This is a genomic window from Winogradskyella algicola, assembly GCF_005869935.1.
Lineage (GTDB): Bacteria > Bacteroidota > Bacteroidia > Flavobacteriales > Flavobacteriaceae > Winogradskyella > Winogradskyella algicola.
On the sequence record NZ_SZQF01000005.1, the window covers coordinates 57,672 to 173,014 of the forward strand.

Here is a 115,343-nt window from a genome sequence, read left to right on the forward strand (position 1 = left end):
TTTTGCTGTCATTTTACGTACTTGTCTAAACTTACCTTCCGTTAAAACTATTTTTAACCAAGATGTTGGTCCATGCTTTTCATCTCTTACAAAGCGATTCAAAATATGAGATGTATCTTCTAGTAGTTCCGCATGGCAAGGTTTAGTTACATAAGACTGTCCGTTTACAGAAATTTCTATACCATTTTTTATAGTATCTATTTGTGCTTGAGTAATCGTTCCATCAACCATGACATGATATTCCTTTTCAATTTTAGAACTGGTAATATAATTACTGAATTTCCCGTCTGTAGTGAGAAGTAATAAACCTTCAGATTTTTCATCTAATCGGCCAACGGCCATGGTATTTTTAGGAAGATCGAATAACTCAGACAATAACTTTTTATTTCTTCGCTTGTTTTGATTGTTTACAAACTGACTTAAGTAACCATAAGGTTTGTATATTTTATAATAACTGTCTTCCATTACCACCAGGTTATAAAACATTTTGAGAGTTGATTATTTTCATTCTTAAGCCAACAAAGTGGAGACTGTTTTTTATCAATGTAAACCCGCAAAAGAGGCAGAGCATCATCAAAATTTAGCCATTCAACATTTGCTTTAGGTTCTACTAGCCAATCTAATTTACTCGGAATATAAAAATGATTGTTTTTTAATACGTCAATGTTATTAAAGTGTACAAAAAAACCTGTAACACATTCTTCATTTAACGCACAAAAATCTATTTTCTTTTTATCAAGCGGCACAAACAACTGTGCTTTAAAATTTACAAACTGTTCAAAATTTTGACTATCAAAACCTAATGTTTTCAATAGTTTTTTGGTTTCTGGTTTATAAAGTAGAGGAAGTTGTTTGTTAATTAGTTTTTTAAGTTTCAGCATTAAGCTATCGGTTCGGTTTGGTCCAATCCAGTAATCTAAAGGATTTGAATATTCCTGTGTGTCATCATACAAATAGAATTTATATGCAATCTCTAAGTGTATTGGTTTTTCGTTTTTAAGTAGTAATACATCAAGCTCTCCAATAGTTTGCTTATTGTTTTTAATCTGAAAATTTTCAGCAATAAATTCTATTCCTTCAATTTGTTGTAATTGAAATGCCGTAAAGATCTCAATCCACTTTCCTAATCGTAATTTTTTCTGATGCCTTTCAGTATTGTACATACTTCGGCTCGATGATATTTTGAATTGCATTAGAGATTCTACAGCATCAAAATCCCAAAGTAATGGAGTATTCTGAAAACCTTTAAACCTATCTGTAAAATCGAATCCTTTTTGCAATTAAATAATTTCTTTTCCTATTAAACGATACAAAAATATCGAAAACCTAACTTATATCATGTTTTTTCTTTTGTATGAGAAGTACCTTTAAGGGTATAATTTTCAAGGAGTTTTAATATTCAAAATCTTATGACATATGAAAGTATTCGATAACAAACACATTAAAAATGTGGCATTTGTTGGTGCGCATCGCTCTGGCAAAACCACATTATCTGAGACCATGCTTTTTGAGGCAGGTTTAATAAATAGAAGAGGTACAGTAGAGCAACAAAATACAGTTTCCGATTATCATGAATTTGAGCACCGCAGAGGTGCTTCTGTTTTTGCAACACCTTTGCATACAGAATGGCGTAACTACAAGATTAATATTATAGACACACCTGGTTTAGACGATTTTATTGGCGAAATTATGTCGTCAATTAGAGTTGCAGATACCATTGTTACTGTTATTAATGCGAAGCATGGTGCTGACATTGGTACAGAAATTATATGGAATTATGTAGATAAATACCATAAGCCTACGCTCTTTGTTATTAATAAAATTGACAGTGAAAAAGCCAATTTTGAACAGAGTTTTAAAAGTTTAAAAGAGCTAGTTGGTAACAACGCTGTTTTAGTTCAATATCCAATTAAAATAGATGGCGCACAATGCATCATAGATGTTCTGAAAATGAAATGCTACAAGTTTGGGCCAGAAGGTGGCAAGCCAGAAAAACTGCCAATTCCTGAAGATCAACTCGATTACGCCAATAAACTTCATAATGAGCTCGTAGAGAAAGCAGCCGAAAATGATGAAGAATTAATGGAGTTATATTTTGAAAAAGGAACACTTAATGAAGAAGAACTTCGTAAAGGCATTAAGTTAGGCATGCTTAATCATGACTTTTTTCCTGTATTCTGTGTTTCTGCATTAAAAGATATGGGTACCGGAAGACTTATGGGCTTTATAGATAATGTAGCACCAGCTGCCGCAGATTTAAAACCAGAGCAAACCTTAGAAGGCGACTTAGTAAAACCTGAAATTGGTGCAGACACATCATTGTTTGTCTTTAAAACGATTTATCAACCAAATTTTGGACAGATTACCTTTTTTAAAGTGAAATCTGGTGAGGTTAATGTAAACGATAAGTTGTTTAACACTAGAACAGGTGAAAGCGAAACACTCAATCAGTTGTACATTATGGATGGTAAAGAAAAACATTCGGTACAAAAACTAACCACTGGTGATATTGGTGCAACGACAAAATTAAAATACACGGAAACCAATGACACTTTAGCATTAAAAGCAGAAGCAGGAACCATTAAACCGATTAAATTTCCACAACCACGATTAGTAAAAGCCGTTTTTGCTGAAAATCCAAGTGAAGAAGAGAAATTGAGTGAGGCGCTTAAACGAATTCATAGTCAGGATTTAACAGTAGATTTAAGCTATAACAACGAAACGCATCAGACATTAGTAGGTACACAAGGTGAGCTTCATCTAGCAACGTTAACTTGGATTTTAGAACATATCTACGATGTAAAAGCAAGATTTGAATCACCAAAAATTTCATATCGCGAAACCATTCAAAGAAGTGCTACAGCCAATTACAGACACAAAAAGCAGAGTGGTGGTTCTGGACAGTTTGGACAAGTTCATTTAAAAATTGAGCCGTATTACGAAGGAATGCCAGAACCTGAAGGTTTTTCAATAAGAGGTAGAGAAGAAGTAGACTTGCCTTGGGATGGTAAACTGGTATTTTACAATTGCATTGTTGGTGGAGTTATAGATCAACGTTATTTGCCTTCAATAATGAAAGGTATTCTAGAAGTTATGGAATCTGGACCGTTGACTAAATCTTACATTAGAGATATAAGAGTTATGGTGTATGACGGAAAAATGCACGCAGTAGATTCTAATGATATATCGTTTAAAATTGCTGGTGCTCATGCCTTTAAAGAAGCCTTTTTAAATGCTAATCCCAAGCTTTTAGAACCAATAGATCAGATGACATTGAGAGTACCAGAGCAAATGGTGGGTAATGTAATGACAGAGCTACAGAGCAGAAGAGCAATGATTCAAGGTATAGAGACGGAGTTTAATTATCAAATTCTAAAATGTACTATTCCTTCTGCCGAATTAACAGACTTCTCTACACAATTACGTTCATTAACACAAGGTAGAGCAACCTATTCAACAAAGTTTGAAGGTTATGCATCAGTACCAAATCACATACAAAAAGAATTAGTAAAACAACAAGAATTAATAACCACATAATACTATTGAGATATGCACAGTAAAGTAATGTATTTAAGCGATTTAAAGTTTAATATAGAAACATGGAAACGAGAGTTGAGATTTCATTTTAATGAGATGGATACCTTTCAAGAAAAATTAGAAGAAGCAGTAGCTAGAATTGAAGACCCAATAGCTTTGAAAAAGTTAGAAGTTTTTCAAAATAGAATAATGATAGAGAAAGATGCTATTTCTAAGCTTTTGCATAGATGCCGAAACAAAATGGCAAATATTAACAATGTAGATTTTAATGAAAATATAGATGGCAGACTTCAGAATGAGCAACACACACTAAGAGAAGATATGCGAACTTACATTAAACTACATTATGATCTTAAGGAAGAAATGATGGACTACTTTTTAGAAGTCCTTTAGTTATATTCATAGCTTAATAATTGAAAAGCCACGAATTCTAATCGTGGCTTTTTTATTATTTCCTATAGTCTATAATAACTTTGGCTAGATCCTTTAGTACAAGGACAATTACTAGCACTTTGTAATAAGTTTAGACCAATGGTTATGACGTGTGTACCTGAGTTAAAACCAGATAAATCATTGAATGTGAGCTGGTAAGAATATGCAAAATAAAGTTTATTATGAAGTATACCAGCCATAGGACCAAGATTTAATGGATCTAAAAACTGGTCATTTAAAAAACGGTAAGATGCACCAATCCAATAATAATCACCATTTCTGTTAAACTTTCTATACTTAAAATTTAAATCGGTAGCAGAACGATTATCACTATCAAAAAACTGAAAGAACACAGAGGGTTCAAACTCAACGTTTTTATTGTGCTTAGGTGTAAAAACATACCCAGAATACACTTGGTAATTTAATAGTAAGCGTGGCTCTATTCCTCCTGTAAATTCATCAATATCCTTAGAAACTAAATTGTTAGCATTAAAACTTAAATAAAAGTTATTCCAGCGATAAAGTAATCCAGCATCAAAATTATTGTTATTTATGGCTCTATCTCCATTGATAGCAGGATCTAAAATCGGAATTTCATAAGTGGTATTAAAGTTTTCAATATCAATTCTAAAATTATTGATGTTATAAGATAGACCAAGAGATAAGTATTGCTTAGACTTCCAATCTAAAATTAAGTGATGAGCAAAAGATAACTTAAGCCCTTTTTGACGCGTATTACCATTTTTATCATTATAAGCCGAAACTCCAATTCCTGAACGATTAGAAATTCTAAAATCAGCATAAATAGATTGATTATCTGGAGCATCTTTAATACCAACCCATTGTGTCAATCCATTAGCTCTAATTTTTAAATTGTCACCAATACCAGCATACGTTGGTGAAATCACAAAATCGTTATCTGCCAAGTATTGCGTCCAAACTGGTAAGTTAAGCTCTTGGCTAAAGCCTTGAGCTACCGTTAGGAATAGTATGTATATTAAAATTCTTTTCATCTTAGTAGGTTTAGTTCATTAGATTAAGGGACTATCTGTAAAGGGTAAAGTGGCCGACAAATTCTTTATTTACATTTGGGTCGTTAGTTTGTACAACAAACCAATAGTCACCAGTAGGTAATTCATGACCGTTGTATCTACCATCCCAAACTTCGCCAACTCTGTAGGTTGCAATCTTTCGACCATAACGATCAAAAATGTCGAAGGTTAGGTTAGGGTAGTTGTCTACACAACCAGGTGCCCAAGTATCATATTCTCCATCTCCATTTGGTGTAAACCAGTTAGGTATACATGGTCCAACAAATTCTAGTTCAATTTCTGCTTCAGCAGTACAGCCAGCACTATCTGTAACCGTTACAACATAGACGCCAGTTTCTGTAATGGTATAAACATTTGTACTACCATAATTCTCATCATTCATGGTAAAGGTATAATCTCCTGTTCCACCAGTTGCACTGGCAATGATTTCATTGAGTTCGCCTTCAGCTAAGGTTAAGGTAATAGGTTCGTAACCTTCAATATCAAATAGTTCTGTTCTTTGTATACAACCATTAGTATGTCTTACGTCTATGTAATGTCCTGTTCCTACAGGTACATTTTCAAACACATTGCTTAATTGATAATCACCTCCATCTAAAGAATAATCAAACTCTGATAATTCTTCATCAGACACATCAAGTATTACAGTTACCATATTACTTTGCGCATTATTCTCACAGGTATATTCTAAGGTAATTTCAGGATTAAAGACTATAGGCTCAGGGAACGTGATGTTCCATTCAGATTCACAACCTTGAGCATCACGTACATAAACGATGTGGTCACCACCTTCAAGATTAGTAAAGTCGAATACGGTTTGTGTTGCATTTCCTGTTGTGTAAGGGCCTTCATAACTATCAAGACTTACACTGTATGGTAAATTACCACCATCAATTTCAATACTGAACTCGCCATCTGTATCGCCATCACATAATACAGGGAAAAAGGCTTCTGGTAATATGGTAATAACTACTGGTTCTGGATCTATAATGGTGAAGTCAAACGTTAAATAACAACCTAATTGATCTTGAACAATTAAAGTATACTCACCAGCAGAAAGGTTTTCAAAAGTATTCGTTTCAAAAAACTGATTTAATTGTGGTGAAATTGCATATTGAATTGTACCAGTTCCACCAGTAGCAGAAACAATTACAGAGCCATTATTGTTTCCTGCACACGTAATATTGTTAACTTCTATAGTTGCGTCTAATGCTGTTGTAGGCTCAGTAATTGATATTGGAGCAGATGTTACTTCACAATCTCCACTTTCTACCATGACCACATAGTCACCAGCTACTAATTCTGTAAAATATCCAGGTGTATTTTGAGTCGCATTTATAGTTGCACCAGATGTATCTTGAAGCGTGTAACTATAATCTCCTAATCCACCTTGCGCTGTGGCTAAAATTGATCCAGTATTGTCACCAGCACAATTAATAGTAGGATTAGAAGATTCTAGATTTATTACTAACTCAGGTAATGGATCAACTGTAATATCGTTAGATACGTTAGAAACACAACCGTTAGCATCTCTCACGTAGTAGTTATATGTACCTTCAGGAACTGAGAATGTTGTAGAAGAAGTAAAACTTCCTATAACTGTTGTAAAATCAATAGTACTACTATAGTCATATGGTCCTGTGCCACCAGAAGCACTAAGTGTTAATGTAGATTCTGTTAAACACGTTTGTGTTGTTGTTCTTACTAAACTAACATCGAGTGGAGTAGGGTTTTCTATTTCAATTTGAAGAGACGTCATTTCACATTCAAAACCATCAGTTATAGTTACTGTGTAAGTTCCTGCTCCTAAATCGTTAAAGACGTTAGACGTTTGTGGGCCAGAAGAACTAGCAACTGGCGCAATAGTATTTAAAGTATATACATAGTTGCTGCCTTGTCCGCCAGAAACCATATCTACGGTTATACTTGCATTCTGATCACCAAAGCAATCTAAAACAGTAGTACTTGGAGTGAATATTGCTGTAATTGGATCTGGTAAATTTAGTGTTATCGTTTCTGAAGCAATACAACCTTCAGCATCTCTAACATTTACTGTGTATGTTCCAGCTGATAAATTTCCGAATACATTATTTGAAGAAAAAGCAACTGTAGCATCGCCTGTTAATTCATATTCATAATTACCCCAACCACCATCTGCAATAGCTGTTATTGTGCCTTCACTATCTGTACAGGTTACGTTTGAAGATTCAACTAAGCTTAAAGTTAAAGCCTCTTGTGGTGACGTTATAACAACACCTGCTGAATTAGAACAATATGGAAAATCTGTTTGAGTGATTACAACATCAAAACTACCAGCCGCCATACCTGTTACAGTCAATGGATTTGTAGCTGTGTTAGCATTTACAATACCTGTAACAGATGTACCAACACTATCAAATACTTCGTAGGTATAAGCACCTGTAAAGTTTGTAATGTTAATGTCAAAAGCGCCTGTGTTGTCACCAAAACACGTTACACTATCAGATGTTACTGTAAATTGTGGTGAAGTAGGCTCGCTCACTGAAATTGTAGTTTCAGAAGTACAAGACAATACCGTATCCGTAATTGTAATTGTATAAATACCTGAAGGTACACCAGTAAAGGTGTTACCAGATAAACTTACTGAAGCAGGATTAGGAGAAATACTATAAGCATAAGTACCAGAACCACCAGATCCTGTTACTGTAATTTCACCATCATCATTATTACAAGATGGCATTGCGGTAACATCTGCAACAACATCGATTGGTTCAGCAACATCAATAGTTACCAAATCAGAACAACCATTAGCATCTTGAATTTCTATAGTATGTGTACCTGCAAATACATTAGAAATTGTGAAAGGTGCAGACTGTGTTTGAAAAGCACCACCATCTATACTAAAACTATATGGTGCAGTACTTGGTGTATCTAAATTAACTACGATTTCGTAATCACCATCTTGTAGCTCACAAGCATTAGTGACTGAAGCTGATATTTGAGGTGAATCATCCATATCTACAATGGTAGCAGGACTTGATACAATACATCCATAAGCATCTAAAACATGAATATAATAGGTGCCAGCATCTACATTAAATACACTTAGAGCATCCCAACCAGAATCAGTAGCTAGTGGAGCAGTAGCACTAGTCGTAATTTGATATTGATATGGTGACGTTCCATTTTGTGCTATGGCACTAATAACACCAGAGTTTGGATTACAATTAGCGTTTTGATCAACAGAAACTGTTAAATCTAAAGCTACAGGAGATTCAAGAATTTCGAATATTTGTGAAGCCGTTTTACATCCATTAAAAGAGCCTGAACCATTTTCTGTAAAGACTAAGTAATATTGACCAGGTGATAATGTTCCTGGGTTTGGAGTTGTAACCGTTTCAGGAGTACCAAATGTTACCGCAATAGTGTTTGGTCCATCTACCAATTGATTATCATAAGCTGAATAGATTGCATAATCAACAGAAGTTGTTGTACTATCAAAATTATCTATTGTAAAGGTCACACTTCCATCAGCTGCACCAAGACATGTAACATTGTTCGGAGTTACAGTTGAGGTTAGGGTAGAAGCAGGATCTATGGCTGCATCTGCCGATTTTACAAAGTAACAATCTGTCACTAAATCATGAACAACAAAGGTATAAACCACACCAGGAATTAAGTTGGTAAAGGTTCTTGTATCTCCACCTGGAGTATCTGGTGGTAAATAACTGGTTGTATATGGAATTGTATTAAATTCTAAAATTCCAAACTCATAACTACCACTACCTACAGCTGATACAGCAGTAACTTCTGCAGTTCCACCTGTTGTACAATCTGGTACGGAAATATTAACATTAATCAATAAATCTGATGGAGGTGAAGCCATTGTTATTTGTTGCGACAAACTACAACCATTAGCATCTACAACATTAACAGTATAATTTCCGTAGTTAATAATATTGAACGTATGATCTTCATTAGAAGTCGCATTATATGGGTTGCCAGGAATAACATCACCAAAATTGTTAGAAATAAAATAGGTAAATGGAGCAGTACCACCAGCAATATTTTCAACGGTAATAGAACCTAAAGAAGACCCTCCAGGATTATTACATGTAATATCTACTTTACTCAAATCGAAAGTGATGGCATCTGGCTCAGAAAGTGTTATAGTTTCTGTTGTAGAACATGAATTGGCATCAGTTATTGTGATGGTATATGTACCAGCAGTTAAACCAGATGTTTGTGTACCGTAATCAGTTCCTGTGGTGTCATTATTCACATTTATAGTAAATGGAGGAGTACCAACAGTGGTATCTATTGTAATGTCTATAGATCCATTTGCATCACCGTTACAAAGTATTGGTTGACTTTCAACAACTGCACTAAAAACAGGTGGCGAAATAGGATTTACTGTTATAATACCAGATTCAGCAGTACAACCATTAGCATCTGTAACTTGGAATTGATATGTGCCGGCTGTGGCAGTATTATAATTAAATGTTGAAGGAGTACTTCCTAAAGCACTGTATGGTGCTCCATCAATAGAAACTTCATAAGTGTAAGGAGCAGTACCTGTAATGGTTCCTGTTAACTCAGCATCTGGAGTTGCAGTACAATCTAAAGTTTCAGTAAGTACAACATTTATAGTCGGACTTGGTATAGGATCTATAGTATAAGATTCGCTATATGTACAATCGTTTTCATCTCGTACCTGAAAAGTATAAGTGTTTAGTGCAAGACCAGTAAATACATTTGAAGTTTGATACGCTGTAGTAGCAGAAGCTGGTGCTATAATTTGATATTCTAAAGTACCATTTCCACCAACAACGTTAGATAAAGCAACATCGCTAGTTAATGTAGGACACGTTACAGGAGTACTTGTAAAATCCATATCAGTTGGTGGATTTAACGCGTCGATTGTAATAGTGTTTGTAACAGCTGTACAAATATTAGTATCTCTAATAGTGATGGTATAAGTGCCTTGCGTTAAGCCTGTGAATACATTACTGGTTTGAAAATTAACACCATCTATACTGTATTCGTATGGTGGATTTCCACCAGATACATTTGTAACAGTTATCTCTCCTGTACCATTACAAGTAAAAGGTGCCGATAATTCTGCCGTTCCAGAAATAGCTGTATTTTCAATAATAGTTACAGTTTGAGGATCAGTAGTACAAACTGAAGGACCTGATATGTATTGTAAAACAACATCGTAATTTCCTGCTACTAATCCTGTAAAGAATGATGCGTTAGAGAATGTAGTTCCACCATCAATACTATACTCAATAGCATTTCCGTTTGGATTGGTTACATTGATGGTAATTGTACCAGTATCTCCTGTACCACCACATAAAATATCTGTTGATGTTACATTAAATTCTGGAGCTGGAATTTCATCCACAGAAATTGTGGTTGTCGCCGTACAGTTGTTAGAGTCCATTACCAAAATGTCGAATGTACCTGCAGAAGTCACTACAATTTCTGGTACAGTTTGAAAATCAGTAGAACCGTTAATAAAGTAGAAGTAAGGTGGTGTTCCTCCTTCAGGATAAATGGTTATTTCTCCATCAGTACAGGTTAACGGTACTGTTACAGCTGCAGTTACAGTCAATAAAGGTGGTTCTACAATAGTAACATCTTCTGTAAATAAACAACCGTTTTCTGTTTCTACAGTTGCTGTGTAAGTTCCTGGATTTAGATTTTCAAATAAATAAGAGTTTTCCATTATTGGACCAACAGTATTTACTACAGTTCCATTTTCACTGAGTGTGAAGGTATATTGAGGGTCTACATCATTTGCTGCTAACTGAATACTTCCTAACTCACCAAAACAAAGTGGTTGAGTAATTGTAGAAGTGACCGTAAAATCACGCTCTCTAATTAAAACATCAGGAACAGAAAAAATACAGGGATTGGTTGGTACACCAATTTGTCTTACGTATACAGAATAGGTTCCTGGTGTTGTTACCGTAAATACATTACTAGTTTGATAGTTTGTGCCATCAATACTAAACTCATAGCCAGAAGGCACATCATTAACCGTAATACTTCCGTTTGTAGTACAAATAATATCTGTTGATACTACTGTTGGCACTAATAAGTTTTGATATACGTTAAAATAGAATTGATTAAAACAACCACCAGGATAATTAATAGTTAATCTGAATTGACCAGCAGTATTAGCTAAAAAGTCTGCGCCTGTCGCAACTTCATTCCAAGTACAACCAGGATCTTCATTTGCACAATCTGGATCTGAAACAGCAGCACAACTAGATTCGTCTAATTGTTCCCAGATTATAGAAATAGAATCAGATATATTAGTTTCAATAAATCTTGAATCATCTGCACCACATAGGAAAATATTCGGTAATAACTTACCGTCATTAGGACAAGTTACTACTTCATCTGCATAAGGGATTACGGGATTTTCAATATCGCCACCAAAAAGCTCGACTTCATAAATTTGCTCAATAGATTGACATGGTGCAATAGCAGTATTAAAGGAATAGTATGTTCCTGTTGCATCAACTGTAATAGTTTGAGTATTACCAATGACAGGTGTTCCTGTTGGACTCGTTGACCAAGCATAAGAATCATAACCATTGGCTGCCGTAAGTTCAACGGTATCACCACAAAGAATGATTTCTTCAACAAATTCACAATCTAAATCTGCTAAGAAATTAGTTGCTTGAGGTGATAACAAACAACCAGTATTGCTGTTTAAACTAGGATCGTCTGTAATTTGAAATGTTGGATTAAAAAATCCATTATAAGTGGCAAATGCCTGATTATTAATAATGTTAGAACATGCATCTGCTAAATCACCACAGCTACTTACGACTTCAACTTCAATTCTAATTTCATAACGAGGATCATTTTCTTCTACAAGAGAATTATCAATATCAAAAACCAATTCTCGAGTTACTGGATCGTAGCTAGCCACAGTTACACCTGGAGGTAGAATTAAATCTGTTGGATGGTTGTAAATAATATTGATTGGTAAAATATCTCTAATCTGAAAATTAGTAGCATTATCATTACCTACATTTTGAAAACCAATAACATAATTCAACTGAGCACCAAGATCTACTAATTGTCCACCAATGTCATTGCCAGCATCATCTTCAACAAGTTTTGTTAGTACAATATCTGGTTCAATAATTTCAACAGCAAAAGCAAAGAAATATGGAAAATATGTATCACCACTTGTCTCCAAACGAATTGTACCAGAGGTGGCATCATTAGCTATTACAGAGTTTCCTGGATTAGGAATGGCAATTGTACCTGTATCAAAACCAAGCGTATTTGTACTATTAGGAACACGGTTTGTCACCGGAGTGGCATCTAATCTTGTTACCGAACTGTTGAAAAAATTAGCCACAGGACGATCTGCAGTAGATAAACTAACACCATTTAATCGTAATCTATCACCTAAAATTGGACTGTCACCTTCTAATGTGGCAAACGCAAAATTAGCTCGTACTGGAGCAGGAGCAGGTACTGTTCTGAATCCACTAACAGGAATGTCCAAATTTGGATTACCGCCAGGAACACTTATCGCACTAAAACCATCAAAACTAGTAATTGATTTGCCCGGAAGGGTAGGATCTTCATACACAATAAATAAAGACCAGCCAGCTGATTGACCTGTACCGTTATATGGATTAAAATTGGCAGTTTCACCAACACCAGAAGAGACGTTTGCCACTGTATAAGTACCTAGGTCTGCACCAGGCCCAAAACTCGTTACATAATCAGTAACATCTGCAAAACAGGCATATGAGAAACTATCTCCACCATCTATGGTTGTACCGTTGGCATCAAAAATTACAGTACCAGTTATATCTGTATAACCTCCAGAAGGTCCTTTTAACCTTACCTCAGTAATAGGTTCGTTACCAGGATTTACGGCTCCCCAATATAAGCCGGCATAAATAATTTGGTAACAATTTGGATTCGGAATTTCTAAATCCGCGCTTGAAGAACTAAAGGTTGAAGGATCACCATCAATATCAATATATTGCATATTAACATTGTGGTTGTAAACACTTCCATCGTTGAAAGCATCGTTGTTTGGACCCAAAATATTATTCCCAATTAATACTATGTCTCCTTTTAAATCTTCATTAAATCTTGGTGTGAACGGCACATAATTTTGTGCATAACTGACCATGCCAAAGCATAGTAATATTATGACTATTAATGCTCTTGAAAAAGTAGGTTTTTTCATGATACTTGGTTTTAATTCCTCACATTTGCTTGGGGTAAAGCATTTGAGAAGAATGGCTTAACTTATTAATTTTCTATTTTCACGAGGGACATTTTTACATTATATGGTCTATTTCCTTTGTCTTCCATAGCTTTATTGGCTGCGCTAATACTGTCAAACTTACTGTAGTAAATATAATATTTACTAGTGTTGACGTCGTAGAAGAAATCTACATTAGCTCGTCCTGAAGCTACAACTTTGGTTAAAAATTCATTTCTCTTATTAATATCACTATGTACCGCAATGATAAGGTAGTAACCACTCTCTGTATTACTAACATTCTTTAAAATTTTAATATTCTCACTCTGCTCTTGACCAAAGTCAAAATCTTCTGAAGTATATTGTGTTTCTGCTGGTTTTGTTGTTCGTTTTATGTTTTGAAGCATAGCTCTGTCCTGAGAATATCTGTCTTGCTCATTGTCATAAGCTGCACGCTTAATTCGTCTTCGCTTTTCAAACTCTGTTGCTTCTTTAATTAATTCTAATCTATTATCAAGTTGAATTCTTAGTGTTTTTGCCTCAGCCTGTTTAAGTTTTAAATCTTCGATTTTCTTTCTGTAGAACAGGTTGACTTCATCAAGCTTTGTTGTTTTATAGCGTTCTTCATAAAGTGAATTTAAAGAGTCAATCTTCTCTGTTTGAGATTTAATAACTTCATCTAAATCAGATTTTATAGCATTAAGTTTGTTGTTCTCAGCAGTTACGCTTTTAAATGGTTTTGGCTTAACAACTATACCTTGATCACTTAAATCATTTTCTTCCTTTAAATCTTTTAAATCTTCGTCTTTTATATTAACGATCTTTTCAAATTCTTCAAGAAGCTTATTTTGTTGTTCACTGGATGATTCAGCATCCTTAGTCAGCGAGGCAATAGTTTTACCAATTTCATCTTTTGGATCTTCTACTAATTTCTCTTTTGCATTCGCTTCTTCCTTAGCTTGTTGCTCTGCCAGTAACTTTGCTTTAGCGTCTGCTTCTTCCTGCGCTTTTCTTTCGGCTTCTTCTTTGGCTTGTTGCTCAGCTAGTAATCTGGCTTTTTCAGCAGCTTCTTCACGGGCTTTCTGTTCTGCTAATTGTTGTGCCTTAGCTCTAGCTTCAGCTTCGGCTTTAGCTTTTTGTTTTGCCAGTAACTTTGCTTTAGCGTCGGCCTCTTCCTGTGCTTTTCTTTCGGCTTCTTCTTTAACTTGTTGCTCAGCTAGTAATCTTGCTTTTTCAGCAGCTTCTTCACGAGCTTTCTGTTCTGCTAATTGTTGTGCCTTAGCTCTGGCTTCAGCTTCCTCTTTAGCTTTTTGTTCTGCCAGTAACTTTGCTTTAGTGTCGGCTTCTTCTTTAGCTTGTTGCTCAGCTAATAATCTTGCTTTCTCAGCAGCTTCTTCACGAGCTACTTTTGCTTTAGCCTCACGTTCAGCTTTTTCCTCAGCAAGTTGTTTTGCCTTTGTTTGAGCTTCTGCAAGTGCATTAGCCTCAGCATCTTTCTTTGCTTTTTCTTCAGCTTCTCTGTCTAATTTGGCTTTAGCTCTACGTTCTGCTGCACGTTCTCTTATACCTGCCAATTCTTCTTCTGATGCTTGTACAATCGGTTTGATTCGTTTTTTGGTAAATAATCCGCTAACTTCTTCATCACCACTATAATCATACTTCTTTTTTGTGATGAATCTGTAGGCCAATGTAACTTCATGTGAAGAACCAAACTCTACGAGCTCACCAATAGACTTTTCAATATTATATTCTAAGGCAATATTTTTGGTAACATTAAGACCCAAACCACCAGATACGCCATAGCGATTGTTGTAACCTACTTGAAACCAAATACCTTTTGGAACATTTAAAGTTGCTAATCCAGAAATTAATGTCTCATCTTTTCTGAACTCTGACATTAGTATACCTGAGAATTTCGTATCCTTAAAAAAACCGCGTCCATCAAAAAAACCTGTGTGCATCACATGTGCTTTGATACTTTGCTTAGGATCGTCTTCTATCATCGAAGAGGTTTCAAGGTTATAAAGCACCAAATTATTTATAGAAATACCAAAATCTAAAAATTCGGTTCCGTAGTTAATACCTGGGTTTACGGTTAGTAAAAAGTTCTCAGGCACATTCTGTAAAGATGGATCGTCAAAATTTGTTACAATATTAGATGTATTTACACCACTTTTGTAAGCAGCAGCATTAAGTCCGAATGTTAAATTGCTATTGGTATTTAGTTTTACGTTATAGGCAAAGTTTAATAAGCCACCAAAAGTTGTTAGTACACCATAGTTTTGTTGAAATGCAGCAACACCAGCACCAATATTTTCAGCAAAGCGACCAGAATAACTTCCTAAGAACATTTCTGGTGCATTATCGAACTGTACCCATTGTCTTTTATTGCTAAAGCTTATGTATTTGTTTTGTTCTCTAACAAAAGTGAAGGTAGGGTTGATGTTGTAACGGTTAAAAACCAAAGAGTTTCTTATTGGTAAATCAAAAGAAACAACTCCATCATCTTGTTGCGAATATGCCATTTGCATGGTTAGGGTCAATATAAATAGTATCAACAGATATGTTTTCATGCTACTTTACTATAGTTATTGATCCTTTTTTAACATTGCCTTCTACAGGTGTAATGATATAGTAGAAAACTTGGTTGACACTTGTGAGATTTAAATCATCTTCTGGCCAGTTATTTTGATAATCTAAGGTTTGAAAAACGACTTTACCTTGCTCGTTTAGTATCATTACCTCAGTATTTGTTCCGGTTGTGTACTGTAATGGAATTACCCAAGTATCATTAATAAAATCTCCATTTGGACTTATAACATTTGGAATGTTAGGCACATCTGGAAAAGGTTCTATACCTCGTTCTATAACAAAATCATAAGTTCTAGAGCCATTACAACCTACAGTTTCAGTAATTACTACACTGTAGTTTCCTAATTCTGAAGCATCATAAGTATTTTCAGTTGCTTCTGTAATAACTTCATCATTTAAATACCACGTGAATTCTGGACTAAAAGCATCTGTTGTAATTTCTATAGATAATGTTTCATCCTCTAAAATTTGATTGACTTCATCTACATTTATCACACTATTAAAAAGTTCGCTTACTAAGTCTATAGTACCAAAAGCCGAGCATTCACCTAAATCTACCTGAACTGAAAACGTACCAGACTCATTAGTTTGGTACATTTGATTTGTTGCATCTGGTATTTCTATTCCATCTTTAAACCATTGATAACTATTGCCACCTACAGTGCTTAATGTTGTAAGTCCTTGTTCTGGGCAATAGGGATTTCCTAAACTGGATGCTATGGTAACATCAGCTTCACCAGAAGTACTGACTTCGCTTATTGTGACTCGATTAGAAAATGAATTTGAAGTACATGTACCGTAATTGGTTTCTGCGAAATATGTTCCTTCTTCATCAACTAATAGAGAAGACCCTTCAGCAACAAATACAGAAGTTGTTTCACTAGTTTCTTTATACCAGCTAAAGGTAAGAGAAGGGTAGTTGAGTGGTGAATCATTATTTCCTGTACCAGGATTATCTATAGTTAACAAATAACTACCACCTGTACAGTAAGCACCAGTTGATACTAAATTATTAATTGTAAAAGGTGAATCCTGAAGCTTATAGTACGCTGCAAAAGGTGCAGAAGGTGTACTAGTAGCAGCAGGTGCACTACTTTTTATTCTAATTCTATAATTTTCACCAGCTGTGGTTTCTGGTATAGAAAAATCTACCGTTGCAGGTGATGTGGTAATCCATCCAGCGGATGATGTGTATATAACTTCAGCATTTGAAAAATCACCATCTGCATCAGATAATTCTACTGTAAATTGATTTGAAGCATTTAAAGCTGACTCAGGTGAAAATACAAACGTCGCACCATACGTATTAAAAGAATCACTTGCACATGCTTGACTAAACCCAAGATTAGGTTGACCAATAACCAGCTGTGCCTGAACTTGTTCTATTGAAAGAAAAGTTACAACTAGGCAGAGGGAGATAAGCAGTTTATTTAGTTTAGTAGTTTGAGGCATATGCTTATTGTAATTTTTAATCTATAGGCTTTTGGTATTAAGATGGTTAATTAATAATTATACTGAATACTAATCATCATCGTCGTCATCTATAAAGTCATTTGAGGCAATAATTCTATTTACTTGTAATCTAAAATCAGGATTTCTAGTACTGTTAGCTGCGATAAAAGTTTCCTTATCAGAACCTTTAGCGTAAAGATTGTTAAACGCTCTACTACCATACCAGCTTTCTAAATCATCATTATTAGTGTATCCTTTTCTGTAGATATTCCCTTTACAATTATTAAAGTAGGTTTTTGTAAACTGAATTTTTTCAAGGTTTTCGTTATTAAGCTTTATTTTATCATCTAAAATTACTGCAGGATAAAAACCAGAAATAACACTCTTATTTATTGCAAAAGATGCATCAGCACCAACATAAATAGCTTCTTGTACAAGTCCAACTTGTATATCAGACTTAATATCATCAGATACATTAACTAAGGTTAAGTTTTCTGCATTAACAAACGTTTGTCGTTTTGAAGTATCAGATTCTTCTTTGTTGTCATAAGACTTTATAACCATACATCTAGAACCATTTGCACTAGATACATAAGGAGATCTTATAGCTAGCGAATTAATTAATTGACACTGTGTACCAAAGTTAAATTCGTAGTCATTGATTTTTGATCTGTATGATACTAATTTTTCAAGTATAGCAGAACCACCAAGAATATTAAATGAGTTACCAGCAGAGTAGCTTACCATTACATTCTCAACAACAGTTTTATTTCCTATACCAGCAAGCGTTAAAGCATTAAAGTAACCAAACTTTTTTGTTCGCTTTCCTGCAAACTCAATTCTTACATATTTTAAAATTCCAGAATCACTTTCTGAATTATTACCACCATAGGCAATATGCTCAGTAGACGATGGCTTTAAACCATAATTAAGAGAAGATAACTGCCCATAAGTGTTTAAAGGAGCATCACCTAAAATAAATATCCCTCCCCAATCACCAGCTTTTTTACTGTCTCTGCTTGAGGTGAATACAATAGGATCTGTTTGAGTTCCTTTTGCTATAAGTTTAGCACCTTTACTAACAATCAAAGATGCTTTAGAATCAAAATCACCAAGTATTCTGGTTCCTGGCTCAATAGTTAATGTAGCACTATCGGTTACAAATACGTCACCAATAAGCAGGTACACATCTCTCTTAAGTAGTTTTGTGTCTTTTGAAATTTTCCCACTCAAAATCTGAGTTGGCTCACCATACTCTGATTGACTAGGTTTAAACTCTGTCCATGAATTTAGCCAGTTGTCGTAGCCAATTATTCCTTTTTCCTGTTGTGCAAAACAGTTGCTTAACACTAATAGAAAAATAAGCGCGGTTTGAATAAAATTTTTCATAGTAGTTAAATTCGTTAATTTGGGTTTTCAAGTAATTTTCAACTAATTGCCTCAAACATAATGATTAATCCTATGAAATACAAGAAATTATCGTTGAAATACATAAATTTAAGAGTGTTTTATTACTTTTCCTACAAAAAATACAATTTTTAAGTAAAAACAGACTACAAGTAAAATATTGAATATCAGTATTTTATTATATTCAAAAAGTATATGAAATAAAAAAACCTCGCAAAATTGCGAGGTTAAAAAACATGAAATTGATTATAGACTAATCCTCTTTAAAATCGTTATATGTATGTAAGGCCTTTAAAGTAGATTCATAGAACAAAATCGCTGCTATAAGATCATTAGTATCTGAATAGGGTAGGATCTTGGTCTGAAACTCTACAGTACTTTCAAAATATTCGTCTGAAGCTTCTTTATTATCTTCTAAGGCCTTTTTATTTTCTTTAGTCTCTGGAATACCCAAAGATTTCATGGTTACACCAGGTTTTGTAGCAAAAGCAATATTTGGAAGAATATTTACAATAACTTCTATACGTTCTATATATAGTGTTAATAATTCACCCTTAGACATATCATCTAATTGTTCTCTACTGTGGTATTTAGAAATATTTACTTTACCACTTATAATGCTTTGTGATTTATCACCCTTTTTAGATGCAGCATTTTGGGCATTTCCAAATCCTATCATAAGGAAAAATAAAGCACCAAATAAAGTAAGTTTTGTTTTCATATTTATAATTTTGATTTGGACTAACAATGACAAATCTATATAAAATAATCACAAAAACAACTAATTTCAGGCTTTTTTCTTGAAAAAATTTTAACACTTTAAATGCAATTTTTATGGACAAACTGCATAAATAGTGGATTAAAAGCATATTTCGTCGACAAAATACATGTGTGCTTTTTAACATTTTTCAATCGGAATTAAAGTAAAAAAATAAATTTTTATGTGTTTTATGAAAAAATATTAGTGAGTTAAATGATGTGTTTTAAACCAAAATCACACGTCTTAGAATGGTGTTTTAGAGTGTATTTTATCGTTGATTTTTGCATTTTTTTTCATTTCGTCGCAAAATTATTGCAATCATATGATTTTTAAGGTACTACAGATTTTTTAAAGCAAATTTGACCGAACCCAAATCATATTCGTCATGAAAAATCTAATTGCTGCTTTTTGTCTGATTTGTTTTTATAGTGCATTTTATCCAAGCTATGCACAAAAAAGCCCAATATACGATAGGGCAGAAGACCAACTTAAAAACACGGATACTATTCCAGATTTTAGATCTAAGACTAATAAATTAAAATTAACTGGTGTTATTTACCAAAGTGATGGTGTTACACCAGCAAAGGATGTTATTCTTTTTATAGAGCAACCTGATGAGAATGGTGATTTTGATCTTAGACGTGCTGGTGATGCGCGTTATGTATTTCATAGAAGTTGGGTAAAAACCGATGAAGATGGTAGATATACCTTTTATACATTTATACCTGGTAACGACAGACGCTACAACCAAATGCAGCAGATTTTTCCAATTATTAAAGAAACATCTAAAGAAGAAGTACAATTAGAATCTTTATTATTTGATGATGATCCTATGTTAACTAAGCGTTGTAGAAAGCGTTTGGCCAAAAAAGGAAATACTGAACGCATATTAACTACAAAGAAAGAAGATGGTATTTTAGTTGCCACTAAAGATATTGTCTTGTCTGATGATACTGAAGCAACGAAATAGTCAACATACATATAATTATTGTAAATGCCTTGAATATTCTGTTCAGGGTGTTTTTATTTGTATTGATGATTGCTTTAAAGAGTAGCGTGTGTTTTTACAATACTATTTTACATAATGTAAATTATAGGACAATTGCTATTATTTGGTTTTCTATGTCCGAGTACCAATTGTCAGCTATATTGTTATTATGTAAAATATCCCACAGTAATCCGTTTCCATAAGTATGTGTAGTGCTTGGGCATTAAACCAGAAATCGGTCTGCTACGCAGCGTTAATGCAATGTTCCTATAATTAGACGTTATGTAAAATGTCCGCTATCCAAACGCTCGATTGCTTTTATAAAACCAAATTGCTTATTGCAATTTATTTATAACTCAATTGCCAGCCGCTTGGCCAGCGCACAAAAAAGCCTGGCTTTTAGTTATGGTTTAAAAATTGCGTAAACGATAAAATGTATTGGTTAAAAAATTCTACGAGATTCTCAGAGCTTGCCACAAGAGCATAAAATTACGCGCAGCGATAATTTCTATGCACATGTTATATGCAGTACTTCTAATTAGCATTCTTTAAGTTCTTTATCTTTTGCCTTAATGCAAAAGAAACAAAAAATCAAGGCTGCATATAATTTTGGAAACAATTAACGGCTCATTCGCTATATTTTAGGAAACTTCTGAACTGATTGAGATTGCTTTGAACTCACATTTATAGTTAATTTTCTTTATTTTATATAATACTAACTCCCTAAAATATTCACGCTCTTTTCGTCTATTGTTTTTACCAAAATTTTATGAGGCCAAGACTAAATATTGAAATTCTATTTTACATAATGTTTTAAGAGGTAGTATTTGCTTTTTTTCTATATATTTTTTTAAAAGTAAAATCCCCTCCACCTTTCCAATTAATAGTTTTACTAATTCCACCCTGTTCTCCATTTACAACTAGCTTCATTCTTTCCAAAACAATATCAGTTATATGATTACCTTTTTCAATGCCAATATATTGTCTATTCATTTTATGAGCGGTGGAAATTGTTGTCCCTGAGCCAAGATAACAATCTAAAACAATGTCATCTTCATTTGTTGCTATTTCAAGAATTAATTTTATCAATTCTTCTGGCTTAGGAGTATCAAAGACTTTTTCATTTGGAAACATTTGAAGGAAATGTTTTTTCGCACTTTTATTAGTGCCTGCAATATTTCCTAACCATAATGTTTCAGGTGTTAATCCCCTACTCTTTCCATTTAAAAATTTCTTTATTCTTGGTACACCATTTCCATCCTTGCCAAACCAAATATTATTATTTAAAATCTCATTTTCCATTCGTTCTTTATTATAACACCAACACCTTCCATTGGGCGGAGAATGAATTTTTCCATTTGGAGCGATAATATCATAATATTGAGAAGCAACTGCATGACCATCTTGCACATTTGCAGAAACGGATTGCCAAGCACCTCTTGGATCATTATCTGGATTTTTGTAACGTTTAAGAATATCTTCTGTTACAGGTAATAAATTTCTGGTTTTTTTAAATTCATCTTGATTAATACAATAAACTAAAATATACTCATGGTTATTTGAAAATACACTTCGATTTTCTCTTGTTGTCCTCTGTTGCCAAATTATAGTTGTAACGAAGTTATGTCTTCCAAATACTTTGTCTGCGGCAATTTTTAAATAATGCATTTCAGAATCATCAATTGAAATCCAAATACTTCCATCTTCTTTTAAAAATGGCTTAAGACTAGAAAGTGTTTTAGTCATTTCATCCAACCAAGCTTGATGAGTATATTCATCATTATAATGATTATAATTTTCACCATTATTGTATGGAGGGTCTATATAAATACACTTAATTTTTTTATTAAAGTCAGGTAAAAGTTTCTTAAGAACTTTTATATTATCTCCTTTAATAATCAAGTTAGTTTTTGAATCTTTGTCTTTATCTAATAATGGCATCTTATTATGTGTAATTGTAGCTAAGTAAATTTACAAAATTCAAAAATAACTGATTAAAATTAAGCTAATAGATTTAACTAAATTAAAAAAGATAAAAATTTAAATGATTGAAGATAAAACTAAAGTATTTAGACCCATACACTATCTTGGCAGCAAATTAAGAATGCTTAATTTTATTGAAGATACAATAAATGAAATTGACCCAGAAAAAGGTGGTGTATGTGATTTATTTACAGGTTCTGGCAGCGTAGCTTTTCACTTATCAAATTCTAGACCTGTAACTGCTGTAGATATACAAGAATATTCAAAGGTTATATGTTCTGCAATTCTTCAAAAACAGAATATAGAGAACAATTATTTAAATGATTTTTTAAATGAATGTAAAAATTCATCGCATTATTCAGCTTTACTTAATTCTGTTAGACCATTAATTGAATATGAAGAATCCGCAATACAAAAGGCTCTTGATAAAACTTCTTTAGAAGATTTATGTCATATACTTGAGGAAGGGTCTATTATCTCTTATGAGATATCAAAGAAGAATAACAATAAAAGTTTACTATTTAAGCATATTAAGCAAGTATTAGAAAATTTTAAGGACAATGGAATTTCCGATGTGGATTCATTATCAATACGCTATTTTGGTGGCTTCTATTTTTCATATAAGCAGACTTGTCAAATAGATTCCATTTTACATCAAATAAATAAGGCTGATTTAGAAATAAAAAATTCATTACTAGCACCTCTATTAAGCACAATGAGTGATGCTGTAAATACTGTAGGTAAACATTTTGCACAACCTATCAGACCAAGGAACAGGAAGGGTATGATTAAAGCTAATCTAGGTAAGACAGTATCAACCGACAGAAGGATAGATATTTTTACATTATATCAAAAATGGCTTAAAAAGTATAATACTTTAACAGATTCTAATTACGACCATGCTATTTATAGTACAGATTATGACGATGCATTAGATAAATTACCTAATAATGTAAGTGTAGTTTATGCAGATCCACCATATACAAGAGAACACTATAGTCGATTTTATCATGTATTAGAGACTGTATGTATAAGAGACTTACCAAAAATATCAACTATAGTATTAAAAGGCGAAACAATATTAAGCCGTGGACTATATAGAGAAAAACGGCATCAATCAGTATTCTGTATTAGAAGTTTAGCTCCTATCGCATTTGATAATATGTTTCAGAAAATTAGTGCTAAAGGTCTAAAACTTATATTGTCTTATTCACCATATGACGAAACTAAAGAAACTCATCCTAGAGTTGTTAAAATGAAGGTTTTGATAGACTTAGCTAAAAAATATTTTAATAATGTGGAAGTTAAGAGTGTTGGGGAGTTTACACATAGTAAATTGACCCATAAGGCAAAGCATCTTGATGCTTCTAAAGCGGCAGAGGTTTTAATTATCTGTCAATAGACTCTAAATACTTAAACTAGGGCAAGATTGCCTTAATTCGTTTAATGTTATTTCAGTCCGCTTTATAACACCATTTGCATTAACTAAGACTTGTTCCAATTCATTATATAATTGAGTGCCATGTGTTTCAAAATGATAAATGAAGTCAGTAGAATTTATTTTGATAAAAACTATAATTGGTCTATGAGCTCTATTGTAGGCTACAGTACATTCTCTAACCTTTTCAGGTTCTAGATTAAAATTTCTACTCGCTTTAACCCTTGCAGAAGTAATCTGTTCGACATTAGCGTCAATATTCCCAGCTGTATCAATATACTTTAAGTTAATGTCTCCATTTGTGCCGACTGCTGTCGGTAGTTCGAAAAATGTTTCAAAATTTCTTTTTGCAAAAGAAATTTGTTTCCATCTAGATGGACCACCAATTTCAGCCACCAAAACATTACTATTATCATTATATGTCCATCCAGGAGAAGTTGCTATAATTGGTGGTGTTAAAATAGGAGTTGCTGGAGACCCAGAGCCAGAGGTACTGCTATTGGTATCAGATGTTTCATTACTACTACCTCGTGTTAATCTTGTAGGGGAAAAACCACTTGGCAAACCTTGTAAAGGTAATGTGCCAAATAAATCATTTATAGCTGGATAAGTCTGTTCAGTTTCATTTAATTCATTATTAGTCTCAACCTCTTTTGTATACTGTGCTCTTCGATTAGCCTCATCCTTTACTTTTCCATTTGCAACTAAATTTTCTATTAATTCTGTGTCGAGTGCTCTTAAATAAGGGCTATCGCCAGTTAATATAGGACTATAATAATCTATAATTTGATTTAATACATCTAAATCTTCTTCATTTTTATTATAAGAAATTTGAATTGCTCCCTCAATATTTTGAGCTAATCCACTTTGCGTTAAATTATTAGAACCAATTATAACACTTACTAAGTCATTACCTTCGAATAGATAAATTTTTGGATGAAATATAATTCTTTGATTTGTATAGAAAACAAAAGTTTCAACATCCCATTCAATTAAGGATTCCAAAGCTTCACTAGAAGTTCCAAATTGGTCTATACCTACAATAACTCTAAAATCGTTAATGTGTGTTTTAGAATCTAAAATGTGTTGAGTTAGACCAGAAACACCAGTGTGACTAGCAAATGCAACTAAACACTTAAAACTGTTGTATGAACTATTATTTAAAGAATCTATAATAGCACTTGCAACAGAACTACCAGAAGCTCTATTATAACCTTGACCTATAAATCTAATTTCCATCAATCGTGCCTTTTTTAAAAAGTTCAATTATTTCCACATTTAAAGCCAATGCTATTTTTTCAATATTCCTTATAGAAATGTTTCTTTTACCTAATTCAACAGAACTTATATATGTTCTATGTAAATCACATCTGTAAGCAAGTTCCTCTTGGGATATTCCTATTTCATTACGTAGTTGCTTTATTTTAAGACCTAATTTCTCTTCAATTTTCATTTTTTAAAATTAGACTTTTGAACACTTTAAATCTACAGACTATAAGTAACGTATGAGTTTTTATATTTATAGTTAGAAAACCATTCCACACACATTTTCGCCACTACTCTACCCTAGCTAAAAAGAGTGTTCCATTAACATTGCAAAGAAACTTCTAGAAATAAATTTTTCAGAAACAGAAGTACTAACATGGGCTTTTAACCAAAGCCCATGTTTACATAACGCTAGTACATTATAGGACATTTATAATTTCATAAGCGTAATAGCGCTCTAAGCGATATTTGACATAATCTTAGTTCTAGCAACACGCCAGTGTTCTATAACGATTAAGATTATGTACAAGCGCTTATTATGCATTGATCAATTGACTGTTTAGTTGATATTGGTAATAAAGATGTTATTATAATTTTGAGATATTTTGTTGTTACTTAGAGCAAAGTTGCTAAATATTTGAGCTTTAAACGTTCGCTTTTGTAAATTGAAAACTAATCGGTTAGCTCATTTTTGCCTTCTTTTTGTTTTTTTAATTCAAATTCTTTTGTTCGCTTTATTTGTTCTTCGAGATTCCATTCAAAATCAAATCTATTCTTTAGAAATATGGCAATGGAATCTAAACCAATAGCTGTTCTTCGTTTATCAATATTTTCTGGATCAAAAACAGGCCAAAGATTAAAGCTTTTGGTCTCTGGGTAATATTTCATTTGTCCACCATAGATTTGTAAATCGCCACGTTCGGTTGCAATTCTGTCTTCAGCTCTAACCAAAAAGCGCGGTTCTAATTTTTTGTCTTTAACAGCCTGCCGCATCATTGGAAGGTATTGTATCCGAATTTCATTATCTGAATGTTGAATAACGTTGCATATGGTCCAATTACCTCGTTCGCCAATCATTTCTTTTGTTGGCCAACCATTATTATCCAGAATTTCCTTTACTTTTTTCTCATTAATCGTGTGGTTTTTTTCGATAATAGCTTGTTGCTCTTTAACGAAATCCGAATCTACTCCATATAGTTCCATTAATGAATCTCTTCGTCTAATGGGTTCTTGTTCTGTTTTCCAGATTTCATCCATTAGTGCTATTAGGTTTTCTTTTTCTTCTTTTACTGTTGTTTGCGCTTGTGTTTTAGTTTTACCTGTACAATTAAGCAGTAGACTTAAGCAGAATAATATTGTAAACTTCATTTTTTTATATGTTTATTAGTTGTTAGGTCTTATTCCAAAAATTAGCAAATATCCAATCATCCAAAATTCACCAATGGTTGCTGGTAGCATAAGATATCTATTGAAGCTGAAATCAATTCCAGCATAGCGAATAAATGTAGAAATGACATAACCTATACCACCTAAAATAATAACTCTTCCTAACCAAATAGGCATCCTTTTAGATTTGATAACTATGTATCCCATAGGAAATAGCCATAACCCGAAAAACAAACCACCAATTCCCCAAGCATTAGAAATTATATGTTGAAGCAGCTCTATTAGTAAAACTTTGTCTTCCAAAGCACTTGTATCAGAATTTGCAATACCTATTGCTGATGCGATTGAAATTGCACTTATCATAATGGCTATAGCATTTACCATTCCCCATATGCCTAAAGTCCAAGCTTCCCATTGATAATTATCTTTAAATAATTTGAAAAACCAGACTGCGGTAAGTGCTTGTGATATGACGATAGCAAACTCTAATAGTAATCTAATTCTTGCAGTAGCTTCTAATTCTACTAAATTTGTTAGCGTTTGTTCAGGATTACCAGACACAAATATTTGAGAATGAAAGACCATAAACCCTAGAATACCAGTAATAGCCATCATTAAATACCATAAGCCAGTTATTCTAGCGGTCTTAATTAAATTTTTATGTTCTGTATTTTGAATCATGGATTATATAATTTAATGTCTATAACCAACTAAATCCTAGTCCAACATTAAAAATTACTGCATCTCTATGCGCATCTCCATCTAAAAAGGCACGACCAAGAACTAATTTGGACTGCACATTAAGAGCAAAGTTGTTCTTTTTGTAAATCTCGTAGCCTGTACTTGCTATTACTGCGCAACCAAAATTCCAGTCGTCGTTTACATCGTCTTTAATATCATAAAGTGCTGGTGCATCTATGGCTAATCCAATTCCTCCATGAATCCACCATCTATCTTTTACCCAATATTGTACTGATGGAATAAAACCTCCAAAGTGCCTGTCGTTATTCTGAAATTCGTAGATATTTCCTGGTAAAACCGCAGTAATGGCGAGTCTATCATTTAGCATATAACCAAATTTTAGATCAGGAAAAACAAATGTTCCTTGGGCTTTGTCAAACGTTTGAATACCTGCGCTATCTTCTAAACTGATAATACCTCCACCCACTACAAATTCAAAGATAAAACCATCTCTTACTGTTGTTGTTTCTGGATTTGTATCTTGTGCATACGTTATACTCGATACTAATGCAAAGACTACACAAATTGTTCTTAATAAAGTTTGTGTTTTGATTGTTTTCATTTTAATTGATGTCATAATTGTTCGTTTTTTGATTGATGAATTATTATTGATTGATGATTTCTATTTTTAATAAAATGATTCTATTATTTTGAATATTCGATGAGTTCCTCTACATAGTGAAAATCACCTTGATTTTGAGTGAGTTTTATGAATGTTTTTACAGAAGGTGCATAAAGCCAAACTTCCGTTTCATCTGCATTATATCCCCTGGAATTGGTGGTTTTACCAACGTATTTAATTGTATAAGCCATAAATGTTCCTGCCTCTACCATTTCTTTTTTGTATGATAGTACTTCGGCATTCTGACTTTGGCTACCAGTAGTTCCGTCTTGACTGGTCCAATTGTTTTCATATTTCCATTTTTTACCTACTTTAAGAGGCCAATCGTACTTAGGTGTTTCGCTAACCTCAGGTTTAACGATATCGCTAAGAGGAATGGTGTCTTTACCGATAGTCATCCCTAGATCTTCTCCAAATTTTACGACTTGCCTAGTGTCTGTTCCATCAGAGCGAACCTCTCCTTCTGTAGTAACACCTTTATATTTCCACACCCATTTTTCACCCAAACTATAATCAGCTAATGTGGGTTGTTGGGTTACACTAGATTTTGTTTTGTCATTGCAGGCACTAAGAAATACCAGTGCAAGTACTATTAAAATTTGATTTTTCATATGATTTGATTTATTGTTTAATTGCTTTTTGTCCGTATAGTGTGAATGATTGTTTGTCATCTTTTGTTGAGAAAGAAATTTGAATTCCGGTGTTTGGATGAATGAAATCAAAATTTTCACCCACAATAGGCACAAGTTTATATTCATCTCCATTAGGGAAATGAAGTGAAATTTGATTGGTTGTATTTGAAAAAGTTATAGAAAGGTCTACTTCACTATTCCATTTATAGTTTCCCACTATCGTTTTTAGTAAAGTCGTTTCAATATTTTCTTTTCTAACTTCAATACGATTAAAATGGTTCCATCCGTATATTTTTGAGGCAGACAATAAAAGTTCGTTACCTAATGCGCCACCATTATCTGAATTTATTAAATATACCAGACCCTTTCCTGTAGTAAGATCTATAGTCATGCCTGTTCGATAACCTGCATTGCCACCATAATGGGTTAAAGCCAAACCATTATTAGATCTATCCACTATAAAACCGTAAATATGTCCATCTCGCTCTTCATTTATTATGGATTTAATTGCAGAAGCAGAGAAAACCGAGTTGTCGCCTTGATAGGCCTTGTAAATTTCAATAAGAAATTTAGCCAAGTCCGTCGATGTACTCCAAAGTCCTGCAGCAGCTTGTTCTGGATGATTTATCCAACCACCATCTAGCACATTTCCATCTACTGTATGCCCTTTTGCTACCTTGCTTGAATCTTTGACTATTAATGGTTGTGTAAATTCTGAGCGATTCATACCAACTGGATCAAGAACCCAAGTCTTCATCAAATTTGAAAATGTATCGTTATGAATGTCTTGCAGTGTTACTTCAGCTAAAGTGTATCCACCACCTGAATATACTAATACATCATTCGGCTTTGAAAGTACTTCAATGGGTAGGGAATTTACACCTGTTTCACCTTTAAGAATCTCTACATCTGTCGGAACGTTAAGATCTCTTGTATATCCTTGATAGCCACCTGCGGTTATACCAGACGTATGAGCAAATATATTTCTAAAGGTTACAGGATTGTCTTCTGTTTGTTTACCTGCTGGAAGTTTGTAGCTCATCAAGTATTTTTCAATATTACTATCTAAATTTATTTTTCCAACAGTATGCATTCTTAAAGCCGCCAAAAACGTTACAGGTTTAGAAAGCGATGCCGCTTGAAAAATTGTAGCATCATTCAGCTTTTGATCTGGAAAGTTTGGGTTAGTGTATGTATGAGACCATTCAATTTTACCATTATTAATTACAGCTAATGATAGTCCAGGAATATTGTAATTAATCATGCTATTTGAAAGTGTACTGAAATTTTCTGGCTCATCTAAAAATTTCACCTTACCAATAATTTCTTGTTCCAGTTGACTTCTTTTCTTATGAGCAGCATCAGAACGCTTTCTGCTGTTATCAATTTCTTGTGCACTGATTTTATGAAGCATTTGTAAAAAGTTGGCTTTATCTACTTTACCAACCGCATAATCCATCACGTTACCTTTAAAGTCAATAAAAATGGTTGTCGGTTTAGCACCAATATTATATTGATTTACGAGTTCTTCATTATTTGGATCATCAATATCAATTTCTACTGGTACAATATTCGAATTGATAGCTTTCATAACTTCATTATCAGCAAAAACTTCACGCTTCATAATTCGACATGGCGAGCACCAATCAGCAGTAAAAAATACCATAATGTTTTTGTCAGTATTGATGGCAAGTTTTTGAGCAGATTCAATATTATTTTCCCAAACAATGTCGTTTGAAGGTGCGTAGAAACAATACCAAGCATACCAAAGTGAAACGGCAAGAAATGTAAGCCAGAAAAAGCTCCAAAATGGATGTGTTTTCTTTTTTGCTGACTTTTCACTTGATCTTATTTTTTTAGTCTTCATTTTTGTAGTTTTAAATTAAAATTTCAACCTAATTTCTTAATACGCATTAAGTTTGAAATGATTTGCTATGCTTTACTAGTAGTAACTTTTACTTTATCTTTTCGCTTTGTATGCGCTTTCCATTTTAAACCAAACAATGGTCTAAGAATAGATATTCTTCTAATTACAAATTCATATAATACGTAACACCCAATGAATGTAATTATGGTTATTAGGATAAAAGCGATTATAGCAGGTAAGTGTAAAGGCAGTATAAACTTTGCTGCTAAATACAATACAACCATGTGTATGATATAAACAGGATATGCCGCTTTGCTTAAATACGACAAAGCTTTACTTGGTTTATTAAGATACTGATAGCAAAATCCAAATATTGAAAATATCCAACTGTTACTTTCAATTGAAATTAAGTATAAAGGTACCTCGTTTAAAGGTCCCTCAGTAGCAACAAACACAAACCTTAATGTGTAGAGAATTGCTGCTAATCCTAAAAATGCCCATTTCCATTGTTTAACAGTATTCCAAAATACTTTACCGGTACTCATAAAAAGGAAACCGAAAAAGAAAGCCAATAATCCAATTGTAAAACCATGCCAGGTTTCAGCGTACATCTCAAAAGGCTTTGGTTGGAGTATTAAAACCTCGGCAACGAAAAACACATTAACAGATAGTAAACCTAGCGGATTACTAAACAGTCGGCTTAAAAAAGATATTTGTTTTGAAAATACACCTTTTTTTATGGCGTAAAAAACAGGAAGCCCAATAAGTACATAAATGAAAATATTTGCTAGAAACCATAAGTGTCCCATGTGAGGATAGTAACTCAAGCCCAGATTATAATAATCTTGAAACACAAACATGTGTAACGGTGTTATTGCTACAAAACCAAATAAAAATGGTAGTAATATTCGTTTTGTGCGTTCTATAAGTAATTCAATATTATTACGTTTTCGCAATGCAAAGTAAACACCCATACCAGACACATAAAAAAGGATAGGTATTCGCCATACATTCAGCATGGTCATTGGCGCCCAGATTTCAGTAGAAATTTCTTCGCTTCTTATAAAACCTATTAGCATAGCCCAAGGTTGAAATACAATAGCAATATGATATATTAATAAAAGTGCAATAGCTATTACTCTTAACCAATCGGTGTCGTAACGTCTTTCAATTTTCATAATATTGGGATTTTAGTTGATTTGTTTATAGTGTTTTACTTTTCGCACCGATGATATCTCAAATGCTAGTATTTAGACAAATAGTTCCAGAAGAAGTTCATTGCCTACATTTATTGTAAAATCATAGCTACAACAGGCCTTGCTTTCTCTAATTCGTCAAGATCTAATGTGAAACCCATAGGTTGTAATTGCATAGACAACATCTCATAAATAGGCTTTATTTCTTCAAATTCGCCTAATACAGTTTCTCTAGGTGTGGCTCCAAAATTGTTTTTTACGGATTTATCTGCCCCAGCATCCAAAAGCATTTTAACCATTTCTATTCTTCCAAAAAAAGCGGCATTGTGTAATGCTGTGCTACCATCATTATTCTTAACAGATAAATTAGCATTTGCATCAATAAGTGCTTTAGCTATTCTAGGTTTATTAAATGTGACTGCCGACATTAAAGGTGTAGATGCCGACATAGCTTCTTTTTGGTTAATATCAGTACCAGCATCAATATGCTGCTTAACGGCTTTCAAATTCCCTGTTACCACAGCACCGTGAATATCTATACTAGGCTTAGCTATCTTCTTATTTGAAGTGGCTGTTGTGTTTTTGGTTTCGTCTTTTTGTGAACATGAAGTGAATGAAATTGCTATTATACATATAATTAAGGCCAAAAATTTTACTTGAACTTTAATTGAATTTTTCATGATTTTAAATTTTTAGAATTATTGTTTTGATTTGATGATACAAAGATGCGACCAACCGTGATGCAGCAGTAAATAGTTATGAATCAAGAGTTGTGAAGTTTAACGCAGTACTATAAATTATGTAGCAAGACTATAAATTATGACGCAAATCATCATAAAATCAAAAAAAGTCAATTCAAAAACTAGCGTTTAAATTTTACTTATCTTCGTTGCAGTTACTTAAAAAGTATGACGACAAACAATACTTCAAATTCATTTTTGTCTCAGGCCAAATCCGTAGTATTAGAGAATATTTCTAATGAGCAGTTTGGTGTATCAGAGTTGGCAGACCTAATGAATATGAGTCGCTCTAGCCTGCTTAGAAAAATAAAAAAGCAAACTAGTTTATCTGCTAGCCAGTTCATCCGAGAAATACGTTTACAGAAAGCAGCAGAGTTACTACTTGAAACTGAACTGACCGCTTCAGAAATTTCGTTTGAAGTTGGCTTTAGCAATCCGTCTTATTTTACAAAATGTTACCGTGAATATTATGGTTATCCGCCTGGTGAAACAAAAACCAGAAAGGAAGAGGATCGGACTATAGAAGAAAAAGATGAAGAAGAAACGAAAGGAACTATCATAAAAAACAAAAACCTTAATCGCTATATCATTGCTATCACTACCCTTTCAATCCTTGCAATTATATACATTTTCAAAGACAAATTCACTGCTTCAGACATTAAGGAAAACAAAGAAAAGTCTGTGGCGTTTTTACCTTTTGAAAACTTGAGTGAAGACAATTCTAATTTATATTTCATAAATGGAGTCATGGAATCTTCACGCAATAATCTTCAAAAAATTAAAGATTTACGGGTAATCAGTAGGACGTCTACAGAAAAATACAGGAACAATCCTAAGACCGTCTCAGAGATTGCCGAAGAATTACAAGTCAATTATTTAATTGAAGGTAGTGGTCAAAAAATAGGAAATGAAGTTCTTTTAAGCATTCAGTTAATAGATGCCAACGCAGATAGCCCTATTTGGGCTGAACAATACAGATACAAACTTGAGAATGTTTTCGAACTTCAAAATACAATTGCAAAAAAGATTGCCTTTGCTATAGAAGCCAATGTAACTCCAAAAGAATTGGAACTTATTAATATAAAGCCCACAGAAAATATAGTTGCTTATGATTTTTATTTAAAAGGTTTAGAAAATCAAAATGAACAAAGTGAAGCAGGATTATATAAAGCCATTTCGAATTTTGAAAAAGCCATAGAAGAGGATCCAAAATATGCTAACGCCTATGCTCAAATTGCCATTTGTTACTTTTATTTAGATGTAAATAAAATTGAAAAAAAATATTTAGATAAGTTAAATGAGTATGCAGACAATGCTTTGCTACATGATTCTACTTCAGAATTACCTCTGATTGCAAAAGCGCTATATTATATAAATGCCAACGATTATAAGTTAGCAATACCTTATTTGGATAAAGCACTGGAATACAATCCTAATGCGTCTTCAGTCGTATTAATTTTATCAGATTTATATGCACGAGTAGTTCCGGATACAAATAAATATCTTACTTATGCCTTAAAAGGAATGAAATTGAATATAGAATCCAATGATTCTGTATCTAAGAGCTATATTTATTTAAACTTGAGCAATGCCTTAGTGCAAAACGGTTTTGCAAAAAAAGCTTCCGAATACATTGAAGAATCTTTGAAATATAATCCTGGTAATCCCTATGCGCCTTATTTAAAAAACTTTATAGATTATGCCAATAACAAGGATTTAAAAACCTTAACAAACAAAATGCTAATAGAGTGGAAAAAAGATACAACACGCACTGATATCACTCAAGAACTGGCTAAAATGTATTATTTCCAAGAAGATTATAGTAATGCATTACGATATTATGAAAAATATATTAATATACTTAATACCAATAAAATTGACCTCTACCCTGCCGAGAATATAAAAATTGCTCATACCTATAATGAAATGGGGTTTCCTAGTAAGGCAGAGCAATATTTGAATAAGTATAAAGACTACTTAGAAAAAGATGAATCTATTTACAAGGGTGCAGCTTTAGCTGTACTTTATTTATATGAAAATATGCCAGATAAGGCTATAGAAGCTTATGACAAGTTCAGCCAAGAAGATGATTTTCAATATTGGGTAATTTTGTTTATCAGAGAAGATCCTTTATTGAAACGAATGCAAAATCACCCAAAATATGAAGAGGTTATTGGTAAAATAGAAATGAAATTTTGGAAACAACATCAAAAACTTAAAGAGGCATTAGAAAAAGAAAAACTAATATAGGTTATTTAAATACAGATATTTATATAATAAAAATCATTTGATTTGTTAGGCTTTTAAGCAGACCAAGTTTACGAGATTCATGGACTTATCGTCATCAACAAAACTCATATTTATACTAATTCTAGTTCGGTTTTGGTAGGTTTTGTACTATTGTTCTCGATACATTTTTAATCTAATTGCAGTTGATTAAAAACACTCAAACCGACAAAAGCGTTCAAATGTTTAATCATTTTTGAGTGTTTTTAGTTTGGCCTGAGCGTTGTCGCACCAATGGCAATTATCTTCTGGTGCTAGTTGTAACGCCTTGGTAAAAGCCATGATGGCATTTTCGCTTTGGTTGTACTTAAGGTAGGCTTCGCCAAGAGAATCCCAAAGGTTACCATCGTTAGGGAATAGCTGTGTGTTTAGTTTTAAAATTTCTAAGCCCCAAGCTACGGTGATTTCTTTATCCATGCGCTTATACCCTATTCTATTTAATACTGCTTTATCGTCGAATTTAGTTCCTAAATTGCTTTCTAAAAATATTGGTAATTGTTGAATGTTTTCGGGTTTGTTTTCGTTGATAAAGTCATAGACCAGCTCGTAAGTGAGTTTGGTGATTCTTTTTGGTATATAGTTTTCATCGGATAGCATTTTGGCTATATACCATGCTACGTTTTCTGAATCTTGATTGAGCCTTGTGTTGGACAAGACAATAATAACCATATCTTCTTCTACAAATCTTAGAATATTGGCAAAATAGATGCCGTTGCTACCATTATGAGTAACGATTTTGGTGCTTCGACTACTTGTGAAAATCGCCCAACCGTAGCCATAATGCGATTGTGTTAATTGGTTTTCGGCGACGTATGGCGTTTCTATACGTTTTAAGCATTCGGCAGTTAAGATTTCATTGTTTTTAAGTGCCTGATGCCATCTGAATAGGTCTTGAGTTGTGGAATGTATATCGCCTTTACCAATGCTAAACCAATGCTTGTTGGTATCTGGTAATTGTTGTTGTGTGGTTCCCCAATCTCTCCATTCGCCATCAGTATAGTTAAAGTAATAACCATGTGCCAGTTGCTCGGTACTAAAGTTGATACTTTTGTAGCCTGTATGGTTCATGTTCAGCGGTTTAAAAAACTCTTCTTCCAAAAAGATACCATAAGCTTGATTGGAGACCTTTTCAATAATCGCAGCCAACAAAATGTAATTGGCATTAGCGTATCTATGTATTTCTCCAGGTATGGTCAATAAGTCGGCCTCAAAGCAAATGTCTAAAAACTCTTGTTTACTCACTTCATCATATCTAAAGCCACCTGTCGCAGGTGATATGCCAGAAGTATGAGTCAAAAGTTGATGGATGCTGATGTCTTTTTTGTCTTCTGGCACGTTGCTGAAGAACTCTGTCAACTTATCTGACACCCTGAGTTTTCCTTGTTCTACCAGTTTCATAATCGCTGCTGCTGTAAATTGTTTGGTCACCGAACCTATATTAAATACCGTTGCTGGGCTGTTTGGGATTTTGTATTCTCTATTTGCCCAACCATAGCCTTTAGATAGGATGATTTTATCATCTTTTGCAACTAATACCGAAGCTGCGTATCCATTGACAGCACCATTTGTTAGATAGGTATCTATTCTATCACTTAGTTTGTTTGAATCTAATATAGCTTGTTGTGCTGCTGCAAGATTTAATCCAAGCAGCAGCAACAAGCTGATTATGATTGATTGGTTTTTCATGATTTTTTTGTTATTGAAATATGGCAACGTTACACCAAATATTGATTACTTTACAGTTTCAACTTTTAGCATTCCATACTCCTGTTTTTGCGGTTTCTTTTACGAAGTCTGAAAAATCCGTTGGTTTTCTGTCCAATACCAATTCGATATCGTTTGTAATTTCAGAATTGTTTGGATTGCCCAAAACTTCAGTAAACAGATACTCTATTAACCATACAAAGTCTGCTGGCACATCATGCTGTTTTAACATGTGTGTGTAAGCTGATATGGCTATTGGTGTAAATGCGATGTCTCTTTGGGTTGCCTGAGCAATTTCTTCAACGGCCTCTTTAAAAGTTAATGTTCTTGGGCCAGTAAGCTGATACATTTTTCCGTTGTGCTTATCGTGCAATAGTGCTTCTACTGCAACATCTGCAATATCGTTAGTATCTACAAAGGGGATTTTAGCTTCGGCTTGTGGTAAGGCTACAAAACCTTCAAGAATAGGATCTATTAAAAAGCTTTCACTAAAATTTTGATTGAACCAGCTAGCTCTAACAATTGTATAATCTAATCCTGAATGTATAACAACCTGCTCACAAAGCTCTGCTTCTCTTTCACCCTTACCTGATAATAGTACAAGCTTCTTTACGTTACACTTTTTGGCTTTTTTGACCAAAGTTTCAATAGCTTCTAATGCTCCGGGTACTGCTAAATCTGGTTGAAAGGTAATATAGACCTTGTCTATGTTTTGCATAGCGTCTTCCCAAGTGTCTGGATTATCCCAACCGAAAGCTGGAGTTGCTGATCTAGATCCTACTCTTACGTTGTGTCCTAAGACGTTTAGTTTGTTTACGATTTTGCGACCTGTTTTACCAGTTCCGCCAATGACTAAGATGTTTTGTTTGTTTTCCATGATTGTTGTGTTTTAATTTTTGTTTTTAATTACTGTTCGTTTTTTGATTGATGATTTATAAATTGCTTTTTTCGATTTGCATAGCGCTAATGATGAGCAGTATAAAAGCAATTATTGCTGTTACTGTTCTAATAGTGTGAAATTGATTCCATTTGGTTTCAAAGGTTGCTCTTAAGGCTTTTAAATCTTCAGCGCTTGCTGTGATCAAATTAGTTTTATCTACCATTTCGTTTAAGGGTACATTTCCAAAAATGGTGATCACCACTACTCCAACCGTATAGATTACTGCGGCTGCGATTAGTAACCCCTTTATGTTTGATGGTGCATTTCTAAAGACATATATATTAATGATGCTTAAGAAGAATGGCCCAAAGAATACTATGAAGAAGGTTGGATTAAGAATCGTTCTGTTTATTTGTTGAAATGCACTCAGGTAACCCAAGTTATCTAATCGTCCTAATCCTGAGGTAATGGAGTTAGACCATGTAAAGCACAAGCCTGCTGATAAACCTGTTAGTATTATAAGTATTATGATTGCTGTATTTTCTATAGAAATATTCATGACTTAAGCTTTTGAGGTTGCATTTTTTGGATAAACACGTATGTACCAATACAGTGTTGCTATAGCTAAAAATTCGAAAGCGATGATCCAAAATTCCAAAGCAGTAAAAAAGCTGTAATGGCTGCCTCCCATTGGTATGATATATACTGGAACTGTAATGAGTGCGTCTAAGGCTGCAGCAGTAAGTAGCATGGTCTGGCCTACCCAATAACCATGGGTTTTATTGTCATTTTTGTAATAGAACTTAGCCCCAAACCATACCAATGGCATTACTACTATAAATAAGACAGTTCCCGGAAGGTGTTTTAATTGTTGTGTAGTTGCTATACTGCCTGCTACTATGTAGCATATTATGGCTATCATCCAAATGATGAACCCTATTACGATAGCTCTCTTTGTTTTCATGTCCTTTTGGTTTTTAAATTCAGGACAAAGCTATCTCTAAGGCAAAGGGTTGACTTGTTTAAAAAGGATTATGATTTGTTCGAAACGGAATTCACTTGATTTGGCTAGGTCTGAAGCCAAACTTTTTTTCGAAAGCATTTGAAAAAGAACTTAAACTATCATAGCCAACGTGCCAAGCGGCTTCCTGTACCGTAGCATCTTGATTTCTAATCATATTATGTGCTATAGTAAGACGTTGGTTTTGGAGGTATTTGAATACTGGTACACCAAATAATTCTTTGAATTCTTTTTTGAGTTTGAAGGTATTGAGTCCAATGCGTTTTGAGATTTCGTTTAAGGATGGAGGATTGTCGAGATTGTTTAATAGAATGTCTCTAGCTTGATTGAGTTTTTCACGCTCTGGTGTTTTTAGTTTTTCGGTTTTTAAATTGGCGAGTTCCCCAAAAAAGTGCGACAATAATGCTGTAATCTGACTACGAAAGAACATCATTTTGGTTTTGCCTTCGTATTGAATATTGAAGAGTCCATCAACGATGGTTTGCATTTGAGGTGTCATGATGAAGCTTGGACCTTCAGCATAATGGTCGGATGGATTGACCAGCTCGTTCAGCATTTCTCCAAACAACTCCCCTTCTTGATTCGGTAGTTTGTCTATAGCACTTGTTGTAGTTGCAATGAGTAAACACTCTAATGGTTTGTCGTTTTCTACCGTATGATCGAAAACTACGTTTTCATCGGCATAAAAAGACAATGCCAAGCCTTTAGTGTAATTGAACTCTTTTTCCTTTTTACCATATTTTACTGTAAGATCAATATTGCCAGAACCGTAGAAAGCTACTGCAATCACTGGTTCATCAAAAGAACAAGCACTAGACTCTGACACTAAATCTTTAGCATTAGTGCCAACTTTAGCTTCCTCCACCAAAATGATGAAGTCATTGATATTGATGATGTCTCTGGTCATGTGGTATTCAAATTTAAAAATAGTATTTTTGATTTGAATTTATCGATATGATTAGTTAGATTATTCTTTGAAAAAAACCAGTATTAATAGACTTTAATATTGGTTTTTTATCTCAATTTATAGCTTTAAGTCATTGTAAACTTGCACTATTACCTCCTATTTGATTAGCACATGCTGACCAATACAATTTTAATTGCTCGCCTTCTGCAAGATACCATATAGCTTCTTGAATTTTATTATTATCTGCTAATAAGTCTGATAATAGTGTTGGTTTATTAACTGTTACAACATTTTTTCTGTTACCTATTATATACCTGCCCCAATCATATAAATCTTCTAAATCATAAAGTTTTAGATTAGGTGCTTCTGTACCGCCTTTGTATAAAATCATTGGAGGTTTAATAGTAGAGTCTCCTCTACCATTATCGTGGTGTAATACAAGTTTATCAATTTCATTTTGTTGTATTAGTGCTTTTGCTACATCTGTTTTTAGTGTATAACCGATAGGCGGTAAAATATAGAGATCTACTTTTTCTGGTAAAACCATATTGTTTACTCCGCCAGCATAATTGCCATGTCCAAGAAGCACAATATCTTTATTTGTTACTTTTACGCTCATAATTTTATTAATTAAATTTTATATCTATTTGCATTGTTAAACATGAATGCAAAGCATACTATAATTAAGGAATAACAACACTGGATTTAAATAGTCATTAAAAATGCAATCAATCCAGTGTATTAAAGACCGAAAATCTATGCTAATTATGATCTCTTCATACCTTTGTGATGCATTAGTAGTTCAGTGTTTTTTAAATCATTTTCTAGCTTTGTTTTTAGTAAATTGATTTTTTTCTGCTCAAAAGTAAGTGCATCTAATTCCTTTTGAGATTTTGCTGCAACTATGGCGTTATCGTAGCTAATATTTGCTTGAGCAATCGCATCTAAATCAGCTTGTATTACTTGTTGATGTGTAATATCTGGATTAGGTTTTACTTGAGCAAAAACATACATATTTGTAACTACCATAATCTCTTTAGACCCCCAAGCATTATCAGCCTTTACACTCATGGAGTTACAAGCATAGTATATCGCATAATTATTATTACCAGATCTAAATTGGTTAAAAACAACTTGCAACTTTTCATTAGAGCTTGAGCTAGTTGCAAAAAGTGCTAAAGTGGATTTTACAACCTGCCCAACATCACCAGCCATTTGAGCTGCTTTGGTTTCGGTTTTTCCAGGATCAAGATAATCTTCAGCAAACTTAATAGCTCCATCAATGATTCCATCTAATATATCGAGACTATAAGTTTCAGAAAATTTTGAGTATGTGTTTGGATTACTTGCTATAATACCATTATCAATAATACCTTTTGTATGTTTATTGATATAAGCTATTGCTTTGTCTTCTGTGTTCTGTAAGCTTTTTTCTGCTTTTGCAATGGCTTCATTAACTGCTTGTATAGCATTATTATTGTCCTTAATTGCCTTCTTTAAATTTGGTCCATGTCCCATTTGATTTTGTTTTAAATGATTAATACTAATTTTTCGTTTCTCAAAGTTGAAAAACCAATAACTAGAAAAGAAAAGAAATGCGCGAATGGACTAATACCTTGTGTGAATGGTAAAAAAACTTGATTAAATCAAATTTTAAGGTTAATTAGTGAAAATGAGTGTAATTTTAGATTGTCCTAAAATGCCTAAAGACTTCCTCTTTATGTGCTTTGCTTACTGGGATTTTCTTATCCTGAATAAATAAAAGGTTTCCTTCATAACCTACAACAGAATTGATGTTAATTACATAACTGCGATGTACCCTCATAAAGCGTTTAGTAGGTAATTGTTCTTCTATTTTATTGAGCCCAACAGAATATACAAATCGGTCTGTTTTGGTATAGACGCTGCAATAGTTACTATCGGCTTTTAAGAACAAGATTTCTTGCAAAGGTACACGCTCAAAGTGTTGATTTTTTTTGAGAAATAAACTGTCATTAATATTAAGTACCTGATTGTCTTTGGACTCAAAACTCGTTTTTTCCGAAATGTTTTCTTGGGATTTTTTTATAGAAAAATTTTTGAGGGCGAGTTCTATAGCAATACAGACTTGACGCTCGTTAAAAGGTTTTAGAAGGTATGCGTGAGGTTTGACACTTTTGGCACGCTCAAAGATATAACTATCGGCATGAGAGGTTAAAAACATAAATGGAATTTTATGTTTTTGATTAATGAAACGCGCAAGTTCTATACCATCAAATTCTCCTTTTATCACAATATCTATAAGAACCATATCTACATCATTATGACTTTCCAAAATATTAAGTGCTTTATTTGCTGTATCAACAATACCAACAATCTCATAATTGTTATCTTGAAGTTTGTTGGCAATATCAGTGGCAAGCAGGATTTCATCCTCAACGATAAGCAATTTTACTTTTGAATTTGAATTGGCCATAGTATCTCTAAGATAGTTATTCTGTGTTAATTTTTATTTTCCAATGTGTTCCGGTAGTATTAAACCGTTCTATACTACCGTCTAATTGATGTATTAAAGACTGAATTAGTTTAAGTCCAAAGGAATTTTTCTTAACTACCTGGTCTTCTTTAAAACCAACACCATTATCACTTATATCTAATTCTAAATGATTCTCTACTTTATTGAGTTGTACATACAAAGAAGGCGCTTCCATGTTTTTGTAGGCATACTTTAGGGAATTAATAACTATTTCATTAATAATTAATGCTAATGGAATTGCTTTATCTATGGATATGCTAGAATTATCGATATTAAGTTTGGGCTTGAAGTCTACATTGTAACCATGAAATAATCCAAGTATCAATTCCTCAATATATTCTTTGAGTGCAATTTTTGTTTCTGCACCTTCCTGATACAGTTTTCTATGCACCAACGATAGTGCTTCTACCCTATTCTTGCCAGCAATTAAAGCTTCCTGAGCAGGATGACCAGTGAGTTGATGGCTTTGAAGACTTAAAAGACTAGATATCATCTGAAGATTGTTTTTTACGCGATGATTTAATTCTTTTAATAATAAAGCTTTTTCCTGCTCACGTTTTTCTATAACAGTGTTTTGTTCGGCAATGTGTAGATTTACTTTTTTAATAGCTCTATTGCTTCTAAAAAGTAACAATGCCAATACACTAATACACAACACACCAAAAGCAAGTAATATCATTTGGTTTCGCTGATTAGTGGTTATGGTGTTTAAGAGACAAATTTCAGATTCGCGTTTGCTTATTTCGTAGTTGGCTTTGAGTTGTTCTATTTTTTGTATTGATGCTTTGTTTACCAAACTATCTTGGTATATCCTGTTGACTTCTAAATACTGTAATGCTTTATCATATTGGTTTTGTGTTTTGTAAAAGTCAGTTAGGTTTCTACTAAAATCTCTAACTTGCTCTTTGAGTCCTGATTTTTGAGCCATTTCATAGGCTTCGAGTAACTTAGACTCAGCAAGATTGTTTTTAGATGTTTTCGCATAGATTTGTCCAAGTTCAGCCAAATACACTGACGTCGAATAATCATCACCTAAGGGTTCTAATATTGCAATAGCTTCCTTAAGATGTTGTTCTGCTGTATCGAACTGCTTTTGAGCGTGTAACACCATCCCTAAATTACCAAGTGAATAGCCTTGAACAGTACTACTATTTAAGCTTTTATTCCTATTTAAAGTTTCTTGAAGATATAAAGTTGCACTATCTAGTTTTCCAGCTAGACGATAGATTTCACCTAAGTTAAGTTTGGTCAATATTAACTTAGAATCCTCTTTTAAATCGGATTGAATACGATGAGCACTTTTTAAATATTTTATTGCAGAAACATAATCTTCATTACTTATAGAATTACTTCCTAATTGAACATAAATAGCAGCTATTTGTTCTTTAAGTTCTAATGAATCATATATCTTTAAGGCATTAAAAGAAGCTTCTAGTGAACTAGTATTATTTCCTAAACGATATTCTACATGACCAAGCTCTTCAAGAGCTTCAGCTTCTAATATTGGATCCTTTACTTCTTTAGCCAATGTTAGGGCATGTTTTACAGATATCAAAGCAGAGTCAACATTATTGAAATAATATGCTCTAAGGTTTAGTATTCTAGATTTCTCTGCTTTGGTAATATCTTTTTCCTTAAGTAATTCACCAAGGCTATCGGTTATATCTCTATTTTGAGAAAAAGAGTACGTATACTGTAATATTGCTATAATAATGCATACATAATGTATATTCTTTTTAGAATTAATAAACACAATATTATTCAATTATTGGAGGGATTTTTCCCTTACCACCACTAACTTTCACTAAGGGATCCAATATTAAATAAAAACGTCTTGGTTTTTCGTTTTTGAAGTTTACCTTAAGGGATAGTAATATACTGTATGATACGTTGGCGTCATGTACAGAATCTCTTGTAGAAATGACACATTTTTCTTTTTTATTTGGCGCAATATATAATGTACCATCTGGTGCGCTGTAAACATAATCATCATTATATTTAAATAGTCTTCCCCAATGATTATTGAGTAAGCAATCCATATTAATAAAGGTTTTATCTACATTAATAACTTTACAACACACTAATCTGTAATCTATAACATCTGACAAATCATCATCGGAATTGGCTGATAGGCTAATAGATATTTTGGTTTTTCTATCAATTAGAGAAAAAGCATTTTTCCCTACAGTTACGAAATTATCAATCCGAATGGGATTGTATGGAGTGCCTAATTCCATATAACAATGTTTTAGGGCATTTTTTAATTCATCTAAAAGAATATTGAACTTAATAGGTTGGATGATTGGACCATCTTGTTTGAGTTTGATTTTGATGTACATTGGTTTGGTAGTTAATTAATAGCATTAAATAAAAATATACATTCTTCGCAGAATGAAGTGATAATTTTAAATCTGTATAAGGGCTATTAACTAAGGGATTGTTTAAAGATAGGATATTTAATAGAAATATTGAGAAGAAATAATGACTATTTATTCAATAGCTTTGAGTTGTCCTCTATAATCAATAGTAGTTCTATGAGAAGATAAAATGTTAATATTTACCATGTTATTGATATAGAATGTCATTATCACATTATATGTCTCTACGGAATCTGAATTATCATCCATTACGAACTTCATGATATATGCATCTTTTTTCTTGTGTCTGGTTAGACTGTAATCTTTCGGTATACCTCTAAGTACAACACCTAATTGGTTATTTAAGCGTCCACCACCTAATTGTTGTTCACCATAATACGGTAATTCGCCAATGATACTATCATTTTTAAAAGTGATATCATAGCCATTAACGGTTATTTGATTAGCTGTGTTCCCTGTATAACGAGTTACTTGATTTAAAACTTGAGTAGTCGCTCTGGTATTAAACGGATACACTGTGTTGACATCAATTTTAAACGCTTTGCTATTGAGTTTGCTTTCCAGAGTATTGAGTTTTTGGGCGCGCTCTGCAGAAGTTTCCGAAGATTTACAAGATAGTGCTACAACAAGCATTGATAGTGCTGCACAGTAGAAAAAGGATTTTATGAGGTAATGGCTTTTCATAGTCAACTTAAAAGTAATTATTTAAGTCGATACTTGCCAGAACATTAACACGCTTTTAAGCTATGCTTCACTAGTTTGTTCTACAGGTATAGATACCGCAGACTTAGGTAAGTTGAAATAAAAAGTGGCACCTCTTCCTTCTTCACTCTCAACCCAAATGTGACCTTTGTAATAATTTATAATTTTTTCTACAATAGATAAACCAATGCCAGATGAAGATCCTGTACTTTCTAATTTGGTAAATATTTTAAAAATCTTATGAAAATAGTTAGGGTTGATACCTATACCATTGTCTTTTACAAAAAACTGAAAGTGCTCCTTTTCTTCGGTATAGCCCACCTCTACAAATCCTTGTTTTTTATCGCAATACTTTACTGCATTTAAAATAAGGTTTTGAAATACTTGTTTAAATCTCCAAGTATTTCCAAACAAGCTTGGCAAATTATTATCGATGTTAATACTTATGTGCTCTGGGATGAGCATTGTTTGCAGGATTTCATCTATAATCTTATTAAGGTTCACCACACTGTCTCCCGAATCAATACGGTCAATAGTAGAATAGTCTAGGACTCCTTTGATAAGTAAATCCATTTTTTCAACATTAAATAATACTTGTTGCAATGGGTAGGACTGCTTATCGTTGATTTTGTCTTTATTATCTTCCATAAACCAACTCACGAGTGTATGAATGTTAATAAGAGGAGCTTTTAAGTCGTGCGACACCATGTGTGCGTATTCATTTAAAGACTTATTTTGTTGCGATAGGTGTTCTAAAAGTTCTTGTTTCTTCGCCTCCTGCGTCTTAATTCTTTCTTCATATTCCTTTCGCTGTTTTAGGTTTACCAACATATTGGCATACACAAAGAGAATTTCTTTTTCGTGATCGTTATATTTATTAAGTTTTTTTACAGAATCGAAGCCGATAAAACCGATAAGTTCATCTTTCTTAAACTTAGGAATAGTAATTAAGCTCTTAATGCCTTGGGGTTCTAAAATAGCTTTAAGACCAAATTCACCATCATCTGGTAAGGCACTAACATCTTCTACCCAAAAGGCTTCCCCTTTGCGATGAGCTTCTAACCACTGTGGAATATAATCTATCGGAACATCTTTGAGATTATCGATTTCTGGTGTAATACCATCTGCACACCACTCATAGGTATTTGTAGTCGTATTATTTTCAAAATCATATGAAAAGATATAACTGCGGTCAGATTCAACAAACTCTCCTATTTGTTTAAGTGATTTATTAATTAGTTGATCTATATCAGATATATCGGCATTAATGTATGTTGTGGATATGCTAATCAATAGCTTTTGAAATCGCAGCTGACGTTCTATGATTTGATCTTTTTTTTGAGGCATTTTTGTAGGTTTTATTCAACCAGCAAAGTTCTATATATCTATTGATTATAAAAAATAAAAAATGAATAAATTACGTGGTACTTTCTAAACTTTTGAAACTGTTGTACTCTTGTTATAATCGACCTTTTCCCATAGATAATCTGATGTTAAACGAAAACTACCTAAATATTCAAAACTACAACTATTCGGTTCTATAATTGAGAGAAAGGGCTCTTGCTTAGCGTTATTGTACAAGTGATAGGTTTCGCCAATTAAAGGCTCAAAAGTAAACTTGGCATTGGTTACAAGTTCGTTATACTCCATAACTTGTAATAGCGCATCGTATTCTGCTTTTAAGGTTTCAAATTTAGCCTTCAAATGCTTATTAGCTTTGTAGATTTGTGAGCTTTTCCACGTGCCATTGTTTGGTAGCTTAATCTGTGGCGCGCCTACATTGGTGGCGTAAGGTCTAAATGCAGCGTCATAACGTTCTTTATCATCATCATACACGACTAAATCTGGTCGCTTTTCAGTTTTCTTTTTATTAGTAGCCATAACAATTTTAAGCAAAAATACATATTTTTATGGTGTAAGATATCTTAATAAATCGCTAAAAAATGAGTATTACCAATGTTTACGGAAAGCCATTGCAGGCTTGCTGCACAGACCCGATGACAGGCTATTTTAGGGATGGCTATTGCCGTACCATGCCAGAAGACACAGGAACACACGTTCTATGTGCTCAGGTTACTAGTGAATTTTTAAAGTACACAAAAATGCGAGGTAATGACCTTACCACTCCAATTCCTCAATGGAGATTTCCCGGATTAAAGCCTGGCGATAAGTGGTGTTTGTGCATATCGAGATGGCTTGAGGCTGAAAAAGCTGGTGTAGCACCTAAAATTGATCTAGGTGCCACACACATAAAAGCTTTAGAATATACAAGTTTAGAACTTTTAGAAAAGTACAAACTTTAACTTATTAGAGAAATATTCGTATCGGTCTACTCAAAATCTATTTGCACGGTTACTGTGCCTTCAATAGCTCTTAAATTATTTTCAACTTGATTTAAGCCATCACTGCCAGGCTGGCAGCTTCCGCCAGGAGGACCTTCACATCCATAGCTTAAAATTACAATATGGTATTCACCTCCCACAATGCCTAAATTGTAACCTGGAATATCATCTGGTGCAACTGGTGCTCCTCTTGTAGGTATAGCCTCTCCATTTTCCCAAGAGATAGTGAAATTCAGATTTGGGCTTGTAGTACTCTCATAAGTTAACGTGTATTGTGTTGCCGTTGGACGTACTTCAAAAACAGCCATACCATAAACAGCTGCAAAATCATTTGTTGAAGGCGGTCGCTCAATTTCATACTGCCCAAATATTAAATTATCGACTTCAAAAATCATTGGTTGTTGTGCTTGTTCATTCTCATCACTATCATCACTTGAGCATCCGAATGATAATCCTAACAGTATGAATATCATTAAAAGTTTTAATGTTGTTTTCATTTTTTTAAAAGGTTTACGATTATAGTAATCCAACGGATGACTTTTAAAATGTCATCACACTAATTTGAAATTCTCAACAAAATTTATCATAAAATATTATTAAACTCTTTGCTTATAAAGGCTTTGTCAGTTATATTAAAGAAAACTAAAAAAGAAGATTACATGACAATTATTTTTGAATATGACGATGTTACCGCAAGTGACAGTCTAGAAACATTTACAAAAGAAAAACTTACGAAACTTTTTAAACGTAACGAGCTTGTTATTAGAGCTGATGTATTTTTTAAAACTGAAAACACAACTAGTGATGAAACTGGTATGATTGCAGGTATACGCCTTAGTGCACCAGGACCGCGATTATTTGCTGAAGCATCAAAAGCTAATTTTAGAGATGCTGTAAGTGAAGTTGTCAACGAGTTGCAACGCCAGCTAACAAAACGAAAAGAAACCATGAAAAATTATTAATAATGACAATAGATAATAAAGAAGGACTCATTAATTGTATTTATGCTGGCAGTACACAATTTAGTGCACAAATAGAAGCTATTTTAAAAGCTGCTAAAAAAGATACACATGCAATAGATATTACTAAGACAATGCCATCTGATACCATATGGCACGATATAGCCAAACGATTAAACACTTCCTTGCGATCTTTTGTAGATATACAACAGGTTGAAGGCTATGATGCCGACGCTAATTATTCTGAAGAAGGTTTGGTAAAAATACTCGCTCAACACCCTGAAGCTATGATAGGAACCATTGTAATGGAAGGTGAAGACATAAAGCATATCAAGAGACATACAGAATTGCTCGAATTTTTTAATGTAGATTCTGCTGGTCTAGAAAAAACCATGCATACAGAACCTCCAACTACCAAGCGGCAAACGGAAGATGAAAATTTTATATAATAAAAAACCTCTGAGCATTCAGAGGTTTTTTTGTCGCAAGATTTAGTAATCTGTATAACCTTCTTTACCTGGTGTATAAAACAGGTCAGGATTTGGATCTTTTAAATCTGCTCTATCTAAAAATTTTTGAACTAGATCTGGATTACTTATAAATGGTCTTCCGATGTAAGCGAGATCGTAACCATCAGATAATATCTTTTCTGCATCATCTACACTATTTATGTCACCACCAGTAATAATGGTATTTTGAAAGTGTAGTTTTATGGTACTTTTTATATCTGTCTTAAAATCTGGCGCACCCATACTGCCAGAATGGTCTGCGATATGTATATAAGCTATACCTATTTCTCTTAGTTCTGATGCTAGATAACTATATAAGTCAACTAGGTCTTCATAATCATGATCTACATCATTCATAGCACCGTAAGGGGATATCCTAATACCGACCTTGTCTTTACCCACGCTTGCGACGACTTTTTTTGAAACTTCCAATACGAATCTAGCCCTATTTTTAAAGTCACCACCATAAGCATCCTCACGTACATTAGATTTAGGATTTAAAAATTGATCTAATAAATATCCGTTTGCAGCATGTAGCTCAACACCATGCACTCCTGCTCTATTTACCAATGCTGTTGCACTATCTACAAACTCTTGCTGGGTTTGTATTATGTCTTCTAAGGTCATTGCCCTAGGCGTAACATGTGGCACCATTCCTTTGGTATCGGTAAACATTTCACCTGCGGCTTTTACAGCACTAGGTGCTAAAACTTCACCTGCTTCTGGTAAATTCTCTGCACCAACAATTCGTCCGCAATGCATTAATTGTACAAAAATTTTACCATTTTTTGCATGCACTGCATCTGCTACTTTTTTCCAGCCTTCTATTTGTAAAGGCGAATAAGCGCCAGGTATTCTTGCATAGCCAATACCATTTACAGAAGGTGAGGTTCCTTCGGTAATTATTAATCCTGTTGATGCACGTTGTGCGTAATACTCCGCCATAAGATTATTTGGTACATTATCTATGGCTCTACAACGTGTCATTGGTGCCATAACTATTCTATTGTCAAGGGTTTGATCCCCTAATTGGTAAGATTGAAAAATACTCATTTTTATTTTTGGTTTTATGTTAAAAATAAAGTGGTAACTCTATAAAAGTTACCACTTTTTACTATTAATTAGTTCTAGTTAAGACTTTTTAGTGTCAACAACTGCTAAAGGCTGAATCTGCGACTTCAGTTGTTTATATAGCGTGAATTGCGGTTTGGTTAAAATATTACGCATTTCTAATGATTCTGCCTTTCTTAGCTTATATAAACGATTAAGTTTTTCTTCTCCATTATAATTGGCATGAATCTTTTCTTCTCGTATTAAAAATTCCTCAACTTTTTTTTGAAATAAAACGAATTGCTTGGCATCTAATTCCAATTCATCATCATATTTATCTGTAATACTTGCCGCAACAGTCTCCAATGATTCATTATTTTGTTGCATAATAGGATCTTGAGAAAAGATGATCGTTGAAAATGATAAAAAGCATATAGTTATTAGTATCCGCATATCTGAATTTTTTTGGTTTAGTTTAATATAACCAATATATGCGTATCATTCAAATATTTTAAGAGACCTTAACATCATTTGATCCACTTTAACCTGGAATTAATACTTTATATATTTAATTAAAACACATTATAAATCAATAAGTTAAGTGTCAAGGTTTTTTCTAGTCTTCAGGAGGGTATCCGTGAATCTCTTCAAACTTTTCATCAAAATTAGTTCTAAGATATGAGTTGAGCTTTTTCTGATAATCATCCTTCAACCATTTCAGAAAGTTGTGAGTACTTTTACTAATACATTTGGCATACACTTCTATACGCTGGTTGATATCGTCTTTTAGTAATTTGGCTAGAGCTAGTGCATCATACACATCCTCACTATTTTCAATACATATTTTTGCATGATGTTCAATAGATCGTTCCAACACTACTTTTGAAGATTCGCCAGCATCAACCGCATCCTTGTAAGTTTGTCTGATATCAAAGTAAGTATTTTCAGATTTTGAAAATTCATCTTTGATATCATCTGCTAAATCGTGTTTAAAGTTGGCTTCAATAGCTTCATCATCTTTAATACGATCAGTATACCAGTTTGGTGATTTAAAAATTAATTGCCAATCTAAGTCTGCTCCCCAAGGACCGAAACGGTAAAGGTTATTACCTAAATCTATTACTGTAAACTTCTCTTTATTATTTAAGATACGAGAGCCACGACCAATCATTTGGTAATAGAGTGTTAATGACTTTGTCGCTCTATTTAAGATAATCGTATCAATTGTTGGTTCATCAAAACCAGTAGTTAAGATACTTACCGAAGTTAGTATAGCATTTGGTGTTTTGTGAAACCAATCTAAAATTTGTTTACGCTGCTTTTTTGTTGCGGTATTGTCTAAGTGCATAATTGGTAAACCTGCTTCCCTAAACGCATAATATACACTTATCGACGTGTTGATACCATTATTAAATATTAAAGTCTTCTTCCCTAGCGAATGCTTTTTGTACGCGTCTACTGTTTTTTGAAGCATTGCAGGACTTGTATATAAATCTTCGGAAGATTTTACTGTGTAGTCGCCATTAGACCCAACTTCTAGCGAAGTTAATCCCATATCATAGGCATACGTTTCGCATCGTGCTAAAAACTCGTTTTCAATAAGATTTTCTATAGACTCACCGGTAATTAACTCATTGTAATTTCCTTTCATTGGTAATTCTTTGTTAGAACTCAATGGTGTTGCAGTAACACCTAAGATAAAAGCCTTTTCAAAGAATCTAAAGAGTTTAGTAAATGAGTTGTAGTGTGCCTCATCAATGATTACCAAACCAACATCAGAGATATCTAGCTTATCATCATTCAAACGGTTATTTAGCGTTTCAACCATTGCTACAAAACAAGAATACTCAGCCTGGTCATCTAAATTCGCCTTACTATTTACCACCTTGTTGGTAACACCAAAACTAGTCAGCATTTTAGAAGTCTGATTACAAAGCTCAATACGATGCGTCATTACCAAAACTTTTTTGTTATGATTTTTTAAGTATTGACGTACCATTTCAGAAAAGATAACTGTTTTTCCGCCACCTGTTGGCAGTTGGTAAAGCAAGTGATAATCATCTGGTGCTGTGTCAAATTTTTCAAAAATCTGACTAATAGCGCCTTGTTGGTAATCGTATAATTCTTTATCGGTTTTCTTTTCTTGAACAGCTTGGTTTGTTTGCGACATAAATTGTATTGTAATTTGAGAAGTGCAAAATTAAGGCTTTTTAGTCGATGAATAAAGTGATTTGCGATTAACAATATTTGTCTTAATTTAGCGTTCTTTCAACCGAAAGAATATTTTTTAAATTAATGAAAACCCTCTTATTCGCCATTTCATTTTTTATGGGTGTTAATTGTTTAAGTGCCCAAAATGAAATTCCTTCAGATACTTTAAAAATCATATTACCATCTACGTTTAAAAAGGCCAGCTTAGTAAAGGAAATAGAAATACCTTTACAATCAGCTGATACTGATACTCTTCTCGGTGATTTACCAGATATTAAAGCTGAGCATTGGGATACAACAGTATATAACCCTTACAAGTACACTGTATCTGAATTCCCTATTAATATCACATTTTCTGACAGCACCTATGCTTCACCTGTGTCGCATAAAAAAGTAATTACATCGCACTATGGTTGGCGAAGAGGTCGACCACACAAAGGCATTGATATTGATTTGGTAACAGGCGATTCTGTAGTTTCTATTCTTGGCGGTATTGTAAGATTTGCAAGATATAGTCGTGGCCATGGTAAAACAGTTGTTGTTCGTCATTTTAATGGTTTAGAAACGACTTATGCTCACCTTTCACAGATTGCAGTTAAGGCAAATGATACGTTAGCAAAAGGGCAGTATTTAGGAAAAGGCGGTAACACAGGACGCTCTACTGGAAGTCATTTACATTTGGTAACAAGCTATAAAGGTGAATACATTCACCCAGAATATCTGTTTAACTTCGATGATACTAACACCATTCGTTCTAAAGATCTTTGGATAACCCATAAATGGACCAGAGCAACATACCATAGCTCTAAAGGTTTAGCAAAGCTAAGCTTATTTAATACTAAGGAAGAGGCTTTAGCCAGTTTAGAAAAGCAACGCAAAGTATATGTTGTTAAAAAGGGAGATACACTTTCCAGAATTTCTAAACGTAACCAAACGAGTATTGCTTCAATTTGTAGAACCAACAAAATTAAAAGGAACTCTATGCTTAGGATTGGACAAAAGCTGATTTTAGAGCTTTAAAACCACTTTTATAATTCTTTATTTTACTTATTTTGCAGTCTTAAAAATTCAATAAATTTTGAAAGTCTGTATTGCCGAAAAACCAAGTGTCGCAAGAGAAATTGCAAGTGTTTTAGGTGCCAACACCAAACGTGATGGCTACTTTGAAGGCAATGGCTATGCTGTAACTTACACCTTTGGTCATCTTTGTTCGCTATGCGAGCCGAGTGATTACAAACCTCATTGGAAAAGTTGGGATCTTAACAACTTACCAATGCTTCCTGAAAAATTCAAGATTAAAGTTTCGAATAATGATGGTATAAAAAAACAGTTCAACATTGTAAAAAGTCTTTTTGATAAAGCAGATGTGGTTATTAATTGTGGTGATGCTGGCCAAGAAGGAGAATTGATTCAACGTTGGGTTTTAAGCGAAGCTAAATATAAAGGAAAAGTACAGCGTCTTTGGATTTCATCGCTTACTACAGAAGCTATAAAAGAAGGTTTTGAAAATCTTAAACCAGCTGAAGATTATGACAATCTTTATTATGCTGGTTTTTCTAGGTCTATTGGCGATTGGTTATTAGGTATAAATGCCACTCGTTTATATACCGTTAAACATGGTGGTTATAAACAAGTACTCTCGGTTGGTAGAGTTCAAACTCCTACCCTTGCCATGTTGGTGAATCGCTATAAAGAAATAGAAAACTTTGTACCACAACCTTACTGGGAGCTACAAACCTTATACAGAGATACTTTGTTTAGTTACGAAGAAGGACGTTTCCTTAAAATGGAAGATGGTGAAAAGTTAGCTAATAAGGTTAAAGAACATGAGTTTGAAATTGTGTCTATCACCAAAAAGAAAGGTACAGAATATGCACCAAAACTATTTGACTTAACAGGATTGCAAGTTTACTGTAATACCAAGTTTGGATTATCTGCAGATGACACACTAAAAATTGCTCAAAAATTATATGAAAAAAAGGTGGTTACTTATCCCAGAGTTGATACTACTTTTTTACCAAGTGATATATACCCTAAAGTAAAAAATATTTTATCAAAACTAACTGATTACAATCAGTTTACATCACCTTTACTAAATAAAAAGATAAAGAAATCATCTCGTGTATTTAACGATAAAAAAGTAACGGATCATCATGCTATAATTCCCACAGGAATGCAAACCCATTTACAGCATAATGAACAACGTGTTTATGACATCATTACCAAACGATTTATAGCTGTTTTTTACGATGATTGTAGAGTATCTAATACTACAGTTATTGGTAAAGCAGAAGATGTGAATTTTAAAACTACTGGAAAAGAAATCTTATCTAAAGGTTGGCGTGTAGTATTTGAGTCTGATGGCTCTAAATCTAAAGGAGAATCTATTTTACCTACTTTTGAAAAAGGCGAAAAAGGACCACACGAACCTTCGTTTTTAGAAAAGCAAACCAAACCACCAAAACAATATACTGAAGCCTCTCTCCTACGTGCTATGGAAACTGCAGGCAAGCGAGTAGATGATGATGAACTTCGAGACCTTATGAAAGAAAATGGTATAGGAAGGCCATCTACACGAGCCAATATTATTGAAACCCTTTTTAAGCGTAAATATATAAAGCGAAACAAAAAGCAAATCTTACCTACGGTAACTGGTATTCAGTTGATAGATACTATTCAGAATGAATTGTTGAAATCTGCTGAACTCACTGGCACTTGGGAAAAACAATTAAAAGATATAGAAAAAGGTGAAATAAGCGCTAATACGTTTATTAAAGGAATGAAACGTATGGTTGATGCGTTAGTCTATGAGGTAAGAAGCGAAAAGGTAGAAACACGTATTTCTGCGATAAATAATAAACCTGTTAAAAAATCTAAATCGAAACCTAAAAAAGAAAAGCTGGTTGGTACTACTTGCCCAAAATGCAAAAATGGGCATATTCTAAAAGGAAAAAGTGCTTATGGCTGCAACCTTTACGGAAAAGGGTGTGATTTTGTTTTACCTTTTAAATATGGTGAGAAAAAAATTTCAGAAAATCAATATGTTAGATTATTAGATAAAGGGTCTACAGTTAATCTTAAAGGCTTCAAAATTAATGGGAAATCTATTGAAGGCTTATTGCGTTTTGATGATGCCTACAAACTTAAGTTAGAGCCTAAACTAACTGCAAAACCTAAAATTAAAATTGGTGATTCTTGCCCAAAATGCAAAACCGGCCGTATTCTAAAAGGAAAAACAGCTTTTGGTTGTAGCAATTATAAAACGGGCTGTGATTTTAGGGTTAGTTTTTAAAGTTTATTTAATGTCAGCTCGAGTGATTTTCTATAGAAAATTGTAGCGAGAGCTATTTTAAAAGACTTCTAAATAATATTCCTCATGCTTCGGAATCACTCGAAGTGACGTTTCATTTTGTTATGTTTTGATTATAGGTACATAAAAATCCTCTTCAGAATCTGGACTTCCATTTTTGTATTTGTCTCCCATTATCTGAAAATGCGGTCGATCGTCAATAGCGTAACCAGAATTTGGCAACCATTCTGTCATTATTCGCTGATATGTTTTGCTAGCATCCATACCTTTGTGAAGTATTTTTATGTATTCCCCTTTTGGTATTGTAAAACCCTTCATATCGCTTGGCACATCAGCAAGGTTAGACACTTCTACACAAGCCCACATATTAAAGTTATTATTTGGCACTCCTTTTTCGTCTAAAGTAAACGTTTGCATGGCAATAGACCTGTTATTAACTAAGTTAGTTATTTCACCTTTTCTTGGAGAAAACTGCTGCCACAAAGTCTTTATTTTATGAGTTTCGTGCCGTTGCATATTAACAGAAATCCCAACAACCAACATCTCTGAAACTTGAACTATTTGAATTGTCATTTATGCGTCTTTTTTTCAAAAACATAAAAGTATAAAAAAAAGCGTAAGACGAATGCCTTACGCTTTTTCAGATTAGCACTTGTTAATACTAATCCAACTAATCAATCAACCTAATATTTTACATTTTTGGTAGTACAACGGTATCAACGACATGGATAACACCATTAGACTGGTTAACGTCTGCAATGGTAACTGTAGATGTATTTCCTGCTGTATCTTTTAAAACAATAGTATCGCCATCCATCATAGCGGTTAGTTCTGCACCATTAACAGTTGTAAAAACCGCTTTTCCATCACCTTTTTTTATAGCTTTCGCAATAGTCTTTGCATTATGTTTTCCTGCTAAGACATGGTATGTTAATACTGCTTGTAATTTCTCTTTATTTTCTTTTTTAAGCAATGTAGAAACTGTTCCCTTAGGAAGTTTATCAAAGGCACTGTTTGTAGGGGCAAAAACAGTAAATGGGCCATCACCTTGCAAAGTTTCTACTAGATCAGCTGCTTTTACTGCTGCAACTAAAGTTGTGTGGTCTTTAGAGTTTACTGCATTAGATACGATATCTTTAGTAGGATACATTTCTGCACCACCTACCATTTTTGTGTCTTGTGCAAAAGCATTTGTATTGAACAAAACTACTAATGCGAATGTCAATGTTGGAATTAAATTTTTAATCTTCATAGTTGTAAGTTTTAATGAATTGTTTCTCTACTTACGAAGATTTCTTATCGAAAGTTTTATTTTTTTTAAAATATTATTCCTTGAATGAAAAAACCACCATCAAATTGATAGTGGTTTATATTATACAAGGGTTGTTTAATAATTTACACTTTTTTCACTTTAACAGCATTCATACCACGTTGTCCTTTTTCGAGCTCAAATGTAACCTTATCATTTTCTGTAACAACATCTATGATACCACTAATGTGCATAAAATACTTTTCATTAGTGTCTACATCTACAACAAAACCGTACCCTTTAGAATCGTTAAAAAATGAAACTTTACCTTTTCTTATAGGATCGAACTCCTCCTCTATATCTTCTTTTTTGGGTATACCTATTTCAATGTTTTTAGCTTTCACTTTTACTTTCATTGAAGGGTCAGGCGGTGTATCTGTAAGATTACCATTATGATCTACATACGCCATAGGAATGCCATTAGAGCCATTTTCTTCTTTGTTAAGTTTTCGCGCTTCCATCTTCTTTCGTTTTTCCTCTCTTTTTTTTAAGCGCTTTTTTTCTTTCTCTGTTTTGCTAAATGTTTGTTGTGATCTACCCATTCATTATAATTTGTGTTAATAACTAAGCCTGCTCATGAAAATATACAATGCAAACAAGTTAATTAACTTAACAATGAATAGTGTGTTAAACCAAAAATGAAAACTAAGAATTAAAGTTATTTGTGAGGTGTATCTCCGATAAACTGAATCAAAGATACTTTAATAATTATTATTTAACGAAACCTTTATAAGTTAATGTTTCTTTATTTTCTGAGTTCAAAATTAAAAAGGCATTACTATTAGACTTTACAGTTAATGTAGCATTATATGCACCAATGTTAAAACTGATAGTAATTTCATGAGCGCTATCCTCATAATTAACGCTGTAATTTTGCATTGCTCCTTTAAGCATTGTAGGAGATTTGTCCGCTTTTAAAGTAGCCAATGAACCATAAACATTAGAATTATTTATAGTAATTGTATTTGCACTTTCTGACACTTGTCCTCTTTTATCATCACTAAAAACCCAAGTTGCAATAAAACTAAAATTCTGAGACTCAATTATTTTTTTATTGAGATCGTACATTGCCTGCACTTTTTCCTCTTTTGATAAGCCAGATTGCGAATAGCTTATTGATGGTATTGCTATTGTAGCCAACAAGCAAAATATGATTAGTTTATTCATCTCTTTAAAAATTTACAAAAACCTTTTGGTTCATTTATTTAATTATTTTGGCTCTAATATAGTGTTAATTCTTTCAATACAGTCTCTGTAATGGTATTTTGTATCTGTATTTACACCTGCATTAGCAGCAGAAGCTAAGATACGTTTAAGTGCATTTAACTCACCTCTCACAATAGATCTAACATCAGATTGGTTAACGTTAAAATATTGATTACTTCTCCTAGCATCAATATTTTCTGTCATTAAATACTCCATTCTATCAACATATGCACGTTGCAAATTTCTTCTAAATACTGTAACGTTAGAAGATGATCCGGTTTCTGACCATAAACCAAGACGCAACGCTTTCATCATATCTAAAGCAGAATAGTTATTGTTATTCATAGCATTGTGGTCTATGAGTCTTCCTAAACGTTCAAAATTCATTAAATTATTTAAATGACGCGTTTGCAATCTTCGAATTCTATCTGTATACCCAGCAAAATCAATATTTCTTAAAATAGTTTCATCAACTAGCCACTCTGGTGTTTCAAAAGCATTTTGGTGCAACCATTGCATTGCGGATTTCTGATATGCTTTATCCACAGGATTGTAAACCAAACCTTCTTGAGATGGGTTCTTGGTATCTTCCACTACTCCACCAACATGTGTGACTACATGACCGACATAACGGCTCCAAACACCTAAAAGTTCACCATAAAGTTCTTCTAAATCTTCATAATTGTTCGTCTTATCGCTCGTCCAATCAGGTAAGTTTTTAGCAACAATTTTGAGGTTCTTTAGCCCATAAGTACTGGCTTTTATACTATTATTGCCAATATCTTCGGTTTGTGCTGTTGGATCGAAACGACTACTTTGCTTGCCGAATTTATAGATAGGATTTCCGGCTTTTTCTATAATCCAACGGTTTAAAGTTTCCTTTTCGTCATCAGCAGATTTAGCATCTGGAATATAACGATAACCGTAATTGATGGCATAATCGTCGTAAGGTCCTAACTGTCGAACAAATCGAATATTCTTGTCGCCTGGTTGCGCAATGTAATTATAACGTGCATAATCCATAATCGTGGCAGCAATACCATTTTTTTGAGTGAATACACCATCTCTATAATTTTCTACATCATAGGCATAGCTTGCACTCATGTTATGAGGCAAACCTAAGGTGTGCCCTACCTCGTGAGCAATCACCATTTTCATCATTTCACCAATTTCTTCGTCTGGTGTGTTTAAAGTTCTTGCAGATGGATTCGCAGCTCCGGTTTCTAACATGTAACGGTTTCTGTAGGAACGTAAATGGTTATGGTACCAAATAATATCACTCTCTATAATTTCACCACTTCGAGGATCAGACACACTTGGCCCTGTGGCATTTCGTGTAGTACTAGCCACATAGCGCACCACAGAATAACGAATATCCTCAGGACTAAACTCAGGATCTTCTTCCTTGGTAGGAGGATCTTTTGCTATGATAGCGTTTTTAAATCCTGCTGCTTCAAAGGCCTTTTGCCATAGCTCTATACCTTCTTTCATGTATTTTCTAAACTTCATTGGTGTGGCAGGATCTAAATAATACACAATTGGTTTAACAGGCTCAACCAATTCGCCACGTTTATAAGCTTCAATATCCTTAGGAACGAGTTTCCAACGTCTTATATAAGTCTTTTCATCTGCTTTAAGTTCTTCACTTCCATAATCGTATTGACTTAAAGTGAACCAACCTACGCGCTCATCAAAATAACGAGGTTGCATAGGTTCTTCTGGCAATAAAATCATAGATTGATTCATTTGAACACTAATAGTTTCCGTTCCGTAATTAGAAGGCGGTTCTGCAGCATTATAAGTAAAATCTTGTATGACTTCAATATTTTCTGGATAGCTACGCATGGAGTTTATAAAACTTCTTGATTTATCTAAACTTCTGACTTTATATTGTTTCCTGAAAAATGAAGGTAATCCACTTATAGCTTTAACATCTGAGCTATAGAATTTAGTAACATCTACCACTACAGCAGAGGAATCTTTAGAAAATGCTGCTATATCAAAAGCATACAAGGTTGGCTCGTAATTATTGGCACGTACAGATACATTTATAGGCAAACTATCCGCAGCTATTGCACTCGATGATTTTTCTTTAATGAGAATTTTATCTCTAAAACGTTCCCAATTAATCATTCTGGTATTGGTTTTTGTACCTGCATTAACATATCCACCACCAAGATTTGCCGGTAACTTAGCCAGTCTACTTACCAAAAGCATATCTGTATTTAAGTATTTGGTCGGAATTTCAAAATAATACTTATCATCTACTACGTGTACATCAAATAGACCTTTGTCTGTAATAGCATCTTTAGTAATTACTTTATCGTAATCTTTTATTTTACCAGATTTCTTTTTGGTTGCTTGTGGTTTTGTGGCTACAGCTGGTTGCTGGTTTTTTGCTTTTGATGAATTTTTTACTGTAGCACATGAAAAACATAGACTTGAAATAAGTGATAGTACCAGAATTTTTTTCATTCTTAAAAAACTTTGATTTTTGGTTGAACGCCTAAAGATAATTAATTGAATTGTAGTTTGTCTTTATTTCTTAAAAGCTGTTAAAATACTATGGTTATTAGTTGTTTGTAAAGTACTTTTGCATAAAATTTAAAAACATGTCTAAACTACTACCAACATTTAGAATTGTAGCACTTCTTGAAGGTGTATCATACATATTGTTATTGTTTATAGCAACACCTGTAAAATACTTTGCTAACGACCCACAGTATGTAAAAATGCTAGGTATGCCACATGGCCTACTTTTTATTGCTTATATTGTTATGGCTGTTTTAATGAGTAAAGACATGAAATGGAATACCCGTACATTATTTATAGTACTTATAGCAGCCATAATTCCTTTCGGAACGTTTTATGTAGATAAAAAATATCTTAAACCCGTAAATGCTTAGCATTAGACATTACATATACGATTTACTGGTAGAGCGTGGTGTTTCAGAAAATACAGCGCAGTACTTAAACATGTTAGCGCTTTTGATAGCCTTACTCATTGTTGCTTTTATTATCGATTATATTACCAAACGTATCCTTTGGAAATTCTCTGCAACTGTTGCTAATAAGACCAAAACTAACTTTGATAATATCCTAATCAGCAATAAGCTTCCTAGGAATATTGCTCATATCATTCCACTAATCATACTCATTGAGTTTGTGCCAGATGTGTTTTCTGACTTTGCTTATTTTGAGAATATAGTCGAAAAAACCCTAAAAATCATTGCCATACTTTTGACGTTGAGGATTATTAGAAGTTTTCTAAACTCCGTAAAAGACTATCTAAAAACATTACCACGATACAAGGATAAACCTATCGATAGCTATATTCAGGTGTTTATGATTTTCGGTTGGATTCTTGGTGTTTTTGCTATTTTCTCAATTCTCACTGGTGTAACTTTTATAAAGTTTGCTATCTCCTTAGGGACTGCTTCTGCTGTAATTCTATTGATTTTTAAAGATACTATACTAGGTTTTGTGGCTAGTATTCAGGTTTCTATAAACGATATGGTTCGTATTGGAGACTGGATTACGTTTGAAAAGTATGGAGCAGATGGTGATGTAATAGAAATTAATTTAGCCACAGTAAAGGTGCAGAACTGGGATAAAACCATTACCACTATACCAACTTATGCCTTAATATCTGACTCGTTTAAAAATTGGCGAGGTATGATGAACTCTGGTGGAAGACGTATAAAGCGTTCTGTGATTGTTAAAACATCGACTATAAAATTTTTAACTGATGAAGACATAGAGCGCTTTAAAAAGATTGAGCTTATTTCTAATTATATTGATGAGCGTTCTAAAGAGATTAAAAAATTTAATACAGAAAAAGGTGTAGATAAATCCATTCTTATCAATGGCAGAAACCTAACAAACTTTGGTGTATTTAGAAAATATTTACAGACTTACATGGATAATCACTCTGCGATTAATAAGGAGATGACCTTAATGGTGCGACAATTAGAGCCTACTCCACAAGGGATTCCCATGGAAATTTATGCCTTCAGCAGCGATATTCGCTGGCAAAACTATGAATACATTATTGGTGATATTTTTGACCATGTTTTGGCGTCGGTAAAATATTTTGATTTGGAGATTTATGAATTGGCTATTGCAAGTGCCGATTAATTAATCATCTAGTCTATCCTTTACGAACTCTACTTCTGTTTTGCCGTGTGGCTTGGGCTTACCGTCTGGTCCAAGATTTACCATAATAATTTTGTCTACAGTGAGAATGGTTTCTCTGGTCATTTTATTACGGACTTCACATTTCATAGTTAAAGAAGAATTACCAAATTTTATAACTTCAATACCAATTTCTACAATATCACCTTTTTTGGCAGAAGCCATAAAGTTAATTTCGGACATATATTTGGTAACTATTTTAGGATTTTCTAATTGAATAACAGTATATAATGCTACTTCTTCGTCTATCCATGCCAAAAGTTGACCACCGAAAAGTGTACCATTTGGATTTAAGTCTTCTGGTTTTACCCATTTACGCGTGTGGAATCTCATTTCATCAGTAATTAGTGGTTTGTTGATAATTTATAGTACTATGGCTTTTATATAATCCATAATAATTTTTGTTGCCCGCCCGAGTCATCATTAGGAATTTTTAAATCCGTTCCCAATTCAGCATTTAACTTTTTAATTAAATAGGCCGAAAGCAATGGAGACTCTTTCTCTATATTTTGATGCACAAAAAAGTCAATCTCTCTAATACCATTGGCTTTCCAATGTTTTAGTCGTTCTACCCAATCATCTAAACGTGTATAATCACTTGGATGATTTGCACCGACATAACGCACAAAAGCCCTGGAATTGGTAAGACGCATATGCATAATATCACGTCTACCAGCACTGTCTACAATGATGTTAGAAATATTATTTTCTTCCAAAAGTTGATATAAATCTTCGGTTATAGCTTCATCATTATACCAGCCTGTATGCCTAAACTCTACTGCTAACGGAATTTCTTTTGGCCAACTTTCAATAAAATAGATCACACGATCAAAATCCTTCGGTGCAAAATTGTTGTGCATTTGCAAAAAGACACATCCCAGCTTTTCTTTGAGGTTAACAGCACTGTAAAGGTAATTATCTACAACAGTAGCAACACCATCATTAAGACGTTTCCAATGACTAATTTCCTGATTTAATTTTGGAAAGAACCTAAAATCACTGGGTGTTTTATCATGCCATTTCTCAAATTGCTCTGGTGGAAAAATTCTATAAAACGTTGCATTTAACTCAATAGAATTAAACTGACGCGAATAATACTCTAATTCGTCTTTTGTTCCTCTTGGGTAGAACCCTTTTAAATCTGCCTTATTCCATTTAGCACAACCTACATAGACCTTGGTATTATCTGAAGGATTTTTCTGTAGTGTCTTGAGTGTATCAGGATGGTCTGGTGGTAGGGTAAAATCTATATGTTCTGGGTTATCGACGCTTCCGAATTTCATTGTTTAAATTTGTTTTACCAAAAATACACTTTCGTTCATTAAATGTTAAATCAAAAAACGAAGAATTCTTGTAACAATTTAGTACCTTGATAGTCAAACCATTGTTAACATATAAATTCCATTATTATGAAAACGTCATTTAAACTTATTCTCGCCCTAATCTTTAGCCTAAACATTACTACTTTTCAAGCCCAAACTGCAGAAGAAATTGTCGATAACTATATCGAGAATATAGGTGGTGACGAAGCTTGGAGTGCGGTAGAAAATATGAAAATTACTGGTGTTGCCAACCAGCAAGGTGTAGACTATCCTTTTGTAGCAACGTATATGAAAGATGGTCGTTACGCCATAGACGTAGATTTACAAGGCACTTCATTTATTGTGGAAGCCTTTGATGGGGAAAATTCTTGGGCGATGAATTTTCAAACTCAAAAAGCCGAAGCCTCAGATAGTGAAACCTCATTAAATACCAAGAATGGTGCACAAGACGAAATTGTAAGTCCTTTTCATAATTATAAAGATAAAGGATACACCATAGAACTTTTAGGAAAAGATACTTGGGAAGGCTCTGAAGTTTTTAAAGTTAAAATTACCATGACACCAGTTATGGTAGATGGTAAGGAGGAAGAAAATTCGGAGGTCTATTATTTTGATACTGAAAATTTTGTACCAATTGCCTCTGAATCTAAAGTAACCTCAGGACCAGCCAAAGGTGCTATGGCGCAGACCTTGTATAGCGATTACCAAGAAGTAGATAATAAGTATGTTGCCTACACCATGACCAATAAGTTTAACGGCAATACACAATTGGTGATGAATGTTAAATCTGTGGAGTTCAATGCAGACATAGACGAATCCATTTTTAAAATGCCAGAAGATTAATAAGTAACCTTTAAATAATAACAACAAACAAAAAATCATGAAAAGATTAAAACTGATGATGCTGTCCGTGGCTTTTGTCCTTACAGCCTCAATTACCGCACAGACTGCCGAAGAAATAGTAGCTAATTATTTTGAAAATACTGGAGGCATTGATGCTTGGCGAGCCATAGAAGGCATGAAAATGAGCGCTAAAGTAAATCAAGGAGGTATGGAAATCCCAATTGAAATCATACAGTTAAAAGATGGTAGACAAATGACTCGTATTACTTTTCAAGGTAAAACTATGAAGCAAGGTGTGTTTGATGGTGAAACACTTTGGAGTACTAATTTTATGACTCAAAAAGCTGAAAAAAGTGATGCAGAAGCAACAGCGAATTTTAAACTGGAAGCAGGTGATTTTCCTGATGCATTTCTTGATTATAAGGATAAAGGATATACTGTTGAATTAATGGGCAAGGAAGATTTTGCAGGTACAGAAACTTTTAAAATAAAGCTGACTAAACAACCGGTAACTATAGATGGTAAGCAAGAAGAGAATGTGTACTTCTATTATTTTGACACCGAAAATTATGTACCGCTTGCCATGCAAAACGAGATAAAGCAAGGTCAAGCTAAAGGTATGATTCAGGAGATTACATTTAGCGACTATCAGGAAGCTGGAGACATTTACATGCCATATACAATGACCCAAGGTATAAAAGATGGTCAAAGTCAACCGATAAGCATGGACACTATTGAAGTGAATCCTAAGGTCGACGACAAGGAATTTAAATTTCCTGAAGGAGAGACAACTGAAACTGAAAACAAAAATTAACACATAGATTTCCCCAAGCAACTATAATGCTTGGGGATTTTTAATTCTCAAAATCACGTTCAACCAAAAAACAAATCACAAATGAAAAAAATTGTTTTAGCACTAGCGGTACTTTGGAGCTGTATACCAATTGCTAATGCTCAGGAAAATACTATAAAAGCAGAATCCTATTTCGGTGACCTAAGAGCACGCCATATTGGTCCAGCGTTGATGAGCGGTCGTATTAACGATATGGAGGCACACCCTACCAATCCTAGAATTATTTATGCTGGTACTGCTGGTGGTGGTGTTTGGAAATCTAATGATGCTGGTGCAACCTTCAACCCTATTTTTGATGAGTATTGTCAATCTATAGGAGCAGTTGAGATTGATCCTAATGATCCAGATAAAACAATATATGTCGGAACAGGTGAAACCTGGCCAAGAAATAGTGTCTCTATTGGAGATGGACTTTATAAATCTTCGGATGGTGGTACAACTTGGGAAAAAATGGGCTTTGAAAAATCTGAGCGTATCGCAAATATCATTGTTAACCCTAATAATTCCCAAGAAATTTATGTAGGTATTTTAGGGGCACTTTGGTCTGATTCTGAAGAACGAGGTGTTTACAAGACCTCAGATGGTGGCGAGACTTGGAACAAGATCCTTTATGTTGATGAGATGACTGGTTGTGCTGATATGACAATGGATCACAATGACCCAAATATCTTATATGCATCTATGTGGGAATTTAGACGAACAGGTTGGTCGTTTAATTCTGGTGGTGATAAAAGTGCCTTATATAAGTCTACAGACGCAGGTAAAACATGGAATAAAATCCATAATGGATTCCCAGAAGGAAAGTTAGGTCGTTTGGCCATAGCGGTTGCTCCATCAGATTCTAATGTTCTGTATACAGTCATTGAAGCAGAGGAAGACAGTAAAAAAGGGCTATACAGAAGTGATGATGCAGGAGCTTCATGGAAACAATTGAATAATGATTTTGGAATTACAGTACGTCCATTCTATTTTTCAAGAATTACTGTAGACCCAAGAAACCCTGATGTTGTTGTAAAAGGTGGCCTTTCCGGTTCCATTTCTCGCGATGGTGGAAAAACCTTCAAAAATTTAGGGAATATGCATAGCGATATCCATGATGTGATATTCGACATTAACAATTCAGATGTGATGTATTCTGGTACAGATGGTGGTGTTTATCGTAGTTGGAATGGAGGAACAACATTTGAAATTGTTGAGAATCTACCTTTATCACAATTCTACCATATTAGTGTAGATGATGCCGAACCTTATAATGTCTATGGCGGTTTACAAGACAATGGCTCTTGGTATGGACCATCACAAGCTGGTGGTGGTGTTAAAGCAAGAGATTGGAATTCTATTGGTGGTGGTGATGGTTTTAGAGTTCTAAAACATCCAACCAAAAATATTATTTATTCAGAAATGCAAGGTGCTGAAAACGTATGGAGATATGATGTAAATAAGAAACTTGTAAAGACAATACAACCGCTACCAACGGAAGCCTATTCAAAATTACGCTTTAATTGGAATGCACCAATGGCCGTAAGTAAGCATCAACCAGATCGTTTTTATATGGGAAGCCAATATTTACACAAATCTGAAGATATGGGTAATACATGGGAAGTTATATCGCCGGATTTAACTACTAATGACCCAACAAAACAAAACCAAGAAGATTCAGGAGGTTTATCTATGGATAATTCTGGTGCAGAAAATCATACTACCATATTCACTATTGCAGAATCTCCACTAGATGAGAATATTATTTGGGTAGGTACAGATGATGGTAATGTGCAAGTTACTAGAGATGGTGGTAAAAACTGGACTAATACTACACCGAATATTTCAGGATTGCCTGCCAATACTTGGGTATATCATATTGAAGCCAGTGTGCATGGCAAAGGTACTGCGTATGCCGTTTTTGATGGTCATACCAAAGGTGACATGAAACCTTATGCATACAAAACAACCGACTATGGAAAGTCATGGACAAATATTATTTCTGATGATGTAGAAATCTTTGCTAGAAATATTCAAGAGGACTATGAAAATGAAAATTTACTCTACTTAGGAACTGAGTTTGGACTGTACATAACTTTAGATGGCGGTAAAAGTTGGAGTAAATTTAAAAATAATATGCCATCAGTTGCGGTTCATTTCATTGACCTTCAAGCTAAAACTAACGATTTGGTTATGGGTACACATGGACGAGGTGTTATTATCATAGATGATATTTCGCCACTTAGAGAAATTAATTCTAAAGTTTTAAGCAAAAAGTTACATTTCTTTGAAAGTGACCCTTTTGTAATGAATGATAACAGTGGTGCTTTTGGCAATGGTTTTGGTGCAGAAACGCAGTTTGTGGGTTCCAATGGGCCTTCTGGTGCTCTAATTAAATACTTACTTCCTAAACGACATACCTTCGGAAAAATGACCATGGAAATACAAGATATGGATGGTAATAAGATAGTGTCTTTGACACCAGGTAAAGCCAAAGGTATTAATATTGTGAATTGGAATTATACAATTAAAAACCCTAAAGTAGCCAAGGGAAAGACCTTTAGCTTTGGTGGATTTACCTCACCTAGAGTTTCAGCAGGAGAATACAAAGCGGTTATTAAAAAAGGTAAAGAAACTTTTGAGCATGTATTTGAAGTTAAGAATGATACAGATACTGGTTTGAGTAAAGCTGATATTGATATGAAGCACAAAACAACTATGAAAATGTACAATATGACTCAAGAACTTGCCTATATGGTATATGAGTTAGATGCGTTGTATGAAGCCACTAAGGGTAAAAAGGCAAAAGTAGCTAATGCACTAAACGAGCTTAAGAAAACATTAGTTGTTACTACAGGCGACAATTACGTAGGCTCAGCAGAACCACAGTTAAGAGAAAAAATGGCAGATTTATATGCCAAAATCGCTGGCAGCTATGATGCACCTTCTAATGCAGAACTAGCTAACCTTGAAGTTATTGAAAAACGATTTAACAATGCTAAATCCGACTTTAAAAAATTGAAGAAAAAAACTAATCCTGAAGAACTTGAATTAAAAACCTTTGACGAATTCATTAATGAATAAGTTTTCTTATTAAAGTAGTTTGAATAGAAAAAGAGGTCAGTTTTTAGAAATTGACCTCTTTTTGTTAATAAGACCGTTAACAACAATATCGTTTACACTATGCAAACAAAGTGTTAATGGTTAATTTTAATTTCATATAAATCCTAAATGACTTAACCATGGCTTCACGCACAAAGCATTTATTATCCATTAGACCTGTAATTTCTTCTGCAAAAATTTATGATTCTATGAGTTCTGATGAGTTATTTCAGAATAAAACGTTACGTCCAATCATAAAGATGCAGCACAATTTGTTTATAGCTGTTTTTAAAAATTACATTGCTAAACGCAAAAATGTATATTACGAATTAACTCTATCTAAACAATTAGCATACATAGATAATGCTATTCATAAGGATATGAAATTTAGAAATTCTATAAAAGGAATGATTATTGGACAATTTACAGAAGAAGAATATGCGCTTTATATTCAGAATTCATCTGCATTGAACAAACGTATGATGAATATCGTAAAAGAACGATTATTAGATAGTATTCAGGCATTTAACAAACCCGAAGTATTAGAAGCCGTTTAAAGCAATGATTCACCATTAAGGTTTGTTGTAAGCACATCACTCATATAATCAAAGAAAGGTCTAATTTTCTTAAAATCATCATTTACGCTCTCAACAAAATTGTACTGTAACACGGCTTCATCCGAGTACTTTTTTATAAAGATGTATTGCTTTTTACGAATAAGATCTATAGCAGGATGATCTCTATCAAAGCCTTTTGGTGCTGTTTTTAGCTCATCACCTACAAAACCTCCCCAAGTTTCACTAAAAGTTTTATTATTAAGAATATCTCTCATCTCACTATCGTCCATCTCAAATTCTTTTCTAATTCTTAGTAAATCTTCCTTATTTGGCTCCCAAAATCCTGTTGCTATAAACGATTCGTTATTAGGTTGAATATGCAAATAATAACCTCCTCTCAATTCAGGTTTTTTTCTTGTAAAAGAGCCTCCAAAATGGGTTTTGTACGGTAGCTTATTCTTTGAAAAACGTACGTCTCTGTATATTCTGAAAATTTTTATCTTTTCAATCTGATCGTGAGTACTCATTAATTCACCTAAATGGTTGTATGCAGATTTAATTTTAGCTTCAATAGCTTTAAACTCTGGTTTATGTTCATTAAACCAATCTCTATTATTGTTTTTAGCTAGTTTTTTAAAGAAGGGAAAAGTCTCATTTGGTATGGTAGCACTCATAGTTCTTTTGTTTGTATAAAAATAAAAAAAAGCCATCAATAGTGATGGCTTTTTAAAGTTATCTATTTAAAATTACAGTTTATTATCATTAAATTTTTCAATGATTAGGGTGCCTTCATCATCATAGTATTCAATAATAAACATATTGTCTTTGAAATACCCAATACCACTGTAATCGTTTGTGCTAAATAAATACACATCGGCATTGTTTGAAAATCTGGCATTACCAATTAACTTTTTTGATTTGTTGTCAACAATTTCAAATCCAGAATTGGTTGGATTAAAGTTATAGACCATTCCGTCTTTTTTATAATAACTTACTTTTGCCTGATCATCATAAAATGGATCGTTATCATTATCAATATATATAACTTTTGAAACTTTGGTAGCGGGAAAAACCCTTGGAGCATCTATTGTACCTTTGTATTTAGGATCTGTTTTGATTTCTTGCTCTTTTGTTGTTTTTACCATGACCTTTTTTTCGACCATTTCACCATCTTCCATAACGTTGATAATTCTGGTTTTGGTTTCAACAATTTTATCTTTATTCTCTTTCTGTGCCTGCACACCAACAAACATTGTAAGTGCTAAGGCTAATATCTTAATTTTCATTTTTCTAATAATTTATTTGATTCTGTGATTAAAGCTTAATGGCAGATTATTACTTACCACCATTTTCTTCTTTAACCTCTTCTATTTCGTCTTTTAAGTCTTCTGCAGCGTCTTTTACATCATCACTAGCTTCTTCTAATTCATCACTAACTTCGTCTAATGCATGCTCAACTTTTTCATCTGGTGTTTTTTGCTCTCTACAGCTCGTAATAAATACACTAAGGCTAAACAGAGCTAAAAACAGATATGATAATCGTTTCATTATTGTCTATTTTATCTATTATCAACTGCATCTTCTACTTCATCAGATACATCGTCTGCTGCATCCTCAATAGCATCGCCAGTATCATCTACTGCTTCCTCTATTTTTTCGCCAGTAGATTTTTGTTCTCTACAGCTTGTAGTTAATAAACTAAGACTAAATAATGCTATAAATAAATATGTGAACTTCTTCATTGTTTTAAATTTTAGTGGTTAATGTTTTGTTTGCTATGCTTGCTTTATAGTTTTTTTGCTGATCCTCTAAAAAGAGAAATAACAAATAATATTAAGAATAGAAAGAAACATATCTTTGCTATTGTGGCAGCTCCTCCTGCTATTCCACCAAATCCTAAGATTCCGGCTATGATTGCAATAATTACAAATGTGATTGTCCAACGTAACATAATTTTAAATTTTTAAATGATTAGTGTTTTTAGTTTCTGACTTTCAGAAACCATGGTTCTTTCAGTGACTTTCACTGAATAGATAATAGTGTGTAGGATTTGTTAGTTTTAGTTATTTGAAAACGCTTCTTGCAACTCTGGTGACTTAACACTAAGCTTGTTATCAAATTGAAGTGTTCTGATTGGAAAAGGAATGTTAATACCTTCTTTATCGTAAGCCTTTTTGATTTCTATAATGGCTTTTGTTTTTGCTCTTAACTTTTCGAGCATACTTTCGGCATCAATCCAGAATCTGCATAAGTAGTTTATAGAACTGTCGCCAAATTCTGTGTAGTAGAACTCTACGTCTTCTGGTTTTTCAACCTGATCAAAAGTTTCAGCGATTACTTCTTTTGTTAACTGTTCCACCTTTTCTAAATCAGACTCGTATCCTACTCCACACTCTAAGAATACTCGCATTCTTGTTGTTAAGGAGTAATTTTTAAGTGGATTTTCTAATATCGTTTTATTTGGGATAACAACAATATTATTATCAGCTTCTTTTAATGTAAAGTCTTTGAGGTTAATATCAATAACTTCACCAGAAAAACCTGTAGTTTCTACCCAATTACCAATTTGAATTTTCTTTCTAAACGATAATATAAGGCCTGCAAAGGTATTTGCTAAGGTGCCTTGTAAAGCTAACCCTATGGCCAAACCTACTACACCAGCACCTGCTAATAATGAGGTTAGTGCTTTACCTAAATTCATTACACCCAGCGCAACGAATAATCCTATAGCTACTACAACAACTGTTGTTACTCTTGCAATAGCTGTAGTTATTGATTCTTGATTTACCTTCCTAGATACTAGTTTCCTCACTAGTTTGCTAATGTACTTGGCTGCAAAATAGGACGCAACCATAACCAAAATGGCTAGTATAAAGTTGGGTATATATTCTATAATTGTATTAAACCAACCTTCGAGTTTAGAAATAAGATTCCCAAAGGCAGTATTAAATTGCTCTTTCATTTTTATGATGTTTTAATAATTAAATGTTTGTTTTTTCGCTCTATATAAGCCTACTAAACCTCATTTAATTGTGATGCGGTTTCTTTGGTGAATGCATCTAACATCCAACTGCTTTTTTCTAATTCTCTAATGTAAGCACCTATAAGATCAATAGTACCTTCGTCGTTAGTTTGCTCTGCTTTATCAATTACTTTAGACATTTGCTTTAGTAGTACTGCATGGTTGTTTAAAATAGCATCTACCATTTCTTTATCGGTCTTTTTTGATGACACTTCTTCAATTGATGAAGCCTTTAAATAATCTTTTAAATTACTCATAGGATGGTATCTGAGCGTAAGAATTCTTTCGGCAATTTCATCTATTTTTATTCTTGCATCTGTGTATAATTCTTCAAATTTTTCGTGTAATTCAAAGAAGTTGTCGCCTAAGATATTCCAATGAAAATTTCTTAAGTTTTGATAATAAATGTGATAATCTGCTAATAAAGTGTTTAATTCTACAACAGTTGGTAATAATTTTTCGTCATTCATGTTTAAGTAACTCATAACTATTGTTTTAATTTTTAATGGTTTGTTTCGTTTCCATTCAATCTAATAGACACATACGCTCCTGTCAAGAGACTTAACAGGCTTTAACCATTTAGCGGAGCTATTAACATAATATTTTGTTAAAGAAACTTTTAAATGTTAATAGAATTTAACGTGTTGATATTTTAAATTAGAATTGTTAAAAATAAACTTGTGAGTTGATATAATTTTCAGTATAATGCGGTACTTTTAAAAACACATACTAATTTTATGGGTAGACCAGCAACAAGACCAACAAAGCTTAAAGATGGTTTCTATATTGAAATCAGAAACAAAGGTTCTAAATCGGGTGTTAAGCTATATAGCGGCACCAAACTACAAATGCACCGCGCAATAAAAATGTACGAACGTTCTAAGGAAGTGCTAATATTAGGTGAATCCGTAAACGGAAAATTTGTTGAGAAAGAACCAAAATTACATGTTGTAGAATAACAAAATATACAAATTACGAAAAGGGTGAAAGTAAAATTTCACCCTTTTTTATTGCCTATAAATAAGTGCCCAAAATCATCGTCTATGATTTTTTTTATAAATTGTTATTAGAATAACAGGTTATTTCTGTTAAGAAAACTAACTAATTAAATCAATTTATTATGACAACTTCAATTAACAAACCACCTATTTGGTTTTGGGTTTTGAGTGCAATTGCTCTTGTTTGGAATGCCCTTGGTGTTCATGGTTACATAAGCCAGGCTTACGAATTATCTGCTTACACCGACGCCTATACTAAAGATCAACTAGAAGTGATGTCTACACTTCCCGCTTGGTACACAGCTTTATTTGCTATTGCTGTTTTTTCTGGTGCAATAGGAAGTATACTCCTGTTATTAAGGAAAAAAACAGCGAAATTACTGCTTATTTTATCATTTATTGCTGCAACTATACAAATGGTTTATTTCTTGTTTATTGCAGATTTAAAGGGTGTAGATTTTAATGCTAATGAAATTATGGCATACATGATAATTGTATTTGCTCTATTTTTAGTGTGGTTTTCAAGTCATTCTGCTAAAAAAGGCTGGATACATTAACTTATAATTAACCAACCAAAAGTAAAAGGGAATTAGCGTTTGTTAGTTCCTTTTTTTATTCAAAATCTAATCTATGAAGTATAAGTCCTGAGGCTGGTGCTATGTAATCCATAACCTCTTTACTATCCTCTTTTAAGGATTCCTTTACGTAATCTAAAGTTACTTCTCCTCTACCTAATTTTATAAGGCAACCCATCATCAATCGAATTTGGTTTCGCATAAAACCTTTTCCTCTTATCTTAAAAACATAAGACTCTTTAGGGAAAAAATTAGCTTTATAAATATCGTTATCTATAATTTCACAATATTCTATTGTTCGATGATATTCCCCTTTATCTGTAGCTTTGTAGCAATACGTCTTAAAGTTGTGAGAACCTTGAAACAGCTTTGCTCCTTCTTTCATTAACGCTATGTTAAGAGGTTCTAAAATAGTCGTTAAAATAGGCGCACAAAACGGATGATTTTTCTGTCCATGAGAGAACACATAATGGTATTCTTTAATTTTAGAATCCTGAATAATATTAAAATCTTTATCAACTTCTTCAATAGAAAGGGCTCTTATATCTTGTGGCAAATTATGATTAAATAGTGCTAAGAATTCAGTAAAATCAGTAATTGGATTGTTATAAATAAATAACTCTAATGCAGCTTCATTAGCAGAGACCATAGCGTCTGTTCTACCAGCACCAAGAGTTTTAAACCTTATATCACCCAATATATACTTTAAGGTTCTATCTATCATAAGATGCAAAGTTTTTACATCTGGTTGCTTTTGCCAACCATGAAATCGATACCCTAAATATTGAATTTTTATAAGATAGTAATAACGCTTATCAAACATTTTTACAAGAACGTTATTTTGCAGAAGAATCCAAAAATTTAAAACAAACAAAAAAGGCTATCAAGTAAAACTTGATAACCTTTTAAGAATTACTAACTAACTATTTATTAATCTAAAACAACTTTTTTTACTTTTAATTGTGAATTATTTGAAACTTTAACAATGTAAATTCCACTACTTAAACCACCAACGTCAATAGTGTTTTTAGTTGAAGTTGTATTCATAACTTCACTTTTAACCAACCTTCCATGTATATCATATAAGTTTGCTGTTGATACCTCAAGCAACTGTCCTTTTACTATTAGCTCATCGTTGGAATTATCAGAATAGATTATCAACTCATTAGTTTCAATATCTTCAACCGATAATGTACCTGGCTCAATATAAAGTACATAATCTTCCGATTGACCATAAGCTAATGAAGTATAGCAAGGTGAATTTATAGTATTTACACCTCCGTATCTATTATCAACATCTGTGATCAACCTAACTCTTACATAACTATCATAAGGTATAGTTGTTGGGTATGTTAATGATACAGGAACTATTGAACTTCCTGCAATATCTTCTGAATAATGCTGTGTTTCAGCGTCATCATCAAAATCTCCATCATTATTCCAATCTATCCAAACACCTAATTGATGGAAATTACCCGCTGCAATTTCAACATTCATTGTATAAGGATTATCAGTATCAATATTAAAAAGACCACTACAATTAACGCTTCTATCTAAGTTTCCACCATCGTTATCTGTGGTAGATGAAATAAACGTGGTAGAATTTAATTCAACACTCAATATTCCTGCTAAATTAGTACCTGCTGGCGAATTAGGTGTACATACAGCGGTTGGTGCCATAAATCCAGATTCTGGTGCTTCATCACCTTTAGAGTCAACTATTCTAGTCCCTGTCATGGCTGCTCTTGCTCTTATTTTCTGATCTTCAGTTAACCTATCAGTACAAAAATAGTAACTCATAACATTGTTTATCGTGTTATTATCTACCCATGGATTTCCTGTACATGCATTATTTGCTGGGCACGTACTCGTTTCTCTTTGATGTGGTACAGTATCTGCACAACCATCACTATCTAAACCAACAGTTGCATCTGCGGGACATGTATCCGCTACACCATCATTATTGGTGTCATCACCTTGAAATGTGTGATATAATTGAAAATAATGTCCTATTTCATGAACAACGGTACTATTATCGCCATTTGAATTGAGTCCCCAACCATTAGTATTTCCAGGATCATAGCCAAAAACAGTAGACATCATTACCGAACCGTGAGTACTAAATATTTCGTTATAGAAATACGCATACCCTTGAAAACCAAATCCACCGTTGTTGCCATCTAACTCAGTGACAATCCAGATATTAAGATAGTCTGTTTGTGGCCAACTGATTAGAGAAGCAATGTCACTATAATCAGCACCATTAGAATTTAAAACATTGACACCATATTGTGAATAACCAGCTAAGCCTGAGGCATCTATTCTGTTAATACCATTTGTAGTAGCACAATTAGGATCTCGTTGCGCTAATGCAAATTCAATTTCAAAATCAACAGCACTAGCAGGAGTCAAACCTCTATAAAAATCATTAAGATTATCTATACTACTTTGAATTTGAGCGTCTGAAATATTCGAACCTGTCCCTTCTGCTTCGCCTAAATGTAATACATGTACAACAACAGGAATTGTAAATACAGTACCATTTCGTTGAGCCAGTTCACTATCTGAAATAAAATTCTGAATCTTTTGCTCAGCTAATTGCTCTTGCTGAACATATTCTGGATTTTGCAATAAAGCTTCTCTCTGCTTGTCAAAAGCACATTGCTGTGCTAAAACAGAATACGTAAATAAAGAAAAGAATGCAATTACAGCACCAAACGTAAAGTTTTTCATTGAGATTTGGGTTAAGATTTGGATGTGCAATATAAACATTTTCAATAAAAAACAACGTTTTATCGTAAATATTTACGTTTAATCGATAAAATTATCATTTATGCCTTTCTTTAAGAGTAGAAACAACATCTTCTAATTCAAAGCCTTTTGCTTGCAACAACATTAAATAATGAAACAATAAATCTGCACTTTCATTCAAAAATAAATCATCGTTATTGTCTTTGGCTTCAATAACAACTTCTACAGCTTCTTCTCCTACTTTTTGCGCTACTTTATTGATACCTTTTGCAAATAAAGAAGCTACATAAGATTTTTCAGTATTACCTGCTTCTACTCTACTTTGTATGGTGTTTTCTAACTGTGTTAAAAATCCATAAGATTCGGTATTAGATTCATTCCAACACGTATCACTTCCTTTGTGGCACGTTGGTCCTTTTGGGTTTACTGAAATTAACAGTGTGTCTTTGTCACAATCTAATTTAATGTCGACTAAGTTTAAAACGTTACCGCTTTCTTCACCTTTGGTCCAAAGTCGGTTTTTGGCACGACTAAAAAAGGTCACTAACTTAGTATCTTGCGTCTTTTTAAACGCTTCTTCGTTCATATAGCCAAGCATTAATACATTTTTAGTTGTTGCATCTTGAATGATTGCTGGAACTAATCCGTCGTTATTTTTATTGAAATTTATATTCATTTTTTTGTCATTCCTGCGCAGGCAGGAATCTATTTAATTGTTAATCATTTTTTTTGGATTCCGCATCAAGTGCGGAATGAAAAGTTATAATCTAACAGAAATACCTTCCTGTTTTAATTCTTCTTTTAAATCTTTTATTTCTATTTCACCAAAATGAAATACACTTGCCGCCAAAGCTGCATCTGCTTTTCCTAGTTTAAAGGTGTCTGTAAAATGCTGAATTGTTCCTGCTCCGCCAGAAGCTATTATTGGAATATTTACAGTTTTGGATAGTGTTGCCAATGCCTCATTTGCAAAACCGTTTTTTGTTCCGTCGTTATTCATAGACGTGAAAAGGATTTCGCCTGCGCCTCTTGTTTCAACTTCTTTTGCCCAATCAAATAAATCTAATTTGGTTGGAATGCTTCCACCAGCCAAGTGTACTTTCCATTGTCCATTAACTTGTTTAGCATCAATAGCAACCACAACACATTGACTACCAAATTTATTTGACAGTTCGTTTACCAATTCTGGTCGTTTTACTGCTGAAGAATTGATTGATACTTTGTCTGCACCACAATGTAATAAATCGTCAACATCTGCAATGGTTGAAATTCCGCCACCTACGGTAAATGGAATATTGACTTGTGCTGCAACTTTTAACACCATATCGTGCATGGTTCTACGTTTTTCTTGTGTTGCTGAAATATCTAAAAACACTAATTCATCTGCGCCTTTTTCAGCATACTGTTTTGCTAATTCCACAGGATCGCCTGCATCTCTTAAATTAACAAAATTAACACCCTTAACGGTTCGACCGTTTTTAATGTCTAAGCAAGGTATTATTCGTTTTGTTAGCATTTATTTTTGATTCATTAAATAAATTAATCTCAATTGAAATATTGTTCTCGATACAATTCTTCGTACCTCCAGAATCACTCGAACTGACGTTATAAAAAGCGTTCTAATTCTTTTAAACTTATTCTGTTTTCGTAAATGGCTTTTCCAATGATGACGCCTTCACAACCTAATGCTTTAAGCCTTGGAAGTTCTTCAAATTTTGAAATGCCGCCAGAAGCAATCAATTTTAATGATGTTGAATCACTTGATTTCAAAATTCGTTTATACAAATCAAACGAAGGGCCTTCAAGCATACCATCTTTAGAAATATCTGTACAAATGACATATTCAATGCCTTTGGACTGATAATTATTTATGAACTGAATCACTTCTAAATTGCTTTCTTCTTGCCAACCTGAAATCGCAATTTTTTCGTTATTACAATCGGCACCAAGAATAATTTTCTCTGCGCCATAGTTTGAAATCCATTTTTCGAATATTTCTGGTTGCTTTACAGCGATGCTTCCACCGGTGATTTGATTAGCACCAGAATTGAATGCAATCCTTAAGTCGTCGTTCGACTTTAATCCACCACCAAAATCAATCTTTAAATTGGTTTTGTTTGCAATGGTTTCTAAAATCTTGTAATTAACGATATGACTGGCTTTGGCACCATCTAAATCTACCATATGCAAGTATTCTATGCCTGCATCTTCAAATTGTTTGGCTACCTCTAACGGATTTTCATTATATATTTTTTTGGTATCGTAATTGCCTTTAGTTAGTCTTACGCACTTTCCGTCTATTATGTCTATTGCTGGGATTATTCTCAAAATAGTTGTTAGTTTCTAGTTGTTAGTATTTAGTTCTAAAAAATTCTTAAGAATTTTCTCTCCTTCTTCTCCACTTTTTTCTGGATGAAATTGTACACCGTAAAAATTATCTTTTTTTAATGCTGAAGCGTATTCTACATCATAAGTTGTTGTTGCAATTGCGTCTTTGCATTGTTCTGCATAAAAACTATGCACTAAATACATAAACTCATTGTCTTTGATATCTTTAAACAAATCTGACTCAAGATTATTTATCGTATTCCAACCCATTTGTGGCACTTTTACTGTGTTAGAAAAGCGTTTTACAGCTACATCAAAAATGCCTAAACCGTTTGTATTTCCTTCTTCTGTAGATTTACACATAAGTTGCATTCCTAAACAAATCCCTAAAACAGGTTGTTTTAACTGCGGAATTAAATAATCCAAACCTGATTCTTTTAGCTTTTGCATTGCACTACTCGCCTCGCCTACACCAGGAAATATCACTTTATCTGCAGCTTTAATTTCATCAGGATTATTGGTTAACAACGCTTCAAAACCTAAGCGTTTAAAAGCAAACTGAATGCTTTTGATGTTTCCTGCACCGTAATTTATGATGACAATATTAGCCCCTTCTAACTTCCCCAAAGGGGAAGAATTAGCATCTGTATTTAAATTTTCTTTATCCATTTTTTAGAGTTATTTGTTCCTTCCATGCTTGTACTGAGCTCAGTCGAAGTATGGGAAGGCTAGGATGGGCTTTTACAACATTCCTTTTGTACTTGGTAAAATCATTTTTTCAACGTCGCGTTTTACAGCCATTTTTATTGCTTTAGCAAATGCTTTAAAAATCGCTTCAATTTTGTGATGCTCGTTTGTACCTTCAGCTTTTATATTTAGGTTACATCTTGCACCATCTGTAAAGGATTTAAAGAAGTGAAAAAACATTTCGGTTGGCATTTTACCAATCATTTCGCGTTTAAAATCGGCTTCCCAAACCAACCAATTTCTACCACCAAAATCTATTGCAGCTTGCGCAAAACAATCATCCATTGGTAAGCTAAAACCATAACGTTCTATACCTAATTTATTTCCTAAAGTCGTAGCAAATACTTCGCCTAAAGCAATTGCTGTATCTTCAATGGTGTGATGCTCATCAACTTCTAAATCACCATCAACCTTAATATTTAAATCTAATTGTCCGTGACGCGCAATTTGGTCTAACATATGGTCAAAAAATGCAATACAAGTATCGATATTACTTTGTCCTGTTCCATCAAGATTTAAATCGATTTTAATCTTGGTTTCGTTGGTGTTTCGCTCGATGCTTCCTGTACGTTCTTTAGCTTTTAAGAATTTATAAATTTCTTCCCAATCGTTACTTTCTAAAGCGATAAACTTATCTAAATCGCGACGTTTTACTGTAATTTCATCAGTTCCTAAATTGGTGTTATCATTGATAAATATACCTTTAGAGCCAAGGTTTTTGGCTAATTCAACATCGGTTAATCGATCTCCAATAACAAACGAATTTTCTAAATCGTAATCTTCGCTAAAATATTTTGTTAACAAACCTGTATTTGGCTTTCGTGTAGGTTCATTGTCTTTTGCAAAAGTTCTGTCGATAAATTGTTCTTCAAAAATAACACCTTCGTTTTCAAAAGATTGAAGCACAAAATTGTGAACTGGCCAAAACGTGTTTTCTGGATAAACCTCTGTTCCCAATCCATCTTGATTGGTAATCATTACAATTTCGAAATCTAGTTCTTTTGTGATTTTACTTAAATACGTGAACACTTTTGGGTAAAACACCAACTTCTCAAAGCTATCGATTTGCTCGTCTGCTGGTTCTTTAATCAATGTGCCGTCACGGTCTATGAATAGTACTTTTTTCATTTTTTTTATGTTTTCGTCAGTTCGAGTGAATTTCTTTTGAAAATCACTCGATGTGACGTTTATATATTATTTAATACTGCAATCAATTTCTCATTTTCATCACTAGTACCAACCGTAAAACGTAAACAGTTGTTACAAAGTGGCTGATTAGTTCGGTTACGAACAACGATGCCTTTTTCTATTAACTGATTGTATCGATTAGTCGCATTATCTACCTTTAATAACACAAAATTGGCTTGTGTTGGATATATAGTATCAATCCAAGTAATCGCCCTTAAGGCTTTAATTAACAAGCTTCTTTCTGAAATTATATTCTGAATTTCGTTTTGAACCTCTTGTTGCTTTTCTAAACGTTGGATCGCCTTTTGCTGGGTTAGTTGATTGATGTTATATGGTGGTTTTATTTTATTTAAAATTGAAATAATTTCGGTTGAAGCGTAGCAAATCCCAAGTCTGATTCCTGCCATTCCGTAAGCTTTAGACAACGTTTGTGTAACTATCAGATTTGGAAAATCTGATAATCTCGATATCCAACTTTCGTCTTCTGAAAAATCGATATACGCTTCATCAATCACTACTATTCCATTGAAATTAGTTAATAATTTTTCAATTTTTGATGCTGCAAAACTATTCGCTGTTGGATTATTTGGCGAACATAAAAATAATAGTTTTGTATTATTGTTTTGAGTGTTTAGAATGTCGTCTACTTTTGGTTGAAAATCAGCACCTAATTCAACTGTTAAAACGTCGATAGCATTAGTGTTTGCTAATACATCGTACATACCGTAAGTTGGTGGTAATGTGATGATATTATCTTGATTTGGCTCGCAAAACGCTCTAAAAATTAAGTCTAACACTTCATCACTTCCGTTACCTAACAGGATATTTTCGGTTGGAATGTTTTTTATGCTTGACAACATCGATTTTACATCCTTTTGTTGTGGATCAGGATAACGATTTACACCATTTTCAAACGGATTTTCATTAGCATCTAAGAAAATCATTTGGTTAGATGTTGCGTCTTTAAACTCATCTCTCGCCGAAGAATACGGTTTTAAAGCAGCGATGTTTAGTCTGACCAAGTTATTTATGTTGAAAGTTGTTTTCATTTAATTTGATTTTAGTCAGTTCGAGTGATTTTCTTTTGAAAATCGTATCGAGAACTTTAACATCTCGATACAATTTCTCATTCTTCGAAATCACTCGATGTGACGTTTGCTATATATCTTTTAATCTAATTGAAACTGCGTTTTTGTGCGCTTGCAAACCTTCGGCTTCTGCCATTAGTTCTATGGTGTTACCAATGTTTTTTAAACCTTCTTTTGAGATGTTTTGAAACGTAATCGCTTTTGTGAAACTATCTAAATTAACACCAGAATATGCTTTACTAAATCCATTGGTTGGTAAGGTGTGATTAGTACCAGACGCATAATCGCCAGCACTTTCAGGTGTGTAATTACCAATAAATACCGAACCTGCATTTTGAATGCCATCAACATAAAAATCGTTGTTTTTAGTCGCTACAATAAAGTGTTCTGGTCCATAATCATTTATTAAATCTAATGCTTCTTCATCCGTTTTTACTAAAATAGATTTTGAATTTTTGATCGTTTGTTGTGCAATATCTTGTCTTGGTAACGCCATGATTTGCGTGTTAATTTCAGTTTCAACTTCATTAATGAAATTTTCGGATGTTGATACTAAAATTACTTGACTATCAGTTCCGTGTTCTGCTTGACTTAATAAATCTGAAGCCACATAACTTGCGTTTGCACTATCGTCTGCCACAACCAACAATTCACTTGGTCCTGCAGGCATATCGATAGCGACACCATATTTAGTAGCCAATTGTTTTGCAACAGTTACAAATTGGTTTCCTGGACCAAAAATCTTATAAACTTGCGGAATAGTTTCTGTTCCAAATGTTAATCCTGCAATCGCTTGAATGCCACCAACTTTTACAATTTTAGTCACACCACAAAGTTGAGCTGCATATAAAATTTCGTTAGCAATTTTCCCATCTTTATTTGGTGGTGAGCACAATACAATCTCTTTACAACCAGCAATATTTGCTGGAATTGCTAACATTAAAACTGTTGAAAATAATGGCGCAGTACCAGCAGGAATATAAATTCCAACTTTTTGTATGGCACGTTTTTCTTGCCAACAGGTGATTCCAGCAGATGTCTCAACGCTTACTTTATCTGTTTTTTGTGCTTTGTGAAACGTTTCGATATTTGATTTTGCTTGGTTAATCGCAGATTTTAATTCTAATGATAATTTAGAAGATGCCTCTTCAATTTCTTGCGCAGTCACGAGACTAGATTGTAAATCTGCGCCATCAAATAAGTTAGTATACTTTTTTATTGCAACATCACCGTTGCGTTTTACATCTTCAAAAATTCGATTGACCGTATTTTCTATATCGTTAACGGTTTGTGTTGGTCGCTTTAAAAGTTCTGACCTAGTGTTTTTATTTGGGTATTTTATTGTTTTCATATTCATTTCCCACGAAGGTGGGAATCTTTTTATGTTGTTGTGTTATTTAGTTTTTGCTTCTGAATAAAAGACTTCGACAAGCTCAGTCTGACATATAATTGTATTTTTAAATTCCTGCCTGCGCAGGAATTTAGAGCACCATATTTTCAATCGGACAAACTAATATGCCTTCTGCTCCTTTTGCTTTAAGTTCGTCTATAATTTCCCAGAAATCATTTTTGTTGATTACCGAGTGTAGTGAACTCCAGCCTTCTTCGGCTAGTGGTAAAACGGTTGGACTTTTCATTCCAGGTAAAATATTTATAATATCGTCTACTTTATTGTTTGGCGCGTTAAGTAAGACATAACGTGAATTTCTAGCTTTTAAAACCGATTGCAATCTAAACTGCAGCTTATTTAAAATCGCTTGATTTTCAGAAGAAATTTGAGGCGAAACTGCCAAAATAGCTTCCGATTTTAAAATAACTTCAACTTCTTTAAGATTGTTTTTAAATAAGGTGCTTCCGCTGGAAACAATATCTACAATAGCATCTGCTAATCCAATGTTTGGCGCAATTTCAACAGAACCGTTAATGATATGCAAATTCGCGTTAACGTTGTTGTCTTTTAAGAATTGGTTGACTGTGTTTGGATACGAAGTTGCAATACGTTTTCCTTCTAAATCTTTAATAGAATTGTAGTTTTTCCCTTTTGGAATCGCTACAGACACTTTACAGCTAGAAAAACCTAATTTCTCTGCAATAAAGATGTCTTGTCCCTTTTCTACTAAAACATTTTCTCCAATAATAGCTACGTCTACAACACCATCTTTTAAATACTGCGGAATGTCTCCGTTTCGCAAATAAAATACTTCTAGAGGAAAGTTTTTAGCCGATGCTTTGAGTTGATCTTTGCCATTATCGATAGAAATACCAACGTCTTTAAGGATTTTCATGGAATCCTCGTTTAATCGTCCTGATTTTTGAATTGCAATTTTTAGTTTACTCATTTTTCTTTTTTGTTTAAAGTGTTTGAGTAAATCTTGGTGAAGTTTTTATAAATAAAAAAACCGCTTGATTTACTCAAACGGTTTTAAAAATATCTTGATTTTATTCAATGCATTTTCAGCTCGCTTGAGTGCAAGTATGAAAATGATGGTGATGTAATTGAATAAAAGTCATGTCTTAATTTGTTCTCAACAAAGATTGTAAATTAATATTTACAATTCCAAATAAATTTTAATTTTTAATAAAACATTAATTATTGGTTACCTAAAATTATAGGCATTCCGCTATCGCCTGAACCGATAATAACTACTTTACTATTAGGTGATTCTGCTAATTTATTGGTTGCTTCTATACCCTTATCTTGTAAAATCTTATCAGTTAAAGATGCACTCAAAATTTTATTAGCTTCAGCTTTACCTTCTGCTTCAATAATCTGGCGTTCTGCTTCTTTTTGTGCTGTCACCAGTCTAAACTCGTACTCCAAAGATTCTTGTTCTTGTTTTAATTTTCGCTCAATGGCTTGTTTTATAGTTGGCGGTAGTGTTACATCGCGTACCAAAATCTCATCTAAAACAATGTATTGATCATCCACAATCTTCTTAGTCTCTTCAAAAATTTCACGTTGAATTGCATCACGCTTACTAGAATATAATTGCTCAGGTGTGTAACGACCGACTACACTACGCGCGGCAGATCGAATTGTTGGCAGGATGATACGCTGTAAATAATCATCACCAATTTCTTGGTGTAATTTACCTAAGCTTTTTACGTCTGGTTTATACCAGGCTGAAGCATCTAATTGAATATCTAATCCGTTTGAGGACAAAACCTTCATTTTTTCAAAAATCTCTTGACGCCTCACCTCATAAATGTAAACTTTATTCCATGGTGCAACGATATGAAACCCTTCACCTAGAGGCGGTTCATCTGTAACAACTCCACCGCCAAACGTTTTATACAAAACTCCTGCTTCACCAGAACCGATAGTCACAGCAGACTTAGCGATAACAACGATTAAAAAAACTATTCCTACTAAGATTGGTAATCCAATTTTTGGTAATCTTTCCATTTTCAATTTTTTAAATTAATCCATTATATTTTCTAATAAACCACTCGATAAATAGCGAAATTGCAATTAAACCAAGTAGATATTTCCAGTCTATCAAAGATACGACATTTTTAGTGCTTTTTTGAATGATAACATATCTTGAATCTTCAACTAAATTTGATATTAATTTATCTGTTTCAGTACTAAACACAGCTGTGCCCTGGCTGTTATTAGCTAAAGCTTTAAGTTTTTCTGCGTCTGCATTTAAAAATTGCTGCTCAACATTATACTCTAAAATTTCAAAGCTGCCAGAAGCTGCAACAGCTTCGGTATTATGCTTAATTGTAAAATTGTAGGAACCAGCAGATATTCCACTTAAATCAACACTGTAGTTTCCGTTATTTAGCAATAGTGGAACTTCTCTAATGCCGTCATCATCTCTGTTCTTTAAGACTAATGTTAATGCAGCAGTACTATCAAATTCGTAATTTTTATTGAAGTATTGTGCCGAAATTATAACATCATCATTCCCATTATAAAAGGATTTATAATCAATATTGAGTCGACTTCTCTTTTTATTAGAACTTAGATATTGCACTAATTTACCTATAAAATTATCGAAATCATTGAAACTTTCAGACTCTAAAAAAGATTGCGCTCTCCATCGCCATATACCTTCACCAGATAATAGAGCGTGCTTTGTGTTACCGATTTCAAAAGTTGATAACATTGGTTGATCAGTGTCTATGCCATTTACAGATTTTGATAAAATAACGTCATTAGGCACAGAAAACTCTATAGTTCCGAATTCTGATTGCAATGGTGGGTAATCTTCAAAACTTAAATTATCTATTATAAATGTGTTGTAATTCCTGTTTAATTCTGGCTGAAAATCTTCAGACTGATTTGTTATTGTTTGCTTAAAAGCCTGTTGTAAATTATTAAGCAAACTAAAGTTTGTTGTATTGCCAGTAATGATAAAACTATTTAAATTTTCATCTGAAACCCTACTTAAAACCTCATTAAAGCTATCATTTGGTTGATAAAGTATAACTAATTGAAAATCATTAATCCTGTCAAGATACTCATTAGGTTTTAAAATCGAAACACTTCGTTGTTCATTACTTTCAATAGATTTTTTTAAAGCACCTAAATCTGGATGTAAAATATCAGAAACTAAAGCTATATTAGTTTTTTGATCGATAACTTCAACGCCAAAGTTTTTAGAATTATTTACCATGTTTTTTTCTTGATTCAGAGGTGTCAACTCTACTCTGTATGTTTTTACTCCAACTGAGTTTGCAGATAAAGTTGTTGAAATGATTTCTGAAGTTTTTTCCGCATCGAATTGTATGGGTTTTCTGAATATGACTGTACTACCAGACCAAATTTTAAGCTCAGTGTTTACAGATTCCAATCCATTGTAATTAGTTATGATTTCTACAGGAAATCTATTTTTTAAAAACACATAGCGATTAACATTAAGTTGCTTAATACTTAAATCTGTATATATTGTTGAATCGCCTAATATTACTGGATAAATAGGCTGCTTCACTAAATTTGAAACAAAACTATAATCTGTGCCATAAGTTTGATTGCCGTCACTAAGAAGAACTATTGGTGCCACTTGATTGGAATAGACCTCACCTATTTGCTTTAAGGCATTGGAAATATTAGATCGTTGATTGATAAACTGCAAGGAATCTATAGGCTGCAATGCTTTACTAAAGCTGTATGTCTCGATATTAAATCTCTTTTGAATTTCAGGATTAGTTTGAAGCTTTTTTAAAACTTCTTGTAGCTTCTCATCCTGTTCTAAATATGCTATAGATTCTGAGTTATCAGCAGCGATTACAAGTGTTGGCTTTTGATCGTAGTAGGTATTAGTTTCAAATTTTGGGTTTATAAGTAATAGAAATATGCCAAAAATTGACGCTGTTCTTAATGCTGTTAAAATGATTTTGAGTGTAGTATTAAGCTTTGACTTAAATACATATTGAAACAGCGCTAATAAAAGCGCTGTTGTTAGTGCAAGGATTATATATAAAATTGTTTCAGTATTCATTAATGAGATTCCTGCCTACGCAGGAATTTTATTATGTTAACATTCCACCATCTACATTTAAAGTTTGTCCTGTTATATAAGCACTCATATCGCTTGCAAGAAAAACACAAGCATTTGCAATATCATCAGGAGTTCCTCCCCGTTTTAACGGAATTGCAGCTCTCCAACCTTTAACAGTGTCTTCATCTAATTTTGCAGTCATTTCGGTTTCGATAAATCCTGGAGCAATCACATTACTCCTAATATTTCTCGAACCTAACTCTAATGCTACAGATTTAGAAAATCCAATGATACCTGCTTTAGAAGCTGCATAATTGGTTTGTCCTGCGTTACCTTTAACACCAACTACAGAACTCATATTAATAATTGAGCCTTTTCGCTGCTTAAGCATAGTACGTTGAACAGCCTTGGTCATATTAAATACAGACTTTAAATTTACTTCAATAACTTTATCAAAGTCTTCTTCTCCCATTCGCATAAGTAAATTATCCTTTGTAATACCTGCATTGTTTACCAATATATCTATTGAGCCAAATTCCGCCAAAACATCTTCTGCTAGTTTTTGCGCTTCATCAAAACTTGCAGCGTTACTTTGATAACCTTTTACTTTTACTCCTTTACCGTTAAGCTCTTTTTCTAGTTCATTAGCAGCTTCAACAGAAGAACTATAGGTGAATGCTACATTAGCACCATGATCAGCGAATATTTCAGCAATACCTTTACCAATACCTCTACTGGCGCCAGTAATAATAGCTGTTTTACCTTCTAATAATTTCATATTAAATATTGTTGGTTTAGTTATGTTTGTTTAGTTTGATGTCTTTCAAATATACTAATTACAAATTGCATCAAATAAAAAAACCTCACAACATTTTGTAAGGTTTTTAACAGTTTATGTAGATTCTGAATCAAGTTCAGAATGACAATATTCTTAAATTAATTATCCTAATACTTCAGCTACTTTCTTCCCTATTTCAGCTGGAGAATCTACAACGTGAATGCCACATTCTCTCATAATTTTCTTTTTTGCTTGTGCAGTATCATCACTTCCACCTACAATGGCACCAGCGTGACCCATCGTACGACCTGCAGGCGCAGTTTCACCAGCTATAAATCCAACAATAGGTTTTTTACTTCCACTTGCCTTGTACCAATTAGCAGCATCAGCTTCTAACTGACCACCTATCTCACCAATCATAACAACGGCTTCTGTATCTGGATCGTTAATTAAAAGCTCAACAGCTTCTTTAGTTGTTGTCCCAATAATTGGATCTCCACCAATACCAATTGCAGTAGTAATTCCTAAACCTTGTTTTACAACTTGATCTGCAGCTTCGTAAGTTAATGTACCTGATTTTGAAACGATACCTACTTTACCAGACTTAAAAACAAAACCTGGCATAATACCAACTTTAGCTTCGCCAGGAGTAATAACGCCTGGACAGTTTGGGCCTACTAATCTACAATCCTTATCTTTTATGTAGTCTGCTGCTTTTACCATATCAGCAACAGGAATACCCTCTGTAATCGTAATAATAACCTTTATTCCAGCATCTGCGGCTTCCATAATTGCATCTGCAGCAAACGCAGGTGGTACAAAAATAATGGTTGTATCAGCACCTACTTTTTCAACAGCTTCTGCAACTGTATTAAAAACTGGTTTTCCTAAGTGTTCTTGTCCTCCTTTTCCTGGAGTAACACCTCCTACTACATTTGTACCATACTCAATCATTTGACCAGCATGAAATGTACCTTCGCTTCCTGTAAAACCTTGAACAATGATGTTAGAATCTTTATTTACTAAAACGCTCATTTGATATTGTTATTTTTAAGTTTTTATAATTTTAGTTGCACAAAAATAAGTCTTTTGAAACGTATTTACGAACCCTTTTTATTTTTTCTATAGGGAATTATAAATCTTTTAATTTTTGAAGAATTTCAGGAATTTTTTTAATAGATGCAATCTCTTTATACTTTGATCTAAAGTCATCAGCTGGAATACCAAAATAGCTTTTATGACCTTCTAAAGACTTACTTACACCTGCTTTTGCCGAAATGACAGCCTTGGTACCTATAGTTACTCCACTAGTAATACCGACTTGTCCCCAAATTGTAACTTCGTCTTCTACAACAGTACAACCAGCAATACCTACGTGAGAAGCAATCAAACATTTTTTACCAATTACAGTATCATGGCCAATCTGAACCTGATTATCTATTTTAGTACCTTCTTTTATGGTTGTATCTCCAGTTACTCCTTTATCAATGGTACATCCAGCACCTATATCTACGTTGTTTTCTATGACAACTCTACCTCCAGAAATTAACTGATCAAATCCTTCGGGTCTCTTTTTGTAATAAAATGCGCTTGCACCCAAAACTGTATTAGCATGTATAATAACATTATCACCAATAACTGCATCGTCATAGATACTAACATTAGAATGGATAACACAATTCTTACCAATAGTTACATTGTGACCTATAAAACAGTTTGGCTGTATAATTGTTCCTTCGGCAATTGTTGCATCTTCAGCAATAGATATATTAGAAGATTTGAATGGTTTGAAATGAAGTGTGAGCTTATTAAAATCTCTAAACGGATCATCTGAAATTAAAAGCGCTTTACCTTCCGGACATTCAACCTCCTTATTGATTAATACAATGGTTGCAGCAGACTGCAATGCTTTGTCATAATATTTAGGATGATCTACAAAAACTATGTCTCCAGGTTCTACAACATGAATTTCATTCATGCCTAAAACAGGAAAATCATCAGAGCCAACGTATTCTGCACCTATTAGGTTGGCTATTTCTTTTAATGAAAATTGTCTAGGAAATTTCAAACTCTATGATTTTGAATGTGAGATTCCCGCCTAAGCAGGAATGACAATTATTCTTTAATACGTTCTTTATACGTACCCTTCTCAGTTTCTATCTTAATTTTATCACCTTCATTAATAAATAAAGGAACGTTAACAGTAGCGCCTGTTTCTACTGTAGCTGGCTTAGTTGCATTTGTTGCAGTATTACCTTTAACACCAGGCTCAGTATGGGTTACTTCTAAAATAACACTTGATGGCATATCTACTGAAAGCGGCATGTTATCCTCAGAATTAATTTGAATAGTTACAATCTCACCTTCTTTCATTAAGTCAGGTCTATCGAGAGCTCCTTCGGTTAATTGAATTTGAGAATAGTCTGCTTCGTTCATAAAATGATAATATTCACCATCATTATATAAATATTGAAACTTATGCGTTTCTACCCTTACATCGTCAATTTTGTGACCTGCAGAAAAGGTATTATCTATTACTTTACCTGTTGTAACACTTTTAAGCTTAGTTCTAACAAACGCAGGACCTTTACCAGGTTTAACGTGTAAAAATTCAATAATTTTATAAATATCGTGATTATATCTAATGCATAACCCGTTACGAATATCTGATGTACTTGCCATTATATTATTTTATTTCTTTTATTAATTTGATTTAAAGTAGCCTTTCATAATACCTCTGTGAGAATTCTTGATGAATTGAAGAATTTCATCACGCTCTGGTGTGGCTTCCATTTCGGCTTCAATAATTTCTGAAGCTTGTGTGTTATTATAATTTTTCTGATACAAGATTCTGTAAATATCCTGAATTTCTCTAATTTTCTCAGTAGTAAAACCTCTTCTTCTTAACCCAACAGAATTAATACCTACATAAGATAAAGGCTCGCGAGCAGCTTTAACGTATGGTGGTACATCTTTCCTTACTAAAGAACCACCTGTAACAAAAGCATGATTACCAACTGAAGCAAACTGATGAACAGCCACCATACCTGCTAACACTACATTATCACCAATAGTAACATGACCTGCAAGTGTTGTGTTATTTGAAAAAATACAGTAATTGCCAACAATACAATCGTGAGCAATGTGACTATAAGCCATTATTAGACAATTATTACCTATGACAGTTTTCATTTTGTCTGAAGTACCACGATTTATGGTAACACACTCTCTTATAGTAACATTATCACCAATTTCTACAGTAGTATCTTCGTCATTGTATTTTAAATCTTGTGGAATTGCAGAAATAACTGCACCTGGAAAAATATTGCAATTCTTACCAATTCTTGCTCCTTCCATGATGGTAACGTTACTACCAATCCATGTACCTTCTCCAATTTTTACATTATTATGAATTGTTGTAAATGGTTCTATAACTACATTCTTGGCAATTTTTGCACCAGGATGTACGTATGCTAAAGGTTGATTCATTTTCGGAATTTTATTTTTGATAAATAGGTGAAAATGTGTTCGCCTATCAACATATTATGAACGATTTGAAAATTAATATTCGCTCGGTTCATTTTACTTTACTTTTGAAATTTGGGCCATGAGTTCTGCCTCCGCACATAATTTACCATTGGTATATGCATAACCTTGCATGTGACAAATACCACGTCTAATAGGCGTTATAAGTTCACACTTAAAAATTAATGTGTCACCTGGCACTACTTTTTGTTTAAACTTTACATTGTCCATTTTCATGAAAAATGTTAAGTAGTTTTCTGGGTCTGGCACTGTACTTAGTACTAGAATTCCACCTGTCTGCGCCATAGCTTCTACAATTAATACACCAGGCATTACTGGTGCTCCCGGAAAATGTCCTTTGAAGAATTCCTCATTCATGGTAACATTTTTCATACCAATAACATGGTTTTCTGTAAGCTCATAAACCTTATCTAATAATAAGAAAGGTTGTCTATGTGGTAACATATTCATGATTTGATTTACATCCATTAATGGTGCAGAATTCAAATCTATTTGTGGTACGTTGTTACGTCTTTCGTTTTTTATAATCTTAGACATCTTCTTTGCAAACTGTGTATTTACAAAATGCCCAGGCTTATTTGCAATTACTTTCCCTCTAATACGAGTACCTATTAAAGCTAAATCTCCGACTACATCTAGCAGTTTGTGACGAGCAGCCTCGTTAGGATGATGCAACGTTAAATTGTCTAAGATTCCGTTTGGTTTTACGGCTATATTATCTTTCTTAAAGGCTTTGCGCAGCTTGTTCATAGTTTCTTCTGACAATTCCTTATCCACATAAACAATTGCGTTATTTAAGTCACCACCCTTTATTAAACCATGCTCTAACAACATTTCTAGTTCATGTAAGAAACTAAATGTTCTGGCATCTGCAATTTCATCTTTAAACTCTGATACAGCATTCATGGTTGCGTTTTGAGTACCCAATACCTTAGTACCAAAATCTACCATTGTAGTTACTTTATAAGAACTTGAAGGCATAAGAATAATCTCACTTCCAGTAGATTCATCAGCATAAGAAACAACTTCTTTTATGACGTATTCTTCTCTAAATGCTTCTTGCTCAACAATACCTGCTTTTTCTAAAGCTTCAACAAAAAATTTAGAAGAGCCATCCATTATTGGTGGTTCTGATGCATTTAATTCAATAACTGCATTATCTATATCCAAACCAACCAAAGCAGCCAATACATGCTCACATGTCTGAATTGTAACCCCATTTTTTTCTAAACATGTACCACGCTGTGTATTTGTTACATAATTTGCATCTGCTTCAATTTTTGGGTTCCCTTCGAGGTCAACACGCTCGAATAAAAAACCAGAATTTTCAGCACCTGGTTTAAAAATTAAAGTTACATCCGCACCTGTATGAAGTCCAACTCCTTCAAGTTTAACTTCTTTTTCAATGGTCTTTTGTTTTATTTCTGTTTTAATTATTGCCATCTACTTTCTTTTCAATTTCATTTATATTTTTAACAATCTTGGGCAGGTTTTTAAAGTACACATAAGACTTGTTGTAATCGCCATAGGTTAACGCAGGAGATCCTTGCAACACTTCATTATCCTTGACATGTCTTCCTATTCCAGATTGCGCTTGAATTTTAACATTGTTACCAATAGTAATATGACCAACAATACCTACTTGCCCACCAATCTGACAGTTTTCACCAATCTTCGTTGAGCCTGCAACACCTGTTTGCGCAGCAATGACGGTATTCTTACCAATCTCTACGTTATGCGCAATTTGTATTTGATTATCTAACTTTACACCTCTTCTTATAATCGTAGAACCTAAAGTAGCTCTATCTATCGTTGTACCTGCACCAATATCTACGAAATCTTCAAGTATAACATTACCGATTTGAGGTACTTTTGAGTATTCACCCTTTTCGTTGGGTGCAAAACCAAATCCATCTGCGCCTATAATTGCACCAGAATTAATGACACAATTATTTCCAATCACACAATCGGAATAAATTTTTGCTCCGGAAAACACTATAGTGTTATCTCCAATCACTACATTATCACCTAAATAGGAATTAGGAAATATCTTTACGTTATTTCCTATTTTTACATTGTCACCAATGTATGTAAATGCGCCTATATATATATTCTCTCCCATCTTAGCTGAATCTGATATAAAACTTGGTTGTTCTATTCCTAATTTATTCAGCTTTATTTGGTTATAGTATTCTAAGAGTTTTGTAAATGCACCATATGCATCTTCTACCTTAATGAGTGTTGTACTCAATGCTTCTTCTGGTTCAAAATCAGAATTAACAATAGTTATCGATGACTTTGTTGTATATATATAGGATTTATATTTTGGGTTCGCTAAAAACGTTAACGATCCTTTTGTTCCTTCTTCTATTTTAGCAAGTTTAGAAACTTCAATATTTGGATCACCAACGACTGTACCTTCTAAAATACCTGCGATTTGTTCTGCTGTAAACTTCAATTAATTGACTTTAAAATGATTGTTGGTTTCCGCAAAAATAGAAAAAATGTATCACATTTTCTTTTTAGGGTAACACATATAATATTTGGTGACTGGTTTACTGAGTGCTTTTAGGTTAAGTTGGTCAGAAGCTTTTACAATATCTTTTATTTTACCAGACTTTAATTGAATATTAATATGCTGTTTTTTACTCTGATAAGCCAAATTGGTGATTTCACCGCTAAAAACAAAGTAGTCTGCTTCTTCTTTTGAAATACCATATTTATTTATCAATGCTTTATTATGCATTAGCAAGTCTGAAATCTTTACTGGTTTATTCTTTATTTTAATTTTTAATAAATCTCTATCAAGAATCATTTGGCATAAATTACCAAGGACAAAATCTTTATGATTTCTCCATAACTTCATAGCTGCAACAATATCATAATCGTCAAGCTTTGCAAATATTGCCAAAGTATTATTATCAAAGCTCTTATAGGTAACTTCAGAAGTTAAAAAGTGGTTCAATGGTTCACTACAATCTAATTCCTTACCATGTTGAACTAACTCTTTGGCTCTTTTCAAAATTCTAGTTAGTAACTGCTCTGCAACAATCCCAGTTTTGTGCAAATAAACTTGCCAATACATAAAACGTCTTGCTACTAAAAACTTTTCTACACTATAAATCCCTTTTTCTTCAACAACCAATTCATCATCAACCACATTAAGCATCGTAATTAATCGCTCACTATTTATGTTTCCTTCGGCGACTCCTGTGTAAAAACTATCCCGTTTTAGATAATCTGCTCGATCCATATCTAACTGACTAGATATAAGCTGGCACATAAATTTTCGAGGATATTCACCTTTAAAAATTGAAATAGCTAACGTTAAACTTCCGTTAAACTCTTCATTGAGTTTTTCCATAAATTGCAGCGAGATTTCCTCGTGGGATATATCGTTTACAATGCTATGTTCCATTGCGTGAGAGAATGGACCATGACCAATATCATGCAATAAAATAGCTATGAGCAAGCTGTTTTCTTCGGCTTCAGAAATTGTAACTCCCTTAAAACGTAGTACATTTATAGCCTTTTGCATTAAATGCATACTTCCTAAAGCATGATGAAAACGAGTATGATGTGCACCTGGATAAACCAAATAAGACAAACCCATTTGTGTAATACGACGTAATCTTTGAAAGTATTTATGCTGAATAAGATCAAAAATTAACGAATTAGGAATCGTAATAAATCCGTAAATTGGATCGTTAAATATTTTGAGTTTATTATTAGACTTCAAACTGAATATTCATTAATTAGAAAACAAATATACATGAACAACATAAATATTCTCTGGGTAGACGACGAAATCGACTTATTAAAGCCACATATTCTCTTTTTAGAGCAAAAACAATATAAGGTAACAACTTGTCAAAGTGGTACAGAAGCTTTAGAGATTATTAATGATACTAATTTTGATATTGTTTTTTTAGACGAAAACATGCCAGGACTTACTGGTCTAGAGACTCTAAACGAAATTAAAGAGCGTCGTCCTAATCTTCCTGTAGTTATGATTACTAAAAGTGAAGAAGAATACATTATGGAAGAAGCTATTGGGAGTAAAATAGCGGATTATCTTATAAAGCCTGTTAATCCAAATCAAATTCTATTAAGCTTAAAAAAGAATTTAGATCATTCGCGCTTAGTGTCTGAAAAAACAACGTCAAATTATCAGCAAGAGTTTAGAAAAATAGCTATGGATCTATCTATGGTAAACTCTTATGAAGAATGGGCTGATTTGTATCAAAAACTGATTTATTGGGAGTTGCAACTCGAAGACATTGAAGATGTTGGCATGACTGATATTCTTGAATCTCAAAAGACGGAGGCAAATTTACAATTCGGAAAGTTTATTGAAAAGAACTATGAAGATTGGTTTCAACCCAATGCTGATGCTCCTGTAATGTCTCATACGCTATTTAGAGAAAAGGTTGTGCCAGTGTTAAGTGATAAGCAACCTACAATTATGGTGGTGATAGATAACTTACGGTACGATCAATGGAAAGCTTTTGAACCTATAGTAAATAACTACTATAAAAAAGCTTCTGAATTATCATTTTACAGTATTCTCCCAACAGCCACACAGTATGCGAGAAATGCCATATTCTCTGGTTTAATGCCTGCTGATATGGAGAAACTTTATCCTAAATACTGGAAAAACGATACTGATGAAGGTGGTAAAAATCTACATGAAGATGATTTTTTGAGAGAGCAATTAAAACGACTAGGGCTTAGCAATATTAAATACGAATACCACAAAATCACAAACTTAAAATCTGGTAAAAAACTGGTAGAAAACTTCAGGAGTTTAAAGAACAATGATTTGAGTGTTATTGTATACAATTTTGTTGATATGCTCTCCCACTCTAAAACTGAAATGGAAGTGGTAAAGGAATTAGCTTCCAATGATAAAGCGTACAGATCTTTAACACAGAGTTGGTTTAAAAACTCACCATTATTGGAAATGATTCAACTATCGCAGCAACTAGGTTTTAAATTAATTTTAACCACAGACCATGGTACTATTAATGTAAAAGCACCATCCAAAGTTATTGGCGATAGAGATACAAGTCTTAATCTTAGATATAAAACAGGTCGTAGCCTTACTTACCAAGACAAAGATGTACTTGCTGTTAAAGACCCTAAATCCGTTCATTTGCCAGCTTTAACTATGAGTAGCTCTTTTATTTTTGCAAAAGGTGACTTGTTTTTGGCCTACCCAAACAATTACAATCACTACGTAAGTTATTACAGAAATACCTATCAGCATGGTGGAGTTTCTTTAGAGGAAATGATAATTCCATTTGTGGTTTTAGACCCTAAATAAAATCTTTTAAAAGCAAATAAATCCGACGAAATACACTTTTTTCTAGGTTTTTCAATATTTTATTACTAACATTGTAGCTAATTGGTAAAACGTAAGTGTGCATAATATTGAGTTAACGTATCATTTAAATGACATTGACAATATAGCTTTAGATGTATTGAAACATTTAACCTCTAAAGTCATTTTGTTTGATGGTAAAATGGGTGCAGGCAAGACAACATTAATCAATGCTTTGTTAAAAGCTATGAAAAGTGATGATGTTGCTACGAGTCCAACATTTTCTATAGTTAACGAATATAAATTGGAAAATGATAAAATATTCCACTTTGATTTCTATAGAATAGAGTCTATTGAAGAAGCCTATAATTTTGGAATAGAAGATTACCTATACAGTGATAACTGGTTATTTATTGAGTGGCCAGACCGTATAGAAGAATTATTGCCAGAAAACACACAAACAATTGCTATTACTAAGATAGATAACAACACAAGATCCCTCAAATTAACTATAAATAAAAAACTTTTAACCGAAAATAACGCTATGACAGAACCGAAATTTTAAAAATTTCAACTAACATTTTTCTGAAAGAGTTATGGAGTTACGGAAAAACCGTAATTAAAAACTCATAATTTCTTGGATTTTAACATCAATTGATTTTCACAAGGGTGACAACCACCATAAGTTTGTAGTAATTAATTAATTAAAATCCCTTAAATTATGAAAGCTAAAAAACTAGTATTAGCAATTGCTATCTTCGGAGGAATGTTATTCACTGTTCAAGCAACTAACATTATTGATCTAGATGGACAAGCTACAACACAAGTCGACAAAAGTAAAATCAAGAAACCTAGGCACGGATAAAAGAGCTTATAATCGTAAGATTTTAATTGGGAGTATCATAGCTACTTTAGTAGCTGGTACTCCTTTTGTTTTTTATATGCATGAGTATGTTCCCGACACAAAAGAATGGGACACCATCTTTGGTGTATATAATAGCAAACTTTATGAAAGTGCAAACGTTGCAATGTGGGTTTTAATGATGAAAATAATACCGTTAATATTAACACTCATTTGGTTTTTCACTTGTAAACATTGGTGGTATCATGCACTTTTAGTTCCTATTGTTATGTTTTCATTTCAAATTGCAAGTGCGATTAAATCTGATACAGAGCCAATGGACGAATCATCTCATATTGTTTACCTACTACCAATAATGGCAATAGTGTTTCCTTCAATTTATCTAATAAGAGCAAAAATGTTTAATAAGGTTAATGACCACGATAAAACTATGGAGGAGCTCGAAGAAGAGTTCATGATTAAGCCAAAGACATTTTGGGGCAAGGTGAAGCAGTATTTTTAGCTATTACTTTAATTCATTAAAATTTAATTTATATTTTAAAAGTTAGATAAATTAGTAATGCAAGATTGTGTTTTTATTATCTTGCAACAACTAAGTCAATTACTAACTTAATGAGTAGATCTTTATCACCATTTACAAAGGCCCAATTATTACCACAGGAAGAAACTTTAGAAGTTTTTAAACAAAAAGGAGAACTATTTATTGGTATTCCTAAAGAAACACATTTTCAAGAAAGTCGTGTTTGTCTTACACCAGATGCAGTTTCTGCATTAACAGCGAATGGACATCGCGTTTTATTTGAGTCTGGTGCTGGTGAAGGCGCCAATTTTAAAGACAAGGATTACAGTGAAGCTGGTGCGGAAGTTACCAAAGATACAGCAAAAGTATACTCCTGTCCTATGGTTTTAAAAGTTGAACCGCCATCATTAGATGAAATTGCGCTGATTAATCCACAGACCATATTAATTTCTGCATTACAAATAAAAACTCAAAGTAAAGCTTACTTTGAAGCCTTGGCCAAAAAACGAATCACAGCACTAGCATTTGAATATATAAAAGACGAAGATGGAGCCTATCCTGCTGTGCGTTCTCTTAGTGAAATTGCAGGTACTGCGTCAATACTTATCGCCTCAGAGTTATTGTCTAACGTTAACGGTGGTAACGGATTAATGATGGGAAACATCAATGGTGTACCACCAACTGAGGTTCTTATACTTGGTGCTGGTACTGTTGGTGAATTTGCCGCACGTTCTGCTATTGGACTAGGTGCAAATGTCAAAATTTTTGACAGTTCAATAACCAAATTACGTTGCTTACAAAACAATCTAGGTAGATCTGTCTACACATCTACTATGCAGCCAAAGAATTTACTAAAAGCATTAAAACGATGCGATGTTGCTATTGGTGCTGTTAGAGGCACTAATCGTTCGCCTGTTGTGGTTACAGAGATAATGGTAGAGCATATGAAACCTGGCTCAGTGGTTATAGATGTAAGTATTGATATGGGAGGTTGTTTTGAAACCAGTGAAGTTACAACACACGATCATCCTACGTTTGAGCACAATGGTGTAATACACTATTGTGTACCTAATATACCTGCTAGATATTCAAGAACTGCTTCTGTCTCTATAAGTAATATTTTCACCCCTTACCTACTTCAAATTGGTGAACACGGTGGACTAGAAAATGCTTTGCGTTTTGATAGAGGATTAAAAAATGGGTTGTATTTTTACCATGGTATTTTAACCAACAGATCTGTTGCAGAATGGTTCGGATTAGATTATAATGATGCCAACCTGTTAATTTTTTAATTTACCCTATTACATGAAATTTACTCAGCGCCTAGCATATTATCTAGGAGGTTTTACTATAGGTCTTATAATATTAATGTTCTTTCTTAATGGTAAAGACGCGTCTTGTGATTATGGACCTAACGCAAGAACAACAAAAAATATAAGTTCTAAAACGATTCAATACTCAATTGAGGTTTCAAATTTTGTAACTGATCATTCCATAGACTCATCAACAGTTATAAACCTTATTAAATATGGAAATGTGGATTTTTCTAAGAGTAATACTAAACTAGATTCTTGTAAGATCTACCATATAGATAATATATACAAAGACAAAGACATTGCGCTTAGTATTGAAAATTGTGATTCCATAGCTAAAATATTAGTTATGAGTTACATTAACGAATAAAATTATAGTTTCATAGTATAAATATATAATCTAAATATATAATTCTAATATTTGGATTCTTAACTTAAATCTACCAAAAAAATGAAAATACTTGTAACTGGTGCTGCAGGATTCATTGGCTTTTTTACATCAAAAGTACTATTAGAAAAAGGACATGAAGTTGTAGGCCTAGACAACATAAATGACTATTATGATGTTAATCTGAAATTTTCAAGATTAGGAGAATTAGGAATTAACAAAAGTGACGCTGAAAATTTCAATAATTTATGTAAAAGTACAAATGATAAATTTTCGTTTGTAAGAATGAATCTTGAAGATCGAGAAGCATTACCAAAACTTTTTGAACAAGAAAAATTTGATGTGGTGTGTAACCTAGCTGCACAAGCTGGTGTTAGATATAGCCTTGAGAACCCGGAAACTTATATAGACTCTAACCTAGTTGGTTTTTTGAATATTCTTGAGTGTTGTAGACACAATGACATTAAGCATTTAGTATATGCAAGTAGTTCTAGTGTTTATGGATTAAACGAAAAAATACCATTTTCAACAGACGATAATGTTGATCACCCGATAAGTTTGTATGCTGCCACAAAGAAGAGTAACGAATTAATGGCTCACACATACAGTCATTTATTTAATATTCCTACCACTGGTTTGAGATTTTTTACTGTTTATGGTCCTTGGGGAAGACCAGATATGGCAATGTTCTTATTTACAGATGCAATTGTAAACGATAGACCTATTAAGGTATTTAACCATGGAAAAATGGAGCGTGATTTTACCTATATTGACGATATTGTTGAAGGTGTTGTTCGCATTTGTGAAAAACCAGCACAAGAACGTATTGATAACAAGGCTTTGTATAAAGTTTACAATATTGGCAATAATGATTCAGTAAAACTATTAGATTTCATAAAAGAAATAGAATCTAATCTAGGTAAAGAAGCTGATAAGAATATGATGCCAATACAACCAGGTGATGTAGAAAAAACCTGGGCAGATGTTAACCAACTTATCAAAGATTATGATTACAGACCTAACACCTCTATAAAAGAAGGGGTTAAGTCTTTTGTAAATTGGTATAAATCATATTACAACAAATAATATAACGATCCAAAAACAATATGATATACACTTCCATTTTAATTAAACGGAGTTTATCGTAAAAACCAGTCGTTGATATATTAATTTGTAGATAATTAAATAATTCTCACACTTTTGTGACGCTAAATAAATTAACCCGAGTCAAACACATAAATTTAAAAATGAAAATTTCAAAAATTTGCTGTATTGGAGCTGGATATGTAGGTGGACCTACTATGGCCGTAATTGCTAAAATGAATCCAAATATACAAGTTACCATCGTAGACATTAATGCAGAACGAATAGCTGCATGGAATGACGAAGATGTTTCAAAATTACCAATATATGAACCTGGATTAGCTGAAATAGTTGCCGAAACCAGAGGGAAAAACCTACACTTCTCTACAGAAATAGATAAAGCCATCGATGAATCTGAAATGATTTTTATTTCAGTTAACACTCCAACCAAAACGTATGGTAAAGGAAAAGGCATGGCCGCTGATTTAAAATACGTAGAGTTATGCGCCAGAAACATTGCAGATGTAGCTAAAACGGATAAGATAGTAGTAGAAAAATCTACACTTCCTGTTAGAACAGCTCAGGCCATTAAGAGTATCCTACACAATACAGGAAGTAGCGTAAAGTTTGACATTTTATCTAATCCTGAATTCTTAGCAGAGGGTACAGCTATTCAAGATTTATTAAATCCAGATCGTGTTTTAATTGGTGGTGAATCTGAAGATGCAATAGAGGCTTTAGCTAATATTTACGGTAGTTGGGTACCTCAAGATCAAATTCTAAGAACTAATGTTTGGTCTTCAGAATTATCTAAATTAACTGCTAATGCATTTTTAGCGCAACGTATCTCTTCAATTAATGCTATTTCAGAACTTTGTGAAAGAACTGAAGCAGATGTAAGCGAAGTTGCTAGGGCTATTGGAATGGACTCTAGAATTGGTTCTAAATTCTTAAATGCTTCAATTGGTTTTGGTGGATCATGCTTTCAAAAAGACATATTAAATTTAGTATATATAGCAAGAAGTTATGGATTAAATGAAGTTGCTGACTATTGGGAACAAGTAATTATACTAAACGATCATCAAAAAAGAAGATTCTCTGATAACTTAATAAGCACATTATATAATACAGTATCTGGTAAAAAAATTGCTATGCTTGGTTGGGCATTTAAGAAAGATACAAACGACACAAGAGAATCTGCAGCAATCTATGTAGCTGATCATTTATTAAGTGAGCAAGCTAATATTGCAGTTTATGACCCAAAAGTACCAAGTAAAAAAGTTTATGCAGATTTAAACTATTTACAAACACGTTCAGAAGAAGAAAACAAAACATTAGTAGAAACTTTTGAAGACCCTTATGAGGCTGTTAAAGATGCACATGCAATCGCCATAATGACGGAATGGGACGAATTTAAAAGCTACGATTGGAAAAAGATTTTTGACCTTATGAAAAAACCAGCTTTTATTTTTGATGGCAGAAACATCTTAAATCCAGAAGAAATGGCTGAAATTGGGTTTGAATATTCGTCTATTGGAAAGTAATAAAAAAGAAATCCGATGCTGAAATTAACTTAAATACTCAGCATTGGATTTTTTAATTTATAAAGCGACTTCTTTATCGGACTATGAGCCTTTTAAATAACTCTTGTTCAATGTCAGCTAATTTTATTAAATAAATACCTGGTCTAAAACTACTTACATCTACTCTTGTAGTAGTAGAAACACTTAAACTCTCATTTTCAACACTTTTTTGATAAATAAGCTTTCCAGTCAAATCATATATGTAAAAACCTGTTAATTGATCATTTCCTGAAAGTTTGATATCTACATAGTCGCTAGCAGGATTAGGATAAACCAAAAACTCAAATTCTAAAGCAGACCCATCTACAGGTTCATCAATAACGACTTCATCATCGTCACAATTATCATCAACAAAAACGGTTACGGTGTCTTCATCGAAATCTAAAGCATTGAAAACAGTCACAGTATATTCCGTTGTCTCAGTTGGTGATACTTGTATAGACTGTGTCGTTTCTCCTGTACTCCAAACATATTCATCACCACCAGTTGCTGTTAATGTTACTATATCACCTAAACATATCTCTTGATCTTCACCAGCATAAGCTTCAACCTCTGGTATAACATTGACTGTTACTTGTTTCTCATCATAACAATCACCTATGTAACCTCTTACCTCATAAGTTGTTGTTTGAGAAGGACTAACAGCAATATTTGGTTGTGTCGCACCATTATTCCATTCGTAGGTATTTGCGCCAGATGCAGATAACGTAACAAAATCACCACTCATGATGTTTACACTATCACCATTTAGAATTACAACATCTGGATTAGGATTAACAAAAACAGTAACATCGTCAGTATCTTCTTGTATCCCTGAAGAGACCGTTACCGTATAAGTGGTTGTTGACAAAGGGCTCACAACAATACTTTGTGTTGTTTCGCCAGTACTCCATAAATAACTATCTCCTGGACTAGATGTTAATACTACTTCATAACCTGAATTTTCACAAACATTCTCGTCTTGCCCAGCAGATACCACTAAAACCTCTTCTACTGTGACAGTTACCTGTGCTTCGGCTGTACATGTTGCATTTGTTCCTAAAACGGTATAAGTAGTAGTGGTATTGGGCGTTACAACAATTGTATCACTTACTTCACCAGTACTCCATAGGTATGTATCTGCACCAAAAACAGTCAATTGTACACTTTCACCTTCAACAATAGATAAATCTTCAGTTATCGTTAATGTTGGTAAGCTATTAACCGTTACAGCCACCTCATCTGTACTTGAACAACCATTAGAAATTACTTCAACGGTATAAGTAGTATCTACACTTGGTGTTACTGAGATTGAAGCTGTGGTTTCACCTGTACTCCACAAGTATTCATCTCCACCACTAGCAGTAAGTATTGCAGAATCACCTTCACAGATTGTTTGGTCTTCGCCGGCTTCAGCTATAGGTAAGTCATTGACGATTACAGTAACAGAGTCGTCGTCGCTATTTCCAAAACCATCAAAAGCAGTAACCGTGTATGTAGTTGTAACCGTTGGACTAACTTCTATTGAAGTTGTGGTTTCACCATTACTCCATAAATAAGTTTGCCCACCAGATGCAGAGAGTGTAACGGATTCCCCTTGGCAAATAGTTTGATCTGATCCAGCGTTCGCAGCGAACGCTCCTGGCAAAACCGTTATCTGATTACTTCTAAGAAAACGGTTTGGTATTTCACCTTCTGCAAACTGCGTATATCTTGCTTCGATTTGAAAAGTTTGATTTATCGATGTATCTAATCCTGTAATTGTTCTTGTATAATTTGTAGCAGTAGCATTATCGTTTTGATCGACTTCATTTATTATCGTATCGAATCCACCTTGTGGTTCTAAACTACCTGTATCTAATTCAAATGTTAAAATATAATCATCACCACTAAGAATAGCACTTACCAGTACTGGAGGTAATGGTAATAATAATGACTCAACGGTTATAGTTGAACTATCGGTAAAGCCACCATCATTGGACGTGAAAGTTATATCAACTACCCCTTCTGAGATTGCTGTTACAAGACCAGTATTTTCATCAACTGTTGCAATAGCATCATCAGAACTTGACCAGAAGCCCGTTTGATCAGTGGCATTGTTAGGTAGAATCTCAACATTTAAAGTAAGCGTCTCATTAACGTTAGTAGCAACTGTTTCTGGAGTTACCAAAACACTAGTAACATTAACTTCTGGGCTAACATTTACTATTCTTGTAGTCTCTTCAGCAGCATTACCTTCACTGTCATTTACATTATATGTTATAACATAGGTACCAATACTAGTAGTATCAACGGCGTCACCACCAACAACTATACTTGAAGTAATATCACCATCCTGTGGGTCAAAGGCAGTAGCACCTTCATCAGTGTAAGCACCACTATTTACAATAACATCAACGACTTCATCACCTAATAAAATAATTTCAGGCTCTTCAACTGGAACAATTGCCCCATCTACTTGATTTAAAAATACTTCTAAATTAGTATAACCTGCATCTAAATCATTACCATTATTATCTGCTACATTTGGGTTTAAACCATTTGCGGTTTCCCAAGTATCTGGCATACCATCGTTATCAGTATCATATCCAGTAGGTCTAGTGTTTGCAGGCAATGTAGGATGTGGTATACTGCTTATGTCATCAAAAAAAGATCCATTGTAAGTATCATTAATAATCATATTTAAATCTCCTGTATCCTTAGAATCTCTGTATACATTTATAGAACCGTCTGCATTTAGTGTTTTATAAGCACCTAGATCACCATTTACAACAATATTATTGTAAGCATCGTTTGCACTCTCTATTGTAAAGGTTTCACCAATTAAAGGAAATTGAGTACTTGTAAAAAACTGATCACCTACAGGTGTATTAGGTACGTATGGAGCATCACTTGCTGTAAAATAAACCCACATGTCTCTATCATCACTTTGGGGTGTCTCTCTTTGACCTGTCACTATGTTCCCAGAAGTATAGATTAAAGGATTTTTATCAATTCTTGCTTGAAGCTTTTGTAAAGTATTAGCAGATATAACTCCATCACCATACCATGCGTTGCTTCTAAGTCCACCTACTGAAGGTTTATAATAATTATTCATTACATTATAAGTTCCTTCATGAGTAATTCTTATTAATCTGGTTCTCCAGTTATACACTACATTATTGATAATATCGTATTGTCCATTACCTTTAGGATTAGGAAATCTGTGCGAAATACCACTGTAAACATTATTTATAAAAGTAAAATCGCCTCCAACTTCATCAACTCCTAGAATACTTCCTGTTTTACTATCTTGGAAAAAACAGTTTTGAATCGTAACATTCCCCATTACTCCAGAAGTATTTCCCCAAGTAGCTGATTGATCCATTCCGTGGCTAAACGTACAATGGTCAAAAATTATATCAGTACCACCCAAATATTTAAAACTATCAGGTAAATATTGACTAGTACCGACTTGAATAACAATACCTTCATTTCTAAATCTAACATATCGTACTATGACATTATCAACATCTTGAAACATTAAATATGAAGTTTTAATAGTAATTCCACCCTCTGGTGCTGTTTGACCTGCAATAGTCATATCGTCATAATTACTACCATTTATTATTACCGCAAAAGCTCCTTCTTGTGTGGCATCAATTTCACCACTAACGTCAAAAACTATAGTTCTTGGTCCTTGAGTTTGAATGGCTTCTTTAAGTCCTCCTGGCGCATCCCAGTCTAATGTTGTTACATGTATTACTTGTCCGCCACGACCACCAGTTGCATAGGCACCTGCACCTTTAGCAGATGGAAATGCTAATTGTTGGGCAAAAGTATTTTGAAGACTAAATATTAATAAAATAAAAAGGAGTGTGAAATTTAATTCACATAAGGTTCTTGCTCTTAGTTCTTTCATTTTGGGGGCAATTTAAAATCTAAGTAGGTTTATTATAAATCCAAATATATTTAACAGAATAAGATTTGACGTCAAAAAGCCAAACAATTCGATAAAAAGGGTATATTTGTAAGTATAAACCTACCAATGTGCTATTAATCTAATTTATTTGCACAATATACGACCAGAAGTAGGTTGTTGGACGTCAGGTTAATAAACTTTTATTAACATGTTATCAAAAACGTCGTCTTTTTAATAAGCCATCAATAATTGTAAGTTTACTTTGTTTATTAATGGAATGGCAGGCAAGTAATTTTTTATCCCAGTTTGGTAAAATACTATTTACGGTTTTCTCTGAATAATCTTTAGCCGTTAACAATTCTATTTTATTGATTTTCATACTGTGCCCATATCTTTTTGCACAGTCTTGTGAAGGTCTATATAAATTATTTTTTTCGTCTCTAAATATATTACCAGCCGGACGCGATCTTCTAACATCAGAAACTATTGGGTTCTTGGGATGACTTATCTACTCATCGGAGAATAAATTATCTGAATAAAATAAAAACAATTCATCAAGAGACGAAGCTCCATTGTTTTCTTTTATATTACAAAATAACCAATACTTATTATCATGTTTTAGTATGGTAGAATCCACAGCATGGATTCCTTTCATAAGCGTTTGCTTAAAGTTCCATTTATAAGGAAACTCAACACATTCATAAATATCCACACTATTGTTTGCAGCAGTTTCAGGAATTAAATATAGCTTACCATCTTCTTCTATAATAAAGGGATAAGACATATGGTAATCGTTTTCTATAATGGTTTTAGGCTTTGTATAATTACCTTTTTGGTCCAATTCCATTACTGATATTTTACCTAAACCTTCTTTATATATTAACTCTTCAATAAAAAGATAATACTTATTGTCTTTTTCAACAATAAACGGATCTGCCCAAAACCTATCCTTAGGTGGCACTATCTTTTTGAATCTAAAAAAAGATTTAGACCATTCTTGTTTGGAGTTGAATTTAAAAAGTAGTATCCATTGATTAAAATAGAATGTATTATAAACGAGAGAATTAATCTTTCTTTTAGCAATAACTCCCATCGCCTTTAGAACTTGGAAGTTTGTTGGTGTTAAAAACAATCTATTACTATAAAAATCTAGATCTTCTGACTTTTCTAAACTACTAAAGAATTCATCTGGACCAAGCGTATGTAACTCTTTTAATTTTCTAGGCATCATATTTAATGCCTTCCAATAATATTTATTTTTATTTCTTTTGACACTTAATTTTTCTGTAGCACTAAATGAACCTGATAACTTTAAGCCTCCGTCTAAATCTTCAGATAAAATCTGTAGTATTACACCTGTTACATCCCAATTTTCAAAAACCTCCCAAGTACCTGCAGGTCCTCCTCTATTTACAGTATTGTCGCCGTGATGGTATGACCAGATACCATATCTGGCTATTTTTAGGATGTCTCCTCGTAATATTCTAAAACCTAGCCTTATTAAAATATCTAGATCATATTTTTTTATTTCGGCAATATCATCTTCTATAATATAATCACTAAACTTTTTCTGTTTAGGAACAACAACTATTTCGTCACAACTGACCAGTTCTTTTACTTTTTTAGACTTAAAAGCATCTGGTGTAACTTTAAACAATTTAGAATCTATCTTGTTATATAAAATCCACACTAGCTTTTTTCTCAGTTCATAAATTGTTCTGAACTTAGACTTCTTATTATTGCTAGTGCTACCGTTCTTTATTATAAGGGATATTTCAGCATAATCAAAAGAGTTTAATATTTCGAGCATTTTATAAGCCCAATTAGGAATATTATCGCTGTCTACTAATAATCCGATTTTCAATTTACGATTCATCATTATAATAAAGTATTGAGGTAAAAGCTTTTGTAATTAAATAATTGAAGAAATTCAAATATGCGACATTTTAGTTATATAAAAAAAGTTTTTTGTTTATTGAACTCTTTATAGTATTAAAGCGTAAAGTAAAGGCGAAAAACAAACTATAACTTGCTCATTTTATTACATAAACGAATTTATCTGTAATGTCAACCCAAAAAAATGGCATTTATTTCTCTTTTATGCATATTTACGCAAAATTAACCTGCTTATGGATTCAACCAAAAAAGAAAAGAAAAGTAGATTATATCACTTAGATTTAATTCGTTTTTTCGCTGCTTTGTATGTTGTTCTATATCATTACGGATATAGAGGCTATGCAAAGGATAATTTCTCTATTTTACGATTCCCAGAGCTAGAAAGCTTTTCTAAATACGGTTACCTAGGAGTTGATTTGTTTTTTATAATAAGTGGTTTTGTAATTCTTTTGTCTGTAAGGAAGTCTAGTTTTATGGACTTTATGATTTCAAGGATAACGCGTTTATATCCAGCTTATTGGTTCTGCGTAATTTTAACCGCGTTAGTAATTTATTTCTTTGACGGAAATATTTTTAAGGTAACCTTACCACAGGTTTTATTTAATCTAACAATGTTAAATGGCTTTTTTGGTGTTGAATACGTAGATGGGGTGTATTGGTCATTATTAATAGAACTTAAATTTTATATATTGATAGGTTTGATATTGCTATTTAGACTAATGAAGCATATCAAACTTTTTGCCTACATTTTGTTGTTCTTCGCTATCGCCCAGTTAATAGTTCCGTTTAAAGATGCACCTACATTACTAAAAGTTATTTATTATGTAACCTTTGCAAAGTATAGTGCATACTTTGTTGCAGGAATGTTTTTCTATTTAATTAAAACAGGAAAAAGATCAATTTTCAATATAATTCCTATACTTATTTCCTATGTAGTTGCAATATTATACGCTGTTGGAAAGGTACAAGATAGAAACCTAAGATATGATAATGCATACGATGTGAATGTAGTTGCTATTCTTATCACAGTATTTTTCATCCTTATGTTTTTAATAAGCTATGGTAAGTTAATGTTTTTGAATAAAAGAATATTTTACTATTTCGGTATACTAACCTACCCTTTGTATTTAATACATCAAAATATAGGTTTTATAATATTTAATACACTCGGAAAATCAATGAACAAATGGTTATTGCTTAGCATAGTTTTGATTCTTATGATATATGCCTCATATTTAATACATAAATTCATCGAAAAGCCTCTAAGTAGATCAATAAGAAATAAGCTAACCAATAGCAAGCTTTTAAATACTATAAGACTAAGGACAGAGCCCACAAAGCTAGGTGTTAAAAATTAAAAGATGCATCAATTCCAAATCAATATTTCAATTAAGAAATTAAAAACCTTAAATCCTAAAACGGTAATTAACATCATTATCAATTTTTAGATAACACAGATTTTAGATAATTCTCATTTAATTATAACACTTAAAGAAAAATCAAATAGCTTACAAATAAACAGAAATGGCTTCTATAAATATAAAATCATTAATTTCTAGTTTAGTATCAAAGCTAAAAAGTCCTTTAGTAAGAAATGTAATTATTGTAGCCCTAGTTACACTTTTCATAAAGGTTTTAGCCTTTTATAAAGAGACAATTATTGCTAGTAAATTTGGTTTAGGGTTCGATCTAGATACATTTTTAGTTGCTTTACTTATACCCTCTTTTATTCAAAGTGTATTTCTTAACTCATTAACAAACTTGTTTATTCCTAATTATATTGTAGAGTTAAAGAATAAGGGTAACATTGCTGGTTTTCAGAGTATCGTTTTTTTAATGGCATTTGCGGTAGCATTATTTTCAACACTTTTAGCATATTTTGTTATTGATTTATTTCTTGAAGAGGTGTTTCCTAACAAATCCGCAGAATATTATTTGCAAGTAAAGAAGCAGCTTTTTATCATTTTACCCTGTTTAGCATTATGGGGTTTTACGTCTGTTATATCTGGTCTTTTAGAAATTGGCAATAAATTTTTGGTATCAACAATTCAAGGTGTATTCCCTATCCTTACTGTAATTATATGCTTATTGTATTTCAAGTCTTACTTTGGAGATATGGTTCTGGCTTATGGTAGTCTGTTTGGGAGTATCATTAGTTTTATATTCATTCTATTATTTGGATTACACCATAAAGTCATATACATAGGTAAGCCGGTAATGAACAAAAACTCTTGGGAAATGGTCAATCAGTTACCGCCCAAAATTTCTTCAAGTTTTTTATCTGCTATGAATAATTTTATCGATCAGTTTTTTGCTGGTCAACTAGCTATAGGCTCTATTGCAGCTTTAAATTATGGTAATAGATTTCCTGCTTTTGGTGTCACAATTGTTATTATGGCATTTGGAAGCGTTCTTTTACCACATTTTTCTAGACTAGTTAATGAAGATTTAAAAATGGCTTATAGTCATCTTTTTAAAACTTTAAAAATGATTTTTTTCTCTGGTATTATAGTAGTCGTGATTCTTATTTTGTTTTCTGATTCTATTATAGAATTGTGGTTAGAACGTGATGAATTTACAGCTGAAGACACTATTAAGGTATCTAGAATTCAGCAAATTCTTCTCATTAATGTACCTTTTTATTTGTGTACTAGGATAATAGTAAAATTCTTAACGAGCATAAATAAAAATAAATTTATGGCTTGGGTGTCACTCCTCAATTTAGTAGTCAATGTTATTTTAAACATAATATTAATAAAATACTATGATGTTTATGGACTGGCATTTAGTACAACATTAGTATTAATTATTAGTAGTTTTTTCTATTTTGGTTTTACTTATAAACAATATAAAAAATTAAGTTTATGAAAATTGATTTTCTAGTCAACTCTTTAGTTCCTGGTGGAGCGGAAAGAGTTCTTGTTTTACTTGCTAATTTTTTTAAAAAACAAGGGCATGACGTTACGATAATAACTTTTAACGAACCTGAGATATGGAAGCCAGATCCAGAAATCACAAGAGCAAGATTACATGACGGAAAGATTAAAAATCATATGGTAAGGAGTTTGGTTAATCTTACAAAGTACTATTCTAAAAAGAAAAACAGACCAGATGTGCTTATTTCATTTATGATTCAAACTAACTTAATAGGTATACTAGTTAGTAAGCTATATAGAATAAAGGTTATCGCATCAGAGCACAACAACCACCTAAAGGAGACTGACCGTATTGGGCGAATGACAAGGAAATATTTTTATAGATTAGCCAATAAACTAACCGTATTAACTCATTTTGATAAAATTCACTATGATAAATTAGGTGTAGACACTTATGTGATGCCAAATCCATGTACATTTGATATCTATGAAGAAGAAGTAAGAAAAAGAGAGAAAATCATTTTAGCTGTTGGAGCTTTAAATAGATATCACCATAAAGGATTTGATAATCTTATTAAATTGATAGCACCTATCCTAAAGAAACACAAGGATTGGAAACTTAAGTTGGTAGGTGGTGGAACCAAAGGAACTAACTTTTTAAAGGCACTTGTAGATGAGCATAATATACAAGACAAAGTTATATTTACTGGATTTTCAACAGAGGTATCGGATATAATGAAAAAATCGGATATTTACATTATGACGTCTCGTTGGGAAGGATTACCAATGGTACTTATAGAAGCCATGTCTCAAGGTTTGGTTTGTATTTCATATGATTGTAAAACTGGTCCCTCAGAAATTATTGAAAATGAAACAAACGGAATTTTAGTAGAAGATCAAAATATTGAAGAAATGTCTCTAAAATTAGAAGAACTTATTAATAACCCAGACAAAAGAAATAAGTTAGCAAAAGCAGCCACAGAATCGTTAGACAGGTATGACATATCCTCAATTTATGATAGGTACATGAAAATTATAAACAGCTTTTAATGTGAAACTAAAGACATTAATACATATCTGTTTTCTGTTACCTTTTGTTTTTACTTTATTTAATGCACAGGTTTTAATAAGTATCTTAGTATATGATGTATATGCTCAGATAATGGCTTATGCAAATTTAGGCCTGCTCGTTTTAGGTGTTATACTCTTGTTTAAAAATCATGGGGAATTCTCTAGAACAGCTAAAATGTGGATAATTTTTTTCATACTTTATTTTACAATTGGTATGACAGCTGGCATTATACACGATCATCCGTCTAATATAATTGTCAGCATTATTCCTTTATTTTATGTTGTTGGTTTCTACTACTACCTAAGCTTTTCAGAAAATAGAGTTTTGTTTGAAAAGGTAGCATTCATATGTCTTATAATTGTTTGTCTGTTATGTATTCATTGGTATAACATAAACTTTGATTTAGATAAAGGAGGTGTACATATATACACCGTGGACAGGGCACAAGGAGTTTACGGTGATGCAAATAATATGGCTTTAACTTCAATAATAGCTTTTGTTTTTGTCTACAAGATCTTTCAGCCAAAAAATAAAATGCTTTACATTTTAAAATTAGCATTATTGTTTGCCATGTTTTATAGCTTATTTGTAACTTTTTCAAATACAGGCTTCATGGTACTTATTGTATCATTGGTGATGTTAAACCACAACTTTTTTAAAGGCATAAGACTTCTTATAGGAATTATATTAATACCAGTCCTCTATATATTTTTACTTAATTTAAACAACTTAACAGCAGACCTGGATTTGGTTGGGCAGCAGCGAGATAAAATAAATAATATTGTAAATATAGTATCTCTTAATTTTGATAAGGTTGATGATTCTGGGCGAAATGAGTTGGTTGCAAAACTTTTAACTTACGTATACGAAAATCCTTTTTTTGGTAATGGTGTAGATTTTGCAATTTCAAAACACGGTCATAATACAATTATAGGTGTTTGGGCAGATGCTGGTTTATTTGTCCTTTTGTTTTTCTTAGGAATGCTCTTTACTTATTTTGTTAGGGCTATAAAATCTTCCACTGAAACTAGATTCTTTGTATTACCTCTTTTAATTGCTATGTGCATATTTATGCTTAGTCTCCAAACTATAATTAACCAACCATATTTGATAGCCTTTTTTATGTACATTGGGTATAAAATAGATTTTGCTCAAGAAAACGAGGAGGAGGATGTGACACAAATTGAAGAGTGAAATTTTAAACCAATTTTAATTACTGATGTTTAAAATCAATCATAAAGTATTAAATGTTGTATTACTAATACTTCTCGCTGTCATAGTTGTAAGAAACAACTACTTAAGTAAGTTAGGATTGATCCTATTCCAAGACAGTACTCACAATTATAAATCAAACAGAGAATACAAACAACAACTAGACCTATATGAGGTATACTCAAAAAATCAATGTAATTATGTAATGCTTGGTAATTCTATAACTCAAAATGTTAATTGGAACGAGTTATTAAATAGAACAGACATCATTAATCGTGGTATAGGCATGGATGTTACTGCGGGTTTTAAAGAAAGACTAAATCATGTAACTAATTTAAATCCAAGATATTGTTTTATTATGGGTGGTATAAATGATATTCTTTTTGACATCAAAGTTGATGAAATTCTTACTAATTACAAGGACATTCTTCTCGCTTTAAAAGCTGAGAATATTATTCCAATAATCCTAAGCACCCTCTTTGTTTCTGATAGTTATGAAAATGCTAATTCTATAAATAAAAAAGTAGGTAGTTTAAATTTAAGACTTATTGAATTAAGCAAATCACTTAATGTAAAATATTTAGACTTAAACAATATACTTTCTGCAAATAAAAATCTCAAAGATTCTTACACCACAGATGGAATTCACCTCAATGGAAAAGGCTACCTTGAATGGAAGAAAATACTTGCTATGGAAATGAAAAATCACCAATTATCCGATTAATAGTAACTGTTATTGCAGATAAAAGTAATTACTTGACAGTTAAAGGAATAATTTTGATTTTTTGACATTGTTAATCATATTTGTAACGTAATCAACCCAAATCTAAAAGCGAAATGCGAATAGTTATTTCCCAAGTAAAATTAGTCTATTATAAGATTCATATTCAATTGTTTTAGATGAAAAAATTTCTGAAACATATAACCTATGGTTTCTTTTTCTTTGTGCTAATCAATCTTTTAATTGTATTAAAGTACGAGTATCCAGCATATAAAGCTATAAAAGAAAAAACCCACAAAAATTACTTAAAGTGGAATAGTATCTATGAAAATAAAAACACTTACGATTTAATAATTTTAGGATCAAGTAGATCGTATACTGGTTTTAATCCAAAAGTCATAGACTCTGTATTAAAACTAAAATCATTTAATATGGGAACTTCTGCACAAGATATAGCAGAGTCCTATCACTCTTTAGTTGAAATATTAAATTATCAAAACCCTAAATACGTAGTTCTTGAAACATTTTTAGACCTATCTGACGATATACATGATTATTATCAGATTTTCTCAAATGCTTCCTTTTTTAAATCTTCATCAAATAAATTTGAATTAATCACTAATGGTTATGGAAGCAACGGAATGGCCAACTATATCATACCATTAATGAAGTTTAATAATTACATAAAACAAGATATTATTGCTGTTTTTTCTAACACAGCTCAAAAAGCACCTGAAACCGATTGGTATAAAGGATATTTAAAAGATACATTAATTATTACAAAAAAGAAGATAGCTGCTTTAAGTCCTGTGCCAAATTTTGACAATACACCTTTTAATAAAGAGCGATTTAACACTTATTTTAGCAAGATAAACGAGTTAACCAAATCTAAAGGAATTAAACTAATAGTCTTAAGAGCCCCTTACCCTCCTACTCGACTTAAACTCGATGATAATACAGATGAAGAGAGTTTTTATAAAAACTATTTTAAAAACATCAAAGATGTTGAGTACTACGATTTAAACCATTATAAAGCTGATATATTCAAATATATAGATGAAGACTTTTCAGATCATCACCATGCTAATCTCACAGGTGCTAATAAAATTAGTCTTCAACTCTCTGATATTATAAAAACCAATTAAACTAATTTATAACTACTATGCTATTTAATTCAATAGAATTTTTCATCTTCTTACCTATAGTATTTGCTATATATTGGCTCATTGGTAATAATCGCATTAGACAACAAAATCTTTTGATTGCGATAGCTAGCTATGTATTCTATGGTTGGTGGGATTGGAGATTTTTGTTTTTGATTTTGTTTAGCTCTTTGGTAGATTACACTATAGGTTTAAAGCTCGAATCTGAGGATAAACCATCCAAACGCAAAGCATTATTATGGGTTAGTATTTGTGTAAATCTAGGTTTCCTTGGTTTCTTTAAGTACTACAACTTTTTTGTTGATAGTCTTGTTGACTCCTTTACCTTTTTTGGTAGTGAACTAAGCATTAACACATTAAACATTATTCTTCCAGTAGGTATAAGTTTTTATACTTTTCAAACTTTAAGCTATACCATAGATGTTTACAATAAAAAATTAGAGCCAACTAAAGATTTTCTGGCTTTTATGGCTTTTGTTAGCTTTTTCCCTCAATTAGTTGCCGGACCTATTGAAAG

General features: G+C 33.1%; 102 protein-coding genes and 1 pseudogene (2 of these 103 cut by a window edge). 32 read left to right on the plus strand and 71 right to left on the minus strand.

Annotated features, from left to right (window positions below; all coding sequences use genetic code 11):
• Together FC091_RS09055 and FC091_RS09060 are read right to left on the minus strand one after the other, a co-directional pair.
• A protein-coding gene (locus FC091_RS09055; RefSeq protein ID WP_246035846.1) for a pseudouridine synthase crosses the window boundary here: on the minus strand, positions 1-486 show its 5' portion. It extends 96 nt beyond the left edge of the window; 486 of the gene's 582 nt are visible here — the first part of the coding sequence; it begins with the start codon at positions 484-486; the stop codon falls past the left edge of the window.
• The gene (locus FC091_RS09060) at positions 465-1,280 is read right to left on the minus strand and encodes a DUF1853 family protein (RefSeq protein ID WP_138433955.1); all 816 of its coding nucleotides are present in this window, start codon (positions 1,278-1,280) and stop codon (positions 465-467) included. Before FC091_RS09060 ends, FC091_RS09055 begins: the two co-directional genes overlap by 22 nt.
• A gap of 136 nt (positions 1,281-1,416) precedes the next feature.
• Here FC091_RS09060 and FC091_RS09065 point away from each other — a divergent pair, with 136 nt between their 5' ends.
• Positions 1,417-3,537: an elongation factor G gene (locus tag FC091_RS09065; protein ID WP_138433956.1), complete on the plus strand. Its 2,121-nt coding sequence runs from the start codon at positions 1,417-1,419 to the stop codon at positions 3,535-3,537.
• 12 nt (positions 3,538-3,549) lie between these two features.
• Entirely contained in the window at positions 3,550-3,930 is a 381-nt protein-coding gene (locus tag FC091_RS09070; protein WP_138433957.1) for a hypothetical protein, read from the plus strand.
• Positions 3,931-3,992: 62 nt separating this feature from the next.
• Here the strand turns inward: FC091_RS09070 and FC091_RS09075 are convergent, their stop codons facing one another.
• The 6 genes from FC091_RS09075 to FC091_RS09100 all read right to left on the minus strand — a co-directional run bounded on the left by FC091_RS09075 (position 3,993) and on the right by FC091_RS09100 (position 19,426).
• Complete coding sequence (locus tag FC091_RS09075; protein ID WP_138433958.1) at positions 3,993-4,982, minus strand: PorP/SprF family type IX secretion system membrane protein; 990 nt, start codon at positions 4,980-4,982, stop codon at positions 3,993-3,995.
• A gap of 31 nt (positions 4,983-5,013) precedes the next feature.
• Positions 5,014-13,236 carry a T9SS type B sorting domain-containing protein gene (locus tag FC091_RS09080; RefSeq protein WP_138433959.1) on the minus strand — a complete coding sequence of 2,741 codons (8,223 nt, stop codon included), beginning with the start codon at positions 13,234-13,236 and terminating at the stop codon, positions 5,014-5,016.
• Positions 13,237-13,301: 65 nt separating this feature from the next.
• Positions 13,302-15,827 carry a PorP/SprF family type IX secretion system membrane protein gene (locus FC091_RS09085; RefSeq protein ID WP_138433960.1) on the minus strand — a complete coding sequence of 842 codons (2,526 nt, stop codon included), beginning with the start codon at positions 15,825-15,827 and terminating at the stop codon, positions 13,302-13,304.
• 1 nt (position 15,828) lies between these two features.
• Positions 15,829-17,298 carry a T9SS type B sorting domain-containing protein gene (locus FC091_RS09090; RefSeq protein WP_138433961.1) on the minus strand — a complete coding sequence of 490 codons (1,470 nt, stop codon included), beginning with the start codon at positions 17,296-17,298 and terminating at the stop codon, positions 15,829-15,831.
• 69 nt (positions 17,299-17,367) lie between these two features.
• Entirely contained in the window at positions 17,368-18,687 is a 1,320-nt protein-coding gene (locus FC091_RS09095; protein ID WP_138433962.1) for a hypothetical protein, read from the minus strand.
• A 271-nt stretch (positions 18,688-18,958) separates the two neighbouring features.
• Positions 18,959-19,426, minus strand: a complete 468-nt coding sequence (locus FC091_RS09100) for a hypothetical protein (protein WP_138433963.1) — start codon at positions 19,424-19,426, stop codon at positions 18,959-18,961.
• 424 nt (positions 19,427-19,850) lie between these two features.
• On the opposite strand from FC091_RS09100, the gene FC091_RS09105 reads away from it, so the two are divergent.
• Positions 19,851-20,435 carry a hypothetical protein gene (locus tag FC091_RS09105; protein ID WP_138433964.1) on the plus strand — a complete coding sequence of 195 codons (585 nt, stop codon included), beginning with the start codon at positions 19,851-19,853 and terminating at the stop codon, positions 20,433-20,435.
• Between the two features lie 831 nt (positions 20,436-21,266).
• Here the strand turns inward: FC091_RS09105 and FC091_RS09110 are convergent.
• On the minus strand, positions 21,267-22,394 hold the full coding sequence (locus tag FC091_RS09110) for a site-specific DNA-methyltransferase (protein ID WP_138433965.1): 1,128 nt from the start codon (positions 22,392-22,394) through the stop codon (positions 21,267-21,269).
• A 103-nt stretch (positions 22,395-22,497) separates the two neighbouring features.
• On the opposite strand from FC091_RS09110, the gene FC091_RS09115 reads away from it, so the two are divergent.
• Positions 22,498-23,838, plus strand: coding sequence for a DNA adenine methylase (locus FC091_RS09115; protein ID WP_138433966.1), 1,341 nt, complete (start codon positions 22,498-22,500; stop codon positions 23,836-23,838).
• Between the two features lie 3 nt (positions 23,839-23,841).
• Here FC091_RS09115 and FC091_RS09120 read toward each other — a convergent pair whose 3' ends face one another.
• The 9 genes from FC091_RS09120 to FC091_RS09160 form a co-directional block, all read right to left on the minus strand.
• Positions 23,842-25,113, minus strand: a complete 1,272-nt coding sequence (locus tag FC091_RS09120) for a restriction endonuclease PLD domain-containing protein (protein ID WP_138433967.1) — start codon at positions 25,111-25,113, stop codon at positions 23,842-23,844.
• Positions 25,103-25,327, minus strand: coding sequence for a helix-turn-helix domain-containing protein (locus FC091_RS09125; RefSeq protein ID WP_138433968.1), 225 nt, complete (start codon positions 25,325-25,327; stop codon positions 25,103-25,105). The genes FC091_RS09120 and FC091_RS09125 overlap by 11 nt, the downstream gene beginning before the upstream one ends.
• Positions 25,328-25,812: 485 nt before the next feature.
• Positions 25,813-26,508 (minus strand): DUF6624 domain-containing protein, encoded by a 696-nt coding sequence (locus FC091_RS09130; protein WP_138433969.1) that lies wholly within the window; start codon positions 26,506-26,508, stop codon positions 25,813-25,815.
• A 15-nt stretch (positions 26,509-26,523) separates the two neighbouring features.
• On the minus strand, positions 26,524-27,207 hold the full coding sequence (locus tag FC091_RS09135) for a DUF4386 domain-containing protein (RefSeq protein ID WP_138433970.1): 684 nt from the start codon (positions 27,205-27,207) through the stop codon (positions 26,524-26,526).
• A 19-nt stretch (positions 27,208-27,226) separates the two neighbouring features.
• Positions 27,227-27,844, minus strand: a complete 618-nt coding sequence (locus FC091_RS09140; RefSeq protein WP_246035853.1) for a hypothetical protein — start codon at positions 27,842-27,844, stop codon at positions 27,227-27,229.
• A 68-nt stretch (positions 27,845-27,912) separates the two neighbouring features.
• On the minus strand, positions 27,913-28,500 hold the full coding sequence (locus FC091_RS09145; RefSeq protein ID WP_138433971.1) for a hypothetical protein: 588 nt from the start codon (positions 28,498-28,500) through the stop codon (positions 27,913-27,915).
• Between the two features lie 10 nt (positions 28,501-28,510).
• Entirely contained in the window at positions 28,511-30,388 is a 1,878-nt protein-coding gene (locus FC091_RS09150) for a serine hydrolase (RefSeq protein ID WP_212745831.1), read from the minus strand.
• 65 nt (positions 30,389-30,453) lie between these two features.
• On the minus strand, positions 30,454-31,566 hold the full coding sequence (locus FC091_RS09155; protein ID WP_138433972.1) for an acyltransferase family protein: 1,113 nt from the start codon (positions 31,564-31,566) through the stop codon (positions 30,454-30,456).
• A 110-nt stretch (positions 31,567-31,676) separates the two neighbouring features.
• On the minus strand, positions 31,677-32,264 hold the full coding sequence (locus tag FC091_RS09160) for an ankyrin repeat domain-containing protein (protein ID WP_138433973.1): 588 nt from the start codon (positions 32,262-32,264) through the stop codon (positions 31,677-31,679).
• Between the two features lie 228 nt (positions 32,265-32,492).
• On the opposite strand from FC091_RS09160, the gene FC091_RS09165 reads away from it, so the two are divergent.
• Positions 32,493-34,574, plus strand: a complete 2,082-nt coding sequence (locus FC091_RS09165) for a helix-turn-helix domain-containing protein (RefSeq protein WP_138433974.1) — start codon at positions 32,493-32,495, stop codon at positions 34,572-34,574.
• A gap of 222 nt (positions 34,575-34,796) precedes the next feature.
• On the opposite strand, the gene FC091_RS09170 is transcribed toward FC091_RS09165, so the two are convergent.
• The 13 genes from FC091_RS09170 to FC091_RS09230 all read right to left on the minus strand — a co-directional run bounded on the left by FC091_RS09170 (position 34,797) and on the right by FC091_RS09230 (position 46,598).
• A complete protein-coding gene (locus FC091_RS09170; protein ID WP_138433975.1) occupies positions 34,797-36,296 on the minus strand; it encodes a serine hydrolase domain-containing protein in 1,500 nt (499 codons plus the stop codon).
• A 58-nt stretch (positions 36,297-36,354) separates the two neighbouring features.
• On the minus strand, positions 36,355-37,191 hold the full coding sequence (locus FC091_RS09175; RefSeq protein ID WP_138433976.1) for an SDR family oxidoreductase: 837 nt from the start codon (positions 37,189-37,191) through the stop codon (positions 36,355-36,357).
• 55 nt (positions 37,192-37,246) lie between these two features.
• On the minus strand, positions 37,247-37,753 hold the full coding sequence (locus FC091_RS09180) for an anthrone oxygenase family protein (protein ID WP_138433977.1): 507 nt from the start codon (positions 37,751-37,753) through the stop codon (positions 37,247-37,249).
• A gap of 3 nt (positions 37,754-37,756) precedes the next feature.
• A complete protein-coding gene (locus FC091_RS09185; protein ID WP_138433978.1) occupies positions 37,757-38,158 on the minus strand; it encodes a DUF5367 family protein in 402 nt (133 codons plus the stop codon).
• Between the two features lie 91 nt (positions 38,159-38,249).
• The gene (locus FC091_RS09190; protein WP_138433979.1) at positions 38,250-39,122 is read right to left on the minus strand and encodes a helix-turn-helix domain-containing protein; all 873 of its coding nucleotides are present in this window, start codon (positions 39,120-39,122) and stop codon (positions 38,250-38,252) included.
• Positions 39,123-39,252: 130 nt separating this feature from the next.
• On the minus strand, positions 39,253-39,741 hold the full coding sequence (locus FC091_RS09195; RefSeq protein ID WP_138433980.1) for a putative adhesin: 489 nt from the start codon (positions 39,739-39,741) through the stop codon (positions 39,253-39,255).
• Positions 39,742-39,887: 146 nt separating this feature from the next.
• The gene (locus tag FC091_RS09200; RefSeq protein ID WP_138433981.1) at positions 39,888-40,640 is read right to left on the minus strand and encodes a hypothetical protein; all 753 of its coding nucleotides are present in this window, start codon (positions 40,638-40,640) and stop codon (positions 39,888-39,890) included.
• 166 nt (positions 40,641-40,806) lie between these two features.
• On the minus strand, positions 40,807-41,577 hold the full coding sequence (locus FC091_RS09205) for a LytTR family transcriptional regulator DNA-binding domain-containing protein (protein ID WP_138433982.1): 771 nt from the start codon (positions 41,575-41,577) through the stop codon (positions 40,807-40,809).
• Between the two features lie 16 nt (positions 41,578-41,593).
• Complete coding sequence (locus FC091_RS09210; protein WP_246035854.1) at positions 41,594-43,402, minus strand: tetratricopeptide repeat-containing sensor histidine kinase; 1,809 nt, start codon at positions 43,400-43,402, stop codon at positions 41,594-41,596.
• Positions 43,395-43,976 carry a hypothetical protein gene (locus FC091_RS09215; protein ID WP_138433983.1) on the minus strand — a complete coding sequence of 194 codons (582 nt, stop codon included), beginning with the start codon at positions 43,974-43,976 and terminating at the stop codon, positions 43,395-43,397. The genes FC091_RS09210 and FC091_RS09215 overlap by 8 nt, the downstream gene beginning before the upstream one ends.
• 150 nt (positions 43,977-44,126) lie before the next feature.
• A complete protein-coding gene (locus tag FC091_RS09220; RefSeq protein WP_138433984.1) occupies positions 44,127-44,699 on the minus strand; it encodes a DUF4251 domain-containing protein in 573 nt (190 codons plus the stop codon).
• 60 nt (positions 44,700-44,759) lie between these two features.
• Positions 44,760-46,064, minus strand: a complete 1,305-nt coding sequence (locus FC091_RS09225) for a GAF domain-containing sensor histidine kinase (protein ID WP_138433985.1) — start codon at positions 46,062-46,064, stop codon at positions 44,760-44,762.
• Between the two features lie 84 nt (positions 46,065-46,148).
• Positions 46,149-46,598 carry a DUF2452 domain-containing protein gene (locus FC091_RS09230; protein ID WP_138433986.1) on the minus strand — a complete coding sequence of 150 codons (450 nt, stop codon included), beginning with the start codon at positions 46,596-46,598 and terminating at the stop codon, positions 46,149-46,151.
• A gap of 62 nt (positions 46,599-46,660) precedes the next feature.
• Between FC091_RS09230 and FC091_RS09235 the strand changes: the two genes are divergently transcribed.
• Positions 46,661-47,020, plus strand: a complete 360-nt coding sequence (locus FC091_RS09235; RefSeq protein ID WP_138433987.1) for a DUF2237 family protein — start codon at positions 46,661-46,663, stop codon at positions 47,018-47,020.
• 26 nt (positions 47,021-47,046) lie between these two features.
• On the opposite strand, the gene FC091_RS09240 is transcribed toward FC091_RS09235, so the two are convergent.
• Positions 47,047-47,556 carry a hypothetical protein gene (locus FC091_RS09240; RefSeq protein ID WP_138433988.1) on the minus strand — a complete coding sequence of 170 codons (510 nt, stop codon included), beginning with the start codon at positions 47,554-47,556 and terminating at the stop codon, positions 47,047-47,049.
• A gap of 162 nt (positions 47,557-47,718) precedes the next feature.
• On the opposite strand from FC091_RS09240, the gene hpf reads away from it, so the two are divergent.
• Entirely contained in the window at positions 47,719-48,021 is a 303-nt protein-coding gene (gene hpf / locus FC091_RS09245) for a ribosome hibernation-promoting factor, HPF/YfiA family (protein ID WP_138433989.1), read from the plus strand.
• A 2-nt stretch (positions 48,022-48,023) separates the two neighbouring features.
• Positions 48,024-48,467, plus strand: coding sequence for a hypothetical protein (locus FC091_RS09250; RefSeq protein WP_138433990.1), 444 nt, complete (start codon positions 48,024-48,026; stop codon positions 48,465-48,467).
• 42 nt (positions 48,468-48,509) lie between these two features.
• Here FC091_RS09250 and FC091_RS09255 read toward each other — a convergent pair whose 3' ends face one another.
• The 3 genes from FC091_RS09255 to FC091_RS09265 all read right to left on the minus strand — a co-directional run bounded on the left by FC091_RS09255 (position 48,510) and on the right by FC091_RS09265 (position 51,747).
• Positions 48,510-49,580, minus strand: coding sequence for an alkene reductase (locus FC091_RS09255; protein ID WP_138433991.1), 1,071 nt, complete (start codon positions 49,578-49,580; stop codon positions 48,510-48,512).
• 78 nt (positions 49,581-49,658) lie between these two features.
• Positions 49,659-50,030, minus strand: a complete 372-nt coding sequence (locus FC091_RS09260; protein ID WP_138433992.1) for a hypothetical protein — start codon at positions 50,028-50,030, stop codon at positions 49,659-49,661.
• Positions 50,031-50,193: 163 nt separating this feature from the next.
• Positions 50,194-51,747: a DEAD/DEAH box helicase gene (locus tag FC091_RS09265; RefSeq protein ID WP_138433993.1), complete on the minus strand. Its 1,554-nt coding sequence runs from the start codon at positions 51,745-51,747 to the stop codon at positions 50,194-50,196.
• A 125-nt stretch (positions 51,748-51,872) separates the two neighbouring features.
• Between FC091_RS09265 and FC091_RS09270 the strand changes: the two genes are divergently transcribed.
• Together FC091_RS09270 and FC091_RS09275 are read left to right on the plus strand one after the other, a co-directional pair.
• Positions 51,873-52,808 (plus strand): M23 family metallopeptidase, encoded by a 936-nt coding sequence (locus FC091_RS09270; protein ID WP_138433994.1) that lies wholly within the window; start codon positions 51,873-51,875, stop codon positions 52,806-52,808.
• 58 nt (positions 52,809-52,866) lie between these two features.
• On the plus strand, positions 52,867-55,080 hold the full coding sequence (locus FC091_RS09275) for a type IA DNA topoisomerase (RefSeq protein ID WP_138433995.1): 2,214 nt from the start codon (positions 52,867-52,869) through the stop codon (positions 55,078-55,080).
• A gap of 120 nt (positions 55,081-55,200) precedes the next feature.
• Here the strand turns inward: FC091_RS09275 and FC091_RS09280 are convergent, their stop codons facing one another.
• The 5 genes from FC091_RS09280 to FC091_RS09300 all read right to left on the minus strand — a co-directional run bounded on the left by FC091_RS09280 (position 55,201) and on the right by FC091_RS09300 (position 60,088).
• On the minus strand, positions 55,201-55,671 hold the full coding sequence (locus tag FC091_RS09280; protein ID WP_138433996.1) for a GyrI-like domain-containing protein: 471 nt from the start codon (positions 55,669-55,671) through the stop codon (positions 55,201-55,203).
• Between the two features lie 118 nt (positions 55,672-55,789).
• Positions 55,790-56,350: a fasciclin domain-containing protein gene (locus FC091_RS09285; RefSeq protein WP_138433997.1), complete on the minus strand. Its 561-nt coding sequence runs from the start codon at positions 56,348-56,350 to the stop codon at positions 55,790-55,792.
• A 143-nt stretch (positions 56,351-56,493) separates the two neighbouring features.
• Complete coding sequence (locus tag FC091_RS09290) at positions 56,494-56,949, minus strand: cold-shock protein (protein ID WP_138433998.1); 456 nt, start codon at positions 56,947-56,949, stop codon at positions 56,494-56,496.
• Positions 56,950-57,118: 169 nt separating this feature from the next.
• A complete protein-coding gene (locus tag FC091_RS09295; RefSeq protein WP_138433999.1) occupies positions 57,119-57,574 on the minus strand; it encodes a DUF4251 domain-containing protein in 456 nt (151 codons plus the stop codon).
• A gap of 42 nt (positions 57,575-57,616) precedes the next feature.
• On the minus strand, positions 57,617-60,088 hold the full coding sequence (locus FC091_RS09300; protein WP_138434000.1) for a zinc-dependent metalloprotease: 2,472 nt from the start codon (positions 60,086-60,088) through the stop codon (positions 57,617-57,619).
• A gap of 137 nt (positions 60,089-60,225) precedes the next feature.
• On the opposite strand from FC091_RS09300, the gene FC091_RS09305 reads away from it, so the two are divergent.
• Together FC091_RS09305 and FC091_RS09310 are read left to right on the plus strand one after the other, a co-directional pair.
• Positions 60,226-60,519: a DUF3817 domain-containing protein gene (locus FC091_RS09305; protein ID WP_138434001.1), complete on the plus strand. Its 294-nt coding sequence runs from the start codon at positions 60,226-60,228 to the stop codon at positions 60,517-60,519.
• On the plus strand, positions 60,512-61,750 hold the full coding sequence (locus FC091_RS09310) for a mechanosensitive ion channel family protein (protein WP_138434002.1): 1,239 nt from the start codon (positions 60,512-60,514) through the stop codon (positions 61,748-61,750). The genes FC091_RS09305 and FC091_RS09310 overlap by 8 nt, the downstream gene beginning before the upstream one ends.
• On the opposite strand, the gene FC091_RS09315 is transcribed toward FC091_RS09310, so the two are convergent.
• Both FC091_RS09315 and FC091_RS09320 read right to left on the minus strand, forming a co-directional pair.
• The gene (locus FC091_RS09315) at positions 61,751-62,140 is read right to left on the minus strand and encodes an acyl-CoA thioesterase (RefSeq protein ID WP_138434003.1); all 390 of its coding nucleotides are present in this window, start codon (positions 62,138-62,140) and stop codon (positions 61,751-61,753) included.
• A 47-nt stretch (positions 62,141-62,187) separates the two neighbouring features.
• A complete protein-coding gene (locus FC091_RS09320; protein ID WP_138434004.1) occupies positions 62,188-63,090 on the minus strand; it encodes a DUF72 domain-containing protein in 903 nt (300 codons plus the stop codon).
• A 126-nt stretch (positions 63,091-63,216) separates the two neighbouring features.
• Here FC091_RS09320 and FC091_RS09325 point away from each other — a divergent pair, with 126 nt between their 5' ends.
• From FC091_RS09325 to FC091_RS09340, 4 genes are all read left to right on the plus strand, one after another.
• Entirely contained in the window at positions 63,217-63,972 is a 756-nt protein-coding gene (locus FC091_RS09325; RefSeq protein ID WP_138434005.1) for an outer membrane lipoprotein-sorting protein, read from the plus strand.
• 37 nt (positions 63,973-64,009) lie between these two features.
• Positions 64,010-64,786 (plus strand): LolA family protein, encoded by a 777-nt coding sequence (locus FC091_RS09330; protein ID WP_138434006.1) that lies wholly within the window; start codon positions 64,010-64,012, stop codon positions 64,784-64,786.
• 81 nt (positions 64,787-64,867) lie between these two features.
• Positions 64,868-67,888: a WD40/YVTN/BNR-like repeat-containing protein gene (locus tag FC091_RS09335; RefSeq protein ID WP_138434007.1), complete on the plus strand. Its 3,021-nt coding sequence runs from the start codon at positions 64,868-64,870 to the stop codon at positions 67,886-67,888.
• A gap of 158 nt (positions 67,889-68,046) precedes the next feature.
• Positions 68,047-68,463 (plus strand): glyoxalase, encoded by a 417-nt coding sequence (locus FC091_RS09340; protein WP_138434008.1) that lies wholly within the window; start codon positions 68,047-68,049, stop codon positions 68,461-68,463.
• On the opposite strand, the gene FC091_RS09345 is transcribed toward FC091_RS09340, so the two are convergent.
• The 7 genes from FC091_RS09345 to FC091_RS09375 all read right to left on the minus strand — a co-directional run bounded on the left by FC091_RS09345 (position 68,460) and on the right by FC091_RS09375 (position 71,970).
• The gene (locus FC091_RS09345) at positions 68,460-69,137 is read right to left on the minus strand and encodes a DUF2461 domain-containing protein (protein ID WP_138434009.1); all 678 of its coding nucleotides are present in this window, start codon (positions 69,135-69,137) and stop codon (positions 68,460-68,462) included. The genes FC091_RS09340 and FC091_RS09345 overlap by 4 nt on opposite strands.
• 72 nt (positions 69,138-69,209) lie before the next feature.
• A complete protein-coding gene (locus FC091_RS09350; protein ID WP_138434010.1) occupies positions 69,210-69,749 on the minus strand; it encodes a hypothetical protein in 540 nt (179 codons plus the stop codon).
• Between the two features lie 49 nt (positions 69,750-69,798).
• Positions 69,799-70,011, minus strand: coding sequence for a YtxH domain-containing protein (locus tag FC091_RS09355; RefSeq protein WP_138434011.1), 213 nt, complete (start codon positions 70,009-70,011; stop codon positions 69,799-69,801).
• Between the two features lie 11 nt (positions 70,012-70,022).
• Positions 70,023-70,205: a hypothetical protein gene (locus tag FC091_RS09360; protein WP_138434012.1), complete on the minus strand. Its 183-nt coding sequence runs from the start codon at positions 70,203-70,205 to the stop codon at positions 70,023-70,025.
• A 44-nt stretch (positions 70,206-70,249) separates the two neighbouring features.
• On the minus strand, positions 70,250-70,414 hold the full coding sequence (locus FC091_RS09365; RefSeq protein ID WP_138434013.1) for a DUF1328 family protein: 165 nt from the start codon (positions 70,412-70,414) through the stop codon (positions 70,250-70,252).
• A gap of 108 nt (positions 70,415-70,522) precedes the next feature.
• Positions 70,523-71,425 (minus strand): mechanosensitive ion channel family protein, encoded by a 903-nt coding sequence (locus tag FC091_RS09370; protein WP_138434014.1) that lies wholly within the window; start codon positions 71,423-71,425, stop codon positions 70,523-70,525.
• A 53-nt stretch (positions 71,426-71,478) separates the two neighbouring features.
• Positions 71,479-71,970, minus strand: coding sequence for a Dps family protein (locus FC091_RS09375; RefSeq protein WP_138434015.1), 492 nt, complete (start codon positions 71,968-71,970; stop codon positions 71,479-71,481).
• A gap of 252 nt (positions 71,971-72,222) precedes the next feature.
• On the opposite strand from FC091_RS09375, the gene FC091_RS09380 reads away from it, so the two are divergent.
• Together FC091_RS09380 and FC091_RS09385 are read left to right on the plus strand one after the other, a co-directional pair.
• Positions 72,223-72,444: a hypothetical protein gene (locus FC091_RS09380; RefSeq protein WP_138434016.1), complete on the plus strand. Its 222-nt coding sequence runs from the start codon at positions 72,223-72,225 to the stop codon at positions 72,442-72,444.
• A 161-nt stretch (positions 72,445-72,605) separates the two neighbouring features.
• Positions 72,606-73,040, plus strand: a complete 435-nt coding sequence (locus FC091_RS09385; protein WP_138434017.1) for a hypothetical protein — start codon at positions 72,606-72,608, stop codon at positions 73,038-73,040.
• A gap of 55 nt (positions 73,041-73,095) precedes the next feature.
• Here FC091_RS09385 and truA read toward each other — a convergent pair whose 3' ends face one another.
• From truA to FC091_RS09485, 20 genes are all read right to left on the minus strand, one after another.
• Positions 73,096-73,881, minus strand: coding sequence for a tRNA pseudouridine(38-40) synthase TruA (truA, locus tag FC091_RS09390; protein WP_138434018.1), 786 nt, complete (start codon positions 73,879-73,881; stop codon positions 73,096-73,098).
• A 107-nt stretch (positions 73,882-73,988) separates the two neighbouring features.
• On the minus strand, positions 73,989-75,791 hold the full coding sequence (locus FC091_RS09395; protein WP_171032498.1) for a zinc-dependent metalloprotease: 1,803 nt from the start codon (positions 75,789-75,791) through the stop codon (positions 73,989-73,991).
• A 94-nt stretch (positions 75,792-75,885) separates the two neighbouring features.
• Positions 75,886-76,485 carry a bifunctional phosphoribosyl-AMP cyclohydrolase/phosphoribosyl-ATP diphosphatase HisIE gene (gene hisIE / locus FC091_RS09400; protein WP_138434020.1) on the minus strand — a complete coding sequence of 200 codons (600 nt, stop codon included), beginning with the start codon at positions 76,483-76,485 and terminating at the stop codon, positions 75,886-75,888.
• 84 nt (positions 76,486-76,569) lie between these two features.
• On the minus strand, positions 76,570-77,325 hold the full coding sequence (gene hisF / locus FC091_RS09405; protein ID WP_138434021.1) for an imidazole glycerol phosphate synthase subunit HisF: 756 nt from the start codon (positions 77,323-77,325) through the stop codon (positions 76,570-76,572).
• An 89-nt stretch (positions 77,326-77,414) separates the two neighbouring features.
• Positions 77,415-78,137: a 1-(5-phosphoribosyl)-5-[(5-phosphoribosylamino)methylideneamino]imidazole-4-carboxamide isomerase gene (gene hisA / locus FC091_RS09410; protein WP_138434022.1), complete on the minus strand. Its 723-nt coding sequence runs from the start codon at positions 78,135-78,137 to the stop codon at positions 77,415-77,417.
• Between the two features lie 15 nt (positions 78,138-78,152).
• Positions 78,153-78,806: an imidazole glycerol phosphate synthase subunit HisH gene (gene hisH / locus FC091_RS09415; protein ID WP_138434023.1), complete on the minus strand. Its 654-nt coding sequence runs from the start codon at positions 78,804-78,806 to the stop codon at positions 78,153-78,155.
• Positions 78,807-78,878: 72 nt separating this feature from the next.
• Complete coding sequence (gene hisB, locus FC091_RS09420) at positions 78,879-80,012, minus strand: bifunctional histidinol-phosphatase/imidazoleglycerol-phosphate dehydratase HisB (RefSeq protein WP_138434024.1); 1,134 nt, start codon at positions 80,010-80,012, stop codon at positions 78,879-78,881.
• Between the two features lie 59 nt (positions 80,013-80,071).
• The gene (gene hisC, locus FC091_RS09425; protein WP_138434025.1) at positions 80,072-81,121 is read right to left on the minus strand and encodes a histidinol-phosphate transaminase; all 1,050 of its coding nucleotides are present in this window, start codon (positions 81,119-81,121) and stop codon (positions 80,072-80,074) included.
• A 109-nt stretch (positions 81,122-81,230) separates the two neighbouring features.
• Complete coding sequence (hisD, locus tag FC091_RS09430) at positions 81,231-82,511, minus strand: histidinol dehydrogenase (RefSeq protein WP_138434026.1); 1,281 nt, start codon at positions 82,509-82,511, stop codon at positions 81,231-81,233.
• Between the two features lie 130 nt (positions 82,512-82,641).
• On the minus strand, positions 82,642-83,499 hold the full coding sequence (hisG, locus tag FC091_RS09435; RefSeq protein ID WP_138434027.1) for an ATP phosphoribosyltransferase: 858 nt from the start codon (positions 83,497-83,499) through the stop codon (positions 82,642-82,644).
• Between the two features lie 251 nt (positions 83,500-83,750).
• Complete coding sequence (locus FC091_RS09440; protein WP_138434028.1) at positions 83,751-84,566, minus strand: prohibitin family protein; 816 nt, start codon at positions 84,564-84,566, stop codon at positions 83,751-83,753.
• 10 nt (positions 84,567-84,576) lie between these two features.
• Complete coding sequence (locus FC091_RS09445) at positions 84,577-86,610, minus strand: VWA domain-containing protein (protein WP_138434029.1); 2,034 nt, start codon at positions 86,608-86,610, stop codon at positions 84,577-84,579.
• 31 nt (positions 86,611-86,641) lie between these two features.
• Positions 86,642-87,388, minus strand: coding sequence for a 3-oxoacyl-[acyl-carrier-protein] reductase (gene fabG, locus FC091_RS09450; protein ID WP_138434030.1), 747 nt, complete (start codon positions 87,386-87,388; stop codon positions 86,642-86,644).
• A 162-nt stretch (positions 87,389-87,550) separates the two neighbouring features.
• On the minus strand, positions 87,551-88,423 hold the full coding sequence (sucD, locus tag FC091_RS09455) for a succinate--CoA ligase subunit alpha (protein ID WP_138434031.1): 873 nt from the start codon (positions 88,421-88,423) through the stop codon (positions 87,551-87,553).
• A gap of 97 nt (positions 88,424-88,520) precedes the next feature.
• Complete coding sequence (locus tag FC091_RS09460) at positions 88,521-89,456, minus strand: UDP-3-O-(3-hydroxymyristoyl)glucosamine N-acyltransferase (protein WP_138434032.1); 936 nt, start codon at positions 89,454-89,456, stop codon at positions 88,521-88,523.
• Positions 89,457-89,503: 47 nt separating this feature from the next.
• Complete coding sequence (gene efp, locus FC091_RS09465) at positions 89,504-90,070, minus strand: elongation factor P (protein WP_138434033.1); 567 nt, start codon at positions 90,068-90,070, stop codon at positions 89,504-89,506.
• 21 nt (positions 90,071-90,091) lie between these two features.
• Positions 90,092-90,877 (minus strand): acyl-ACP--UDP-N-acetylglucosamine O-acyltransferase, encoded by a 786-nt coding sequence (gene lpxA, locus FC091_RS09470; protein ID WP_138434034.1) that lies wholly within the window; start codon positions 90,875-90,877, stop codon positions 90,092-90,094.
• Positions 90,878-90,970: 93 nt separating this feature from the next.
• A complete protein-coding gene (locus FC091_RS09475) occupies positions 90,971-92,377 on the minus strand; it encodes a bifunctional UDP-3-O-[3-hydroxymyristoyl] N-acetylglucosamine deacetylase/3-hydroxyacyl-ACP dehydratase (RefSeq protein ID WP_138434035.1) in 1,407 nt (468 codons plus the stop codon).
• Positions 92,364-93,392 carry a UDP-3-O-(3-hydroxymyristoyl)glucosamine N-acyltransferase gene (gene lpxD / locus FC091_RS09480; protein ID WP_138434036.1) on the minus strand — a complete coding sequence of 343 codons (1,029 nt, stop codon included), beginning with the start codon at positions 93,390-93,392 and terminating at the stop codon, positions 92,364-92,366. Before lpxD ends, FC091_RS09475 begins: the two co-directional genes overlap by 14 nt.
• A 51-nt stretch (positions 93,393-93,443) precedes the next feature.
• Positions 93,444-94,673, minus strand: coding sequence for an HD domain-containing protein (locus tag FC091_RS09485; RefSeq protein ID WP_138434037.1), 1,230 nt, complete (start codon positions 94,671-94,673; stop codon positions 93,444-93,446).
• Between the two features lie 33 nt (positions 94,674-94,706).
• On the opposite strand from FC091_RS09485, the gene porX reads away from it, so the two are divergent.
• The 7 genes from porX to FC091_RS09520 all read left to right on the plus strand — a co-directional run bounded on the left by porX (position 94,707) and on the right by FC091_RS09520 (position 101,967).
• Positions 94,707-96,260, plus strand: coding sequence for a T9SS response regulator signal transducer PorX (gene porX, locus FC091_RS09490; protein WP_138434038.1), 1,554 nt, complete (start codon positions 94,707-94,709; stop codon positions 96,258-96,260).
• A 97-nt stretch (positions 96,261-96,357) separates the two neighbouring features.
• A complete protein-coding gene (tsaE, locus tag FC091_RS09495) occupies positions 96,358-96,822 on the plus strand; it encodes a tRNA (adenosine(37)-N6)-threonylcarbamoyltransferase complex ATPase subunit type 1 TsaE (protein ID WP_317128739.1) in 465 nt (154 codons plus the stop codon).
• 241 nt (positions 96,823-97,063) lie between these two features.
• Positions 97,064-97,621 carry a hypothetical protein gene (locus FC091_RS09500; RefSeq protein WP_138434039.1) on the plus strand — a complete coding sequence of 186 codons (558 nt, stop codon included), beginning with the start codon at positions 97,064-97,066 and terminating at the stop codon, positions 97,619-97,621.
• A 110-nt stretch (positions 97,622-97,731) separates the two neighbouring features.
• Positions 97,732-98,931: an alanine dehydrogenase gene (locus FC091_RS09505; protein ID WP_138434040.1), complete on the plus strand. Its 1,200-nt coding sequence runs from the start codon at positions 97,732-97,734 to the stop codon at positions 98,929-98,931.
• 13 nt (positions 98,932-98,944) lie between these two features.
• On the plus strand, positions 98,945-99,322 hold the full coding sequence (locus tag FC091_RS09510; protein ID WP_138434041.1) for a hypothetical protein: 378 nt from the start codon (positions 98,945-98,947) through the stop codon (positions 99,320-99,322).
• Positions 99,323-99,403: 81 nt separating this feature from the next.
• Entirely contained in the window at positions 99,404-100,426 is a 1,023-nt protein-coding gene (locus tag FC091_RS09515; RefSeq protein ID WP_138434042.1) for an NAD-dependent epimerase, read from the plus strand.
• A 161-nt stretch (positions 100,427-100,587) separates the two neighbouring features.
• Positions 100,588-101,967: a nucleotide sugar dehydrogenase gene (locus tag FC091_RS09520; RefSeq protein ID WP_138434043.1), complete on the plus strand. Its 1,380-nt coding sequence runs from the start codon at positions 100,588-100,590 to the stop codon at positions 101,965-101,967.
• Positions 101,968-102,040: 73 nt separating this feature from the next.
• Here the strand turns inward: FC091_RS09520 and FC091_RS09525 are convergent, their stop codons facing one another.
• Positions 102,041-105,886 (minus strand): Ig-like domain-containing protein, encoded by a 3,846-nt coding sequence (locus FC091_RS09525; RefSeq protein ID WP_138434044.1) that lies wholly within the window; start codon positions 105,884-105,886, stop codon positions 102,041-102,043.
• A 214-nt stretch (positions 105,887-106,100) separates the two neighbouring features.
• Positions 106,101-107,765 (minus strand): annotated as a pseudogene (locus FC091_RS09530) (glucosamine inositolphosphorylceramide transferase family protein).
• 250 nt (positions 107,766-108,015) lie between these two features.
• Here FC091_RS09530 and FC091_RS09535 point away from each other — a divergent pair.
• From FC091_RS09535 to FC091_RS09565, 7 genes are all read left to right on the plus strand, one after another.
• A complete protein-coding gene (locus FC091_RS09535; RefSeq protein ID WP_138434046.1) occupies positions 108,016-109,140 on the plus strand; it encodes an acyltransferase family protein in 1,125 nt (374 codons plus the stop codon).
• Positions 109,141-109,306: 166 nt separating this feature from the next.
• A complete protein-coding gene (gene murJ / locus FC091_RS09540; RefSeq protein WP_138434047.1) occupies positions 109,307-110,650 on the plus strand; it encodes a murein biosynthesis integral membrane protein MurJ in 1,344 nt (447 codons plus the stop codon).
• Positions 110,647-111,708, plus strand: a complete 1,062-nt coding sequence (locus FC091_RS09545) for a glycosyltransferase family 4 protein (protein WP_138434048.1) — start codon at positions 110,647-110,649, stop codon at positions 111,706-111,708. Before murJ ends, FC091_RS09545 begins: the two co-directional genes overlap by 4 nt.
• Position 111,709: 1 nt before the next feature.
• Positions 111,710-112,924: an O-antigen ligase family protein gene (locus FC091_RS09550; RefSeq protein WP_138434049.1), complete on the plus strand. Its 1,215-nt coding sequence runs from the start codon at positions 111,710-111,712 to the stop codon at positions 112,922-112,924.
• A 118-nt stretch (positions 112,925-113,042) separates the two neighbouring features.
• Positions 113,043-113,666 carry a GDSL-type esterase/lipase family protein gene (locus tag FC091_RS09555; RefSeq protein ID WP_171032499.1) on the plus strand — a complete coding sequence of 208 codons (624 nt, stop codon included), beginning with the start codon at positions 113,043-113,045 and terminating at the stop codon, positions 113,664-113,666.
• A gap of 176 nt (positions 113,667-113,842) precedes the next feature.
• A complete protein-coding gene (locus FC091_RS09560; RefSeq protein ID WP_138434051.1) occupies positions 113,843-114,808 on the plus strand; it encodes a hypothetical protein in 966 nt (321 codons plus the stop codon).
• 17 nt (positions 114,809-114,825) lie between these two features.
• Positions 114,826-115,343: the 5' portion of an MBOAT family O-acyltransferase gene (locus tag FC091_RS09565; protein ID WP_138434052.1), read on the plus strand. 916 nt of this gene lie beyond the right edge of the window; only the first 518 of its 1,434 coding nucleotides appear in the window; its start codon is at positions 114,826-114,828; the stop codon falls past the right edge of the window.

What these genes read in the sequence shown, in the direction of transcription:
- FC091_RS09065 (WP_138433956.1), top strand. Translation starts at nt 1,417, where the DNA reads ATGAAAGTATTCGATAACAAACACATTAAAAATGTGGCATTTGTTGGT.
- FC091_RS09070 (WP_138433957.1), top strand. Translation starts at nt 3,550, where the DNA reads ATGCACAGTAAAGTAATGTATTTAAGCGATTTAAAGTTTAATATAGAA.
- FC091_RS09075 (WP_138433958.1), bottom strand. Translation starts at nt 4,982, where the DNA reads ATGAAAAGAATTTTAATATACATACTATTCCTAACGGTAGCTCAAGGC.
- FC091_RS09080 (WP_138433959.1), bottom strand. Translation starts at nt 13,236, where the DNA reads ATGAAAAAACCTACTTTTTCAAGAGCATTAATAGTCATAATATTACTA.
- FC091_RS09085 (WP_138433960.1), bottom strand. Translation starts at nt 15,827, where the DNA reads ATGAAAACATATCTGTTGATACTATTTATATTGACCCTAACCATGCAA.
- FC091_RS09090 (WP_138433961.1), bottom strand. Translation starts at nt 17,298, where the DNA reads ATGCCTCAAACTACTAAACTAAATAAACTGCTTATCTCCCTCTGCCTA.
- FC091_RS09095 (WP_138433962.1), bottom strand. Translation starts at nt 18,687, where the DNA reads ATGAAAAATTTTATTCAAACCGCGCTTATTTTTCTATTAGTGTTAAGC.
- FC091_RS09100 (WP_138433963.1), bottom strand. Translation starts at nt 19,426, where the DNA reads ATGAAAACAAAACTTACTTTATTTGGTGCTTTATTTTTCCTTATGATA.
- FC091_RS09105 (WP_138433964.1), top strand. Translation starts at nt 19,851, where the DNA reads ATGAAAAATCTAATTGCTGCTTTTTGTCTGATTTGTTTTTATAGTGCA.
- FC091_RS09110 (WP_138433965.1), bottom strand. Translation starts at nt 22,394, where the DNA reads ATGCCATTATTAGATAAAGACAAAGATTCAAAAACTAACTTGATTATT.
- FC091_RS09115 (WP_138433966.1), top strand. Translation starts at nt 22,498, where the DNA reads ATGATTGAAGATAAAACTAAAGTATTTAGACCCATACACTATCTTGGC.
- FC091_RS09120 (WP_138433967.1), bottom strand. Translation starts at nt 25,113, where the DNA reads ATGGAAATTAGATTTATAGGTCAAGGTTATAATAGAGCTTCTGGTAGT.
- FC091_RS09125 (WP_138433968.1), bottom strand. Translation starts at nt 25,327, where the DNA reads ATGAAAATTGAAGAGAAATTAGGTCTTAAAATAAAGCAACTACGTAAT.
- FC091_RS09130 (WP_138433969.1), bottom strand. Translation starts at nt 26,508, where the DNA reads ATGAAGTTTACAATATTATTCTGCTTAAGTCTACTGCTTAATTGTACA.
- FC091_RS09135 (WP_138433970.1), bottom strand. Translation starts at nt 27,207, where the DNA reads ATGATTCAAAATACAGAACATAAAAATTTAATTAAGACCGCTAGAATA.
- FC091_RS09140 (WP_246035853.1), bottom strand. Translation starts at nt 27,844, where the DNA reads ATGACATCAATTAAAATGAAAACAATCAAAACACAAACTTTATTAAGA.
- FC091_RS09145 (WP_138433971.1), bottom strand. Translation starts at nt 28,500, where the DNA reads ATGAAAAATCAAATTTTAATAGTACTTGCACTGGTATTTCTTAGTGCC.
- FC091_RS09150 (WP_212745831.1), bottom strand. Translation starts at nt 30,388, where the DNA reads ATGAAGACTAAAAAAATAAGATCAAGTGAAAAGTCAGCAAAAAAGAAA.
- FC091_RS09155 (WP_138433972.1), bottom strand. Translation starts at nt 31,566, where the DNA reads ATGAAAATTGAAAGACGTTACGACACCGATTGGTTAAGAGTAATAGCT.
- FC091_RS09160 (WP_138433973.1), bottom strand. Translation starts at nt 32,264, where the DNA reads ATGAAAAATTCAATTAAAGTTCAAGTAAAATTTTTGGCCTTAATTATA.
- FC091_RS09165 (WP_138433974.1), top strand. Translation starts at nt 32,493, where the DNA reads ATGACGACAAACAATACTTCAAATTCATTTTTGTCTCAGGCCAAATCC.
- FC091_RS09170 (WP_138433975.1), bottom strand. Translation starts at nt 36,296, where the DNA reads ATGAAAAACCAATCAATCATAATCAGCTTGTTGCTGCTGCTTGGATTA.
- FC091_RS09175 (WP_138433976.1), bottom strand. Translation starts at nt 37,191, where the DNA reads ATGGAAAACAAACAAAACATCTTAGTCATTGGCGGAACTGGTAAAACA.
- FC091_RS09180 (WP_138433977.1), bottom strand. Translation starts at nt 37,753, where the DNA reads ATGAATATTTCTATAGAAAATACAGCAATCATAATACTTATAATACTA.
- FC091_RS09185 (WP_138433978.1), bottom strand. Translation starts at nt 38,158, where the DNA reads ATGAAAACAAAGAGAGCTATCGTAATAGGGTTCATCATTTGGATGATA.
- FC091_RS09190 (WP_138433979.1), bottom strand. Translation starts at nt 39,122, where the DNA reads ATGACCAGAGACATCATCAATATCAATGACTTCATCATTTTGGTGGAG.
- FC091_RS09195 (WP_138433980.1), bottom strand. Translation starts at nt 39,741, where the DNA reads ATGAGCGTAAAAGTAACAAATAAAGATATTGTGCTTCTTGGACATGGC.
- FC091_RS09200 (WP_138433981.1), bottom strand. Translation starts at nt 40,640, where the DNA reads ATGGGACATGGACCAAATTTAAAGAAGGCAATTAAGGACAATAATAAT.
- FC091_RS09205 (WP_138433982.1), bottom strand. Translation starts at nt 41,577, where the DNA reads ATGGCCAATTCAAATTCAAAAGTAAAATTGCTTATCGTTGAGGATGAA.
- FC091_RS09215 (WP_138433983.1), bottom strand. Translation starts at nt 43,976, where the DNA reads ATGTACATCAAAATCAAACTCAAACAAGATGGTCCAATCATCCAACCT.
- FC091_RS09220 (WP_138433984.1), bottom strand. Translation starts at nt 44,699, where the DNA reads ATGAAAAGCCATTACCTCATAAAATCCTTTTTCTACTGTGCAGCACTA.
- FC091_RS09225 (WP_138433985.1), bottom strand. Translation starts at nt 46,064, where the DNA reads ATGCCTCAAAAAAAAGATCAAATCATAGAACGTCAGCTGCGATTTCAA.
- FC091_RS09230 (WP_138433986.1), bottom strand. Translation starts at nt 46,598, where the DNA reads ATGGCTACTAATAAAAAGAAAACTGAAAAGCGACCAGATTTAGTCGTG.
- FC091_RS09235 (WP_138433987.1), top strand. Translation starts at nt 46,661, where the DNA reads ATGAGTATTACCAATGTTTACGGAAAGCCATTGCAGGCTTGCTGCACA.
- FC091_RS09240 (WP_138433988.1), bottom strand. Translation starts at nt 47,556, where the DNA reads ATGAAAACAACATTAAAACTTTTAATGATATTCATACTGTTAGGATTA.
- hpf (WP_138433989.1), top strand. Translation starts at nt 47,719, where the DNA reads ATGACAATTATTTTTGAATATGACGATGTTACCGCAAGTGACAGTCTA.
- FC091_RS09250 (WP_138433990.1), top strand. Translation starts at nt 48,024, where the DNA reads ATGACAATAGATAATAAAGAAGGACTCATTAATTGTATTTATGCTGGC.
- FC091_RS09255 (WP_138433991.1), bottom strand. Translation starts at nt 49,580, where the DNA reads ATGAGTATTTTTCAATCTTACCAATTAGGGGATCAAACCCTTGACAAT.
- FC091_RS09260 (WP_138433992.1), bottom strand. Translation starts at nt 50,030, where the DNA reads ATGCGGATACTAATAACTATATGCTTTTTATCATTTTCAACGATCATC.
- FC091_RS09265 (WP_138433993.1), bottom strand. Translation starts at nt 51,747, where the DNA reads ATGTCGCAAACAAACCAAGCTGTTCAAGAAAAGAAAACCGATAAAGAA.
- FC091_RS09270 (WP_138433994.1), top strand. Translation starts at nt 51,873, where the DNA reads ATGAAAACCCTCTTATTCGCCATTTCATTTTTTATGGGTGTTAATTGT.
- FC091_RS09280 (WP_138433996.1), bottom strand. Translation starts at nt 55,671, where the DNA reads ATGACAATTCAAATAGTTCAAGTTTCAGAGATGTTGGTTGTTGGGATT.
- FC091_RS09285 (WP_138433997.1), bottom strand. Translation starts at nt 56,350, where the DNA reads ATGAAGATTAAAAATTTAATTCCAACATTGACATTCGCATTAGTAGTT.
- FC091_RS09290 (WP_138433998.1), bottom strand. Translation starts at nt 56,949, where the DNA reads ATGGGTAGATCACAACAAACATTTAGCAAAACAGAGAAAGAAAAAAAG.
- FC091_RS09295 (WP_138433999.1), bottom strand. Translation starts at nt 57,574, where the DNA reads ATGAATAAACTAATCATATTTTGCTTGTTGGCTACAATAGCAATACCA.
- FC091_RS09300 (WP_138434000.1), bottom strand. Translation starts at nt 60,088, where the DNA reads ATGAAAAAAATTCTGGTACTATCACTTATTTCAAGTCTATGTTTTTCA.
- FC091_RS09305 (WP_138434001.1), top strand. Translation starts at nt 60,226, where the DNA reads ATGTCTAAACTACTACCAACATTTAGAATTGTAGCACTTCTTGAAGGT.
- FC091_RS09310 (WP_138434002.1), top strand. Translation starts at nt 60,512, where the DNA reads ATGCTTAGCATTAGACATTACATATACGATTTACTGGTAGAGCGTGGT.
- FC091_RS09315 (WP_138434003.1), bottom strand. Translation starts at nt 62,140, where the DNA reads ATGAGATTCCACACGCGTAAATGGGTAAAACCAGAAGACTTAAATCCA.
- FC091_RS09320 (WP_138434004.1), bottom strand. Translation starts at nt 63,090, where the DNA reads ATGAAATTCGGAAGCGTCGATAACCCAGAACATATAGATTTTACCCTA.
- FC091_RS09325 (WP_138434005.1), top strand. Translation starts at nt 63,217, where the DNA reads ATGAAAACGTCATTTAAACTTATTCTCGCCCTAATCTTTAGCCTAAAC.
- FC091_RS09330 (WP_138434006.1), top strand. Translation starts at nt 64,010, where the DNA reads ATGAAAAGATTAAAACTGATGATGCTGTCCGTGGCTTTTGTCCTTACA.
- FC091_RS09335 (WP_138434007.1), top strand. Translation starts at nt 64,868, where the DNA reads ATGAAAAAAATTGTTTTAGCACTAGCGGTACTTTGGAGCTGTATACCA.
- FC091_RS09340 (WP_138434008.1), top strand. Translation starts at nt 68,047, where the DNA reads ATGGCTTCACGCACAAAGCATTTATTATCCATTAGACCTGTAATTTCT.
- FC091_RS09345 (WP_138434009.1), bottom strand. Translation starts at nt 69,137, where the DNA reads ATGAGTGCTACCATACCAAATGAGACTTTTCCCTTCTTTAAAAAACTA.
- FC091_RS09350 (WP_138434010.1), bottom strand. Translation starts at nt 69,749, where the DNA reads ATGAAAATTAAGATATTAGCCTTAGCACTTACAATGTTTGTTGGTGTG.
- FC091_RS09355 (WP_138434011.1), bottom strand. Translation starts at nt 70,011, where the DNA reads ATGAAACGATTATCATATCTGTTTTTAGCTCTGTTTAGCCTTAGTGTA.
- FC091_RS09360 (WP_138434012.1), bottom strand. Translation starts at nt 70,205, where the DNA reads ATGAAGAAGTTCACATATTTATTTATAGCATTATTTAGTCTTAGTTTA.
- FC091_RS09365 (WP_138434013.1), bottom strand. Translation starts at nt 70,414, where the DNA reads ATGTTACGTTGGACAATCACATTTGTAATTATTGCAATCATAGCCGGA.
- FC091_RS09370 (WP_138434014.1), bottom strand. Translation starts at nt 71,425, where the DNA reads ATGAAAGAGCAATTTAATACTGCCTTTGGGAATCTTATTTCTAAACTC.
- FC091_RS09375 (WP_138434015.1), bottom strand. Translation starts at nt 71,970, where the DNA reads ATGAGTTACTTAAACATGAATGACGAAAAATTATTACCAACTGTTGTA.
- FC091_RS09380 (WP_138434016.1), top strand. Translation starts at nt 72,223, where the DNA reads ATGGGTAGACCAGCAACAAGACCAACAAAGCTTAAAGATGGTTTCTAT.
- FC091_RS09385 (WP_138434017.1), top strand. Translation starts at nt 72,606, where the DNA reads ATGACAACTTCAATTAACAAACCACCTATTTGGTTTTGGGTTTTGAGT.
- truA (WP_138434018.1), bottom strand. Translation starts at nt 73,881, where the DNA reads ATGTTTGATAAGCGTTATTACTATCTTATAAAAATTCAATATTTAGGG.
- FC091_RS09395 (WP_171032498.1), bottom strand. Translation starts at nt 75,791, where the DNA reads ATGAAAAACTTTACGTTTGGTGCTGTAATTGCATTCTTTTCTTTATTT.
- hisIE (WP_138434020.1), bottom strand. Translation starts at nt 76,485, where the DNA reads ATGAATATAAATTTCAATAAAAATAACGACGGATTAGTTCCAGCAATC.
- hisF (WP_138434021.1), bottom strand. Translation starts at nt 77,325, where the DNA reads ATGCTAACAAAACGAATAATACCTTGCTTAGACATTAAAAACGGTCGA.
- hisH (WP_138434023.1), bottom strand. Translation starts at nt 78,806, where the DNA reads ATGGATAAAGAAAATTTAAATACAGATGCTAATTCTTCCCCTTTGGGG.
- hisB (WP_138434024.1), bottom strand. Translation starts at nt 80,012, where the DNA reads ATGAAAAAAGTACTATTCATAGACCGTGACGGCACATTGATTAAAGAA.
- hisC (WP_138434025.1), bottom strand. Translation starts at nt 81,121, where the DNA reads ATGAAAACAACTTTCAACATAAATAACTTGGTCAGACTAAACATCGCT.
- hisD (WP_138434026.1), bottom strand. Translation starts at nt 82,511, where the DNA reads ATGAAAACAATAAAATACCCAAATAAAAACACTAGGTCAGAACTTTTA.
- hisG (WP_138434027.1), bottom strand. Translation starts at nt 83,499, where the DNA reads ATGAGTAAACTAAAAATTGCAATTCAAAAATCAGGACGATTAAACGAG.
- FC091_RS09440 (WP_138434028.1), bottom strand. Translation starts at nt 84,566, where the DNA reads ATGGAAAGATTACCAAAAATTGGATTACCAATCTTAGTAGGAATAGTT.
- FC091_RS09445 (WP_138434029.1), bottom strand. Translation starts at nt 86,610, where the DNA reads ATGAATACTGAAACAATTTTATATATAATCCTTGCACTAACAACAGCG.
- fabG (WP_138434030.1), bottom strand. Translation starts at nt 87,388, where the DNA reads ATGAAATTATTAGAAGGTAAAACAGCTATTATTACTGGCGCCAGTAGA.
- sucD (WP_138434031.1), bottom strand. Translation starts at nt 88,423, where the DNA reads ATGAGCGTTTTAGTAAATAAAGATTCTAACATCATTGTTCAAGGTTTT.
- efp (WP_138434033.1), bottom strand. Translation starts at nt 90,070, where the DNA reads ATGGCAAGTACATCAGATATTCGTAACGGGTTATGCATTAGATATAAT.
- lpxA (WP_138434034.1), bottom strand. Translation starts at nt 90,877, where the DNA reads ATGAATCAACCTTTAGCATACGTACATCCTGGTGCAAAAATTGCCAAG.
- FC091_RS09475 (WP_138434035.1), bottom strand. Translation starts at nt 92,377, where the DNA reads ATGGCAATAATTAAAACAGAAATAAAACAAAAGACCATTGAAAAAGAA.
- porX (WP_138434038.1), top strand. Translation starts at nt 94,707, where the DNA reads ATGAACAACATAAATATTCTCTGGGTAGACGACGAAATCGACTTATTA.
- FC091_RS09500 (WP_138434039.1), top strand. Translation starts at nt 97,064, where the DNA reads ATGGACAAGCTACAACACAAGTCGACAAAAGTAAAATCAAGAAACCTA.
- FC091_RS09505 (WP_138434040.1), top strand. Translation starts at nt 97,732, where the DNA reads ATGAGTAGATCTTTATCACCATTTACAAAGGCCCAATTATTACCACAG.
- FC091_RS09510 (WP_138434041.1), top strand. Translation starts at nt 98,945, where the DNA reads ATGAAATTTACTCAGCGCCTAGCATATTATCTAGGAGGTTTTACTATA.
- FC091_RS09515 (WP_138434042.1), top strand. Translation starts at nt 99,404, where the DNA reads ATGAAAATACTTGTAACTGGTGCTGCAGGATTCATTGGCTTTTTTACA.
- FC091_RS09520 (WP_138434043.1), top strand. Translation starts at nt 100,588, where the DNA reads ATGAAAATTTCAAAAATTTGCTGTATTGGAGCTGGATATGTAGGTGGA.
- FC091_RS09525 (WP_138434044.1), bottom strand. Translation starts at nt 105,886, where the DNA reads ATGAAAGAACTAAGAGCAAGAACCTTATGTGAATTAAATTTCACACTC.
- FC091_RS09535 (WP_138434046.1), top strand. Translation starts at nt 108,016, where the DNA reads ATGGATTCAACCAAAAAAGAAAAGAAAAGTAGATTATATCACTTAGAT.
- murJ (WP_138434047.1), top strand. Translation starts at nt 109,307, where the DNA reads ATGGCTTCTATAAATATAAAATCATTAATTTCTAGTTTAGTATCAAAG.
- FC091_RS09545 (WP_138434048.1), top strand. Translation starts at nt 110,647, where the DNA reads ATGAAAATTGATTTTCTAGTCAACTCTTTAGTTCCTGGTGGAGCGGAA.
- FC091_RS09560 (WP_138434051.1), top strand. Translation starts at nt 113,843, where the DNA reads ATGAAAAAATTTCTGAAACATATAACCTATGGTTTCTTTTTCTTTGTG.